At 65.3% G+C, this 112533-nt stretch carries 106 protein-coding genes and 1 riboswitch (1 of these 107 only partly in view); of the genes, 49 read left to right on the forward strand and 57 right to left on the reverse strand.

The genetic code is table 11. The features are described from left to right. The first annotated feature begins 193 nt into the window (after positions 1–193). The 3 genes from prfA to ACT6Q8_RS22580 all read left to right on the forward strand — a co-directional run bounded on the left by prfA (position 194) and on the right by ACT6Q8_RS22580 (position 2377). Positions 194–1276 (forward strand): peptide chain release factor 1, encoded by a 1083-nt coding sequence (prfA, locus tag ACT6Q8_RS22570; RefSeq protein WP_444734889.1) that lies wholly within the window; start codon positions 194–196, stop codon positions 1274–1276. A 189-nt stretch (positions 1277–1465) separates the two neighbouring features. Further along, positions 1466–1912, forward strand: a complete 447-nt coding sequence (locus tag ACT6Q8_RS22575; protein WP_444734888.1) for a hypothetical protein — start codon at positions 1466–1468, stop codon at positions 1910–1912. 105 nt (positions 1913–2017) lie between these two features. Further along, on the forward strand, positions 2018–2377 hold the full coding sequence (locus ACT6Q8_RS22580; RefSeq protein ID WP_444734887.1) for a YciI family protein: 360 nt from the start codon (positions 2018–2020) through the stop codon (positions 2375–2377). Between the two features lie 109 nt (positions 2378–2486). On the opposite strand, the gene ACT6Q8_RS22585 is transcribed toward ACT6Q8_RS22580, so the two are convergent. Then, positions 2487–3044: a hypothetical protein gene (locus tag ACT6Q8_RS22585; RefSeq protein ID WP_444734886.1), complete on the reverse strand. Its 558-nt coding sequence runs from the start codon at positions 3042–3044 to the stop codon at positions 2487–2489. A gap of 154 nt (positions 3045–3198) precedes the next feature. On the opposite strand from ACT6Q8_RS22585, the gene murI reads away from it, so the two are divergent. After that, positions 3199–4035, forward strand: a complete 837-nt coding sequence (gene murI, locus ACT6Q8_RS22590) for a glutamate racemase (protein WP_054168518.1) — start codon at positions 3199–3201, stop codon at positions 4033–4035. Positions 4036–4063: 28 nt separating this feature from the next. Here the strand turns inward: murI and ACT6Q8_RS22595 are convergent, their stop codons facing one another. The 5 genes from ACT6Q8_RS22595 to ACT6Q8_RS22615 all read right to left on the reverse strand — a co-directional run bounded on the left by ACT6Q8_RS22595 (position 4064) and on the right by ACT6Q8_RS22615 (position 10858). Further along, positions 4064–4888: a glycoside hydrolase family 19 protein gene (locus ACT6Q8_RS22595; RefSeq protein ID WP_444734885.1), complete on the reverse strand. Its 825-nt coding sequence runs from the start codon at positions 4886–4888 to the stop codon at positions 4064–4066. Between the two features lie 101 nt (positions 4889–4989). Beyond that, positions 4990–6150, reverse strand: coding sequence for a serine hydrolase domain-containing protein (locus ACT6Q8_RS22600; protein ID WP_444734884.1), 1161 nt, complete (start codon positions 6148–6150; stop codon positions 4990–4992). Positions 6151–6181: 31 nt separating this feature from the next. Further along, a complete protein-coding gene (locus ACT6Q8_RS22605; protein ID WP_444734883.1) occupies positions 6182–8857 on the reverse strand; it encodes a DNA translocase FtsK in 2676 nt (891 codons plus the stop codon). 32 nt (positions 8858–8889) lie between these two features. Next, positions 8890–10140: an aminotransferase class I/II-fold pyridoxal phosphate-dependent enzyme gene (locus ACT6Q8_RS22610; protein WP_156344642.1), complete on the reverse strand. Its 1251-nt coding sequence runs from the start codon at positions 10138–10140 to the stop codon at positions 8890–8892. 379 nt (positions 10141–10519) lie between these two features. Continuing rightward, a complete protein-coding gene (locus tag ACT6Q8_RS22615) occupies positions 10520–10858 on the reverse strand; it encodes a P-II family nitrogen regulator (RefSeq protein ID WP_054168515.1) in 339 nt (112 codons plus the stop codon). Positions 10859–11155: 297 nt separating this feature from the next. On the opposite strand from ACT6Q8_RS22615, the gene ACT6Q8_RS22620 reads away from it, so the two are divergent. Continuing rightward, complete coding sequence (locus ACT6Q8_RS22620) at positions 11156–12394, forward strand: UbiH/UbiF/VisC/COQ6 family ubiquinone biosynthesis hydroxylase (RefSeq protein WP_444734882.1); 1239 nt, start codon at positions 11156–11158, stop codon at positions 12392–12394. Between the two features lie 11 nt (positions 12395–12405). Here ACT6Q8_RS22620 and ACT6Q8_RS22625 read toward each other — a convergent pair whose 3' ends face one another. After that, entirely contained in the window at positions 12406–12567 is a 162-nt protein-coding gene (locus ACT6Q8_RS22625; protein ID WP_156344641.1) for a hypothetical protein, read from the reverse strand. Positions 12568–12846: 279 nt separating this feature from the next. Between ACT6Q8_RS22625 and ahcY the strand changes: the two genes are divergently transcribed. After that, complete coding sequence (ahcY, locus tag ACT6Q8_RS22630; protein ID WP_054168514.1) at positions 12847–14142, forward strand: adenosylhomocysteinase; 1296 nt, start codon at positions 12847–12849, stop codon at positions 14140–14142. 65 nt (positions 14143–14207) lie between these two features. Here ahcY and ACT6Q8_RS22635 read toward each other — a convergent pair whose 3' ends face one another. Together ACT6Q8_RS22635 and ACT6Q8_RS22640 are read right to left on the reverse strand one after the other, a co-directional pair. Next, complete coding sequence (locus tag ACT6Q8_RS22635; protein WP_082372383.1) at positions 14208–15179, reverse strand: ABC transporter substrate-binding protein; 972 nt, start codon at positions 15177–15179, stop codon at positions 14208–14210. A gap of 97 nt (positions 15180–15276) precedes the next feature. Further along, the gene (locus tag ACT6Q8_RS22640; protein WP_156344640.1) at positions 15277–15633 is read right to left on the reverse strand and encodes a hypothetical protein; all 357 of its coding nucleotides are present in this window, start codon (positions 15631–15633) and stop codon (positions 15277–15279) included. Positions 15634–15788: 155 nt separating this feature from the next. Between ACT6Q8_RS22640 and ACT6Q8_RS22645 the strand changes: the two genes are divergently transcribed. Continuing rightward, entirely contained in the window at positions 15789–16673 is an 885-nt protein-coding gene (locus tag ACT6Q8_RS22645) for a sugar phosphate isomerase/epimerase family protein (RefSeq protein WP_444734881.1), read from the forward strand. A 4-nt stretch (positions 16674–16677) separates the two neighbouring features. Here the strand turns inward: ACT6Q8_RS22645 and ACT6Q8_RS22650 are convergent, their stop codons facing one another. The 7 genes from ACT6Q8_RS22650 to ACT6Q8_RS22680 form a co-directional block, all read right to left on the reverse strand. Beyond that, a complete protein-coding gene (locus ACT6Q8_RS22650) occupies positions 16678–17076 on the reverse strand; it encodes a helix-turn-helix domain-containing protein (protein WP_444734880.1) in 399 nt (132 codons plus the stop codon). A gap of 174 nt (positions 17077–17250) precedes the next feature. Next, a complete protein-coding gene (locus ACT6Q8_RS22655) occupies positions 17251–18579 on the reverse strand; it encodes an amidohydrolase (protein WP_444734879.1) in 1329 nt (442 codons plus the stop codon). A 12-nt stretch (positions 18580–18591) separates the two neighbouring features. Beyond that, positions 18592–19905: an amidohydrolase gene (locus ACT6Q8_RS22660; protein ID WP_444734878.1), complete on the reverse strand. Its 1314-nt coding sequence runs from the start codon at positions 19903–19905 to the stop codon at positions 18592–18594. A gap of 17 nt (positions 19906–19922) precedes the next feature. Further along, complete coding sequence (locus tag ACT6Q8_RS22665) at positions 19923–21269, reverse strand: amidohydrolase (protein WP_444734877.1); 1347 nt, start codon at positions 21267–21269, stop codon at positions 19923–19925. A 121-nt stretch (positions 21270–21390) separates the two neighbouring features. Beyond that, positions 21391–23361 carry a methyl-accepting chemotaxis protein gene (locus ACT6Q8_RS22670; RefSeq protein WP_444734876.1) on the reverse strand — a complete coding sequence of 657 codons (1971 nt, stop codon included), beginning with the start codon at positions 23359–23361 and terminating at the stop codon, positions 21391–21393. A 121-nt stretch (positions 23362–23482) separates the two neighbouring features. Beyond that, positions 23483–23989: a GNAT family N-acetyltransferase gene (locus tag ACT6Q8_RS22675; RefSeq protein ID WP_444734875.1), complete on the reverse strand. Its 507-nt coding sequence runs from the start codon at positions 23987–23989 to the stop codon at positions 23483–23485. A gap of 2 nt (positions 23990–23991) precedes the next feature. Then, a complete protein-coding gene (locus ACT6Q8_RS22680) occupies positions 23992–24282 on the reverse strand; it encodes a type II toxin-antitoxin system TacA family antitoxin (RefSeq protein ID WP_444734874.1) in 291 nt (96 codons plus the stop codon). 294 nt (positions 24283–24576) lie between these two features. Here ACT6Q8_RS22680 and ACT6Q8_RS22685 point away from each other — a divergent pair, with 294 nt between their 5' ends. Next, the gene (locus tag ACT6Q8_RS22685; RefSeq protein WP_444734873.1) at positions 24577–25353 is read left to right on the forward strand and encodes a hypothetical protein; all 777 of its coding nucleotides are present in this window, start codon (positions 24577–24579) and stop codon (positions 25351–25353) included. 67 nt (positions 25354–25420) lie between these two features. On the opposite strand, the gene ACT6Q8_RS22690 is transcribed toward ACT6Q8_RS22685, so the two are convergent. Both ACT6Q8_RS22690 and ACT6Q8_RS22695 read right to left on the reverse strand, forming a co-directional pair. After that, positions 25421–26848 (reverse strand): homospermidine synthase, encoded by a 1428-nt coding sequence (locus ACT6Q8_RS22690; RefSeq protein ID WP_444734872.1) that lies wholly within the window; start codon positions 26846–26848, stop codon positions 25421–25423. A 420-nt stretch (positions 26849–27268) separates the two neighbouring features. After that, positions 27269–28522 (reverse strand): type III PLP-dependent enzyme, encoded by a 1254-nt coding sequence (locus ACT6Q8_RS22695; protein WP_444734871.1) that lies wholly within the window; start codon positions 28520–28522, stop codon positions 27269–27271. A gap of 462 nt (positions 28523–28984) precedes the next feature. Here ACT6Q8_RS22695 and ACT6Q8_RS22700 point away from each other — a divergent pair, with 462 nt between their 5' ends. From ACT6Q8_RS22700 to ACT6Q8_RS22720, 5 genes are all read left to right on the forward strand, one after another. Beyond that, positions 28985–29434: a hypothetical protein gene (locus ACT6Q8_RS22700; protein ID WP_444734870.1), complete on the forward strand. Its 450-nt coding sequence runs from the start codon at positions 28985–28987 to the stop codon at positions 29432–29434. 161 nt (positions 29435–29595) lie between these two features. After that, positions 29596–30249, forward strand: a complete 654-nt coding sequence (locus tag ACT6Q8_RS22705; RefSeq protein ID WP_444734869.1) for a hypothetical protein — start codon at positions 29596–29598, stop codon at positions 30247–30249. Positions 30250–30301: 52 nt separating this feature from the next. Further along, positions 30302–30721 carry an alternative ribosome rescue aminoacyl-tRNA hydrolase ArfB gene (arfB, locus tag ACT6Q8_RS22710; RefSeq protein ID WP_054168535.1) on the forward strand — a complete coding sequence of 140 codons (420 nt, stop codon included), beginning with the start codon at positions 30302–30304 and terminating at the stop codon, positions 30719–30721. Between the two features lie 130 nt (positions 30722–30851). Continuing rightward, entirely contained in the window at positions 30852–32270 is a 1419-nt protein-coding gene (locus ACT6Q8_RS22715) for a pentapeptide repeat-containing protein (protein ID WP_054168502.1), read from the forward strand. A gap of 31 nt (positions 32271–32301) precedes the next feature. After that, positions 32302–33504 carry an NAD(P)/FAD-dependent oxidoreductase gene (locus ACT6Q8_RS22720; protein WP_054168501.1) on the forward strand — a complete coding sequence of 401 codons (1203 nt, stop codon included), beginning with the start codon at positions 32302–32304 and terminating at the stop codon, positions 33502–33504. Positions 33505–33507: 3 nt separating this feature from the next. Here ACT6Q8_RS22720 and ACT6Q8_RS22725 read toward each other — a convergent pair whose 3' ends face one another. The 3 genes from ACT6Q8_RS22725 to thiO all read right to left on the reverse strand — a co-directional run bounded on the left by ACT6Q8_RS22725 (position 33508) and on the right by thiO (position 35641). After that, a complete protein-coding gene (locus tag ACT6Q8_RS22725) occupies positions 33508–34278 on the reverse strand; it encodes a thiazole synthase (protein ID WP_054168500.1) in 771 nt (256 codons plus the stop codon). Position 34279: 1 nt separating this feature from the next. Continuing rightward, a complete protein-coding gene (thiS, locus tag ACT6Q8_RS22730) occupies positions 34280–34480 on the reverse strand; it encodes a sulfur carrier protein ThiS (protein WP_054168499.1) in 201 nt (66 codons plus the stop codon). Positions 34481–34492: 12 nt separating this feature from the next. Next, positions 34493–35641 carry a glycine oxidase ThiO gene (thiO, locus tag ACT6Q8_RS22735; RefSeq protein ID WP_444734868.1) on the reverse strand — a complete coding sequence of 383 codons (1149 nt, stop codon included), beginning with the start codon at positions 35639–35641 and terminating at the stop codon, positions 34493–34495. Further along, a riboswitch (TPP riboswitch) is annotated at positions 35634–35739 on the reverse strand. (Overlaps the previous gene by 8 nt.) Before the next feature lie 154 nt (positions 35740–35893). On the opposite strand from thiO, the gene def reads away from it, so the two are divergent. The 4 genes from def (at position 35894) to ACT6Q8_RS22755 (ending at position 39174) form a co-directional block, all read left to right on the forward strand. Then, positions 35894–36391, forward strand: a complete 498-nt coding sequence (def, locus tag ACT6Q8_RS22740) for a peptide deformylase (RefSeq protein ID WP_054168497.1) — start codon at positions 35894–35896, stop codon at positions 36389–36391. A 146-nt stretch (positions 36392–36537) separates the two neighbouring features. Further along, entirely contained in the window at positions 36538–37464 is a 927-nt protein-coding gene (gene fmt, locus ACT6Q8_RS22745) for a methionyl-tRNA formyltransferase (RefSeq protein WP_054168496.1), read from the forward strand. Further along, positions 37461–38081 carry a thiamine phosphate synthase gene (locus ACT6Q8_RS22750; RefSeq protein WP_444734867.1) on the forward strand — a complete coding sequence of 207 codons (621 nt, stop codon included), beginning with the start codon at positions 37461–37463 and terminating at the stop codon, positions 38079–38081. Before fmt ends, ACT6Q8_RS22750 begins: the two co-directional genes overlap by 4 nt. A 58-nt stretch (positions 38082–38139) precedes the next feature. After that, positions 38140–39174, forward strand: coding sequence for a COX15/CtaA family protein (locus ACT6Q8_RS22755; RefSeq protein ID WP_444734866.1), 1035 nt, complete (start codon positions 38140–38142; stop codon positions 39172–39174). Here the strand turns inward: ACT6Q8_RS22755 and ACT6Q8_RS22760 are convergent, their stop codons facing one another. The 3 genes from ACT6Q8_RS22760 to ACT6Q8_RS22770 all read right to left on the reverse strand — a co-directional run bounded on the left by ACT6Q8_RS22760 (position 39175) and on the right by ACT6Q8_RS22770 (position 42027). Continuing rightward, the gene (locus ACT6Q8_RS22760) at positions 39175–39624 is read right to left on the reverse strand and encodes a (deoxy)nucleoside triphosphate pyrophosphohydrolase (protein WP_444734865.1); all 450 of its coding nucleotides are present in this window, start codon (positions 39622–39624) and stop codon (positions 39175–39177) included. Beyond that, complete coding sequence (gene argJ / locus ACT6Q8_RS22765) at positions 39621–40859, reverse strand: bifunctional glutamate N-acetyltransferase/amino-acid acetyltransferase ArgJ (protein WP_054168493.1); 1239 nt, start codon at positions 40857–40859, stop codon at positions 39621–39623. Before argJ ends, ACT6Q8_RS22760 begins: the two co-directional genes overlap by 4 nt. A gap of 97 nt (positions 40860–40956) precedes the next feature. Beyond that, positions 40957–42027: a patatin-like phospholipase family protein gene (locus ACT6Q8_RS22770; RefSeq protein ID WP_444734864.1), complete on the reverse strand. Its 1071-nt coding sequence runs from the start codon at positions 42025–42027 to the stop codon at positions 40957–40959. Between the two features lie 163 nt (positions 42028–42190). On the opposite strand from ACT6Q8_RS22770, the gene ACT6Q8_RS22775 reads away from it, so the two are divergent. Continuing rightward, entirely contained in the window at positions 42191–43030 is an 840-nt protein-coding gene (locus ACT6Q8_RS22775) for an isopenicillin N synthase family dioxygenase (RefSeq protein WP_444734863.1), read from the forward strand. Between the two features lie 89 nt (positions 43031–43119). Here ACT6Q8_RS22775 and ACT6Q8_RS22780 read toward each other — a convergent pair whose 3' ends face one another. The 3 genes from ACT6Q8_RS22780 to rho all read right to left on the reverse strand — a co-directional run bounded on the left by ACT6Q8_RS22780 (position 43120) and on the right by rho (position 46937). Further along, on the reverse strand, positions 43120–44919 hold the full coding sequence (locus ACT6Q8_RS22780; RefSeq protein WP_444734862.1) for a M3 family oligoendopeptidase: 1800 nt from the start codon (positions 44917–44919) through the stop codon (positions 43120–43122). A gap of 105 nt (positions 44920–45024) precedes the next feature. Continuing rightward, the gene (locus ACT6Q8_RS22785; protein ID WP_054168489.1) at positions 45025–45228 is read right to left on the reverse strand and encodes a hypothetical protein; all 204 of its coding nucleotides are present in this window, start codon (positions 45226–45228) and stop codon (positions 45025–45027) included. A gap of 440 nt (positions 45229–45668) precedes the next feature. Further along, a complete protein-coding gene (rho, locus tag ACT6Q8_RS22790; RefSeq protein ID WP_054168533.1) occupies positions 45669–46937 on the reverse strand; it encodes a transcription termination factor Rho in 1269 nt (422 codons plus the stop codon). Positions 46938–47468: 531 nt separating this feature from the next. Here rho and ACT6Q8_RS22795 point away from each other — a divergent pair. The 3 genes from ACT6Q8_RS22795 to ACT6Q8_RS22805 all read left to right on the forward strand — a co-directional run bounded on the left by ACT6Q8_RS22795 (position 47469) and on the right by ACT6Q8_RS22805 (position 49071). Next, positions 47469–48089, forward strand: a complete 621-nt coding sequence (locus ACT6Q8_RS22795; protein WP_054168488.1) for a response regulator — start codon at positions 47469–47471, stop codon at positions 48087–48089. Continuing rightward, positions 48079–48591 (forward strand): hypothetical protein, encoded by a 513-nt coding sequence (locus tag ACT6Q8_RS22800; protein ID WP_054168487.1) that lies wholly within the window; start codon positions 48079–48081, stop codon positions 48589–48591. Before ACT6Q8_RS22795 ends, ACT6Q8_RS22800 begins: the two co-directional genes overlap by 11 nt. Before the next feature lie 156 nt (positions 48592–48747). Beyond that, entirely contained in the window at positions 48748–49071 is a 324-nt protein-coding gene (locus ACT6Q8_RS22805; protein ID WP_444734860.1) for a hypothetical protein, read from the forward strand. 69 nt (positions 49072–49140) lie between these two features. Here the strand turns inward: ACT6Q8_RS22805 and ACT6Q8_RS22810 are convergent, their stop codons facing one another. Continuing rightward, on the reverse strand, positions 49141–49893 hold the full coding sequence (locus tag ACT6Q8_RS22810) for a polyphosphate kinase 2 family protein (RefSeq protein ID WP_444739428.1): 753 nt from the start codon (positions 49891–49893) through the stop codon (positions 49141–49143). A gap of 261 nt (positions 49894–50154) precedes the next feature. Between ACT6Q8_RS22810 and ACT6Q8_RS22815 the strand changes: the two genes are divergently transcribed. Beyond that, entirely contained in the window at positions 50155–52326 is a 2172-nt protein-coding gene (locus tag ACT6Q8_RS22815) for a M3 family metallopeptidase (RefSeq protein WP_444739429.1), read from the forward strand. A 50-nt stretch (positions 52327–52376) separates the two neighbouring features. On the opposite strand, the gene ACT6Q8_RS22820 is transcribed toward ACT6Q8_RS22815, so the two are convergent. From ACT6Q8_RS22820 to ACT6Q8_RS22835, 4 genes are all read right to left on the reverse strand, one after another. After that, positions 52377–53780, reverse strand: a complete 1404-nt coding sequence (locus ACT6Q8_RS22820; RefSeq protein ID WP_444734857.1) for a DegQ family serine endoprotease — start codon at positions 53778–53780, stop codon at positions 52377–52379. Positions 53781–53812: 32 nt separating this feature from the next. After that, positions 53813–54073, reverse strand: a complete 261-nt coding sequence (locus tag ACT6Q8_RS22825) for a hypothetical protein (RefSeq protein ID WP_102112934.1) — start codon at positions 54071–54073, stop codon at positions 53813–53815. Positions 54074–54305: 232 nt separating this feature from the next. Continuing rightward, positions 54306–55310, reverse strand: coding sequence for a 2-dehydropantoate 2-reductase (locus tag ACT6Q8_RS22830; RefSeq protein ID WP_444734856.1), 1005 nt, complete (start codon positions 55308–55310; stop codon positions 54306–54308). A gap of 6 nt (positions 55311–55316) precedes the next feature. Continuing rightward, positions 55317–55874 carry an Mpo1 family 2-hydroxy fatty acid dioxygenase gene (locus tag ACT6Q8_RS22835; protein ID WP_444734855.1) on the reverse strand — a complete coding sequence of 186 codons (558 nt, stop codon included), beginning with the start codon at positions 55872–55874 and terminating at the stop codon, positions 55317–55319. A gap of 111 nt (positions 55875–55985) precedes the next feature. Here ACT6Q8_RS22835 and ACT6Q8_RS22840 point away from each other — a divergent pair, with 111 nt between their 5' ends. Beyond that, positions 55986–56630: a TetR/AcrR family transcriptional regulator gene (locus ACT6Q8_RS22840; protein WP_054168480.1), complete on the forward strand. Its 645-nt coding sequence runs from the start codon at positions 55986–55988 to the stop codon at positions 56628–56630. 39 nt (positions 56631–56669) lie between these two features. Then, a complete protein-coding gene (locus ACT6Q8_RS22845; RefSeq protein ID WP_054168479.1) occupies positions 56670–56939 on the forward strand; it encodes a DUF6968 family protein in 270 nt (89 codons plus the stop codon). 25 nt (positions 56940–56964) lie between these two features. On the opposite strand, the gene ACT6Q8_RS22850 is transcribed toward ACT6Q8_RS22845, so the two are convergent. From ACT6Q8_RS22850 to ACT6Q8_RS22860, 3 genes are all read right to left on the reverse strand, one after another. Beyond that, positions 56965–58557 (reverse strand): peptide ABC transporter substrate-binding protein, encoded by a 1593-nt coding sequence (locus ACT6Q8_RS22850; RefSeq protein ID WP_444734854.1) that lies wholly within the window; start codon positions 58555–58557, stop codon positions 56965–56967. A gap of 222 nt (positions 58558–58779) precedes the next feature. Then, the gene (locus ACT6Q8_RS22855) at positions 58780–60393 is read right to left on the reverse strand and encodes a peptide ABC transporter substrate-binding protein (protein ID WP_444734853.1); all 1614 of its coding nucleotides are present in this window, start codon (positions 60391–60393) and stop codon (positions 58780–58782) included. A 129-nt stretch (positions 60394–60522) separates the two neighbouring features. Further along, the gene (locus ACT6Q8_RS22860; protein ID WP_054168477.1) at positions 60523–62133 is read right to left on the reverse strand and encodes a peptide ABC transporter substrate-binding protein; all 1611 of its coding nucleotides are present in this window, start codon (positions 62131–62133) and stop codon (positions 60523–60525) included. A 385-nt stretch (positions 62134–62518) separates the two neighbouring features. On the opposite strand from ACT6Q8_RS22860, the gene ACT6Q8_RS22865 reads away from it, so the two are divergent. Continuing rightward, the gene (locus ACT6Q8_RS22865) at positions 62519–63073 is read left to right on the forward strand and encodes a helix-turn-helix domain-containing protein (protein WP_444739430.1); all 555 of its coding nucleotides are present in this window, start codon (positions 62519–62521) and stop codon (positions 63071–63073) included. A gap of 6 nt (positions 63074–63079) precedes the next feature. Here ACT6Q8_RS22865 and ACT6Q8_RS22870 read toward each other — a convergent pair whose 3' ends face one another. After that, complete coding sequence (locus tag ACT6Q8_RS22870; protein WP_444734852.1) at positions 63080–63448, reverse strand: VOC family protein; 369 nt, start codon at positions 63446–63448, stop codon at positions 63080–63082. 230 nt (positions 63449–63678) lie between these two features. On the opposite strand from ACT6Q8_RS22870, the gene leuD reads away from it, so the two are divergent. From leuD to ACT6Q8_RS22895, 5 genes are all read left to right on the forward strand, one after another. Then, the gene (gene leuD / locus ACT6Q8_RS22875; protein WP_444734851.1) at positions 63679–64290 is read left to right on the forward strand and encodes a 3-isopropylmalate dehydratase small subunit; all 612 of its coding nucleotides are present in this window, start codon (positions 63679–63681) and stop codon (positions 64288–64290) included. Between the two features lie 125 nt (positions 64291–64415). Then, positions 64416–65528 (forward strand): 3-isopropylmalate dehydrogenase, encoded by a 1113-nt coding sequence (leuB, locus tag ACT6Q8_RS22880; RefSeq protein WP_054168473.1) that lies wholly within the window; start codon positions 64416–64418, stop codon positions 65526–65528. 10 nt (positions 65529–65538) lie between these two features. After that, complete coding sequence (locus ACT6Q8_RS22885; RefSeq protein WP_054168472.1) at positions 65539–66036, forward strand: GNAT family N-acetyltransferase; 498 nt, start codon at positions 65539–65541, stop codon at positions 66034–66036. 56 nt (positions 66037–66092) lie between these two features. Then, the gene (locus ACT6Q8_RS22890) at positions 66093–66356 is read left to right on the forward strand and encodes a hypothetical protein (protein ID WP_156344638.1); all 264 of its coding nucleotides are present in this window, start codon (positions 66093–66095) and stop codon (positions 66354–66356) included. A gap of 4 nt (positions 66357–66360) precedes the next feature. Further along, on the forward strand, positions 66361–66615 hold the full coding sequence (locus ACT6Q8_RS22895; protein WP_054168470.1) for a hypothetical protein: 255 nt from the start codon (positions 66361–66363) through the stop codon (positions 66613–66615). 10 nt (positions 66616–66625) lie between these two features. Here ACT6Q8_RS22895 and ACT6Q8_RS22900 read toward each other — a convergent pair whose 3' ends face one another. Continuing rightward, positions 66626–67495 (reverse strand): AraC family transcriptional regulator, encoded by an 870-nt coding sequence (locus ACT6Q8_RS22900; protein WP_444739431.1) that lies wholly within the window; start codon positions 67493–67495, stop codon positions 66626–66628. Positions 67496–67604: 109 nt separating this feature from the next. On the opposite strand from ACT6Q8_RS22900, the gene ACT6Q8_RS22905 reads away from it, so the two are divergent. Next, positions 67605–68048: a nuclear transport factor 2 family protein gene (locus ACT6Q8_RS22905; protein ID WP_054168468.1), complete on the forward strand. Its 444-nt coding sequence runs from the start codon at positions 67605–67607 to the stop codon at positions 68046–68048. Between the two features lie 4 nt (positions 68049–68052). Here the strand turns inward: ACT6Q8_RS22905 and ACT6Q8_RS22910 are convergent, their stop codons facing one another. Beyond that, positions 68053–68508, reverse strand: a complete 456-nt coding sequence (locus ACT6Q8_RS22910; protein ID WP_444734849.1) for a GNAT family N-acetyltransferase — start codon at positions 68506–68508, stop codon at positions 68053–68055. Positions 68509–68705: 197 nt separating this feature from the next. On the opposite strand from ACT6Q8_RS22910, the gene ACT6Q8_RS22915 reads away from it, so the two are divergent. From ACT6Q8_RS22915 to ACT6Q8_RS22930, 4 genes are all read left to right on the forward strand, one after another. Then, positions 68706–69632, forward strand: a complete 927-nt coding sequence (locus ACT6Q8_RS22915; protein ID WP_054168467.1) for a DMT family transporter — start codon at positions 68706–68708, stop codon at positions 69630–69632. Positions 69633–69637: 5 nt separating this feature from the next. Continuing rightward, positions 69638–70540 carry a DMT family transporter gene (locus tag ACT6Q8_RS22920; RefSeq protein ID WP_444734848.1) on the forward strand — a complete coding sequence of 301 codons (903 nt, stop codon included), beginning with the start codon at positions 69638–69640 and terminating at the stop codon, positions 70538–70540. Between the two features lie 101 nt (positions 70541–70641). Further along, positions 70642–72843, forward strand: coding sequence for a glycogen debranching protein GlgX (gene glgX / locus ACT6Q8_RS22925; protein ID WP_444734847.1), 2202 nt, complete (start codon positions 70642–70644; stop codon positions 72841–72843). Continuing rightward, complete coding sequence (locus ACT6Q8_RS22930) at positions 72836–73834, forward strand: response regulator (RefSeq protein WP_156344637.1); 999 nt, start codon at positions 72836–72838, stop codon at positions 73832–73834. Before glgX ends, ACT6Q8_RS22930 begins: the two co-directional genes overlap by 8 nt. Before the next feature lie 14 nt (positions 73835–73848). Here ACT6Q8_RS22930 and ACT6Q8_RS22935 read toward each other — a convergent pair whose 3' ends face one another. Continuing rightward, complete coding sequence (locus tag ACT6Q8_RS22935; protein WP_054168529.1) at positions 73849–74394, reverse strand: SH3 domain-containing protein; 546 nt, start codon at positions 74392–74394, stop codon at positions 73849–73851. 208 nt (positions 74395–74602) lie between these two features. Here ACT6Q8_RS22935 and ACT6Q8_RS22940 point away from each other — a divergent pair, with 208 nt between their 5' ends. Continuing rightward, complete coding sequence (locus ACT6Q8_RS22940; protein WP_054168528.1) at positions 74603–75592, forward strand: 2-hydroxyacid dehydrogenase; 990 nt, start codon at positions 74603–74605, stop codon at positions 75590–75592. A gap of 177 nt (positions 75593–75769) precedes the next feature. On the opposite strand, the gene trhO is transcribed toward ACT6Q8_RS22940, so the two are convergent. From trhO to ACT6Q8_RS22955, 3 genes are all read right to left on the reverse strand, one after another. Beyond that, on the reverse strand, positions 75770–76525 hold the full coding sequence (gene trhO, locus ACT6Q8_RS22945) for an oxygen-dependent tRNA uridine(34) hydroxylase TrhO (RefSeq protein ID WP_444734846.1): 756 nt from the start codon (positions 76523–76525) through the stop codon (positions 75770–75772). 62 nt (positions 76526–76587) lie between these two features. Further along, complete coding sequence (locus ACT6Q8_RS22950) at positions 76588–78540, reverse strand: oxidoreductase (RefSeq protein WP_444734845.1); 1953 nt, start codon at positions 78538–78540, stop codon at positions 76588–76590. A gap of 14 nt (positions 78541–78554) precedes the next feature. Beyond that, the gene (locus ACT6Q8_RS22955) at positions 78555–80180 is read right to left on the reverse strand and encodes an FAD-dependent oxidoreductase (protein ID WP_444734844.1); all 1626 of its coding nucleotides are present in this window, start codon (positions 80178–80180) and stop codon (positions 78555–78557) included. Positions 80181–80260: 80 nt separating this feature from the next. Here ACT6Q8_RS22955 and ACT6Q8_RS22960 point away from each other — a divergent pair, with 80 nt between their 5' ends. Next, on the forward strand, positions 80261–80833 hold the full coding sequence (locus tag ACT6Q8_RS22960; protein WP_054168460.1) for a TetR family transcriptional regulator C-terminal domain-containing protein: 573 nt from the start codon (positions 80261–80263) through the stop codon (positions 80831–80833). 6 nt (positions 80834–80839) lie between these two features. On the opposite strand, the gene ACT6Q8_RS22965 is transcribed toward ACT6Q8_RS22960, so the two are convergent. The 8 genes from ACT6Q8_RS22965 to ACT6Q8_RS23000 all read right to left on the reverse strand — a co-directional run bounded on the left by ACT6Q8_RS22965 (position 80840) and on the right by ACT6Q8_RS23000 (position 91632). Next, positions 80840–82834: a heavy metal translocating P-type ATPase gene (locus tag ACT6Q8_RS22965; protein WP_444734843.1), complete on the reverse strand. Its 1995-nt coding sequence runs from the start codon at positions 82832–82834 to the stop codon at positions 80840–80842. A 68-nt stretch (positions 82835–82902) separates the two neighbouring features. Next, entirely contained in the window at positions 82903–83313 is a 411-nt protein-coding gene (locus ACT6Q8_RS22970) for a hypothetical protein (protein ID WP_444734842.1), read from the reverse strand. Positions 83314–83331: 18 nt separating this feature from the next. Then, the gene (locus ACT6Q8_RS22975) at positions 83332–83526 is read right to left on the reverse strand and encodes a hypothetical protein (protein WP_054168458.1); all 195 of its coding nucleotides are present in this window, start codon (positions 83524–83526) and stop codon (positions 83332–83334) included. Continuing rightward, positions 83526–86750 (reverse strand): efflux RND transporter permease subunit, encoded by a 3225-nt coding sequence (locus tag ACT6Q8_RS22980; protein ID WP_444734841.1) that lies wholly within the window; start codon positions 86748–86750, stop codon positions 83526–83528. The genes ACT6Q8_RS22975 and ACT6Q8_RS22980 overlap by 1 nt, the downstream gene beginning before the upstream one ends. 9 nt (positions 86751–86759) lie before the next feature. Next, positions 86760–87980 (reverse strand): efflux RND transporter periplasmic adaptor subunit, encoded by a 1221-nt coding sequence (locus tag ACT6Q8_RS22985; RefSeq protein ID WP_444734840.1) that lies wholly within the window; start codon positions 87978–87980, stop codon positions 86760–86762. Continuing rightward, on the reverse strand, positions 87977–89257 hold the full coding sequence (locus ACT6Q8_RS22990) for a TolC family protein (protein ID WP_444734839.1): 1281 nt from the start codon (positions 89255–89257) through the stop codon (positions 87977–87979). The genes ACT6Q8_RS22985 and ACT6Q8_RS22990 overlap by 4 nt, the downstream gene beginning before the upstream one ends. 68 nt (positions 89258–89325) lie before the next feature. Beyond that, complete coding sequence (locus ACT6Q8_RS22995; RefSeq protein WP_054168455.1) at positions 89326–89655, reverse strand: hypothetical protein; 330 nt, start codon at positions 89653–89655, stop codon at positions 89326–89328. A gap of 138 nt (positions 89656–89793) precedes the next feature. Beyond that, a complete protein-coding gene (locus ACT6Q8_RS23000; protein WP_054168454.1) occupies positions 89794–91632 on the reverse strand; it encodes a DUF885 domain-containing protein in 1839 nt (612 codons plus the stop codon). Between the two features lie 416 nt (positions 91633–92048). Here ACT6Q8_RS23000 and ACT6Q8_RS23005 point away from each other — a divergent pair, with 416 nt between their 5' ends. The 10 genes from ACT6Q8_RS23005 to ACT6Q8_RS23050 all read left to right on the forward strand — a co-directional run bounded on the left by ACT6Q8_RS23005 (position 92049) and on the right by ACT6Q8_RS23050 (position 102905). Continuing rightward, entirely contained in the window at positions 92049–92570 is a 522-nt protein-coding gene (locus tag ACT6Q8_RS23005; RefSeq protein ID WP_444734838.1) for a hypothetical protein, read from the forward strand. Continuing rightward, entirely contained in the window at positions 92539–93309 is a 771-nt protein-coding gene (locus ACT6Q8_RS23010; protein ID WP_054168452.1) for a response regulator transcription factor, read from the forward strand. The genes ACT6Q8_RS23005 and ACT6Q8_RS23010 overlap by 32 nt, the downstream gene beginning before the upstream one ends. Before the next feature lie 73 nt (positions 93310–93382). Then, complete coding sequence (locus ACT6Q8_RS23015) at positions 93383–94810, forward strand: sensor histidine kinase (RefSeq protein WP_054168451.1); 1428 nt, start codon at positions 93383–93385, stop codon at positions 94808–94810. A 120-nt stretch (positions 94811–94930) separates the two neighbouring features. Beyond that, positions 94931–95899 (forward strand): CpsD/CapB family tyrosine-protein kinase, encoded by a 969-nt coding sequence (locus ACT6Q8_RS23020; RefSeq protein WP_444734837.1) that lies wholly within the window; start codon positions 94931–94933, stop codon positions 95897–95899. Between the two features lie 169 nt (positions 95900–96068). Continuing rightward, positions 96069–96833 (forward strand): sugar transferase, encoded by a 765-nt coding sequence (locus ACT6Q8_RS23025; protein WP_444734836.1) that lies wholly within the window; start codon positions 96069–96071, stop codon positions 96831–96833. 14 nt (positions 96834–96847) lie between these two features. Then, positions 96848–97567: a polysaccharide biosynthesis/export family protein gene (locus ACT6Q8_RS23030; RefSeq protein ID WP_054168449.1), complete on the forward strand. Its 720-nt coding sequence runs from the start codon at positions 96848–96850 to the stop codon at positions 97565–97567. A 35-nt stretch (positions 97568–97602) separates the two neighbouring features. After that, positions 97603–99084 carry a GumC family protein gene (locus ACT6Q8_RS23035; protein WP_444734835.1) on the forward strand — a complete coding sequence of 494 codons (1482 nt, stop codon included), beginning with the start codon at positions 97603–97605 and terminating at the stop codon, positions 99082–99084. Then, on the forward strand, positions 99081–99794 hold the full coding sequence (locus ACT6Q8_RS23040; RefSeq protein ID WP_444734834.1) for a hypothetical protein: 714 nt from the start codon (positions 99081–99083) through the stop codon (positions 99792–99794). The genes ACT6Q8_RS23035 and ACT6Q8_RS23040 overlap by 4 nt, the downstream gene beginning before the upstream one ends. Beyond that, on the forward strand, positions 99791–101035 hold the full coding sequence (locus ACT6Q8_RS23045) for a glycosyltransferase family 4 protein (RefSeq protein WP_444734833.1): 1245 nt from the start codon (positions 99791–99793) through the stop codon (positions 101033–101035). Before ACT6Q8_RS23040 ends, ACT6Q8_RS23045 begins: the two co-directional genes overlap by 4 nt. Continuing rightward, positions 100974–102905 carry a glycosyl hydrolase family 28-related protein gene (locus tag ACT6Q8_RS23050; protein WP_444734832.1) on the forward strand — a complete coding sequence of 644 codons (1932 nt, stop codon included), beginning with the start codon at positions 100974–100976 and terminating at the stop codon, positions 102903–102905. The genes ACT6Q8_RS23045 and ACT6Q8_RS23050 overlap by 62 nt, the downstream gene beginning before the upstream one ends. Before the next feature lie 147 nt (positions 102906–103052). Here the strand turns inward: ACT6Q8_RS23050 and ACT6Q8_RS23055 are convergent, their stop codons facing one another. Continuing rightward, on the reverse strand, positions 103053–103427 hold the full coding sequence (locus tag ACT6Q8_RS23055; protein ID WP_054168444.1) for a hypothetical protein: 375 nt from the start codon (positions 103425–103427) through the stop codon (positions 103053–103055). Then, the gene (locus ACT6Q8_RS23060) at positions 103424–104791 is read right to left on the reverse strand and encodes an oligosaccharide flippase family protein (RefSeq protein ID WP_444734831.1); all 1368 of its coding nucleotides are present in this window, start codon (positions 104789–104791) and stop codon (positions 103424–103426) included. Before ACT6Q8_RS23060 ends, ACT6Q8_RS23055 begins: the two co-directional genes overlap by 4 nt. Positions 104792–104997: 206 nt before the next feature. Here ACT6Q8_RS23060 and ACT6Q8_RS23065 point away from each other — a divergent pair, with 206 nt between their 5' ends. Continuing rightward, entirely contained in the window at positions 104998–107268 is a 2271-nt protein-coding gene (locus ACT6Q8_RS23065) for an acyltransferase family protein (RefSeq protein ID WP_444734830.1), read from the forward strand. On the opposite strand, the gene ACT6Q8_RS23070 is transcribed toward ACT6Q8_RS23065, so the two are convergent. From ACT6Q8_RS23070 to ACT6Q8_RS23085, 4 genes are read right to left on the reverse strand one after another with little or no spacing between them, the layout of a single operon-like run. Next, a complete protein-coding gene (locus tag ACT6Q8_RS23070; protein ID WP_054168442.1) occupies positions 107226–108206 on the reverse strand; it encodes a polysaccharide pyruvyl transferase family protein in 981 nt (326 codons plus the stop codon). The genes ACT6Q8_RS23065 and ACT6Q8_RS23070 overlap by 43 nt on opposite strands. Beyond that, entirely contained in the window at positions 108200–108880 is a 681-nt protein-coding gene (locus ACT6Q8_RS23075; RefSeq protein WP_054168441.1) for a haloacid dehalogenase-like hydrolase, read from the reverse strand. The genes ACT6Q8_RS23070 and ACT6Q8_RS23075 overlap by 7 nt, the downstream gene beginning before the upstream one ends. Then, a complete protein-coding gene (locus tag ACT6Q8_RS23080) occupies positions 108873–109493 on the reverse strand; it encodes a phosphoribosyltransferase (protein WP_444734829.1) in 621 nt (206 codons plus the stop codon). The genes ACT6Q8_RS23075 and ACT6Q8_RS23080 overlap by 8 nt, the downstream gene beginning before the upstream one ends. Next, entirely contained in the window at positions 109429–110844 is a 1416-nt protein-coding gene (locus ACT6Q8_RS23085) for a hypothetical protein (protein WP_444734828.1), read from the reverse strand. Before ACT6Q8_RS23085 ends, ACT6Q8_RS23080 begins: the two co-directional genes overlap by 65 nt. A gap of 130 nt (positions 110845–110974) precedes the next feature. Here ACT6Q8_RS23085 and galE point away from each other — a divergent pair, with 130 nt between their 5' ends. After that, positions 110975–111955 carry a UDP-glucose 4-epimerase GalE gene (galE, locus tag ACT6Q8_RS23090; RefSeq protein ID WP_444734827.1) on the forward strand — a complete coding sequence of 327 codons (981 nt, stop codon included), beginning with the start codon at positions 110975–110977 and terminating at the stop codon, positions 111953–111955. A gap of 98 nt (positions 111956–112053) precedes the next feature. Here the strand turns inward: galE and ACT6Q8_RS23095 are convergent, their stop codons facing one another. Beyond that, positions 112054–112533, reverse strand: partial view of a M20/M25/M40 family metallo-hydrolase gene (locus ACT6Q8_RS23095; RefSeq protein ID WP_444734826.1) — the 3' end only. The gene runs 981 nt beyond the window's last position; only the last 480 of its 1461 coding nucleotides appear in the window; its start codon lies beyond the right edge, outside the window; its stop codon occupies positions 112054–112056.

Below are 112533 nucleotides of genomic sequence, written 5' to 3' on the forward strand. Positions count from 1 at the left end.
TATGCCGACACCGTCACCGTGACCATCGCCGCCAAGTAAGCGGTTTTCAGTTCCCCCACAGCTTCATCGGGCAGTTCTAGCCTGCTCCCCCGTCCGGGCAACCGGGCGGGGGCTTTTTAATTGCAGGGGTGACCGCAGGCCGGCAATGGCCTATACCCACGCGCGACGGCGTATTTGGACAGGCATTCCCCCCGTGTCGGATTTTGAAACCAGATTTGGCGAACCGCTGGCCAAGGTGATGCGGCATTTCGATGAGCTGCGCGACGGTTTGGCGTCGGGCGCGCTCAACGGTGATGCCTTTGTGAAGGCCAGCCAGGAATATGCCGAGCTGGAGCCCGTCGCCGCCGCCATCACCGAGATGCGCCGCGCCCATGCCGACATGGCCGAGCTGGAGGCCATGGCCGCCGGCGATGATGAAGAGATGCGCGATCTGGCCGCCGACGAGCTGGCCGAGGCCAAGCGCCGCCTGCCCGAGCTGGAACGCCGCATCCTGCTGGCCCTGCTGCCTAAGGATGAGGCGGACGAACGCAACGCCATCCTGGAAGTCCGCGCCGGCACCGGCGGGGACGAGGCGGCCCTGTTCGCCGCCGAGCTGTTCGAGATGTATAAGCGCTATGCCGCCGCCCAGGGCTGGCGGTTTGAGACCATGGATGTCAGCGAGACGGGCATCGGCGGCTACAAGGAAGCCAGCGCCACCATCACGGGGCGCAGCGTGTTCCGCCGCCTGAAGTTCGAATCAGGTGTCCACCGGGTACAGCGCGTGCCGGCAACGGAAACGCAGGGCCGCATCCACACGTCCGCCGCCACCGTCGCCGTCCTGCCGGAAGCGGAGGAAGTGGATATCCACATTGATGAGCGCGACCTGCGCATCGATGTCTTCCGCTCCTCCGGTCCTGGCGGACAGTCGGTGAACACCACCGACAGTGCCGTGCGTATCACCCACCTGCCCACCGGCATCGTGGTCAGCCAGCAGGACGAGAAAAGCCAGCACAAGAACAAGGCCAAGGCCCTGAAGGTGCTGCGCGCCCGGCTGTATGAGGCCGAACGTCAGCGTCTGGCCTCCGAACGAGCCGCCGACCGCAAGAGCCAGGTGGGTTCCGGCGACCGGTCGGAACGCATCCGCACCTATAATTTCCCGCAAGGCCGCATCACCGACCACCGCATCAACCTGACCCTCTATGGCAAGATCGACCGGTTCATGACCGGCGAGATGGATGAGGTCATCGACGCCCTGATCGCCCAGGAAGAGGCTGAGCGTCTGGCGGAATTGCAGTAGCTACCGCCCTGCGGGGACACCGATCCCCGCTTCCCCCAACGCCGCTGTTCATCTAGAATCCCTCTAAACAAGGGGTGCATCACCGGTCACCGCACGGTGCCGGGCAGGTCACCCCATTGGCGACCCCGCACAGAGGCGGTCGCCCCTGAATTGTTGGCGGGTCCACGATAACAAGGCGGAGGAAACCCGATGTCCAATCCAGGCAATCCGGCCAATCCCGGCACACCACCGGATTTTTTCACGCGTTTCCCGATGCGCGAGGTCAGCAGCGCGGAGTTGGACACGGTGCTGGCCGAGGAAGGGGTGCCGCCGCTGAGCATCCTGTTTCTATGGGGCCGCGACTGTCCCAATTGCGACATTGCCAAACATGCCATCCTGTCCGCGCCGCCGCGCTTCATCTGGCCGGAAGTGCGCTGGCTGCACGACAATGTCTATGACGACATGGAAATGGCCAACCGGTTCAGCCTGCACGGCATTCCCGTCTTCTTCGTGTTCCGGGGCAAGCGGCTGATCGGCAAGATGACCAGCTGGCCCGGCATCGGTGATTTCACCAATGTCATCGCGGGCCAGATCGCCGCCCTGCCGGGTTATCACCCGCCACCGGGCCGCCCGAAACTGACCTTGGTGAAAGGTTGAAATTTTTCGGACCCGCCATGTCGGCATCACGCCCGCTGCCCCGTCCTTGGGATATCGGGGCAGGTTGGCAACCCTGTCCCTGGATCAAACTCCAAGGAGATGACAATGCGCGTGATGGTGATCGTAAAGGCGACCGAGGATAGCGAGCAGGGCCGGATGCCGTCCATGGAGCTGCTGACCGCCATGGGTGCCTTCAACGAGGAGCTGATCAAGGCCGGCATCATGCTGGCCGGCGACGGGGTGAAGCCCACCGCCGCCGGCTATCGCATCGCCTTTGAGGGTGACGGGCGCACGGTTCGTCCCGGCCCATTCGGCCACATTTCTGAACAGCTGGCCGGGTTCTGGATTTGGCAGGTGAAGGATATGGAAGAGGCCCTGGCCTGGGCCAAACGCTGTCCCAACCCGATGCCGGGCCCCAGCGAACTTGAAATCCGCCCGCTCTATGAGGAAGCGGATTTCATGTGAGAGGCATGCCGTAGGTCAGGCCGGGGCGTGAGCCCCGTCCTGACAGACAAGGCTTTCAATCCATTGCTGTCAGGGCTCGCCTGCAGCTCGACCTGACCTACGTGAACGGTTACTGCCCGCTGGGCTGTGCGCCGGTCCGGGCCCTGAAGGCGCGAAGTTGCACGTTGAACCGTTCGGCGAAAATCTGCATGGCCGTGACGGTCAGATCATATTGCTGGATCAGGGCCAGATATTCGCGAGCGGAGATTTTGTTTAGGCTGACCTTCACCAGCTTGTCCAGACAGGCATTGAAGGCTTCCGACTGCGTGACATAAGTCTTAACGGCCACCTGCGCATCGCGCATTTCCGCCTCGGTCGCAGTCTTGCCGTCGGGCAGCTTGCCCGGCATCTGCGGACGGGTGCAGCCGGGTGCAGCCGCAGCAGCAGCAGCAGCCTTGGCCTGCGCATCCTGCTGCTTCACCACCTCGCCCATGGTGGGCAGGTTGCTGGCCGCCGGCAGCTGCACCGCCGGGGCGGCGGGCGCACGGGCCGCCGGCTGTTCGGCCTGCCGGGCAATCTCGCCCATGGTCTGGCCGACGGGGCGGTTCGTATCCTGGTTGGCGGCCAGGGCCGGCAGGGTGGCCAGGGTCAGGGAGGCGGCGAACAGGGAACGGGTCAGCAGGGACATGGCTTTATGAACGCTCCAACGCGGGACCAGCCGGTATTTCCAGCCGCTGGTATTAGGCACAGCTGGCAGCAGCTTGCAAGCGGGCGAAATGCCCTTCCTTCGCCGCAAACCCGTGTTAAACACCCAGTAGGGTGTGAAGGGGACAGGGTTCAGGATGATCGGCGTCTTTGATTCGGGCCATGGTGGGCTGACGGTGCTGCGGACCTTGCACGCGACCCTGCCGACCCATGATTTCCTGTATCTGGGCGACCATGCCGACGCCCCCTATGGCGACCGCCCGCCCGAGGAGATCTATCACCTGACCCTGGCCGGCGTGTCGCGCCTGTTCGACCGGGGGGCCGGGCTGGTCATCCTGGCCTGCAACACCGCGTCCGCCGTCGCCCTGCGCCGGTTGCAGCAGACCTGGCTGGACCAGGCCTGGCCCGGACGGCGCGTGCTGGGCGTGCTGGTCCCCATGGTGGAGGCGGTGACAGGTCAGCCCTGGATGGCCGATATCGCGGCCAGCCGACAGGCGGGGGAACCGCGCACCATCGGCATCTTCGCCACCAGCCGTACCGTCGACAGCGGCGCCTATCCCCGCGAAATCGCCGCCCGCGCGCCGGAGGTACGGGTGGTGCAGCAGGCCTGCCCCGATCTGGTTCCCCTGATCGAGGCCGACGCTGACCCCGCCCGCCTGCGCGATGCCGTCAACCGCTACGCCGACGGCTTGATGACGCAGCTGCAGGGCGTGCCGCCGCAGGCGGTGATGCTGGGCTGCACCCATTATCCGCTGGCCGCCGACCTGTTCACCGCCGCCCTACCGGCAGGCGTGGAGGTGCTGTCACAGCCCGACCTGACCGCCAAAAGCCTGTCCGCCTACCTTACCCGCCACCCGGAATTCGACCGGTCGGGCCGGGGCGAGGTCGGCTTCCTGACTACGGGCGACAGCGCCCGCATCACTGATCTGGCCACCCGCTTCTTCGGCAAACCAGCACGGTTTGCGCGGGTGTGATGCACGTCTGGGCACCCGTGTAATACGCTTACAGCCCCAGCGCCGACAACAGTGTGGCGTCCACCTTGTTGCCCACCCCGTTCAGGCTGTTGTCACGGCGGAACCGGTCGGCGCCCTTCTGGCTATTATTGCCCCAGATGCCATCGGCGGTGCCGACCTCCGTGTAGCCACGGCTGTTCAAGGCCTGCTGTACGGCCTGGATGGTGCTCCTGGCATTCGGGTCGCGCACGCTTTCCCCGGCCAGGACCTTGCGGACCTTGGCCAGCCAGGCGTTGCGGTCGTCCAGACCGTTCAGGCCGCCATTGATCTTCTTCACGACAGCGTTGAAATCGCCCGTGTCGCAGATCGGGTTCAGGCCCATCCAGGCCCAGAAGCCGCAGGCGACCCGCAGTGCATTTTCCGGTGCCGCCGCCAGATCGGGATTATTGACCAGATCCAGACCCGCCGCCTTGCCCACAGCGGCATAGGCATCGCGGCCCGTCAGTTGAATATAGCCGCGCCCCCGGTAGAGATAGCCATCGCCCGGCTGGGTATTGCCCATGCGCCCGGCATAGACATTGTTGGCCAGCGCTTCGGGATTGTTCACATAAGGCTGGGCCGACGCCTCGGTCGGGAACCGGCTGGGCCAGACGGCACAGAGGCGGGCGGCGGTGGAATAGGTCAAATTCTCATGCGTGATGGTGCAGCCGCCCGATTCATGGCCGACATTGGCCAGGAAATAGGGCAGCCGGTTAATCATGCCCGCATCCGAAAAGCCGAAGGACCCGAACAGCCCATCCGCCTGCGCCGCCATCTGGGTCAGATGGTCCTGCGGCGCCTGGGGGAAAAGCTGTGTGAATATGGCGATATCCATGGGATGCCCCTGATCCGATGCGGAAAACAGGCATCAGGATGCATCCGGGCGTAGAGCATGTTCAATAGTTATTCATAAAATAACGGGATACAGGCCTATGCTCATTTACCCGCAAACAACCGGGCCAGGCGCCGGGCGGCGGCCAGTCGATCGAAAGCTGCGTCGCCGGCACTGTCATTGGTGCAAAGCGCGACGGTCAGGCCCAGGTCGGGATAGATCAATAGCATGGCGGCGCCACCATTGGCCGTGCCGCCATGATGGACGAAGCGGCCCAGATCATCCTCGCCCACACGGAAACCCAATGCATAGCGTTCAGGATTCATCGCCCCATCGGCCAGCGCGAGGGGAGTCCAGAGCAGGTCCCGCGTGGCCGGTTGCAGCAGCGCGCCGGTGATCAGGCCATTGCCCAGGGCCACCAAATCGATGGCGGTGGAGCGGAAACCGCCACCCGCGTAACGGTTGCTGAGATCGTCGGCAAACACCGGGAACAGCAGGCCGCCCGCCCGCATATAGCCGGTGGCATCATCGGCATCCCTCACGCCTTTGCGGTCCAGCCCCGTGCGCCCCATGCCGGCGGGCCCCAGAACCTCGGCCTGCACCAGCGTTTCAAACCCCTGCCCCGCCGCCTTTTCCAGTGCCAACGCCACCAGCGTGTAGCCATGGCTGCTATAGGCGAAGCCCTTGCCGGGCGGGAACAGCAGCGGGTCGGCGACGAAGACGGCGGCGGCATCCCTTGTCGTGGGGTATGGCGTGTCGCTCCACGCCTCGGCCATGCCCGCATAATGCCGGATGCCGGCCTGATGCGACAGAAGCTGTTTCAGGCTGTATCCGGCGGGGGCGGAAGGGAAATCCGGGACATAGGTGGCGAACGGCGCATCAATGTCGATGACGCCCTTCTCCTGCAGGCGCATTGCCGTGATGGCGGTGATGGGCTTGGAAATGCTGCCGATGCGGTATCGCGTTTCCGGGGTAGCCGGCACCGCCGCCGACAGGTCGGCATGGCCGATGGCGCCGGCCCACAGCAGTTCTCCCTTGAGGCCCACCGCCGCCGTGACGGATGGCACCCCGCTATCGCGGTAAAGCTCGGCCATCCAGGCAACGGCCCCGCCATCCATGCCGACCGGGGCACCGGGCATGGGCGCGGAAATCAGCGGCGCATCAAGGGGACGGCGTTCCACCTTCATGAACAGCCAACCCGTGCCCAGCAGCAATGCCAGCAGAAGCAGCAGGCCGGACAGTTTCAGCACTTTCACAAGCGTCATCGTCCGGTGTCCCGCCCCTGGCTTGCTGCGCTTAGTTCACCCGCTCCCTGTCGTCAGGATCGCGGGCCAGAACCTCGCGCTTGCCGGCATGGTTGGCGCGGCTGACCACGCCTTCCTTTTCCATCCGCTCGATCAGGCGGGCGGCGGAGTTGTAGCCGATGCGCAGATGGCGCTGGATGAAGCTGGTCGACGCCTTGCCCTCGCGCGTCACCACGGCCACTGCCTGATCATACAGGTCGTCGCCGGACGGCTCCCCACCCTTGCCGCCCTCGCCACCGCCGCCGGCCTCGGAAGGATCGAACTCCTCCTCTTCCTCGGTCACGGCATCGACATAGGCGGGTTCGCCCTGGGCCTTGAGGAAGCGGACAGCCTGTTCCACCTCCTCGTCGCGCACGAACGGCCCATGGACGCGGGTAATACGGCCACCGCCGGCCATGTACAGCATGTCGCCCTGGCCCAGCAGCTGTTCGGCGCCCTGTTCGCCCAGGATGGTGCGGCTGTCGATCTTGCTGGTCACCTGGAAGCTGATGCGGGTGGGGAAATTGGCCTTGATGGTGCCGGTGATGACGTCCACCGACGGGCGCTGCGTCGCCATGATCAGGTGGATGCCGGCGGCGCGCGCCATCTGGGCCAGACGCTGGATCGCCGCCTCGATATCCTTGCCGGCCACCAGCATCAGGTCGGCCATTTCGTCGACAATGACGACGATATAGGGCAACTCCGTCAGGTCGATGGGCTGTTCCTCATAGATCGGCTTGCCCGTGTCAGGGTCAAAGCCGGTCTGCACGCGGCGGGTCAGCACCTCCGCGTTCTGGCGCGCCTCTTTCAGGCGGGCGTTGTAGCCGTCGATATTGCGCACGCCCAGCTTGGACATGTTGCGATACCGGTCCTCCATCTCCCGCACCGCCCATTTCAGGGCGACGACGGCCTTTTTGGGATCGGTCACGACGGGGGCCAGAAGGTGGGGAATGCCCTCATAGATGGACAGTTCCAGCATCTTGGGATCGACCATGATGAAGCGGCACTTGTCCGGCGGCATCCGGTACAGGATCGACAGGATCATGGTGTTGATGGCCACCGACTTGCCCGAACCGGTGGTGCCGGCCACCAGAAGGTGGGGCATGCGGGCCAGATCGGCGATGACGGGGCCGCCACCGATATCCTTGCCCAGGACCAGGGCCAGCTTCTGCTGGCTCTTCTCATAGGCGTCCGACATCAGTAATTCGCGCAGATACACCGTCTCCCGCCGCTGGTTCGGCATTTCGATACCGATGACATTGCGGCCGGGCACCACGGCCACGCGCACCGACACCGCCGACATGGAGCGGGCAATATCGTCGGCCAGACCGATGACGCGGGAGGATTTGACGCCGGGGGCAGGCTCCAGTTCATAGAGCGTGACCACGGGTCCGGGGCTGACCTTCACGATCTGGCCGCGCACGCCGAAATCTTCCAGCACGCTTTCCAGCATCTCGGCATTGCGCTGCAATGCCTCCTCGCTCATCAGCGGGCCGACGCCATGCGGGGGCAGTTGCAGGATATCGACGGGCGGCAGCTCGTAATCGCCGCGCGCCTCGGGTTCCAGCAGCAGATTGGCCTGCCGGGCCTTCTCCACCTTGCGCGCCACTTCCGGCAACGGCTTGGGCGCCGGGGCCACGACGGGCGGGGCATGGCGGCGGCGTTCCTCTGACGGGGTAACAGGCGGATCATACGGCTGGTCAGCCGAGGGGGTGGTGGCGGGGGCCGGACCCGCCTCCTGACCCGCGCTGCCCAGGGAGGGTGCGACACGGGGCCCACCGGCAGCGGTGGGGGCAGTGGGGTCCTTCTTCGCGGTACCGGGACGCAGCCTGGACAGCAGGCCCGCAGCCTTGGCCCGCATACCATCCACCAGCGCGCCACGCGGTGCTTCATTCTCCGGCTTGGCAGCAGCAGGTGTTCCGCCCCAGCGCGGGGCGGGGGCCGGTGGCGGCACCGCCGCCTCCGCCACATCGTCATCTTCCCCGACCAGCCGGGCATCCTTGAAACGCCCCGCCTGACGACGCAGCCCCCGGAAGAACTCCGCCACCTCCCACAACCGGATATCCAGTGCCCACAGACACAGGAACAGGGCCGGGACCAGCAGGACCAGACCGATCAGCGGCCCCGACACGCTGCCGGCCAGGGCCACCACCAGATTGAGGATCGGCTTCACCAGCAGGGCACCCGCCGGCCCGCCCCAGGCGGCATTGCCGCCAGCCAGACAGACCATGGCCATGGCCATGAGCAGCACCGCCGCCAGCGCCAGCGGCACCCGCAGTGCCAGATTATGCACGGGCCGGTGCCGGAAAACGCGCCAGCCCCAACCCAGCAGGAACAAGGGCAGCAGATAAGCGGCATAGCCTAGCGATTGCAGGAACAGGTCCGACGTATAGGCGCCAGGCGTGCCCAGCAGGTTGCGCGCCATGGCCTTGTCGGCGGGCACCGCCGTACTCCATGACGGATCGCGGCTGTCATAGGACAGGAAAGAGACCAGCAGCGCCAGACCCATCAGGATGATGATCAGCCCCACCCCTTCCACCATGCGACGCAGGGCGAAGGCCAGCATGCCCTCGGGCAGCAGGCTCGACTTGCGCGGAACCAGACCCCCGCCTGGACCGGGTCCGGGCGCGGGACCGCGCGGGGGCACGCGGCCTTGAGGCGGTGTCTGGGGTGCGGGGCGGCTCGGCATGGGCGCTCGTCCGGTCAGCGGGTCGAAAAGGATCAGGACAGGATGCGGGCCAGCCGTTCCATCGACCGGGCCACATTGTCAGCATCATGAACAAGGGCGACGCGGATATAGCGGTCGCCCGGATTATAGCCATCTCCATGCGGCTGGGTCAGGTAGGCGCCGGGCAGCACCTTGATGGCGCCTTCGCGCCAAAGGCGCTTCGTCGCCTCCTCCCCATTGGCGGCCACGCCCGTGACGTCCAACCACAGGAAGAAACCGGCATCGGGCCGGTAATAGCCCAGTTTGCCTTCCAGGATCGCCTCTGCCGCGTCAACATTGGCGCGGTAATAGGCGCGGTTGATCGCCACATGCGCATCATCGGACCAGAGCGCGGCGGACGCGGCCAGCACCGGCAGCGGCATGCCCGCCAGCGAATAGGCCCGCAGCCGCGTGAAGCCGGCGATCAGGGCCGGATCACCCGCCATGAATCCGGAACGAAGCCCGGCAGCGCTGGATCGTTTCGAAAGCGAATGGAAGCACATCAAATTCGCCAGCGGGTTCTCCCCGCCCAGCTCGCGGGCCGCATCCATGCCGCCCGCCGGCGCCACATTGTGCCAAAGCTCGCCATAGCATTCATCCATGACCAGGGTGAAACCGTGGCGGCGGGCCAGCGTCAGAGCACGCTTCAGATATTCCAGGCTGGCCACGGCTCCCTGCGGGTTGGCCGGTGTGCAAAGATAGAACAGGGATGTCCGTTCCCAGATATCCTCCGGCACACTGTCCAGGTCGGGCAGGAAGCCAGTCTCCTTGGTGCCGTCCAGCATCACCGGTTCGGCACCCGCCATCAGGGCCGCCCCCAGATAGACAGCGTAGAAGGGATTGGGGATCAGGACGACAGGCCGCCCGCCGGCCTTGGTCTTGGGCACCACCAGTTGCGGCAGCTGATACAGCGCCTCACGCGTGCCGCAGACGGGCAACACCGCCTTGTCGGCGGGCACGAAACCGTGGGGCAGGTTGAACCGGCGCGTCAACCAAGCAGCGGCGGCAGCCCGGAATTCCGGTGTGCCGGCAGTCGGTGGATATTTGGCCCAGGCGGCGGGGGCGGATGCCGCCAGCATATCGGTCAACAGAGAGGGCGGATTATTCTGCGGTTCCCCGATGGTCAGGATGCTGGGCGCGACATTGGCCAGCGGCGTGACATCGGACAGCAAGGCAGCCAACCGGGGAAACGGATATTCCGGCAGGGCTGACATCATCTCGTTACGGCTGGGCGCCTGAAGGGAACTGGCGGCGTCGAACATCATGGCCCTTGCTGCTGGCAAAGCATCAGTGTGGCCGCACGGCGGGCGGCGGATGGTGCGCCTGAGTGTAGCCGCCGCCCACCCCCGGCACAAGCAGCCCATTCGGGGCGGCCAGGGGTGAAGAATCATCTTGTTACAAGGGCTTGTGGATAAACATTGAGAAAAACGTTGAAAACCTTCGTAAGCCCTTGATGCGAATCGCAAATTTCCTGCGAACGAATCAGGAAAACCCGTTCGCGGAAGGTTCCGCGAACGGGCCTGAACGTCACTGCACGACTGGACTTAATGACCAAACACCCCAGGCCGGCGACCACCGGCCCGCCGCTTGGTAGCGGCGTGAGCCAAGCCGCCGGATGGCGGCGCCCGGCGCCTGAGGGAAAACTTACAGAGCATCTCCATTCTGTTCGCCGGTGCGGATGCGCACGGTCTGCACGACGTCCAGGACGAAGATCTTGCCGTCACCGATGCGACCGGTATTGGCGGCCTTCTGGATGGCATCGACCACGCTGTCCGCCAGTTCATCCGTGACGGCCACTTCTACCTTCACCTTGGGCAGGAAGCTGACGGAATATTCAGCGCCGCGATAGATCTCGGTCTGGCCCTTCTGACGGCCGAACCCCTTCACCTCCGAGACGGTCAGGCCCTGGATGCCAAGTCCCGTCAGGGCCTCGCGCACCTCGTCCAGCTTGAACGGCTTGATGATGGCCACGACGAGCTTCATTGCGCTCTCCCTTTCCTCTGCATGGAACAGATCAAGACTAAGGATGCCGGCACCGGCGCAACACCGGTGTCCCGGCAGTTTAACTTACAAGAACCGTGCCGCGTGCCATTTCCATGGTGTTCGGCGCGAAAAACCTGGGTTCCCCACAAGGCCGCAGGAGGATTCGGCGCGCACATGGGCAGATGCTGATTAAATTTTGTGCAACAGCTGCGACGCCGCGCCATCTGGACAGGCGAATGGGCTTGCGCCAAGTTAATTGCCGCCCAAAAGAGCAGCCAAACCCCGGAAAAACGCATCATGTCCGTGCAGAATGCCGATCATCAGGCCGATGTCATCATCGTCGGCGGGGGCCTTTCCGGCCTGACGCTGGCCTGTGCGCTGGGAACCGCCGGTGTTTCCACCCTGGTCATCGACCGGGAGCCGGCGGAAGACACGTTGCAGCCCGATTTCGATGGCCGCACCACGGCCATCGCCTATGGGGCCGGGACCGTTCTGATGGGCGCAGGCGTCTGGGACCATCTGGATGGCAATGTCGGGCCGATGCTGGATATCCGCGTCACCGACCAGTCATCGCCGCTGTTTCTGCATTATGACCATCGGGAGGTGGGCGACCGTCCCTTTGGCTGGATCATCGAGAACCGGGTGCTGCGCCATGCGCTGTACCGCCGCCTGAAACAATTGCCCGCCGTCACGCATCTGGCACCCGCCACCGTCACGGCGATGGCGCGCGACAATGCCGGCGTCCGCGTCACCCTGGCCGATGGCCGGGTTGCCGCCGGGCGGCTGGTAGCGGGGGCCGACGGCAAGAAGAGCTTCTGCCGTGAACAGGCAGGCATCAAACAGATCGGCTGGTCCTACAAGCAGCACGCCATCGTCTGCACCATCCGCCATACCGGCCCACATGGCGGCGTGGCGGTGGAACAGTTCCTGCCCGCCGGTCCCTTTGCCATGCTGCCGCTGGCCGGCGGCCACCATACCAGTATCGTCTGGACCGAACCGTCGGACCGCGTCGATTTCTACATGAACCTGTCGGAAGAACGGTTCACGGAAGAACTGCAGTTGCGGGTGGGTGACTGGCTGGGCGATGTCACGCCGGTGGCCGGGCGCTGGTCCTGGCCGCTGGGCCTGGCCCATGCCGAACGCTATATCGACACGCGCCTGGCGCTGGTCAGCGAAAGTGCCCATGGCATGCACCCGATTGCGGGCCAGGGCTTGAATGTCGGCATCCGCGATCTGGCCGCCTTGGCCGAGGTGGTGGTGGATGCCATCCGGGTGGGACTGGACCCCGGCGCGCCCGACGTTCTGGAGCGGTACCAGCGCTGGCGGCGCACCGATACGGTGACCCTGCTGGCCACCACCGATGCGCTGGTCCGGCTGTTCAGCAATGATATCAGGCCGCTGGGTCATGCCCGCCGCCTGGGCATGGCGGCCATCAACAATCTTGCCCCGCTGAAGCCTGCCAAGCAGTTCTTCATGCGCCATGCCATGGGCATCGTGGGCGAGTTGCCGCGTCTGGTGCGGGGCGAGGCGCTGTAAGGCGCCCAGCCTTAATCCTGTTTACGTGTGAAGGCGACAACGCCCCGCATCATGCGTTCCATATCGCGGATCTGGTCCGCCTGCCGGGCCTGACGTCGCTGTGCGTCCGTCTGGTTCTCCGTCGCCAACGCGGGCCGGCGCCCGCCGGCCTGTTCATGATCATCCGTTTCCATCGCCACCCACCTCAGCAAACGGCCCCCGCCACATACGATAGTCCGCCAGTGTCGCAGGGGTGGCAATCCGCCTCCTGCACATGGCTGGCGTCAAAACGTCGCGGAGCCGACACGAAACCGCAACAGACAGATGCACACATAAAGATATCTTTATGCTTGCCCGTAACCACTCCGCCTGATACATCCTGCACCAGACGCGGCGGTCGTTCTGGCATGCCGCTGCTTTGCATTCTGTAAACGCCAAGATCAGCACCCGCAGGGGTGCGACCGGAGCCATCCATGACCGCCTTCACCGATTACAAGGTCGCCGACATCTCGCTCGCCGGCTGGGGCCGCAAGGAAATCACCATTGCCGAGACCGAGATGCCGGGCCTGATGGCCCTGCGTGCGGAATATGGCGCGTCCAAGCCGCTGGCCGGTGCCCGCATCGTCGGCTGCCTGCACATGACCATTCAGACGGCTGTTCTGATCGAGACGCTGACGGCGCTGGGCGCCACGGTGCGCTGGTCCTCGTGCAATATCTTCTCCACCCAGGATCAGGCCGCCGCCGCCATCGCCGCTGCTGGCATCCCCGTCTTTGCCTGGAAGGGTGAGACGGAAGAGGAATTCTGGTGGTGCATTGAGCAGACGCTGCGCGGTCCGGATGGCTGGACCCCGAACATGATTCTGGACGATGGCGGTGACGTCACCCAGATCATGCACGACAAGTATCCGGAAATGCTGGCCGACATTAAGGGCCTGTCGGAAGAGACCACGACGGGCGTGCATCGCCTGTACGAGATGGTGAAGGCTGGCACCCTGAAGGTTCCCGCCATCAACGTGAATGACAGCGTCACCAAGTCGAAGTTCGACAATCTCTATGGCTGCCGCGAGTCGCTGGTGGACGGCATCAAGCGCGCTACCGACGTGATGATCGCCGGCAAGGTTGCCGTCGTCGCCGGCTATGGCGATGTGGGCAAGGGTTCCGCCGCGTCGCTGCGCACCCAGGGTGCCCGCGTTCTGGTGACGGAGATCGACCCGATCAACGCCCTGCAGGCCGCCATGGAAGGCTATCAGGTCGTCACCATGGAAGACGCCGCCCCCGTCGGCGACATCTTCGTGACCGCCACCGGCAATGTGGATGTGATCACCCAAGATCACATGCGCGTCATGAAGGACCGCGCCATCGTCTGCAATATCGGCCATTTCGACAGCGAAATTCAGATCGCTTCCCTACAGAACTACAAGTGGGAAGAGGTCAAGCCGCAGGTCGATGAGGTCGTGTTCCCCGACGGCAAGCGTCTGATCGTGCTGGCCAAGGGCCGTCTGGTGAACCTGGGCTGCGCCACCGGTCACCCCAGCTTCGTGATGTCCGCCAGCTTCACCAACCAGGTGCTGGCTCAGATCGAGCTGTGGCAGAACCATGCCAAGTACGAGAACAAGGTCTATGTGCTGCCCAAGCACCTGGACGAGAAGGTGGCCCGCCTGCACCTGGACAAGATCGGCGCTAAGCTGACCGTGTTGTCCGACAAACAGGCCGAATACATCGCCGTGCCGGTGCAGGGTCCGTTCAAGCCGGATCACTACCGCTACTGATATCGGCGCCCTTTCCAGGGTGTTGATAAGCGAACCCCCGCCGGGCAACCGGCGGGGGTTTTGCTTTATGGCTTGGGCAGGAAGCGGAAATCCACGCCCTGGCGCCAGTCGAGACCGGGCTTATAGATGCCGAGTTCCACCATCTGCTTCGTGAACCCGTCCCAACGTTCCGGCGTCATGGTGCCGATCCCCTGTTTCAGGGCGTCACCGCTTTCCACCAGCCCATAGTCGATCATCTTGGACCGGGCATAGGCCAGCGTCTCGTCGTCCATTTCCGGATTGTCGCGCTTGATCAGGGCGTTGGCGGCGCTGGGATCGCCGTTGAGATATTGTTTCCAGCCCTCAATCGACGCCTCCACGAAGGCGCGCACCACTTCCGGCTTCTGATCGGCCAGCTGTTTGCGCACCATGATGGTGGCAGCGTAGGAGAGATAGCCGTAATCAGCCAGCAGGAACACTTTCGGCTTCGCCCCGGCCTTGATCGCCGTCAGCGGTTCGGAGGTGGCATAGCCCTGCTGGATCGCCTGCTTGTTCACCAGGAACGGGGCGATGTTGAAGGTATATTTGCGGATCTGCGTGTCCTCATACCCGTAGCGGGATTTCAGATAACGCCAGATGGTGTGGACGCTGGGATCGCCGATGGAGATAGGCTTGCCCTTCATGTCGGCCAGGGAGTTCACGTCCGGCCGGTCATGGGACATCAGGATGAAGGGATCCTTTTGGAACAGGGCTGCCACCGTCACGACAGGGGCCCCCGCCTCCACCAGATTCAAGGTGAAATAGCCGTTGGAGCCCATGGCGGCATCGATGGCGCCGGCGGCCAGCAATTGCTGCGGGTCCATGCCCACCCCGCCCTGGCGCAGCGTCACGTCAAGTCCGCGCGCCTTGTAAAGCCCGGCGGCCAGCGCCTGATAGAAGCCACCATGTTCGGCCTGTGCCCGCCAATCGGTGGCGAAGACCAGTTTCTGCTGCGCCGCCGCCGGCAGGGCCAGCAGCAGAAGGGAAAGGCCGAACAGGATCAGTCGCCGCATCATCATCCCCATTTTCAGGTGGGGCCATGGTCGAAGGCCGCCCCGTTCCGTTGTAACGGAGTTGTACAGAACGGAACAAGGCGGCCGGAAGGCAAGCGGCGGTTTATGCCGCCGCACCTTCCCCCTGCTCACGCATCCGCCAATGCGCAGGCTGGGATGGGGTCGGATCGATGCCATAGGTCGGGCGGGGTGCCATGCGGCGGAAGCGCGTATGCTGCTGATCCGTCGGGCGGTCAACGATGCGCAGGACGGAGGTTCCAACCTCACCGCAGCCCTGGCAGGTGAAGCCCCGGCTGAATTCCGCAACGGGCCAATGATGGCCATAGCGGCGGGTCAGCATGTCGGTCCGCCAGCGGCTTTCCTCCCCGCAGCAGACGCAATGCATCTGGAAATCATGGCCGCGGAAATTCGCCAGACCCACATTCCCCGTCAGGACGCTGTGTCGGATCGCCGGTCGCATCACACCCTCCATCACCTCACGTTCGCTTTCTGTTCCTATTTACAATGTTCTTATTTTGTTCTCAAGCGGATTCATTCCTGCTTGCACCTGGAAACCACAGGGGTGATAAGCGAAGCGGCACCTGATAACGCTGTCAGAACAAAAAGGGGGAAACGATGGGCAGGACATGGATACGCCGCGCGGCCATCGGGCTGTCGCTGGCGATGGGAACGGCAATGGCAGCCCTGGGCGGTGCCACACCGCCGGTCCCGGATGCGAACATTGCGGTGCAGCTTTTCAGCCTGCACAAGGATTTGAGCCGCGATGCACCGGCCACCCTCAAGGCGTTGCGCGACAGCGGCGTGACGCAGGTGGAGGCCTATGGCCTGCTGGGCCGCGACGCCGCCGGGTTCAAGGCCCTGCTGGATCAAGCAGGCCTGGTCGCCGTCGGCAGCCATGTCAGCCTGTCCGACCTGCGCGATAATGTGCAGGGCATCATCGCCACGGCGAAGACCGTGGGGTACCGCTATGTCGGTGTGGCCTGGCTGAAGCCGCAGGGGGCACCGTCCGACAAGGGCATCGGGCCGGCGGAGGTGGATGCCGCCATCGCCGCCTACAAGGCCGCCTGCCCCGCGCTGAAGGCCGCCGGTCTGCGCGTGATGTACCATGTACATGGGTATGAATTTGCCGCCGATCCGGGTGGCAAGGGCACCCTGATGGACCGGCTGCTGGCGGGGCTGGACCCGTCCTGCGTTGAATTGCAGATGGACGTGTTCTGGGTGCTGAAGGCCGGGGTCGATCCCGTCGCCCTGCTGAAACAGCTGGGTGGGCGGGTCAAGCTGCTGCATGTGAAAGATATGCGGCCCGGCGGCAGCACGGGGGAATTCACCGGATCGGCCCCGGCCAGCGATTTCGCGCCCATCGGGGCCGGCAGCGTGGATTGGGCGGCCCTGGTCGCGGCGGCACGGGCCGTCGGCGTCGACTGGTACGTCCTTGAAGACGAATCGCCGACCCCGGCGGCACATCTGGCCCGCTCACTGGCCTGGTTGCGGGGGCAGTAAGGGATTACACCCCCTCCGTCCGCCAGACATATCCCGTGCCGGGATCATTGCCGATGGCGTCGAAGCTCTTGTCGATATCCCGGAACTTCTTGCGGATGCGCTTGATGAAGGCGCGAACATTAGCGCGGTAGCCGGCGCTACCCTTGCCAGCCATGAAGCCGGGCCCATGCACCAGATCATAGAGTTCGCGGTAGGTGACGGGGGTGCCGGGTTTCTGAGCCATCAGGCGCAGCATCTTCATCTCCGTTCCCGTCAGCGGCACGGGCCGGTCCTGCCACAGCGTATGGCCGGTATCGAAGCGCAGATGCAGGTCCCCCTGGGTCAACGGCGTCGAACCGCCGGACGGCGTGGTCCCGGCGGCGGCCAGGAAACTGTAGGTGGGCAATGGGCTGCTGAGTGACATGTGCTTTCTCCAGGTCTGTTCCGCCGGCTTCCTCCCCCGCCGGCTTGTCCTGGATGCACTCCACCCCCCACGCATGGCGCGGAGGGGGCCGAAAAATGGCGGGCCTGGGACAGTTGGCCCGCCTAGCCTTTTGCGTTGTGGGCGGTTAACCCGAACGGATTGCCGCCACCCCTCTTAATGGCTGGAAAGCCATGCCACTGTCAGGCTGGCCATGGCTTCGGCACCCAGGGCAAGGCTGCTTTCATCCACCTTGAACAGGGGTGAATGGTTGCTGGGTGCCTTGTCCAGCGGCGTGTCGGGCGGGGTGGCACCGACCCAGAAGAAGAAGCCGGGGATTTTCTGCTGGAAGAAGCTGAAATCCTCCGCCCCCGTCGTCTTGGTGCCTTCCACCAGCTTACCCGGCCCCGCCACCTGTGCCAGCACCGGGGCGGCCCAGGCGGTCAGATCGCGGTCATTGTCGGTAACGGGATAGCCGGTTTGGATAGTGACGGTGGCCTTGGCCCCGGCGCTTTCCGCGATGTTCTCCGCCACCCGGCGGATGCGGTCATGCACCTCTGCCCGCATGCCCTGATCAAAGGTGCGGATGGTGCCCACCATTTCCGCCTTGTCGGGGATGATGTTGGACCGCACGCCGCCATTCAGTGCACCCACCGTTACCACCGCCGGTTCCTTGATCACCTCCATATTGCGGCTGACGATGGTTTGCAGGCCGACCAGAATCTGGGCCGAGGTGACCAGCGGATCCACACCCGTCCAGGGCCGGCCACCATGCGCCTGCCGTCCCTGCACCACGATCTTGAACGTGTCCGCTGCCGCCATGGCCGGGCCGGGGCGATAGGCGATGGTGCCGGCATGATAGGAGGAACCCAGATGCAGGCCGAAAATCGCCTGCGGCCTGGGTTCGGTGTCCAGCACGCCCTGCTTCACCATCAACTGGGCCCCGCCTTCCTCCCCCTCCGGCGCGCCTTCTTCCGCCGGTTGGAAGATGAACTTGACCGTTCCCGGCAGGTCGGCGCGGCGCTTGGCCAGCAGTTCGGCCACCCCCATCAGGATAGCGACATGGCCATCATGGCCACAGGCATGCATGACGCCCACATCCTGGCCGTTATAATTGGTGCGGACCTTGGACGCGAAGGGCACATCCACCTGTTCGGTGACGGGCAGCGCGTCCATGTCGGCGCGCAGGGCCACAACGGGGCCGGGCTTGCCCCCGTTCAGCACGGCCACCACGCCGGTATGGGCCACACCGGTCTGCACCTCCAGCCCCAGCTTTTTCAGGTGATCGGCCACCAGCTTGGCCGTGCGTACCTCCCGGTTGCCCAGTTCCGGGTTCTGGTGAATATCGCGGCGCCAGGCGATGATCTTGGCCTCCAGCGCCTTGGCGTCAGCCTTCACATAGGCGGGCACAGACGGGGCATCAGCCGCCTGCACCACCGGGGACAGCAGGGTCATGAATGTCAGGGCCGCACCGCCCGCGCGCAGGATTGTCTTCAGCTTGATCATCGCAACCCGCCATCAGTGGGAGGAAAGATAGGCGACGGTCAGGGCCGCCATGGACTGCGCCCCGACCAGCAGGCCGCGTTCATCCACCTTGAACAGGGGTGAATGGTTGCTGGGTGCCTGGTCCAGCGGCACATCGGGGTCGGTGACGCCGATGAAGAAATAGAAGCCGGGGATTTTCTGCTGATAGAAGCTGAAATCCTCTGCCGCCAAGCCCTTGGAGGCCAGGCTGACATTTTCCTTGCCGGCCACCTGCTCCAGCACAGGCACGGCCCAGGCGGTCAGGTCCTTGTCATTGACGGTAACGGGATAGCCCAGGTCGATCTCCACCTCTGCCGTCGCGCCATGGGCGGCGGCGATACCGGTCGCCACCTCCTTCAGCCGGCGATGGACCTGCTCGCGCATGCCGGGGTCCAGGGTGCGAATGGTGCCGATCAGGTCGGTTTCGTCGGGGATGATATTGCTGCGCACCCCGCCATTGATGGCCCCCACCGACACGACCGCCGGTTCCTTGATCAGTTCGACATTGCGGCTGACGATGGTTTGCAGGCCCGTGACGATGGCCGATGCCGCCACAATCGGGTCGGTGCCGGCCCAGGGATAGGCACCGTGCGTCTGCTTGCCCTTCACCTTGATGCGGAACGTGTCGGACGCGGCCATCACAGGGCCGGGGCGGTAGCCGACCTTGCCGATATGATCATCCGACCCGACATGCAGGCCGAAAATCGCCTGCGGCTTGGGATCGGTGGACAGCACGCCCTGCTTGATCATCAGTTCGGCCCCGCCCTCCTCTCCCGCCGGTGCACCTTCCTCGGCGGGCTGGAAGATGAATTTCACCGTACCCGGCAGGTCGGCGCGGCGCTTGGCCAGAAGCTCGGCCACGCCCATCAGGATGGCGACATGGGTGTCGTGCCCACAGGCATGCATCACCCCCACATCCTTGCCGTTATAAGTGGTGCGCACCTTCGATGCGAAGGGCAGGTCCACCCGTTCGGCAACGGGCAGCGCATCCATGTCGGCGCGCAGCGCCACCACGGGTCCGGGTTTGCCCCCCTTCAGCACGGCGACGACGCCGGTATGCGCCACCCCTGTCTGCACCTCCAGCCCCAGCTTTTTCAGATGATCGGCCACCAGCTTGGCCGTCCGCGTCTCGCGGTTGCCCAGTTCGGGATGCTGGTGGATATCACGCCGCCAGGCGATGATCTTGGCCTCCAGCGCGCGTGCATCCTCCATCACATAGGCGGGCACGGGCGGCGCATCGGCGGCAAGGGCCACGGGCGGCAGGATCAGGGCGGCCAAGGCCGCCCCTGTCAGCAGAATGGCGCGCATCGTTATCCCCACCCGCCTCAATGGCTTTGCAGATAGGCGACGGTGACGGCGGCCATCGCCTCCGCCCCGGTCAGCAGCGATGCCTCATCCACCTTGAACAGGGGCGAATGGTTGGACGGGGCCTTGTCCAGCGGAACCTCCGGCCCGGTGGACCCAACCCAGAAGAAGAAGCCGGGGATCTGCTGCTGGAAATAGCTGAAATCCTCCGCCCCGCCGGCCTTTGGCCCGACCGAGACATTGCCCGCGCCTGCCACCTTTTCCAGGATGGGGGCGGCCCAGGCGGTGAGTGCGGGATTATTGTCGGTGACGGGATAGCCCTGGTCGATATGCACCGTCGCCGTGGCCCCCTGGCTTTCGGCGATGTTCTCCGCGATCTCCTTGATGCGGCGGTGAATCTGTTCGCGCATCTTGGGGTCGAAGGTGCGGATGGTGCCGATCATCTCCGCCTTGTCGGGGATGATATTGTCGCGCACCCCGCTGTTCAGCGCGCCGACCGACACGATGGCCGGCTCCTTGATCAGTTCCACATTGCGGCTGACGATGGTTTGCAGGCCCGTCACGATCTGTGATGCCGTCACGATGGGATCGACCCCGGCCCAGGGATAGGCGCCGTGCGTCTGCCGCCCCTGTACGGTTATGTGGAAACTGTCCGCCGCCGCCATGGCGGGACCGGAACGGTAACTGATGGTCCCAGCGCGGCCGGCAGAGAACAGGTGCAAGCCGAAAATCGCCTCCGGCTTGGGATCCGTGGACAGCACGCCCTGCTTGACCATCATCTCAGCCCCGCCTTCCTCCCCCGCCGGCGGGCCTTCCTCCGCCGGCTGGAAGATGAACTTGACGGTGCCGCGCAACTCGCCCTTACGCTTGGCCAGCAGCTCCGCCACGCCCATAAGGATGGCGACATGGCCGTCATGGCCACAGGCATGCATGACGCCCACATCCTGACCGTTATAGGTGGTCCGGACCTTGGACGCGAAGGGCACGTCGGCCTGTTCGGTAACAGGCAGCGCGTCCATGTCGGCGCGCAGGGCCACGACGGGACCGGGCTTAGCCCCCTTCAGCACCGCCACCACGCCGGTATGGGCCACCCCCGTCTGCACCTCCATGCCCAGCTTTTTCAGGTGATCTGCCACCAGCTTGGCCGTTCGCGTCTCGCGGTTGCCCAGTTCGGGATGCTGATGGATATCGCGGCGCCAGGCCACGATCTTGCCCTCCAGCGCCTTCACGTCGGATTTGATATAGGCGGGAATGTCGGGCGTGGCCGCGTTCTGCGCCTGTACCGGTGCCGCCAGGAAGGGCAGCACCAGCGCCGCCAGCAATCCCGTCCCCACCCGCTTGAACCCCGTCCGACCCGTCACCCGCATTTATTTTCTCCGCATGGATGCATATTTGCCGGAGAGGGTGACAGGGGACGGGGGCGGGCGCAATGGGGTGATGGGGAAAGGGTTGGTGTCATTCGGCTTTTTGCCTGACCCCGCGGCAGGATCACGCCGCCATGGCCCCCGCCGTCAGGCCCGCGAAACGGGCGCGCAGGGCCCCCGCCTCTGCCTCCGTCAGGGTGAATTTCACATGGCCCGCGCCCTGTGCCTGCTCCGGCGTGCGGAAGGGCAGGCGCAGGCCCGCCATCACCAGCACCCCCGGCGATGCCGCGATGCCCGCGACCGTTAGCATGGCCCCACCCTCCGACAGGTTCACCACACGGCCAGCCAGGGTGCGTCCGCCCTGTTCCACCTGACATTCGATTGAAACAGCAAAGCGCGGGCGGCGGCGTCGGTCGACATCGGCCGACGCGGTGCGGACCACACGGACCAGCGTTTCGCGCAGATGTTCCACACTGTCCGCCATCTGATGCGCCGCCACCTGCACATCATTGGCGCAGCGGTCGGTCTGTGCCGCCTCCGCCGATACTTCGGCGATGCGTGACGCCACCTCGCGCGCGGCATCGGCGGTCTGTTCGACATTGCGGGCAATCTCGGTCGTGGCGGCGGACTGTTCCTCCATGGCCGCTGCGATACCGGCGGCCACCTGATCTACCTGCTGTATCTGGTGGGTGATGTCGCTGACGGCAGCCACGGCCCTGTCACGCACAGCGCCGATACCCTGGATACGCTGGGCGATATCCTCCGTGGCCCGCGCCGTCTGGCTGGCCAGGTTCTTCACCTCTGACGCGACCACGGCAAAGCCTTTACCTGCCTCTCCGGCGCGTGCCGCCTCGATGGTGGCATTCAGCGCCAGAAGGTTGGTCTGCGACGCAATGTCGGCGATCAGGCCGGCGATGCCGCCGATCTGCGTCACGCTGTCCGACAGCGCGTCGATGGCGGTCGCCGCTTCCGCACTGGCTGCCACGCTGTCGCGGGTCACGGCGCTGGCATGGGCCACCTGGGCCGTGATTTCGCCGATGGAGGCGGTTAGTTGGTTGGTGGCCGATGCCACCGTCTGGGCATTGGCCAGGGCCTGTTCGGCGGCGGCGGCCACATTCTGGGCATTGTTGCCCATGCGGTCGGCGGCAGCGGCCATCACCTTGGCCTCGGCATCCATCGACTGGGTCTGTGCGGCGACGGCATCAACGGCGTGGCGCGTCTCATCCTCCACCGTGTCGGCCATGGTGCGCAGCGAGGCGACGCGGGCCTGTTCCGCCTTCTGCCGCTGCTGTTCCTGCTCCCGCCGCAGACCTTCGGTCTCCATCAGGGTCAGGCGGAAGCTTTCCACGGCGCGGGCCATCTCGCCCACATCATCCTGCTTCTCGCGGTCGGGCACGGGCTGGTCCAGCCGGCCCTGGCGCATGCCGTCCATCCGGGCGCTGAGCCGGCCCAGCGGTGCCAGCAGCCAGCGGGCCAGCCCCAGGGCCGATACGGACATCACGATGGTCAGGACCAGCGCCCCCAGGGCGACCCAGGTGATGCCCCGGTTGAACTCTGCCAGCAGATCATCCTTTTTCAGCCCGACATAGAGGATGCCGACGACCCTGCCCTCCTTGTCCTTCAACGGGTCATAGCCGGCATAATAGGTGCTGCCCAGGATATCGACGGTGCCGCGATAGGCCTGTCCTGCCCCCAGCACGGCATCACGCGCCGGCCCCGCCGCCAGGGCCGTACCCACAGCCCGGCTGCCATCCTCCTTCAACACCGTGGTCGCCACGCGCACATCCCCGCGGAAGATGGTGGCGCTGCCCCCCGTGGCACTGGCCACCGCATCGACCAGCGCCATGTCGCCATCCAGCACCCGCCCACCCTGGCTCAGCTTGCCATCGACCAGGGCATAGGCATCGTCACCATTCTCGACAATCGAATGGGCGACCCGCATGGACAGGGCCTGGGTGGCAACGGCCTGCCGCTCCATCACCCCGGTCATGACCATGTAACCCAACGTCAGGGTGATGGTGCCTAGCACCACCAGCCCCAGCGCATTGAACAAAGTGACTTTGCCCGCGACGGGCAGACGGCGGATATCCAGCATGGAAGGACGCCCCGGAATGGTTTGACGATCAGGTTTCCGGGACCTTCTACCCTGCGTGGCAGGGGCCCGACATGATATGGGTCAGTTATGGAATGGATGGCGGGGGGAAGTTTGAGGGGCATCAGTCAAAGAGACTGGCAACCGTTTCCATCTGCATGAACAGCTTCAGCGGACGGTCGGGAAAGGGTAGGAATCCCTCCCGCGCATAGAAGCGGGCAGCCGCCTCGTCCTTGGCATCGACAATCACGGCGAAGGACGCAATCTCACTGCGCCAGACGCGGTACAAGGCATCGGCCAGCATCAGGCGACCCAGGCCACGTCCCTGCACATGGCGGTCAATCGCCAATCGCCCAAGCAAGGTGGCCGGCAGAGTGGGATAACGCGGCACCCGTTTGGTGACGGCGGCGGGCAGATCGGCCAAGGCTACAGAGGTGGAAGACAGCGTGTAGAAACCCACCACCTTGTCCTCATCATCCAGCAGGACAAAGGGTGCCGCGATGTGCCGACGGGCATCCTGTCCCGCCTGCATTCGGAAATACCGGTCCAGCGCTTCCACACCGCATTCAAACGATGTGCGGTCATGGTGCGCGGCCAGAGCCTCGAAACGAAAGGGTAAGCCGTCCTCCAAGGTCAGACGCCCATGGTCCGGCGATAACGCGCCACTGTTTCGCGCAGCCGGTCATTGGGCGGCGGCGGGTTCATCAGCGCCTCGACGAAGACCTGACTGTCACGGAGCGACAGTTCCAGACGCTGATGCTCCTCAATGGCCCGCTTGGCCGCATCCTGCACGCTGCTCAGCACAAAATCCGTAACACTGCGCCCTTGCAACGCCGCCGCCTGCTCGATCAGCCGCTTCTGCTCGGCGGTAACGCGGGCTTCAAGCCGTTCGGCGCGTGTGCGTGTTGGGGAGGCGGTGGGCATGGGGGCTCCTGCTTAGTAGAGGAAGTGTACGGCCACTGGCCGGATATATCAACGAGACTCGCTGCAAATACATGGGTTGTAAGTTTATACATTCATTGATTCAAAAAAAGTTACCCGCGTGGATGGCGACGGATAGAAATTAATGCGGTATAGTTTTTACCACAATGAGTGGTAGCATAAGTAGGGAGGTGTTTTATGACATTCTGCTTTGCTTTCATAGCTCCTGGTGACGGAATATGCGTTATTTCAGATACTAGAGTAAGTCATTTCACCACTTATGGAGACCTAGAAATCGTGTCTGATAATGTGCAGAAGGTTTGGAGTCCAAATCGGCAATGTTTTTTTGCAGTTGCTGGATGCGTTGAATTGATATCATCTCTCCTCGAGAAAATACCGGGCATGCTAGCAAAAACAAAAGACCGTGGATGGTATTCGATGATTCATTCAGAACTTCCAAAAATATACATTAAATTAATAAGCGACGGAAATTTCAAGAATGAAGATCAGAATGCTCAAATTATCTACGGAAGCGCTAGAAAGAATCGTGGGTCAACCATATTTAATTTGGCTGAATTTGATTTTGCGTTTTCACAAGAAACTGCGAGGATTGGAAGAAATTTCAAAAAAAATGACTTCTGTGCAATCGGAGCCACCAAGGAAATACGGAAGAAATTGTCGGACGCCGCGATAGAAAATATGAATGACCTATATCATCGGACTGCATCAATCTCAATCATGGGCGAACAAGACAGGAATAATCTCTCTAAAACGCTCAACCTTGAAAAAGATGATTTAGTATTCACTATGCACTCAGGGCAAGGTGCTGGCCAACCCTTCTTGCGGAAAATACGCTCCTTTCGGAGTAACGAACTTCAACAGCCTGAGGGGGCTTTAAAATTAAGTGGAACTCTGCTACTCGGCGCTGCCGCAATGAAGGCCATTGAGGAAGAAATGAATGAAATTCGCCTCAAGAAATTTCCGTACTGTGAGTCCATAGGAAAAACTTGGCATTTGTCAGTGCTAAATGCAGTGGATGGCTTCTTTACAACGAACCCTTCAACCCAGCCATAGAAGCACACCGCTATATTCTCTGTAAAATGTTGAGCAGGGGCCTTTCAGCCCCCGCCCCCGCCGTCCCTCACACCACCCGAATGTTCTTGAACTGCCACGGATCGGACACGTCTACGTCCTCCACGAACAGCTTGTTGCGCCCGTCGAGCGGCGTCCAGTCCGTATAAGCCCCGACCACCGGCCCCAGATAGGGCATGCAGATATCCAGGCAGCGCTGGAAATCCATGTCGTCGGCTTCCACGATGCCACGATCCGGGTTCTCGATGGCCCAGATCATGCCGGACAGGGCGGCGACCGTGACCTGCAGGCTGGTGGCGCTGTTGAACTCCACCAACTGGCGGGCCTCTGAACAGGTCAGCTGCGAGCCGAACCAGTAGGCGCCCTTTTCATGGCCGGCCAGCAGCACGCCCAGCTCGTCCACGCCGTCGATGATTTCCTTCATCATCAGGCGCTGGGTTTCCTGCTGCACGAAGTTCTTGCCGGCGAATTCGTGGATGGATTTCACGGCGTCGTCGCAGGGGTGATAGGCATAGTGGCAGGTGGGGCGATAGATCGCCTTGCCGTCGGCGTCGCGCACCGTCAGATAGTCGGGGATCGACAGCGCCTCGCTATGCGTGATCAGGAAGCCGTGGAAGGGGCCTTCCATCGGGGTCCAGGTGCGCACGCGCTGCGTCACGCCGGGGCGGTTCAGGATGATGCCGGACTGGCCGCCAAATTCATGGCGAATACCGTCCGGCGGGAACGTCGCCTCATGCGTGCCCCAGCCCAGCTCCGCCGGCTGACAGCCCTCCGAGATGAAGCCGTCAATGGACCAGGTATTAACGAACTCCCCCCGCTTTTTGGGTATGGAGGAGACCTGGGTGTCGCGTTCGGCGATATGGATGACCTTCACGCCCAACTCGTGCGCCAGCTTGGCCCAGGCGGCACGGTCGGCCGGCACGTCGGTGACGTCGCGGCCTGTATCCTCCGCAATGTTCAGCAGCGCCTGCTTCACAAAGTGGGAGACAAGGCCCGGATTGGCGCCATGGGTCAGCACGGCGGTGGGCGCGTTCGTCCCCAGCTTGGACCGGAGATCCAGCGCCGTTTCGCGCAGCGCGTAGTTGGAGCGCATGGAGGGCGACAGGTTGGGGTCGGTGTAACCGCCGGGCCAGGGCTCGATACAGGTGTCGAGATAGAGCGCGCCGCGTTCGGCGCATAGCTCAACCAATGCCGTGGACGAGACATCCACCGACAGGTTCAGCAGGAAATCGCCCTTGGAGAGCAGGGGTTCCAGCATGGCCCGGTAATTCTGCCGGGTCAGTGGTTCCTTGACGAACTTGATGCCGAAATAGTCAGCCTCACCGTGGCCGCGCTCGTCCGCCGTGATGATGGTGATGTTCTGCCGGTCAATGTCGATATGCCGCAGAATCAGAGGCAGCACACCTTGACCGATGCTGCCGAATCCTACCATCACAAGACGCCCGGGAAGGGCACAATGCTTCTGATATTGGGTCATTTTCGTGGGTTCTCCGGGGCTATTACCCGCCTATGGGAGCCTCATGGCTGTGGGGTTGACGTGCTTCAGACGTGATGCAGGACAACAGAAAGGCACGGCCCCGCCCAGATGGATGGGACCGCGCCCGGTTGGAATTGTCACAATGCTATATCAAGCGTTGCGATTAGTGAAGATGATGCGTGTCAAACTATCATCGGCCTGATGCCGGGTGCAACGACGCGCATGTGAAATAATCGTGTAACACCCCGGCGATCATAGGCGAAAGGAACGGCGAACAGCTTTTTCAGCTGTTTCCCGATCTGGAATTTAACCCTGATAAACTTGGGGATAGGCCTGTGGGAGGCACGATCGTTGCGTAGGCGATGGCATTATTCTCAGTACCTTGCCAATTATACTCCCTGTGACGCGAACCGCGCCGCATCAGGCCGCGCAGACCGATAGGGAGACGGCATGGCCAGCCGTGTCCAGCAGCGGGCCATCGCACACTTCGACCAGATGCGCCTGATCGAACCCGTTGAACTCCGTCCGCAGGGTGGCGCCATAGGCACCCAGCTGCCCGATCTCGATCCAGTCGCCTTCCTGCACGTCGACCGGCAGCAGGAACGGCCCCTTCATGCGGTCGGCACTGTCACAGGTGGGACCCCAGAAGCTGAACGGAGCGAGCGGCGCGTCGGTGCGGCGGATCAGGCGGTAGGGGAACAGGAAGCCGGGCACGCCCGCATCCGACAGGCTGCCATAGACGCCGTCATTGATGAACAGCTCGTCACTGCCCCGGCGGCGCTCCACCTGCACCACGACGGAGCCGCCGGCGGCCACCAGGGCGCGGCCCGGTTCACACCAGATGCGGGTGCTGGCCGGCAGGTTCAGGGCCGCGATGCCCTTGGCAATCGCGTCCATGTAAAGGGTCAGGTCGGGCGGGTCCATGTCCGGATAGGCCACGGGGAAGCCGCCGCCCACATCCAGCACATCGATAGCAACACCGGCGGCCTCAATCACCCGACCCGCCAGCTCCAGGGCGCGGCCATAGGATGCCGGTTCCAGCATCTGGCTGCCGACATGGAAGCACAGGCCGACCCGCGCACCGACCGTCCGGGCGCGGCGCAGCAGGGTGACGGCATCATCGAACTGCGCCCCGAACTTGCCCGACAGATCATAGGCGGCCTTACCCTTGGGCATGGCGAGGCGAATGAACAGGCCGAGGTCGGTTGCAGTGCCGGTAACGGCGGCGATCTTTTCCAGTTCCTCCATGCTGTCCAGCGAGAAGTCGCGGACCCCATAGTCGTTATAGGCCTTGGCGATGGCGGCGCGGTTCTTCACCGGGTGCATGTAATGGATCTGCGCATCGGCAAACATCTGCCGCACCACGCGGATTTCCGCCGGCGAGGCACAGTCGAAATGCCGGATGCCGCCCTGGTAAAGCGCGCGCAGGAAGGCCGGGTCGGGATTGCACTTCACGGCATACAGCACGTCACCCCGGCCCTCCGTGGCCTGACCGAACAGGTCCAGGAACCGATCCGCCGTGGCGCGCAGGGTGGCGGGGCGGATGCAGTGCATCGGCTCCGACGGTTCCAGGCGGGCCACCATTTGATCGACGCTGGGCAGGCGGGGCGTGCTGCTGCGCGCGGCGGCGCGGCGCAGGGGGGCGACGGCGGTGCGGAAACGGACCTGGGCCATGGACAAACCCTCCGGGGAACAATACCCCATGCCACCCAGCCTCGCCGATCAATGGGCGCAGAACAGGGCGGGAATATGAAATGATCGCGGCGGGCGGTACGGACCGGCCAGCCGGATAGCGCGGGGAAGATCGGGATCTGGTGCCGCGTCGTGATTGCCGGGTCGAACAAGACCGCAAAGCGTCAACGGACGAAGCGAACCAGCGGGGTCCTTACCGGACCATGCCTTCGCGGCGGAAAACGGCGTTCATGTGACTATCCCTCTCGGGGTACCGGCCCACGGATGACCGGTGCTGCCAAAAAGGACGCCTGACGTCGTTGCATGGCGCAAAAGGCCAGGGGCACGTGCGGGTGCGTCGTAGGGTCAGCTTATCCATGCGAATGGGCGGGGGTGCAAGGGGTTGTTGCGGCCCTGTCCGCATGGCTGGTTTCACCCCTGTGCAGGCCGGGGGATGGTGCCTATATGCTGTGCATGCGCAAGGCGATTTCCCTCTCCGCACTGGCTGGCCTGATGATGCTGTGCCCCCTGGCCGGGGCGCAGGAAAACCCGCTTCTGTCCCCGCCGCCCGGCCTGCCCGGACTGCCGGCCAGCCCCAGCCCGCTGGACGCCGAACGCGGGCGGGCGCAGGTGGATGGCCTGCGGGGCGGGGCCGACCTGTCGCTGCGACCCACGCCTGACCCGATGCAGCGGCGGGACGCCGATAGTTTGCGCCTGGATGCTGACCGGGCCGCGCGGGCCTTGCAGGACCCGCCGCCGCCCCCACCGCCGGCCCCCGGCATCGAGGGACCACCGGCCCCGCGCATCGACCCGCCCGAACCGCGCATCAGCCATGGGCGCAAGAAGGGCGCGCCGACACCAGCCCAATCCTCCCCCGTGCCCGACCGCAAGCCGCCGTCACCATCGGAGCCTTGACGATAGGGTGGCCTCAGCGACACTCTGAAAGACCTTCCAATATCGGGCCCAGCATGCCGCTCTATCGCCCGATTTCCATTGCCGCTTCGTCACAGGCCGTACCTGCCTGGACGTGCTGTTGGGTGCGGTGCTGGCAGGTACATCCTCGTGGAAACTGACTGATGCATGTCGAGTATCCCGCCTATGAACTCCAGGCCGAAATCGAGGCCTTGCGCGCAATAGCAAACGGCCTGACGGGAATGAAGGTCGAACTGGCCAACCATGTCTGGCTTGGCGACAATGCCGGCCGCTCTTGGCTCGTCACCGTCCAGCCGCGCGATCTATGCTTCAAGTTCGAGGTATTCTCCCTTGCCATTTCGAGCATCGAGCAGCTTCAAGCCCGCTGGCGGGAGTGGAAACCGCCCGTCCTACCGACCGGAATACCAGAGCCCCTCCGATCCCAAATGTCGGTGCGCCCGCCAGAACCGACCGCCCCTTTGGGGTTCGACAATTGGCCATTCGTAACCCGACAAGTCGAGGTGCTGCGCCGTGTGGAGTGGATCGCGGACCTTGCCGATGCGTATCCGGCTTCCGGCGACAATCCCAATGTCCAATCGGCGACGAGAGCGGGACAGATTCCAGCTTCGGCTACAGCCACATGCGAGGTCGCGGTCGGCTTGCTATTTAACGGCACGCAAGATGAACGCCTTCTGATTGCCGCCGACTGGATGCCGATGAACCTGATTTTCACGCGGGAGGCCGACAAGATCGATGCGTTCCTGGTTGATTGTAACCGTATCGAACTCCGCACCTATATGAGATCGCCCAGCCCTTGACGATCGGCCCCGATTGCTGTTGTTGACGGGCAGCAGCAGCGGAAGCGGACCCATGATCCCCATCACCCCCCATATCGCCATTGACGAGGAGGAGCTTCAGGAAAGCTTCCTGCGCGCCGGCGGTCCGGGCGGGCAGAATGTCAACAAGGTGGAAACGGCGGTGCAACTGCGTTTCGACGTCGCCAACTCCCCCACCCTGCCCGACTGGCTGAAACAGCGGGTACGCGGCGTGGCGGGGCGCAAGCTGACGGCGGACGGGGTTCTGGTGCTGGTGGCCCAGGCCCATCGCAGCCAGGAACGCAACCGCGAGGATGCCAAGGCGCGGCTGGTGGAAATCCTGGCCAAGGCGGCAGAACGTCAGGCGCCGCGCCGTCCCACGCGCCCAACGTTGGCGTCGAAGACCCGCCGCCTGGACGCGAAAACCACCCGGTCGGGCGTCAAGAAGATGCGCGGCAAGGTGGATATGGATTAACCCCTGTGATCTTCGCGTGACGCTCGCCTGACCTTTCGCATTACCCCTTTGCGTTATAGGCAGCCCGTGTCTTAATGCGTTTACAAGGGCCGGGGTGTTTCCGGCATGGTTTCCAGGCCACAAGACCGCGATGTCCAAATTCACCCGCACCGGCGGTTCCTCAAACGCCAATCTCAGCCGCGTGGCGATCCAGAAATCGCCGTCGCTGCTGGATGAACGGTTGGGCGTGTACCGGAACAAGATCGCGCAGAACGATCTGGACGTGATGCTGAAGCAGCACCAGGCCTTTGTGGAACAGCGCGTCACCGGCGTGCGCGCGCATTTCAAGCTGTGCGAACTGTCCAACCTGGACCTGTCGGGCTCCGTGCTGGCCTCTGCCGATTTCACAGGTGCGAAGCTGCACAACACCCTGATGCGCGGGGCCGACCTGCGCATGACCAATTTCTATGCCGCCGATCTGGCCGAAGCTGATCTGATGCATGCCGACCTCACGGCAGCCGACATGCGCGGGGCCATCCTGCGCGGCGCGGTCATGATCAGCTGCAACCTGACCTCCGCCGATTTCCGCAACGGCACCCTGGCGCTGGCCCGCAATGGCGAACTGGTGTCGGTGCAGGCCACGTCAGAGGCGGACCTGTCCAAGGCCGTGATCATGCGCGCCACCCTGTCCAAGGCGCGGCTGTCGGACAGTTTTGTCATGCAGACCGACCTGCGCGATGCCGATCTGCGCGGGTCGATCCTGGTCAAGGCCAACCTGTCGGACAGCAACCTGACGGGATGCGACCTGACCAGCTGTGACCTGACGGAAGCGAATCTGGAAGGCGCCAATCTGGAGGGCGCCATCATGACGGGCGCCATCCTGCGCCACGCCAACCTGAAAGGTGCCAACCTGATCGGCGCCATCCTGGACGGGGTCGACCTGACCCTGGCCAATGTTGAGGATGTGAAAACCGTCGAGCAATTGGCCGGGATGGAGGAAGACCTGGCCACCATGCTGACGGCGCACGCCAAATGGATCGAAACCAATGGCGGGGCCGGCAAGCAGCTGGACCTGTCGGGCAAGGATCTGACCGGCATGGACCTGTCGCGCATGACCCTGTCGGCGGGGATCTTCCGGGGTGCCGTGCTGCGCAATGCCAACCTGTCCCGCTCCGCCCTGCTGATGGCCGACCTGTCATCGGCGGATTTGCGTGGGGCCAACCTGCGCAACGCCAACATGCGCGGGACGCGCATGATCCGCACCATGCTGGTGGGGGCGGACATGACGGGGGTGCTGGCATCCCCCATCAATATCCAGGGCCATGACTGGCAGACCAACATGGAACGGGCGCGCCTGGGCAAGGCCGTGCTGGTCGGGGCAGACCTTACGGGCGCCAACCTGACGGGGGCCGACCTGCGTCAGGCCCAAATCCGGAATGTCAGCATCAAGGGCGCCGACCTGACCGACGCCAACCTGACCAATGCCGACCTGCGCGGCGTGGATTTCAGCAAATGCAAGCTGGCCAACACCAAGGGCCTGCCTGACGTTGATCTGGAAGGGGATGATTGATCCCACGCCTGTTCCCTGGTAACGCACCAGCATGGATACGCATCACGACATCATCATCGCAGGCGGCGGGGCCGCAGGGCTTTACGCCGCCATCTTTGCCGGGCGGCGCGGGCGGCGCGTTCTGGTGCTGGACCATGCGGAGAAGGTGGGCAAGAAGATCCTGATCTCCGGCGGCGGGCGCTGCAATTTCACCAACCTGGAGGTGAAGCCCGACCGCTACCTGTCAGCCAATCCGCATTTCGCCATCTCCGCCCTGAAACGCCATACGCAGCATGATTTCATCGCCTTGGTCGACCGGCATGGTATCGGCTGGCACGAAAAGAAGCTGGGGCAGCTTTTCTGTGACGATGGGGCACCGCGCATCCTGGGCATGCTGCTGGATGAATGCGCCGATGCTGGCGTGGCCATCCGCACGGCATGCCGGATCGATGAGGTCACGCCGGTCGATGGCGGCGGGTTCAGCGTGGTGACCAGCCATGGCACCTTCACCGCCGACAGCTTCATCCTGGCCACGGGCGGCCCGTCCATCCCCAAGATGGGGGCCACCGATTTCGCCTTCCGTCTGGCGCGCAAATGGGGGCTGAATATTGTGGAGCCGCGCCCGGCCCTGGTGCCCCTGACCTTCGCGCCTGTCGATCTGGACAAGCTGAAGGACCTGTCGGGTGTGCCGCTGGAAGCATCGGTTTCCTGCGGCAAGGGCCGGTTCCGCGAAGCGCTGCTGATCACCCATCGCGGCCTGTCGGGGCCGTCGATCCTGCAAATCTCCTCCTACTGGCGGGAGACGGAAGCGGTGCGCATCGACCTGTCACCCGATCTGGCCCTGGCCGAGCATCTGAAGGGTCTGAAGAAGACGCGCCACAAGGCGGAGCTGAAGACCATCCTGGGCGAAATCCTGCCCCGCCGCTTTGCCGAGCGGTTGTTCGAGGTGGCGCTGATCGGCCCTGCCCCCGTGGTCAACCGGCCCATGGCCGACATCAAGGATGCCGACCTGATGGCGGTGGCCAGCGCCCTGCACGCCTGGACGGTGCTGCCGGACGGGACGGAGGGCTACCGCACGGCGGAAGTGACGCTGGGCGGCATCGACACCGCCGAGCTGTCATCCAAGACCATGGAAGCCAAGAAAGTCCCCGGCCTGTTCGTGGTGGGAGAGGCCGTGGACGTCACCGGCTGGCTGGGCGGCTATAATTTCCAATGGGCTTGGTCCAGCGGTCATGCGGCGGGCATGGCCGCCTGACCCTCACGTCCCGATTAGCCCCAGTTCCGGGCTGGATGCCTCCGCGCGCAGACGCTTGGGGATGCGGCCCGCCAGACGGGCCATGCGGCCCCCTTCCACCCCGGCCCGCATGGCCGCCGCCATCATCACGGGATCGGTGCTTTTGGAGACGGCGGTGTTCAGCAGGACGGCGTCGCAGCCCAGTTCCATGGCGAGTGCGGCATCACTGGCCGTGCCGATGCCGGCATCCAGAACCACAGGAACCGTGCTGTTCCGGCAGATCGTCTCGATATTGTACGGGTTCAGGATGCCCAGGCCGGTGCCGATGGGGGCGCCCAGCGGCATGACGGCGGCACAGCCGACATCGGCCAGACGGCGGCAGATGATGGGGTCGTCCGTGCAATAGGGCAGGACCACGAACCCGTCACGCACCAGTTCATCCGCTGCGCGCAGAAGCTGTTCGACGTCGGGATACAGCGTCTCCCGATCGCCGATCAGTTCCAGCTTGATCCAGTTGGTGTCCATGGCCTCACGCGCCAACTGCGCGGTCAGGACGGCATCCTTGACCGTGGAACAGCCGGCGGTATTGGGCAGCAGCCAGACCTTGCCCGCCACCAGATCCAGCAAGCCTTCACCATATCCGGTCAGGTCGGCGCGGCGCACGGAAACGGTGAGGATTTCGGAGCCGGATGCCGCCAAGCTGTCCAGAAACACCTGCTGGTTGGGATAACCGGCAGAGCCCAGGAACAAGCGGGACCGGAAGCTCTTGCCGGCGATCTTCAGCGGATCATTCATCTCAACCACCTTGCAGAACCTTGACGATTTCCACCCGGTCGCCGGGGGAAAGAATGGTATCGGCCCAGCGCCCACGCGGGACCACGGTGTCGTTGAGCGCCACGGCAATGCCGCGCGCGCCCGGATCAATCCCTCCCACCGCCATCACGGCGGTCAGGGCGTAATTGTCCGGCTCCAGGTTCTTGCCATTGACGCTGATCATTAGCTCCACCCCTTACGCGGCGCGTGCCGCATCGAAACGGCCAGCCCCGAACGGGGCGATATGCGGATCGACCCGCCCGGTCAAGACCAGATCGGCGATGGCGTCCGCCGTGAGGGGGGCCAGCAGGATGCCGTTGCGGTGATGGCCCGTGGCCAGTACCAGCCCCTCCAACCCCGCCGCCGGCCCCAGGATGGGCGCATCATCGCGGCAGCCGGGCCGGTGGCCCACCCACATCTCCTTGACGGGCAGTTCTTCCACCCCCGGCAGGGCGCGCCAGGCGGCATCCAGCAGGGCCAGAACCCCGCCCGCCGTCATCTGCGCATCGAACCCCTTTTCCTCTGTCGTCGCCCCGATGATCAGGGTGCCGTCGGCGCGCGGCACCAGATAGCATTTGGGCGCCCAGACGACATGCGACAACAGCGGGTTGGCGGGGTCCATGACCAGCGACATCATCTGCCCCTTCACGGGGCGCACCGGCGGCGGGCTGGCCTGTCCGGGGACAAGCCGCGACCAGGCACCCGCCGCCAGCACGACACTATCGGCAGGCACAACACGGTCGCCCAAGACCACGCCCGTCGCCCGACCGCCCTGCACATCCAGACCCGTGACATCCACCCCCTCATGCAGACGGGCACCCGTGCGTTCCAGGGCCACGCGCAGGGCCGCCGCGGCCAGCCGGTTATCGACCTGCCCATCCTTGGCGCTGAACACGCCCGCCGCGGTGCGCGGGTTCAGGAAGGGCTCCTTCTCCTTGGCCGCCGCTCCTGACAGCCAGACGAGGTCCAGGCCCAGCCCGCGCTGAAACTCATAGTTCGACCGCAGCAGTTCCACCTCGTCCCGCGTGCTGGCCACCACCAGCGTGCCTTCGGTACGTAGGCCGACTTGCATACCGGTCAGCGCCTCCAGCTCCGCCGCGAAGCCCGGCCAGCGAGCCTGGCTTTCCAGGCACAGCGGCAACAGGCGCTGTTCGCCCGGTTCCGCTTCCACCCCCGCCGCCAGCATGCCGGCGGCTGCGCGCGTCGCCCCCTGGCCGGCACTGGCACGGTCGAAGATGTCGACCGACGCTCCACCCTGGGCCAGGCGCCAGCCGATGGCCATGCCGATGATGCCGCCGCCGATGATGGCGACGCGTGGTCTGTCAGGTCTGTGCAGCAAACTCATTTCCGCCTTCTCCCTTCGCCGGCATGACCCGGATCAGGTTCGATGGGTGTGATCTCAGCCGCATGGCGATAATGCATGCGGCACCCCAGGGTCCATGCGCTATGTCATGGGCCTGTCACGTCCGGAATGCAAGGGAACGCGCAGCATCATTTCCGCCCCGCCGGGATCGCGCTTGACCATTGGCGGCACTGGGCATATTTGCCCCATGAGGACAGTCCCGTCCCGCCCTTTTTTTGCCCGGACCCCGCACCCATGTCGCTGCTGCCCATCCTCACCATCCCCGACACCCGTCTGAAGGCGAAGTGCAAGCCCTTGACCAATGTCGATGGCCGCGTGGCGAGGCTGATGGATGATATGCTGGAGACCATGTACAAGGCGCCGGGCATCGGTCTGGCGGCCCCGCAGATCGGGTTGCTTGAGCGGGTCATCGTCGTGGACGTGTCGGAAAACCGCAGCGACGCGCTGGCCATGGTCAACCCGGAACTGATCTGGACCTCTGACGAACAGGCCATCACCCAGGAAGGCTGCCTGTCCATCCCGGAGATCTATGCCGAGGTGACACGGCCCAAGATGGTGCGCGTGCGCTATGTCGACCGGGGTGGCGAAGAACGGGAAATGGATGCTGACGGCCTGCTGGCCACCTGCATCCAGCACGAGATCGACCATCTGAACGGTGTGCTGTTTATCGACCATCTCTCGTCGCTGAAGCGCAACATGCTGCTGCGCAAGTACAACAAGGCGAAGAAGTAACGGGAGCGTTCGCGTTCCTCAATCGCCGGCGCCGCATCCGCGGCTTGGCTTCACGCCGCACGTGCGGCGCGGCGGCGGTCGCCGCCGAAGCGTTTTACGGAAGCCCGTAAAACGCTCCCTTCCACTCTCCGCCGGGGAGGTGCCCCATGCCGCTGCGTCTCGCCTTCATGGGCACGCCGGATTTTTCCGTCTCCATCCTGGATGCGCTGGTGGCCGCCGGGCATGAGGTGGTGTGCGTCTATAGTCAGCCGCCGCGTCCCGCAGGCCGAGGGCAGCAATTGCAGGCCAGCCCCGTGCATCGCCGCGCCGAGGCCCTGGGCATTCCCGTGCGCACCCCCAAAAGCCTGCGCAAGGCGGAGGAGCAGGCGGAGTTCGCAGCGCTCAACCTGGATTGCGCCATCGTTGCGGCCTATGGCCTGATCCTGCCGCAGGCCATTCTCGATGCGCCACGCCTGGGCTGTGTCAATGTCCATGCCAGCCTGCTGCCGCGCTGGCGCGGGGCGGCCCCCATCCAGCGGTCGATCCTGGCCGGCGATGCGGAGACGGGCGTCACCATCATGCAGATGGATGCCGGCCTGGATACCGGCGCCATGCTGTTGAAGGACACGCTGCCCATCACGGCCCGGATGAATGCCGCCGACCTGCATGACGCGCTGGCCGTCATGGGGGCGCGGCTGATGGTTGAGGCCCTGCCCGGCATTGCCGATGGCAGCCTGCCCCCGGTGCCGCAGCCGGCAGAGGGCGTGACCTATGCCGCCAAGCTGTCTAAGGATGAGGGACGGCTGGACCTGACCCGGCCCGCCTCCGAACTGGACCGGCAGGTGCGTGGCCTCACCCCCTGGCCCGGCACCTGGATCGATCTGGCCAATGGCGAGAAGCTGAAGGTGCTGGAGGCACAGGCGGTCGATGGCGGGGGCGAACCCGGCACCCTGCTGGATGCCGGACCCACCCTGGCCTGTGGCGAGGGGGCGCTGCGCCTGATCCGGGTGCAGCGGCCGGGCAAGGGGCCGGTGGATGGTGCCGCCTTCCTGCGCGGCTATACTCACCAGATCGGCGGAAAGCTGACGGCGTGAGGCCGCTGCCCGACCCGCCCCTGCTGCTGATCACCGACCGGCATCAGGCGGGCGGCGATCTGGCGTCGGTGGTGGCCGCCTGTGTGTCCGCTGGGTGCCGCTGGGTCAGTCTCCGGGAAAAGGACCTGCCGCGCGACCATCAATCCGCCCTGCTGATGCGGCTGCGGCCTGTCCTGGCGCAGGTCGGTGGCGTGCTGACCATCCATGGCGATATGGCGCTGGGCAGCCTGTGCGACGGGGTGCATCTGCCGGATGGCGGGGATATCGTCACGGCACGGGCCCTGCTGGGGCCGGATGCCCTGATCGGCACCTCCTGCCATGACCGGGATGGTGTGGCGGCGGCGGCGCGCGATGGGGCGGATTACGCCACGCTCAGCCCCATTTTCCTGACCCCATCCAAGCCCGGCTACGGCCCCGCCCTGGAGCTGGGGGTCCTGTCGGGGCTGCCCCTGCCCACCCTGGCGCTGGGCGGGGTTGATGGCGGGAATGCCGGGGCCTGTATCGGTGCCGGGGCGGCAGGCGTCGCGGTGATGGGAACCATCATGCGCGATCCGGCATCGGCGGGGCCGATCCTGTCCGCCCTGGCTGCGACGCGGGGCCGCAAGCCCGGCATTTGACCAAAGGGCCGTATCGACCCCATATCACGGCATCTTTTCATTCACCGAACGGCCTGTCATGACCGCCGCCCAAACCGTACCCGGCCACCGCGCCGTCGCCAACTGGCTGCTGGCCTGTGCCGGCATGGTCTTTGTCATGGCCATCATCGGCGCCATCACCCGCCTGACGGAAAGCGGCCTGTCGATCACCGAATGGAAGCCCATTACGGGCACCCTGCCGCCCCTGAACGAGGCGCAGTGGCTGGTGGAGTTCGAGAAATACAAGCAGATCCCCGAATATCAGGTCCTGAACCGGGGCATGAGCCTGGATGAGTTCAAGCAGATCTTCTTCTGGGAATGGTTCCACCGCCTGTGGGGCCGTCTGATTGGCGTGGTCTTCGCGGTGCCGCTGGTCTGGTTCGCGGTGAAGGGCATGGTGACAAGGTCCATGCTGCCCAAACTGGTGGGCCTGTTCCTGCTGGGCGGGCTGCAGGGCTTCATCGGCTGGTTCATGGTGCAATCGGGCCTGTCGGTGCGCACCGATGTCAGCCATTACCGGCTGGCCATGCATCTGTCGATGGCGCTGATCCTCTACGCCTTGCTGATCCAGGCGGGCCTGGGCCTGCGCCATCCCGGTGCCGCCCACCGGCCTGACCGTGCCGGCCTGCGCCGCCATGGCTGGGCGGCCATGGTGCTGGTGTCCATCACGGTCGTCTGGGGGGCCTTTGTGGCGGGGCTGGATGCCGGCTTTGCCTACAACACCTGGCCGCTGATGAATGGGGAGTTTGCCCCGCCGGAGGTCTGGAACCTGTCGCCGGCGTGGCTGAACTTCCTGGAAAACACCGCCATGGTGCAGTTCACGCACCGCTGGCTGGCCATCGCCACCGCCGTCGCTGTCCTGTCCTATGCCTGGCGGGTGGGACAGCGGGCCGATTTGCCGGAGGTGGCGAAGCAGTCGGCCCTGTGGCTGTCACTGGGCATTGGCGGGCAGGTGGTGCTGGGTATTACCACCCTGCTGCATGCCGTACCGGTGGCCCTGGGTTCGGCCCACCAGGGGGGCGCCCTGGTGGTCATCGCCCTGCTGATCCGCTCGATCCACACCTTGCGGCGGTGATTAGAGCAGGTCCCGCAGGATCGGGATCAGGGGAATATCCGCCGGCGGCATCGGGTAATCCACCATGCGCACCGGCTTGACCCAGGCCAGCTGCTGCCCCTCCAGGGGCGTAGGCGTCCCCTTCCAGACGCGTGCCACATAGAGCGGCATCAGCAGGTGGAAGGTCTCATAGGTGTGGCTGGCAAAAGCGATGGGGGCGAGGCAGCTTTCCGCCGTGTCGATCCCCAGCTCCTCCTTCAACTCCCGCACCAGGGCCGCTTCCGGTGTCTCGCCCTCATCGACCTTGCCGCCGGGAAATTCCCACAGGCCCGCCATGGACTTGCCCGGTGGACGCTGCGCCAGCAGCACGCGCCCATCGGCATCAACCAGGGCGACAGCGGCCACCAGGACCGTGCGGATCGGCCCCTTACGGACCGGTTCCTGCCAGCAGGGTGTGTCGCCGCCGCTCACGACCGGTAGCTGCCATTGATGTCGATATAGCCGTGGGTCAGGTCGCAGGTCCAGACCGTGGCGCTGCCCTGCCCCAGGCCAATATCCACTTCCATCAGGATTTCCTGGCCCTTCATATGGGCCGCCACCGGTGCCTCGTCGTAACCCGGCACCTCCATCCCATTGGCGCAGATCTGCACGCCGCCGACGGAGATGACCAGAAGGTCGCGGTCGGCGCGTTCGCCCGACCGGCCCACGGCGGCCACGATGCGGCCCCAGTTGGCATCCTCGCCGGCCACAGCGGTCTTCACCAGGGGCGAATTGGCGACCGTCAGGGCAATGCGCTTGGCGGCGGTATCGCTGTCGGCCCCTTTGACGCGGATTTCCACGAACTTGGTCGCCCCCTCGCCATCGCGCACGATCTGCTGCGCCAGGTCCAGGCAGACCTCGTCCACGGCCTTGGCAAAGGCCGCCAGACGCGGATCGTCGGTCGCCTCGATGGCCGCATGCCCGGCCTTGCGCGTGGCGCACAGGACCAACGTGTCGGAGGTGGAGGTGTCGCCATCCACCGTGATGGAATTGAAGCTGCGGTCGGTGGCCGATGACAGCACGGCCTGCAACGGGGCATGGGCGATATTGGCGTCGGTGAAGACATAGGCCAGCATCGTCGCCATGTCGGGCGCGATCATGCCGCTGCCCTTGGCGAAGCCGGCGACCGTCACCGTCACGCCGTCGATGGTGACGGTGGCCGACGCGCCCTTGGGGAAGGTGTCGGTGGTCATGATGGCGCGCGCCGCCACCTCCCACGCCGCCCCCTCTGCGGGGACCAGCTTGGTGAAGGCTTCCGGCAAGGACTTGGCGATCAGGTCGGCCGGCATCGGCTGCCCGATGACGCCGGTGGAGGCGGGGAACACTTCGGATGCCTTGCAGCCCAGCAGGGCCACGGTGGCGTCGATGGTGGCGTCCACAAACGCTTCGCCGGCCTTGCCGGTGAAGGCGTTGGAATTGCCGGCATTGACGACCAGGGCGCGCACGGCCCCACCGGCCAGATGGGCGCGGCAGCGATGGATGGGGGCGGAAGCCGTCAGCGACCGGGTCAGGACGGCGGCCACGCTGGAGCCTTCATCCAGCACCGCGACCATCACGTCGTTGCGCGGCGTCTTGTACCGGATGCCGGCGCGGTGCCCGGCCAGACGCACGCCGGCGATGGGCGGCAGCGACGGGAAGGAAGCGGGGGCGAGCGGCGAGACGGCCATGGGTGCGGGCTCCAACTGGAGGGGAGTAAGGTTCGCGCATGAAGCCGATGCAGGGGCCGGCGGTCAAGTGCCGGTTCGATGACACTGGTCCGGCGCGTCAGGGGAGGAGCGGTTCCAGAAGGTCCGGCACCCGGTCCTTTTCCACTGCTTCACGCCAGCAATCGGCCAGCCGGTCCGTCTCCGCCACCGCCGTGCGCCAGTATTTCTGCCGCGTGGCGGTATCCATGCGGCGGAAATCGCCACGATCGGGGATCTTGCCGAAGGGCAGCGCCCGGGCGAATTCCACCGACGGGCACAGAACCAGCATGCGCGACAAATTGGCGGCGCGCGGACGGCGCCAGGGCAGCGTCTTGTCGAACCAACCCGGCACGATGCGGTGGGAGAAATGCGGGTACAGCACCAACCCCGGCGGCGTGAAGCCCATATCCAGATGGTAATCCATGATGCCGCCATCCAGATAGAGGCCGGGCCGCGCCCCCGCCATATCCACCACCCCGTCAAAGACGAAGGGCACGGCAGACGATGCAAGCAAGGCCGGCACCAGATTGGCGGGCGACAGGGCAACGGCCTGGGTCGGGAATTCCGCCCCCAGGTCGAAGGGCGGGGCGTCACGGCCATCATGCAGGACGGTGCGTTCGAAAAAAACCGGCAGGGTGCGGCGGCTGACCAGGTTGGCAAGGCCGGCGGCGCCTAAGCCCAGACCCAGACCCACCTTGCCCATCCCCGGTCGCATCGGTCCCCGGCCCCGCACCGCCAGGATTGATTGCCGCATGAAGGGATGCGACAGGACATGGCCGATCCCATCCGCCCCGAAGATGACGTCCAGGAAATCCCGGCAATGGGCGGTCAGCTCCGTCGCACTGACCGGCCCGTCGACCGCGTAATCCAGATAGCAGGCCTCAAACCGCTTGCAGGCGGCCACGGGGTCAGGTTGGGCCAGACAGGCGAAACGCCAGGTGCCGATGGAACTGCCCACCATGTACAGGGGGCGGTCGCGCTTTTGGAACCAGCTTCCGAACAGGGCCTGATCCAGCCGGGTCAGGGCCAGCCATTTCGCCCCACCGCTGGCGCCCGCCACCACATCGAACAAATCCTCATGCAGCCCGTCCCGGCGGATGCGGGCCATGGCCTCTGAACCGGCCAGGAAACGCAGGGGCGTGGAAGGCATCGGGGGCCGCCGCATGGTTAAGGGGTCTATCGCGCCGCAACATAGGCAGTGCGCGACATTCCGGCAAGGGCAGGCACGGCCCCGCCTATTGACGCGGGGCGTGGCAACGTGATGATAGGAACCAAGCCATACACGAAAACATCAGGCCTAAGGCAACAGACCCATGTTCAATATCGCCACCGTGGATTACCGGGCGCCCGATGCCGCGCAGCAGTTCGTCACCTCGCTGCGGGAAACCGGCTTCGCCGTCCTGCGCAATCACAGCATCGACACTGCCCTGATCCAGGACCTGTACAAGGTCTGGTCCGGCTTCTTCGCCTGGGACGGCAAGCACGAGTACAAGTTCGACCCGGAAATCCAGGACGGCTATTTCCCGTTCAAGTCGGAAAACGCCAAGGACAGTGCCGTCAAGGACCTGAAGGAATTCTACCATGTCTATCCGGGCCGCCGCCTGCCGCCGCAGGTGAAGGACGCGACCGACCGGATGTATGCCGACCTGTCTGCCATGGGCCTGACCTTGCTGAACTGGATCCAGGACAATGTGCCTGAGGATCTGCGCAACAGCTTCAAGCAGCCGCTGCCCAACATGATGGATGGGTCGACCAGCACGCTGTTCCGCGTCCTGCATTATCCGCCCATCGGCGAAGGGTATGAGCCGGGGGCCGTGCGCGCAGCGGCGCATGAGGATATCAACCTGATCACCCTGCTGGTGACGGGCAGCGAGCCGGGATTGCAGGCTCAGGACACCGCCGGCAACTGGCACGACGTGCCATGCGATGCCGGGATGATCGCCGTCAATGCCGGCGACATGCTGAAGCTGGCGTCGGGCGGCTATTTTCCGGCGACGACCCACCGCGTGGTGAACCCGCCGCCGGAGCATAATGTCTCCCGCTATTCCATGCCGCTGTTCCTGCACCCCCGCCCCGACGCGCCCCTGTCGGACGCGCTGACAGCGGGTCAGTATCTGGATCAGCGCCTGCGCGAGATCGGGTTGAAGAAGTAAGGTTGACGCCTGTCGCATGCGCTTTGCTTATGCGACCTACGAACCGGCGTAGGTCGCATAAGGGCGAAGCCTGCATGCAACAAGTCCGCTTACAGCCCTTCCAGCTCGGTAATGAAACTGTCGAGCAGGCCCAGGCCCTTGTTCCAGAAGGACGGGTCCTTCAGGTTCAGGCCGAACGGGGCCAGCAGGTCGGTATGGTGCAAGGTCCCCGCCGCCGACAGCATTTCCATATACTTGTCCGCGAATTCCGCCCCCTGGCCCTTGGCCGCCGCCTCCTGATAGGCCGCATACAGGCTGTTCACCAAGCAGTCGCCGAAGGCATAGGCGTAGACATAGAAGGGCGAGTGAACGAAATGGCCGATATAGGTCCAGTAGGGCCGGTAGCTGTCTTCCCAGCGGAAGGCGGGGCCCAGGCTTTCGGTCTGCACCTCCATCCAGATATCGGCAATCCGCTCGGCTGACAGCTCGCCCTCACGCCGTTCCGTGTGCAGCTTGCGTTCGAACTGATAAAAGGCGATCTGGCGGACGACGGTGTTGATCATGTCCTCCACCTTGCCCGCCAGCAGCGCCTTGCGCTTCTTCGGGTCGGTGGTGGCGTCCAGCAGGCCGCGGAAGGTCAGCATCTCCCCGAATACCGAGGCGGTTTCAGCCAATGTCAGCGGTGTGGATGCCTGCAAATGACCCTGTTCGCGGCACAGATACTGATGCACGCCATGGCCCAGCTCATGGGCCAGGGTCATCACATCGCGCGTGCGGCCCATATAGTTCAGCAGCAGGTAAGGATGTGCGGACGGCACCACCGGGTGCGCGAAGGCACCTGGATTTTTGCCGGGACGCGGCGGCACGTCGATCCAGGGATTGTCGAAGAAGTGCTGCCCGATCTCCGCCATCCTGGGGCTGAAGCGGGCATAGGCATCGCGCACGATGCGCTTGGCGTCGGCCCACGGGATCTTGCGGTCATCATCGCCGGGCAGGGGCGCGTTACGGTCCCAATAGTCCAGCTTATCCTGACCAAACCACTTGGCCTTCAGTGCATAGTAACGATGGGACAGGCGGGGGTAGGCGGCGCGCACCGAGGACAGCAGCGCGTCCACCACCTCATCCTCCACCTGATTGGCCAGGTTGCGGGATGACCAGGGGTTGGCGTAGCTGCGCCAGCGATCCTCGATCTCCTTGTCCTTGATCAGGGTATTCATGATGTGGGCGAAGGTGCGCTGGTTCTTCCCCAGCACCTCGCCCAGCACTTGGGCCGCTTCCCGGCGGACGGCGGCATCCGTGGAGGAAAGCAGGTTGAGGGCCTGGGCAGACGTCAGCTCATCCCCCCGGATGGGGAAGCGCAGGTCGGCCAGATGTTCATCGAACAGCCGGGTCCAGGCGGCACGCCCCGCCACATATTTCTCATGCAGCAGCTTTTCCAGCTCGTCCGCCAGCTGATGCGGGCGGAAGATCCGGGTATCGCGCAGGAAGGGGCGATAGGCGGCAAGCGCCGGGCTGGCCAGCTTGGCCTCCAGGGCCGCATCCTCAAGCCGGTTGATCTCCAGCGTGAAGAACAGCAGATGGACGGAAATGCCCGTCACCCGCTCGCTCATCCCCTGATAGAAGCGGCCAATATTGGGATCGGCCATGTTGGAGGCATAGAGCAGGCCCGCGAAGGACATGACCTTCGACAGAACCTCATCCAGCTTCTCATAATCGGCAACGGCCTGGGCCAGTTCGGCCCCGCTCAACCCCGCCAGCTTGCCCTGGTACCGTTCGGCAAAGGCGGCGGCATCGGCGTCGGCCTGGGTCAGGTCGGCGGCCAGCGCCGGGCAGTCGGGGCCGGCATACAGGTCGGACAGGTCCCAGGCGGGCAATTCGCCCAGGTCGGCATGGTTCAGGCTGTCGGGCACGATACCCCCTCCGGCATTGTAATCTCACGATTGCATATGGCACGGGGGCAGCGGCAGTTCAATCGGACGGGCGATCCCCCCGTCCGTCATATCGGGTGCAAAAGGTCAGGCCGCCGATATGGCAGCAGCGACCGGACCGCAATCATTGCTGGCGATCCGGCCCGCCGTGACGCGGACAATGCGCAGCACATCCTCCGGCATCACCCCGTCACGATCCATCAGCAACAGGGCGATGGGATCGGACAGAAGCTCACCAAGGCTGGCCTCGCCAAGCAGGGTGTCATCAAGCATCAAATCATTGTTTTCCATAGGCGTCCTCCTGTCCGGGCCCCTTGAGGGCCTGCATACGCGGTTCCACGAGGCAACGATGTGATCATGCGCCGGTTCCATGACATTTCAATGGCGGGATGATCAATTTCACCCATCCTATCCATTTGCGCGGCGGGGCGCCGTGATGGCGGTCACGCAACCTATGAAAAGGTCTATGGCTTCGGGTGAAGGGTGCTGCCCCTCCCCCGCTGATCCGGCCCATGCAACGCCGTGCAACACAAAATAAGGGGGTGTTTCGCGGATACAGGAACTGAACTCCGAAAGCCGGTGGCTTCGAATTGCGGGCGTGGATTGGATGTTGATGGCGGGAGAATAGCAGAAAGGGCATGCGGTGTCAGCAGATAGCCCCCCCAAGCCCATGAAAAAAGGCCGCCCCGGTTGCCCGGCGGCGGCCTTTTCCAAAGCGAGGGCTTGCCCCCTTACTGGTTCATGCTGTCGAAGAAATCGTTGTTGGTCTTCGACTGCTTCAGCTTGTCGACCAGGAACTCGACCGCGTCCTGCGGACCCATCGGATTCAGGATGCGGCGCAGGATCCACATCTTGGCCATCGCACCCTTGTCGACCAGCAGATCTTCCTTGCGGGTACCCGACTTCTGGATGTCGAGTGCCGGGAAGATGCGCTTGTCGGACAGCTTGCGGTCCAGGACAATCTCGCTGTTACCGGTGCCCTTGAACTCTTCGAAGATCACTTCGTCCATGCGGCTGCCGGTGTCGATCAGGGCGGTGGCGATGATGGTCAGCGATCCGCCTTCCTCGATGTTACGGGCAGCACCGAAGAAGCGCTTGGGCCGCTGCAGCGCGTTGGCGTCCACACCACCGGTCAGCACCTTGCCCGACGAGGGAACGACGGTGTTATAGGCGCGGCCCAGGCGGGTGATGCTGTCCAGCAGGATGACGACGTCGCGCTTGTGCTCCACCAGACGCTTGGCCTTTTCCAGGACCATTTCCGTCACCTGCACATGGCGGGTGGCGGGTTCGTCGAAGGTTGAGGACACGACCTCGCCCCGCACGGAGCGGGCCATGTCGGTCACTTCTTCCGGACGCTCATCGATCAGCAGGACGATCAGATAGACTTCCGGGTGATTGGTGGCGATGGAATGGGCGATGTTCTGCAGCATCACCGTCTTACCGGTGCGCGGCGGCGCCACGATCAGGGCGCGCTGGCCCTTGCCCAGGGGAGCGACAAGGTCGATGACGCGGGTGGTCATGTCCTTGCGGCCCTTGCCGGTATTATCGACCTCCACCTCCAACTTCAGCCGTTCATCCGGGTAAAGCGGGGTCAGGTTGTCGAAATTGATGCGGTGGCGCACCTTGTCCGGATGGTCGAAATTGATCGTGTTGACCTTCAGCAGCGCGAAATAGCGCTCCCCATCCTTGGGCGCCCGGATCTGGCCTTCCACCGTGTCGCCGGTGCGCAGGCCGAAGCGCTTCACCTGGGACGGGGAGATATAGATATCGTCGGGGCCGGGCAGATAGTTGGCTTCGGGTGAGCGCAGGAAGCCGAACCCGTCGGGCAGCACCTCCAGCACGCCTTCGCCATAGATCGGCACGTCATTGTCGGCCAGCTGCTTCAGGATGGCGAACATCATGTCCTGCTTGCGCAGGGTGCCGGCATTCTCGATCTGCAGCTCTTCGGCAAAGGCGAGCAGCTCGGCGGGGGTTTTGGCCTTGAGTTCCTGGAGATTCATCGGATCTGGCTGTCGGTCGGCCGTGGGGCCGGTTGCGGGAACGGGGGCGGCACCCCCATGGATGCGCCCCGATTGGGGCGGGATCACGGCCAAGGTTCGGCGACGGAATCGGAACCAGGGGCCGGAAGCACGGGACTTCGCTTTGGACGAATGACCTGAAAAGGGAGGGGGGCGGCGGGTGAAGCGGCAGGGATGGTCGGGAAACCAACCCCGGTAATGGCCATTGTCGAAGGCGGTCCGGGTAGAACCTGCTTTCGGCGATTCGCGCCGGCCTACCCTGCGGCAGTCCGGAAAAACGGGGATATGCCAAGACACCCCGGCGAACGGCATTACCTTTCACCTGCTCAAACCGTTATCCCAGCCGAGCGACCAAGTCAAAACAAAACAGCAAGGGCCGTTTGCCATACCTCTGCGGCTCAAGGTCATAGGCAAAGGGCACCTATTGCGGTGGTGGCCCAAACAGGGGGCTATGCGCAATCGTCCGTTGCTGTAATATTGAGCCGTTAACGTGAACTCCTTGGGCAGAAAAACATGCGCCTGCTGATTGCCGACGATCATGACCTTCTGCGTGATGCCCTGCGCTCGCATTTCGAGCGTGAGGCGCCTGGCACTTTCGTCCAGGGCGTGGGTACGGTTAGCGAGGCGTTGAAGGTCCTGGATGACGGGGCGCCGTTCGACATCCTGCTGCTGGACCTGCGCATGCCCGGCATGAACGGGCTGAACGGTCTTGTCCGCCTGCGCGAACGCTACCCGTCACTGAAGATCGCCCTGATGTCGGGCGAGGCCAAGAACGAGGATATCCGTCTGGCCATGGCCCATGGCGCCGTGGGCTTCCTGCCCAAGACGCTGCCGGGTTCCATCCTGTTGCAGGCTGTGCAGCGGATGGCGGCGGGCGAAACCTTCATGCCCGACAATCTGGCCGAAAGCGCCATGGCGTCGGACGGCAACGCGCTCAACAGCACCTTCACACGGCGCGAGCGTGAGGTGCTGGACTTCCTGCTGAAGGGCCAGTCCAACAAGGAGATTGCCCGCGCGCTGGACCTGGAGGAAGTGACGGTGAAGCTGCATATCCGGGGCCTGTGCCGCAAGCTGGGCGCCAAGAACCGTACGCAGGCCGCCATGCGCGCCGTGGAGCTGGGCCTTGCCCGCTGATGACGCGCAAACCCCTGCGCTGGAGGCCAATGGCCTGCCGCGCGGGCTGCGCCATGACCTTGTCAACGCGCTGAACGCCCTGCTGGGCTTTGCCTCCTTCCTGGAGGCCGACCTGCCCGACGGGCCGCAGCGTGATTTTGCCCGCCAGATCCAGAAGGCAGGCCGTCAGGCCATGGAATTGGCCGAACGCATCCCGTCCAGCCGGCGTGAGGCGGCGGTGCGGGTGCTGATGGTGTCGGCATCAGAAGACGCAGATGCTTTGATCCTGGAACTGGACGGGTACGGGTGCGAGGTGACGCTGGTCCCAACCCCGTCACGCGCCGTGCAAGTGCTGCGCAAGGCCGCCAGTTCCTGGGATGTGATCCTGGCCGACCAGCCGGGCCCCGCCGATCATGCCGGCCTGGCCGCCGCCGCCGACGGCATGGTGATCGTGCCGCGCGATGCCGAAAGCACGGCAACTACCCTGGCCGTTGCCCTGCGTGGTGCGGGCCGGCGCGGTTAAAGCTGTTTTCCGCATGCGTGCCGAAGTTGGCGCTATAACCTTCCGGTGTGAAATAGGCACTGTCCCGGCCTGTGCATTCATGCGACTCTCAACCCGATGCACAGGGGTGATGGCCGCTGTCATCATTCCTGTCGCGACCCTCCATCGGGTATCCGCATGTCCGTCAAACCCTGTACCCTCGCCCTGTCCGCTCTGCTGGTGGCCGGCCCTGCCTTTGCGGGTCCCTGCACCCTTCCCCGGATTGATGGCGGTATCCAGAGCGGCCATGCCGACCGCATCGACAGCGACCGCAATGCTCTGTTGAGCTATGAGGCCTGTCTGGCGGAGCAGGAGGAGCTGGAGACGGCCTTCAACAATCCCGCTGCCGGTCGCACCGCCCTACAGAGGGAAGCCGCCGCCAATCTGCGCCGGACCCTGGACGCCTGGCAACGCACCCGCCGCGCCGCCGATGCCACGCCGGTGGATAAGAAGGGGTCGTAGGCTTTCTCAATTGTTCCCTCAGGCGCCGGGCGCCGCCGTATGGACGGTCAGAAAGCTTAACCGGCCATATCAGGCCAGCAGCTTCTCCATCGCCTTCTTCACCGCCGGGTCCAGGGGCGGCGGCGCCACGTCCACAGCGGCCGCCAGGGCATCCACGACATGGCGCAGTACCGCCACGCGGGCATGCCATTTGGCATCGGCGGGCACAGCGACCCAGGGGGCCTGATCCGTGCTGGTGCGCGCGAACATCTCGTCGATCGCCTCCTCATACGCAGGCCGCCGGTCGCGGTTGCGCAGATCCTCCGCCGTCAGTTTCCAGCGCTTATAGGGATTGTTCAGCCGCTCCTTGAACCGGTCCAGCTGTTCGTCTGGCGACAGGTGCATGAACAGCTTGACGATGCGCACGCCATCATCGGTCAAAAGCCGTTCGAACTCGTTGATCTCATCATAGGCGCGTTGCCATTCGTGGGGCTTGGCGAAACCTTCGACCCGTTCCACCAGCACGCGCCCATACCAAGACCGGTCGAAAATGGCGAAGGTGCCGGGTTCGGGCAGGCGTTGCCAGAAGCGCCACAAATAGTGCCGCCCCTGTTCGGCCGGTGTCGGGGCCGCAATGGGCCAGACATGGGCGCCACGCGGATCCAGGTTTTCCGTCAGGCGGCGAATGGCCCCGCCCTTGCCGGCAGCGTCCCAGCCCTCGAACACGATCACGGCCCGGCGCTTGCCATGCCAGTAGGCCTGCTGCACATGCAGGATCTTCTCCTGCAGTTTTTCCAATTCCTTTTGATAGGCCCCCTTGTCGGCATAGCGGTGTGCCTTCATGTCAAGCTCAGCCAGACGGGGAACGGGTTTGTGTGCGGCGTGCATGGCGTGTCCGGTGATGGGTGCGGAAGGGCAGTGTAAACGAGCCTTTCATACCGCCGCCAGCCCTGGGCTGACATGATCCGCGACAATTTCGGCGAAGATGACGGTTCATTGTAACGGAAATGTTTCGCCTCTTGTCAGGTACGGCGCGATGCCCGACCCATGACGGTTCGGACAATCCCTCAATAAGAATTAAGGGGACAGGCAGTGAAAGCGGTGTTGAAGAACGGGGCTTCGGCCCTGATCCTGGCCATGGCAGGCACATGCATGCCGATGATGGCGCAGGCAGCGGACGCGCCCATGCAGGTGGCGCAGGCGGAGACCAAGGTGACCAGCGACAATCCCTTCTTTCATCCCTGGAACACGCGGTTCGGCGTTCCGCCCTATGACGCCATCAAGCCGGAGCATTTCAAGCCGGCCTATGAGAAGGCGATGGCCGACCATCTGGCGGAGATCAAGGCGATCACCGACAATAAGGACGCCCCCACCTTCGCCAACACCATCGACGCCCTGGAAAAGAGCGGCAACATGCTGGGCAATGTGTCCCGCGTGTTCAGCAGCCTGACCGCGTCCAACACCAATGATCAGCTCCAGAAGATCCAGCGCGAAATGGCGCCGGTCATGGCGGCGCATGGCAATGCCATCAACCTGAATGCCGCCCTGTTCGCGCGCATCGATACGCTGTACGCCAAGCGCGACAGCCTGAAACTGTCCAAGGAACAGGCCCGCGTCCTTGAGCGCTATTACATCGATTTCGTGCGCGCTGGCGCCAAGCTGGAGGGCAAGGACCGCGACCGGATGGCCGCCATCCTGCAGCGCCTGGCCGTTCTGTCCACACAGTTCAGTCAGAATGTCCTGGCCGACGAGAAGGAATACAAACTGGTCCTGACCAGCGAGGAAGAGCTGGTCGGCCTGCCGGAATTCGTGCGCGCCGCCGCCGCCCAGGCCGCCAAGGAGCGCGGGGACGAGGGCAAGTATGTCATCACCCTGTCGCGTTCCTCGATCGAACCGTTCCTGACCTTCTCCGCCAACCGGGCTTTGCGGGAAAAGGCCTGGAAGGCCTGGACCGCGCGCGGTGACAATGGCGATGCCCAGGACAACAACGCCGCCATCAAGGAGATCGTGCAGCTGCGGATCGAGCGCGCGAACCTGCTGGGCTACAAGACCTTTGCCGAATACAAGCTGGCCGACACGATGGCCAAGAATCCGCAGGCCGTCAGCGATCTGCTGCTCCAGGTCTGGGAACCGGCCAAGGTGCGCGCGGCGGAGGAAAAGGACGATCTGGCCAAGATGGCGGCCAGCGAGGGCCAGAATATCCAGATCGAACCCTGGGACTGGTATTACTACGCCGAGAAGGTGCGCAAGGCGAAGTACGACCTGAACGAGGAAGAGATCAAGCCGTACTTCCAGCTGACCAAGATGATGGAAGCGGTGTTCTTCACGGCCAATCAGCTGTTCGGCGTGACCTTCACCGAGTTGAAGGACGTGCCCCGCTATCACCCCGACGTGAAGGTGTATGAGGTCAAGGACAAGAAGGGCCAGCACGTCGCCGTCTTCTACAGCGACAATTTCGCCCGGCCGTCCAAGCGTTCCGGTGCCTGGATGTCGTCGCTGCGTGAGCAGGAAAAGCTGTCGGGCAAGGTGACGCCCATCGTCATGAACAACAACAATTTCGCGAAGGGGGCCGAAGGCCAGCCGACGCTGCTGTCGTTCGACGATGCCAGCACCCTGTTCCATGAATTTGGCCATGGCCTGCATGGCATGCTGTCGGATGTCACCTATCCGCAGCTGTCGGGCACGTCGGTGCTGCGCGACTTTGTGGAATTCCCCAGCCAGATCCTGGAACATTGGATCGAGCAGCCGGAGATTCTGCAGCGCTTCGCCGTCCATTACAAGACGGGTGAGCCGATACCCAAGGCCCTGCTGGACAAGATCCTGGCGGCCCAGACCTTCAACCAGGGCTTTGCCACCGTCTCCTACACCTCGTCCGCCCTGGTCGATCTGGCCTATCACAGCCTGACCGACGCCAAGGACCTGGACCCGGACAAGTTCGAGCGCGATGAGCTGGCCAAGCTGGGCATGCCGAAGGAAATCGTCATGCGCCACCGCAGCCCGCACTTCACGCACGTCTTCTCCGGCGACGGCTATTCCGCCGGCTATTACAGCTATATGTGGGCCGAAGTGCTGGATGCCGACGGGTTCGACGCCTTCAAGGAAGCCGGCAACATCTTCGATCCGAAGCTGGCCCAGAAGCTGTATCAGGAAGTGTACAGCGCCGGTGGGTCCAAGGACCCGATGGAGGCCTATGTCGCCTTCCGCGGCCGCGCCCCCAAGGTTGACGCGCTGCTGCGCAACCGGGGCCTGCTGGGCACCGGTTCCCGCGTGAACTGAGGACCGTAAGGTGAAAGCCCCCGCCGGATCGCTCCGGCGGGGGTTTTTACTTACCCGCCGACTGTGGTGGTCAGCGTCTGGTCCCCGCGCCGGACGGCGATGGTCCAGCGGCGGACCTGTCCGGCCAGGGCGGCATCCAGGTCGCCCACCCGTTTCACCTCGGTATTGTTGACCGACAGGACCACATCGCCGGGGCGCAGGCCCAGCGACGCCGCGGGCGATCCGCGCCCGACCTCCAGCACGACCACACCGCTGTCGGCCCCGTCAAAGCGCAGTTCCTCCACTAGGGCCGGGTTCAGGTTGGCAACCTTGGCCCCCGTTAGGGGCGTGCGACCGGCCAGCGTGGTTTCCTGGCGCGGCGGATCCTCCGGCGGGCCGATCAGGCGCAAGGACAGGTTCTGTTCCCGGCCATTGCGCAGAACGGTGACATTGGTGGTGCCGCCCACACCCAACGTCGCCACGCGGTAGCGCATGCTGTCCGGATCATCCACGGCCTTGCCATTGACGGCGGTGACCACGTCGCCGACCTTCAGCCCCGCCTGATCCGCCGGCCCGCCCTTACGCACCTGATTGATCAGGACACCGGCAGGCCGCGTCAGGCCCAGGGAGGCGGCGATGTCGCTGGTCACCGGCTGCCCGCCGGCACCGATCCAGGGGCGGACCAGCTTGCCGCCATTGCGCACGGCATCGACGACCGTGCGCACCATGTTGGCCGGAATGGCAAAGCCGATGCCGATAGACCCGCCCGACCGGCTGTAGATCGCGGTATTGATCCCCACCAGCCGCCCATCCATGCTGACCAGCGCGCCGCCGGAATTGCCGGGATTGATGGCGGCATCGGTCTGGATGAAGAAATTATAGTCGGAAATGCCGACGGCGGTGCGGGCCACGGCAGAGACGATGCCGCTGGTGACCGTCTGGCCCACCCCGAACGGGTTGCCGATAGCCAGGACCAGATCGCCCACTTCCAGATTGTCGCTGTCATGCATCTCCAGCACGGGCAGCTTTTCCTTGCCCGGATCGATGCGCAGGACGGCCAGATCGACCTGTTCGTCCGTGGTCACCAGCCGGGCCGCAAATTCGCGCCGGTCGGACAGGACGACCGTGATCTCGTCACTGTCCTTGATGACATGGGCATTGGTGACGATCAGACCATCGGCCCCCAGGATCACGCCCGAACCCAGGCTGCTTTCCACCCGTTCGCGCGGAATGCCCGACAGGGCGTCACCGAAGAAGCGCTGGAACAGCGGGTCCTGCAACAGGGGGGAGATGCGCTGCTGCACCCGCCGCTTGGTGTAGATATTCACCACGGCGGGGCCGGCCTGTTTCACCAGGGGCGCGAAGGACAGGGTGATATCGGCCCGGCTGACCGGCACGGCACGGTCCTGCGCCAGCACGGGCAAGGGGGCCGCCAGCAGCACGCCCGCCAAGCAGGAGATGACAAGCTTCTTCATCGGATACCGACTCCAGGAGGCGGAAGCGGGGGTCAGCAGCGGGCCTGGCAGCTTTGCAATTCGGCCTTGCAGGTCGCCCCCATACCATAGTCGGTGCGACCGACCTGCGAGGTGTTGCCGGGGCTGGCCGACTGCTGGTCCATGCAGATATTGTTGTCGCGGTTGCATTGCGCAAGGCAGGCCCGGCGCGGGTCCAGACCTTCTCGCGACTCACGCTGGGCAGGCGCGGCCATGCAGCCGGCAAGGCTGGAAAGCGCCAGCAGGGCGGCGGCGATACGGCGGGCGTTTTTCATGGCATGCAACATCCAAGGGGGAAACCTGCCGCGCATCCTAGGCCGATCACCGGGAATGGCAATGGGATGCTTGTCGCGGGATGGGTTAAGAGCAGCTTGCGGTTACCGGAAGCTGCTCCGGCGGCGACTGCCGCCGCGCCGCTCGTGCGGCGTAAGCCAAGCTGCGGATGCAGCGCCGGCGATTGAGGAAAACAAAAGCGTAGAGCGTGTTTCCGCTCGGCGGAAATGTGCTCTACGTCACCGCCTCCGGCCTCAACCCCGGCGAACCGCCGCCCACCGCCTCCGCCGCCTGGATCAGGTCGCGCACACGGGTGCTGACGGGGGCGGACAGGCCGTGGCGGGCCGCCAGCGCGATCACGGCGCCTTGCAACTGGTCGATCTCCGTCGGGCGGCGGCGTTCCAGATCCTCCCACATGGAGGACCGGGCCAGCGGATCAATGGACAGCATCCGCCTTGCCAGCACCCGGAATAGTGGGTCGGGCAGGCGCAGGATGTGGGGCAGCAGGCGGGGCGACACGGCGCCCAGCGTGGCCGGGCGGATGCCCGCACGCCGCAACGCCGCCAGCCCCTCCAATTGCTGTGCCGCCAGCAGCCGGCGCCAGGGACGCGCGGAGAGTTGTTCGGCCAGCGGCAGGCCCGACAGGGCGTTCAGCGCATTGTTCAGGTTGATCAGCAGCTTGCCCCACAGCACCCCATCCATGTCGGCGCTTTCAGCCACGGGCAGGCCCGGCACGTCCAGTTCCTGACGAAGACCGTAGAAGCCGGCGGCGATCAGGATGGTGCCGCCGGTGCCGCGATGGATGCGGCCATCGGGCAGTTGCACGATGTTGAAGGGCACCATGCCGGCCACCACCCGTCCGGGTCCCAGCCTATCAGCCAGGATGCCGGCATTGCCGACCCCGTTCTGCAAGCTGATGACCCAGGCATCGGGTGGGGCATGGGTGGCGATCAGGTCGGCCATGGCGGCCGTATCGGCGCATTTGACGGTAACCAGGATCAGGCCGGCATCTTCCATGGCCGCCGCCGGATCGGTATCCAGCCGCAAGCAGGGGCCGGGCAGCGCCTTCCGGTCCAGCCCGTCCAGATCACTGACCCGCAGGCCGCGTGCCCGCACCCGTTCCATCAGGGCCGGACGCCCAAGCAGGGTGACGGAACGCCCCTCCAGGGCCAGACAGCCACCGGCATAGGCACCGACACTGCCGGCGCCCGCGATTAGAATACGCCGCCCCTGCCCCATCCCGGATCAGCCCTGATGCGCCGGCAGGCCCAGGGCGCCGGGGCCGCCGATACCGTCAGCCACCAGCCGTTCCACCTGTGCCTCCACGTCCTTGCGCAGGCCCAGGGCGAAATAGGCCTCGGCCACCAGAAACAGCGGGGCCACGAAGATTTGCAGCAGATTGGCCGTCAGGGCCGGCTTGTTGCCCTCAAACTTGTGGCCAAGCAACTGCACCGCCCAGCCGCCGACGAAGGTGACGGCCCCGATGATGGCCGCCGTCTGTGCCGGCAGGGTGGCGACATGGTCGGCCAGCATCAGGAACGGCACCGACAAGGCCGCCAATGTGCCGCCGATCATGGGGTCAAGATAGACATAATAAGCCGCCAACACCGCCATCAGGATCAGCGCCACGCTAACCTGCATTCCGCCCAGCGGCACCGGGATATAGGACAGGCCAAGCATCACCGCGAACACGATGGTCGGCACGCCGAAATAATGCGTCAGCCGGTTATGAGGGTGCCGGTGATAGGCCGAATAGAAAGCCATGCTGCGTGCCAGCCGCCCGACATTGTCCGTCTGTGCCATCCGATCCTCCCGCTGTGTGTTTATAAAAACAGACCGATTGGTTTGTTTTTACATCGGCCCGGCTTTTGTGGCAATGATGAAAACGGAAAAAGTTGAAGCGGGTGAAGGAACGTGGCGGAGCAGGCAAAGCCGGAACGGCGCAGCCAGGCGGCACGGCGCGAGGAGATGCGGGAGCGGCTGGCGGCGGCCACGCTGGACGCGCTGGCCGACCATGGCAATGCCGGGGCCTCGCTGTCGGTGATCCTGGAACGGGCCGGCGTCTCACGCGGGGCCTGGGCCCATCATTTCGAGACCAAGGCGGAGATGCTGGCGCTCGCGGCAGAGGGGTTGCTGCTGGGCGCCGTCGCGTCGGCCCGCGCCCTGGGACCGGCGGAGACGCCGGACCCTTCCCTGCCGCTGGAGGACAGGCTGTCCGCCATGATCGAGGCGGCCTGGACCCGGTTCTATACGGGCCGCCACCGCGACCTGCTGTTCGAGGTGGCGATGGCGGCGCGCACCGATACCGAACTGCGTGCCCGCCTAGCCCCGATCTTTTCCGGCTTCCTGGCCGCCATCGGCAGCAACTGGGGCCTGTCGCTGCGCCCCGACGCGGACGATGTAACGGAAATGGCCGACCTGATGGTGCTGACCATCTATATGCTGCGCGGCATGGCCATGCAGGAACTGGCCGCCGGCCCCGCTCCGGGGCATGAGGCCCTGCGCCGGCTCTGGGTGCGGATGCTGGCGGGGTGGGTGGGGCGGTACGGTGGACCTTGACAAATTCGTACCAAAAGCCGCGTTGCATGGAGTGCAGAGATGACAGAGATCGTCGCCGCCGCCATATGGCCCGACAAGGACGAAAATGAGACCTGCTTCACGCTGTTCAAACCAGAGAAGAGCAACGCACATCCGAATGCTTGGATGTGTCGATACACTGTCACCTCGTCAGTCACACATGTCGATCACCGGATGTATGGTGTCGACACGCTTCAAGCGCTGGCCCACGCGATGATGATCATAGACGTGCATGCCAAGCGCCTTGGAATTGACCTTCATCTGTTCGACAAAGAGCGCGAAGCTGAATAGAGGTCGAACTGAGCCTCTGGCAGGTTTACCGCACCACCGACAGGTACCGCGACAGGTGGAGGTTGCGGATATTGTCCTGCCAGCCGCTGACGCGGGCCGATACCATGTGGGTGGTGACATAGGTATAGATGGGGATCACGGGATGGTCAGCCAGCATCAGGGCCTCGGCCCGTTGCAGCAACTGCCGCCGCGCCGCCGGGTCCACCTCTGACGCGGCGGCGCGGACAAGGCGGTCATAGTCGGGATTGGCATAGCCGCTGTGGTTCTGACCCTTCACATCCGACAGGAACAGGGACAGGAAGGAATAGGCGTCGTTATAATCACCGATCCAGCCGGCGCGCACCAGATCCTGGAATTTGCCCTCGGCCCGCGACTGCAACACCACCTTCCATTCCTGGTTGGTCATCTTGACCCGGATGCCCAGTTTCTGCCGCCACATGCTGTCCAGCGCGATGGCGATCTTGCGGTGGTTCTCCGAGGTGTTGAACAGGATCTCCACCTCCAGCGGCTTGCCCCCCGGACCATATCCCGCTTTGGCCAGCAACTCCTTGGCCTTGGCGTCGCGCTGTGCCTGGGTCCAGCGGGCCCATTCCGGCAGGGGGGCCACGTAATTCTCCGTCCCCGGCGGGGTAACGGTGTAGGCCGGGATTTCACCGGCCTGGGTGATCTTGTCCACGATCAACTGCCGGTCGATGGCCAGCGACAGGGCGGCCCGCAGGTCGGGGTTCGACTTCCACGGTTCATTGCGCAGGTTGAAACAGAACCAGTAGGTGGAGAAGAAGGGTGCCAGCCGTAGGTCGGCGGGCATGTTCTGCCGCACCCAGGCGATCTGCCCATCCGGCAGATCATAGGTGACGTCCAACTCCCCCGCCCGGAAGCGCTTCAATTCGGATTCGCGGTTTTCCGTGGGATAGAAGTAGACGGCATCCAGCACGACCGTGGAAGCGGCATGGAAATGCGGGTTGCGCACCAGCTTCACATGCCCCTGCGGCACCGCCTCGTCCAGCATGAAGGCGCCGTTGGAGACAAGGTTGCCGGGCTTGATGAAATCATCCCCGAACCGTTTCACATTGGCCTGTGACACGGCATAGGTGGAATGGTGCTGCAGGGAAGATATGAAATAGGAGGTCGGTGCCTCCAACGTGACGCGCAGGGTCAGGTCATCAACCGCCTCCACGCCCATGGCAGTCGGCGGCATCTCCCCCTTCGACACGGCCTCTGCGTTCTTCACGGGCCACAGGAAGAAGGCATAGCGGGAACGGGTGGCGGGCGAGACCAGCCGCCGCCAGGAGAAGACGAAGTCCGACGCTGTCACCTTCGTCCCGTCCGACCATTTACCATTGGGCCGCAGCTTGAAAATATAGGTCAGTCGGTCATCGCTGATGGTCCAGGAAAGGGCGGCACCGGGAATGATGCGCCCCTGCGCATCTGCCGTGACCAGCCCTTCGAACAGGTCCATCTCGATCCAGCTTTCGCCCTCGCCGGTCGATTTATGCGGGTCCAGCGTTTCCGGCTCCGACCCGTTGCCACGGTGCAGCACCATCTCTGCCCGCGCCGGCACCACCAGAAGGGTGACCAGCAACAGCAGGCAGGACACGCACGTCGCCAGGAACCGCACCGGACATTCTCCATTCCACCAAAGGGCCGAAACCCAGGATAGACGGCCCCGGAATGCGGGCAAGAAAAAACCCCGACCGTTGGTGCGGTCGGGGTTTCGCGGGGTGACGTGAAGCTGTTTCCGGTTAACCGGAAGCAGCTTCGGCGGCGACTGCCGCCGCGCCGCTCGTGCGGCGTAGCCAAGCTGCGGATGCAGCGCCGGCGATTGAGGGACACGAAAGCCTTACGGCTTCAAATCCAGGAAGCGGGAGGGGTGCAAATCCTGGAGATTGTCGGTCCAGCCGATCAGCTTGGGGCTGACCATATGCTTGGAGCTGTAGAAATGGATCGGGAAGACAGCCACTTCCTCGATCATCAGGCGCTCGGCCTGCTGCAACAGGGCGGCGCGCTTGGCCGTATCCGCCGTTGTGTTGGCCTCTGCCATCAGCAGGTCGAACTGCGGGTCTGCAAAGGCGGACGGGTTCTGCTTGCCAATGTCGCCGCGCACCAGTTCCAGGAAGTTGTTGGCATCGTTGTAATCGCCGATCCAGCCGTGGCGGGTGATGTCCTTGAACTTCTTCTCGTCACGCGTACTCAGGAACACCTTCCATTCCTGATTGTTCAAGGTCACCTTCGCCCCCAGCTTCTGCTGCCACATGGCAGCGATGGCGATGGCCACCTTGCGGTGGTTTTCCTGCGTATTGTACAGGACCTCGATCTCCAGCGGCTTGCCCCCCGGCCCGTAACCGGCCTTGGCGATCAGTTCCTTGGCCCTGGCATCGCGCTGAGCTTGCGTCCATTTGGCATAGTCGGGAAGCTGCTGGGTATAGTTGGTGGTGTCGGGCGGCACGAAGCTGTAGGCCGGGATTTCACCGCGCTGGTTCACCTTTTCCACGATGATGTCGCGGTCGATGGCCAGGTTCAGGGCCAGACGCAGGTCCTTGTTGGACTTCCACGGCTCCTTGGTCATGTTCGGCGCGTAGAAATAGGTGCCGAAATAGGGGGCAAGGTGCAGCTCGCTCTTCAGGTTCTCGCGCAGCCACTGCATCTGTGCCACCGGCACTTCATAAGCGATGTGCAGTTCGCCGGCGCGGTAGCGCTTAAGCTCGGCTTCCTGGTTTTCGGTCGGGTAGAAGAAGACCGTGTCGATCTTCGTGTTGGCCACATCATAATAGTGGGGGTTCTTCACCATCTTGATGTGGCTCTGCGGTACCGATTCCACCAGCATATAGGCGCCGTTAGTGACCAGATTGCCGGGCTTCACAAACTCCGTCCCGAACTTCTCTACATTGGCCTTGGACACGGCGTAGGTGGCGTGGTGGTGCAGCATGGACAGGAAGTATGGGGTGGGGGCGCCCAGCGTCACCTCGAACGTGTAATCATCGACGGCGCGCACGCCCATCGTTTCCGGCGCCTTGCGGCCCAGCGTGATGTCCTGCGCGTTCTTCACCTGCCACAGGAAATAGGCGTAGTCGGCCATGGTCTTGGGATCGACCAGACGGCGCCAGGAATAAACCCAGTCATGGGCCGTCACCGGCGTGCCGTCCGACCATTTGCCATTGCGGCGCAGGTGGAAGGTGTAGACGCGGCCATCGGCGCTGACATCCCACTTTTCCGCTGCACCGGGGATGAAATTGCCCTTGCCATCGGGCACCAGCAGCCCGTCGAACAAGTCATATTGCAACCAGCTTTCGGGCACACCGCTGGACTTGGCAGGGTCGAGGGTTTCCGGCTCCGCGCCATTGCCCCGGTGCAGCACCTTTTCCGCCTGCGCCGGCAGGGCCGCCAGTCCCATGCCCGACACGAGCAGGGCCGTGGCGGCCACCAGACCGCGCATCTTCTTCCACAATGATGACATGCCCGACTATCTCCTGTTCCTTACATGTAGGTTTGCGAACCGCCTGTTTGCTCCGGGCCTGATTATTGTTGATGGCCCGGTTGGTGGCGCCCGCCATTGGTGGCGGGCGCTTCATGTTAAAACCGCCTGTTAACGGTTGACCTCGATATAGCGCGTGGGCTGCACGCCCATCGGGCTTTCGAACCAGCCCTTGACGCGCGGATGCACCAGATTGCGGTAGGAGGTATGGTAGATGGGGATCATCGGCGCATCGGCCAGCATCATCGCTTCCGCCTCCGTCACCAGGGCCAGACGCTTGGCCGGGTCGGTGGTCAGGTTGGCCTCTTTCAGCTTGGCGTCATAGGCCGCGTTGGTATAGCCGGATCGGTTCATCTTGCCGACATCGGCCAGGAACAGCTTCAGGAACGTGTAGGGATCGGGGAAGTCGGCGATCCAGCCCAGCACGACCATGTTGGCATAGGACTTCTCCCCGGCGTTTTGCAGCACGACCTTCCATTCCTGATTATTCAGGCTGACCTTGGCACCCAGCTTTGACTGCCACATGGAGGCGATGCCCACCGCGATCTTCCGGGTGCTTTCGTTGGTATTGTGCAGGATCTCAACCGTGAAGGGCTTGCCCCCGGGACCATAGCCGGCTTCCGCCACCAGCTTCTTGGCCATGGCGTCGCGTTCGGCCTGGGTCGCCTTGGCCATATTGGCGTCGGGCAGGGTGTAGCCGGGCACGCCCGGCGCCGTCAGCGTATAGGCCGGGACCTCACCGGACTTGGTGATCTTGTCCACGATGATCTGCCGGTCCACGGCCAGCGACAGGGCCTGACGCAGCTTGGGGTTGGAGGCCAGCGGTTCCTTGGTCATGTTGATGGCCAGATACTGCGTGCCCAGCACCGGATAGAATTTCATCACCTCCGGCATATTCTGCTTCAGCCAGTCGATCTGGGTGACAGGCGCCATCTGCACGATATCCAGTTCACCGGCGCGCAAGCGGCGCAGCTCGGTTTCCGGGCTGTCGGTGTGATGGAAGATGACTGTGTCGACCTTCACGCTCTTGGCTTCGCGGAAGAACGGGTTCTTCACCGCCTTCACGAAGGATTGCGGCATATAGTCGGTCAGCTTGTAGGCGCCGTTGGAGACCAGATTGCCCGGCTTCACGAAATCGGCGCCGAACTTCTCCACATTGGCCTTGGACACCGGATAGGTCATGCGGTGGACCAGCGATGCCAGGAAATAGCCGGTGGGACGTTCCAGCGTCACCTTCAAGGTGCGCGGATTGACGGCCACGGCGCCCAGGCTGTCGGGCGCCATCTTGCCATTGCTGATCGCCTCGCCATTCTTCACGGGCCACAGGAAATAGGCATAGTCGGATGCCGTCGCGGGATTGACCAGCCGGCGCCAGGAGAAGACGAAATCCTCTGCCGTCACCGCGGTGCCGTCCGACCATTTGGCGTCAGCGCGCAGGGTGAAGGTGTAGGTCAGGCCATCGGGGCTGATCTCCCACTTCTCCGCCACGCCGGGGATGGTCTTGCCATCGGGTCCGAAGGTCATCAGCCCTTCGAACAGGTCGTAGCCGATGCGGGCCGACTGCACGTCGGTGCCCTTATGCGGGTCCAGCGAGGTCGGTTCCGCCTGGTTGCCGCGATTGAGGACCATTTCGGCAAAGGCCGGCATGGCACCGGCGGCGAAAAGGGAAAAGGTGGCGATGGCCGCGATGGCGGCCGGCGCGATGCGACGCGCAAAACCCATGATGTAACTCCAACTGCACCGGTACATTTGCCCCGCGTCTATGTGCGGTCTGTGGGCCGCCATGTCCAGGCCTGTTACGGAGAAAATCCAGGCAAACATGGCCTTTGCCGGACCAATTCCGAGAACACGTGGCCACCACGCGCCACCCCCCCAAAGGACATCGATATCACCCGCAGCCCGCCTGTTTTTCAGCAGCAGTGACGACGCGCACAGACCGGCCATGGGTCGGACGGTTAATCATATGGTCAGGAGCCGGTTTCGGGGTTACCCTTTCATTCGCCGGTCTCTTTCAGTCCATTCCCGCCACGCCCGCCCCATTCCTGGCCATCCCTGTCGATGATGACAGCATGGCTGGCTGGACCGCGGCCCGTGGCGATCCATGTTGATGAGCCAGCCCCGCGCCCATGCCGGTGCCGGTTCAGACAGGGGAGATGCCATGCCCGTTCCGCCGCCCGATTGTCTGCCCCCGCAATTCACTGCCTGCATCGCCGCCGAGACGGAGGGGGTTGAGGCCGTGTTGGCCCGCCGCCCAGGTCAAGGTGCCGACACCGGCAACGCCCTCTCCGCGATGCAGCTTCGCCGTGTGCTGCTGTTCGTGGAACAGAACCTCGATGACGACCTGTCGCTGGCCACCCTGGCCGCCGTGGCGGGGTTGAGCGCCAGCCATTTCGCGCGCCGTTTCAAGGCGGCCCTGGGCGAGGCACCGCACCGCTATGTCCTGGCCCGCCGCGTGAACGGGGCCAAGCGCCTGCTGCTGGAAAGCGATCTGCCGCTGGCCGAAATCGCGGCGGAGACGGGGTTTTCATCTCAGGCGCATCTGACGGGCATTTTCGGCCGCACGGTCGGCATGACGCCCGGCGCCTATCGCACGCGGCGCAATCAATGCCTGGCCTTCCTGATGGCCGGCGGTGTCAAGGAGCATCTGGGCAAGGCGGCGTGACAGGCATCACCCCGTAAACTCCGTGCCTGCCTCCACAAAGCAGAGCGGGTTGCCGAACGGGTCGCGGCAATAGAAGCTACGTTCGCCCCAGGGGCGGGTGTCGATCCCGCCCTCCATAACGGCACCCGCCGCGACCGCGCGGGCGTGGAAATCCTCCAGATCATGCACAGCGAAATAGACCGGCTGCGGCTGCGGCGGTACCGGCCCCCGATCGCCCTCGGCCTCTGCGTCGTAACAGGCCAGCACCATCTGGCCCAGATCGAAATAATGCCGGCCCGTCGACACGCGCCGCCCGGCCTGCGCCAGCAGCGTACCGTAAAAGCCGGCCGCATCATCGATGGCGGTGACGGGAAGGATGATACGGAACACACGCATGGCGCGACCCTCCGCTGAACCAGATGTTTGGTCTTCCCTTCAAGATAGGGTGCGCCCTGCGCTTCTGCCATCCCGACCATGGGTGAGGATCGGGAGAAAAAGGGTGGTGGTTTAAGTACTACGCAAGCATCTGTCGCAGGGCTGCCTTCCAGCGATCATGTATTGCGCGATGCGGCGGGCACATGGCAGAAAAGGGGCCGTTTCGTCCCCTTTGTCGTCGGGTAAGCCTCATGGAAAAGTTTGTTCAGCTCACCGGTGTTGCCGCCCCGCTGCGTCTGATGAATGTCGATACCGACATGATCATTCCCGCCGACTATCTGAAGACGATCAAGCGTACCGGCCTGGGCGCCGGCCTGTTCGCCTCCATGCGTTTCAAGGATGGCCAGGAGGTCGCGGATTTCGTGCTGAACAAGCCGGCCTACCGCCAAGCCAAGATCCTTGTCGCCGGCGATAATTTCGGCTGCGGCTCTAGCCGCGAACATGCGCCTTGGGCGCTGGCCGATTTCGGCATCCGCTGCATCATCGCGCCCAGCTTCGCCGACATCTTCTTCAATAACTGCTTCAAGAACGGTATCCTGCCGATCCGCATGCCGACCGAGGTGGTGGACCGTCTGATGGCCGCCGCCGACAATGGCGCCAACGCCACCTTCACCGTCGATCTGGAAGCACAGACCATCGCCCTGCCCGACGGGGAGAAGATCGGCTTCGACGTGGAGCCGTTCCGTCGCCAGTGCCTGCTGAACGGCTGGGACGATATCGGCCTGACCCTGCGCGAGGCCGGGTCCATCGATGCGTTCGAAGCCAAGGCCAAAGATGGTCAGCCCTGGCTCTGGGCCTCCTGATCCACCTGTACCTTTGCGCCTTTGCCTAGTCGCGCCGCCCCTTGGCGGCGTGACCAGGAAGGTCTATGAATTCAGCCGCGGCGAAGACCCGCCGCCAATGCCAAGCAAACACACAGAGGTATTCCATGTCGAAGCGTTCGCTCCTTCTGCTGCCGGGCGACGGGATCGGTCCCGAGGTCATGCGTCAGGTCCGCCGCGTCATCGACTGGTATGCCCGCAAGCGCGGTATTGAGTTCGCGCTTGAGGAAGGTCTGGTCGGCGGCTGCTCCTACGACGCGCATGGCACGCCGCTGACGGACGAGACCATGGCCCGCGCCCTGGCCGTGGACGCGGTCCTGCTGGCCGCCGTGGGTGGTCCGAAGTGGGACAATCTGGGCTTCGACAAGCGCCCGGAGGCCGGCTTGCTGCGCCTGCGCAAGGAAATGCAGCTGTTCGCCAACCTCCGCCCCGCCAAGGTGTTCGACGCCCTGGTCGATGCTTCCTCGCTGAAGCCGGATATCGTGCGCGGCCTGGACATCATGATCGTGCGCGAGCTGACGGGTGGCGTCTATTTCGGTGAGCCGCGCGGCATCACCGATCTGCCGAACGGTGAGCGCCGTGGCGTGAACACCCAGGTCTATGACACCCACGAAATCCACCGTGTCGCCCGCGTGGCCTTTGAGCTGGCGCGCAAGCGCAGCAACAAGGTCTGCTCGTCCGACAAGGGTAATGTCATGGAGTCGGGCCTGCTGTGGCGTCAGGAAGTGACCGCCCTGCACAAGGCCGAGTACCAGGACGTGGAACTGTCGCACATGCTGGCCGATGCCGCCGCCATGCAGCTGGTCCGCAATCCCAAGCAGTTCGACGTGATCGTCACCGACAATCTGTTCGGCGATATCCTGTCGGACGAAGCCTCCATGCTGACCGGTTCCATCGGCATGCTGCCCAGCGCCTCGCTGGGTGCCACCGACGCCAATGGCAAGCGCAAGGCCCTGTATGAGCCGGTGCATGGTTCGGCCCCGGACATTGCCGGTCGCGACCTGGCCAACCCCATCGCCATGTTCCTGTCCTTCGCCATGGCGCTGCGCTGGTCCTTCGACCTGCAGGCCGAGGCGGACATCCTGGAAAATGCCGTGGAGAACGTGCTGAACACCGGCCTGCGCACCGGCGACATCATGCAGCCGGGCATGGCCAAGGTCTCGACCTCCGTCATGGCCGACAGCATCCTGCGCGAGATGGACAAGGTCGCCGCCGCCTGATCGCGGTCCCGTGATCAGTCAGCCCAAGAAACAGATCGGCGTCCGTCGGGCCATCCCCACGGACGCCGATCTTGTTTGTGCCTTTGTCGCCGCCTTGTCGGCGGAAGAAGGCATGGAACCGCCCGCCCTGACACCGACCCTGTTCCGGCGCCAGGGGTTCGGGGAGGATGCGATGTTCCGCTGTCTGGTGGCGGAATGCGGGGACCGGATGGCCGGCATGGTCCTGTTGACCCCCGGTTATGACAGCCAGACGGCCACGGGCGGCCTGATGCTGGAAAATATCTATGTGGAGCCGGGGTCCCGTCGCCTTGGCGTGGGCCGTGCCCTGATGGCGGCGGCGGGGCGCATGGCGCAGGACCAGGGCCTGTCCTGGATCTGCTGGCACGCCCGGCCCGCCAATATCCGCGCCGGCCTGTTCTACCGCGCGTTGGGGGCGCGGACGGAGAATGTCACCCTGCTGGGCATTGATGTGCGACTGCTGGTGGGGGCCGGCAGCAGTCGGTTGTGATTGTCCACGACACTACACTCAGCTATAATATGCTCACTCTGGATGTGGAGGTCGGCATGACATCGCGTGCATGGTTCGGACCCAAATTGTACGGCATCGGCTTTAGCCCGCGCAGTTGGGAAGGCTGGCTGCTCACGGCGGCCTATGCCCTGATCGTGCCGGGCGGTCTGATGGCGGTCAGCGCCCTGTTTGCTGCGCCGCCCGCCCCCTGGAAGCAGGTGATCGTCATGGGCTGGGTCATCGGCATGACCACCCTGTTTTTCTGGATCGCCAATCGGCATACAGAGGGCGAAATGCGCTGGCGGTGGGGACGCGACTAAGCCAATGGCGAACCGTTACTGGTTTCGCCAAAAGACGCAAGGTTATGGCGTGGTACCCGCCACATGGGAAGGCTGGGCGGTTTTCGCTTTGTACAGTGCCCTGATCCTGTTCCTTATCTGGGGTTTGCCGTTCATCGCACCGGTCCGGGGCAGCCTTCTTCATGTCGGCATTGTCTTTGCCGTCGTGATTCCGGCAACCGCATTGTTGATATGGATATGTTCGCGGCGGGCGGAAGGGGAATGGCGCTGGCGCCCCTGATCGCCCTCCCTCACCCCGCCCGCCGGAATTCCCCCGGCCAGACGCCGTGAAACTCCTTGAACCGCCGAGCGAACGCCGCTTCTGACTGATAGCCCAGACGGCTGGCCAACACCGACAGCTTGTCATCTCCGGATTTCAGCCATTCCGCCGCCCGCTCCATGCGCAGGCGCATTAGATGCGCCATCGGCGCCTCCCCCACCAGCGCCTGGAAACGGCGGATCAGGGTAGCCTGCGACAGGCCGCTTGCATCGGCAAGGCTGGCCAAGGTCCAGTCATCGGCCAGCCGGTCCTGCATCAGAACCAGGGCGCGGCCTACCGAGGTGGCGGTGCGGCTGGCACCCAGGGCATAGGTCTCGTTGGTTTCCAGAAAACGGCGGACGGCGATGATGAACAGGCTTTCCAGCAGCCGCTGCGCCACCAGCCGCCCGGCCAGATCGCCTTGGGCCAGGGCCGCCTCCACCATGGCGAAGGTGCCATCCTGCCAATCCATGCCCAGCGTGCGCGACGGGCACATGAACAGCAGCGGCGGCAGCCGGTCCAGCAGCGGCGCTACCGCGCGGCGGTCCAGCGTGGCCGTCCCGATCAGAAGGGCGGCGGCGGGATGATCCTTGTCAGGGGCCAGACGGAAACCATGACCATGGGGCAGGGCCGCGAAGCTGCCCCGCCGGATCAGCACGGGCTGCGCCCCCGGCTGCATCAGGGTGATACGGGCCGCCCCGTCGCGGGCGAACAGAAACAGCGGCCCCTCCACCGTCTTTTCCCGCAAATAAGGGGTCAGCGGGGTCACGCGCACGCCCGACAGGTCCATATTGTCGATCCGCAGCCCCGTCAGCAGCGGTGCCAGCCCGTCCAGCGCGGCTGTACCCGTCGGCATGCCCATCCCGATCAATCTCCTGCCCGCCCCACGCACGCCGCAGTTTCCAACTTGGCACAGGTTCGCGTCAATCCCAGGAAGGGGGTCGGATGACCGATCCCGTTGGAGACATTTCATGCGTCTGGCCGTTCTGCTGACCCTGCTGACCCTTTCTGTGGCCGCCCTGCCCGCCCGCGCGCAGGCCGATGCCGCCACCATCCAGGCCATTGAGGCCGTGGCCTATGATTATGTCGACGGACAGTTGGAGGGGGACCCGGTACGCGTGGCCCGCGCCCTGCACCCCGACCTGGCCAAACGCGCCGTCCGCCCAGCCCCCGACAAGGACGAGGTGCTGGGCCTGCGCCGCATGTCGAAGGATGAGTTGGTGGAACTGACGCGCCAGGGCGTGCTGAAGACACCCAGGGAGAAATGGGACCGCAGCGTGCGCGTGCTGGACGTCACCGGCACCGTCGCGGTGGCACGGGTAGAAACGCCCTGGTTCGTGGATTACTTCCATATGGGCCGGTTCGGTGACCGTTGGGTCATCGTGAATGCCATGTGGCAGCCCAAGGCGCGCTGAACGTTCAGCTTTTCAGTTCGTAATCGTAGCGCAGGAAGCCCTTGCAGGCGGCGACCTTGTCGTACAGCGCGCGGGCGGTGGCGTTATCCTGGTGGGTCAGCCAGTAGAGCCGTACCGCGCCGGCCTGTTCCGCCGCCCGTGCCACCGCCTCGATCAGCAGGCGACCGGCACCACTGCCACGCACGCTTTCATCCACATACAGGTCCTGGAGATAGCAGACGGGCGCGTCGGCCCAGGCGGTGGCGTGGAACATGTAATGGGTCAGGCCAATGGGCCGGCCCGATGCATCCCGCGCCACAAACCCCCGGATCACCCCATCCGGCTTCAGCAATTCGGTCCAGTTGCGCTGGAACAGTGCGTCTGCCCGGCTGGTGCCATAGAAGGTCAGGTAAGCGGTCCATAGCCGGTGCCAGTCGGCATAATCATCGGGTTGCGGCAGGGTGATGGTGGCAGCGGGCATCGCATGGCGCCTTTGCGGAAGGATCAGGACCATGCTGTTGTCGCGCAAAGCATGGCGGTTTCCAATGATCAACCGCTGATGCGCCCCTGATCATGGGATGATGACAGGGGCGGCATGCGTGGCCGGGGGCTATCCCCCGGATCAAACGCCCCGTACCCTTTCATCCACATTCCCGCCCGCCGCCGGATCCAGGCATCATGACCGCCGTCACCCCCCGCCCCGCATCACCGCAGGCGGAAGAGAATTTCCCCCTTGGCATCGCCCTGGCCTTTGTCGCCTTCGCGCTGTACAGCGGCATGGATGTCACCATCAAGCTGCTGACCAAATCCTATGCCGTGCCGCAGATCATCGCGCTGAACAGCCTGTTCGCGCTGGGGCCTATCCTGATCTATGCGGCTTTCTCCGGCGGGCTTTACAATAATCTGCGCACGCGGCGGCCCCTCTATCACGTCATCCGCGCCACCTGCGGCCTGTTCAGCAGCTTCTTCGCCTTCTGGGCCTATTCGCGCATGCCGATCGCCGATGCCTATGCGCTGGCCTTCACGGCACCTTTATTCATCACGGCGCTGGCGGTGCCGATCCTGAAGGAACCTGTGGGCTGGCGCCGCTGGTCGGCCATCGGGGTCGGGTTCGTGGGCGTGCTGATCATGCTGCGGCCCGGTAGCGGGCTGATCAATCTGGGATCGCTGGCCGTGCTGGCGGGTGCCCTGTTCTATTCGGTCGGGATGCTGGTCACGCGGCTGGCCCGCAATACTGAAACCAGCGTCTCCTTCGCCTTCTACGCCACGCTGGCCAGCGGGACGATATTCGGCGCCATGACGCCCTGGCTGGGCCGCATGCCGACATTGCACGATCTGGGCCTGTCGGCCATGGGCGGCACCCTGTGCGGCGTGGCCTTTGTCTGCCTGCTGACGGCGTTCCGCAAGGTGCCGGCGGCGGTGGCGGCGCCGTTCCAGTATACGCAGATCATCTGGGGCGTGATGTTCGGCTATCTCGTCTTTGGCGATGTGCCAGATCGCACCCTGTTCATTGGCCTCGCCATTGTGGTGTCCAGCGGCCTCTACATCCTGTATCGCGAGACGGTGTTGGGCCGGCAGGTCACGTCGCGCGCAGCGGCGGAGTAAGGGCGATGGGCGGGCGCACCCTGGCGGGCATCGGGTTCTTCGTCCTGGCGACCCTGCTGTTTGGGATCATGGACAGCCTGATCAAGCATGTGGGCCGGGATTACGGCACCTGGCAGATCATGTTCTTCCGCGCCGCCTTCTCGCTGCTGCCCATCGGCATCCTGATCGAGCGCACAGGCGGGCTGTCCAGCCTGCGCACCAAAAGCGTGACCAGCCATGCCGCACGGTCCCTGATGGGCGTAGCCGCCGCGTACGGGTTCTTCTACGCCTTTTCCGTGATGCCGCTGGCCGATGTCTATGCCATCGGCTTTGCCGCACCCTTGTTCATGACGGCCCTGTCGGTGCCGGTGCTGAAGGAAAAGGTGGGCTGGCGGCGCTGGCTGGCGGTGCTGGTCGGGTTCGGCGGGGTCATGGTCATGCTGCGGCCCGGCCAGGGCATGTTCAGCCTGATCGCCCTGATCCCCTTAGGTGCTGCTTTCTTCTATGCCTTGTCCATGCTGTTCGTGCGGGCGTTGAGCCGGACGGAGACGAACGGCGCCATCACCTTCTATTTCGTCACCACCATGGGTCTGGTAAGCGGGGTCTGCATGATCCCCGGCTGGCGCACGCCCGATGCCACGGGCCTGATGCTGCTGGCGCTGATCGGTGTGGTCGGCGGTGTGGCGCAGATCATCTTCACCCAGGCCTTCCGGCTGGCCGCCCCGTCGCTGCTGGCGCCGTTTGAATATATCGCCATGATCTGGGCCGCCGGATTCGGGTACTTCTTCTTCGATGAGGTGCCGGATGCCGCCATCTGGACCGGATGCGCCATCGTGGCGGCGTCGGGCCTGTATATCATCCACCGCGAAACCATCCTGCACCGGCAGGCAGCCATGGCCAGTTCTGCCGATGGCGAGACAATTCGTTAACGAAGCGGTTCGGACCCGCCCGCAACCTCTTGGCGCGGGTCCCACAAGTTTGGCATGCTGTTTTCCGATTGACCCGTCCCGAGGAAGGTAGCCCCCGCCCCATGCGATCCACCGGCGCTGCGCGTACCATTGTCCGGCCGGGCCGTCCCGACCCTCTTGGGGCAACCTGGGACGGGTTGGGCGTGAATTTCGCCCTGTTCTCCGCCCATGCCGAAAAGGTGGAACTCTGCCTGTTCGACAGCGACGGCAGCCGGGAGATTGAGCGCATCACCCTGCCGGAATGCACCGACGATGTCTGGCACGCCTATCTGCCGGAGGCACGGCCCGGCCTGCTCTATGGCTACCGCGTCCATGGCCCCTATGATCCGTCCAGAGGCCACCGGTTCAATGCCAACAAGCTGCTGCTGGACCCCTATGCCAAGGCGCTGGAGGGGCCGCTGCGCTGGTCCGATGCGCATTTCGGCTATCGCATGGGGGCGGCGCGCGAGGATCTGTCCATCGACCGGCGCGACAATGCGCGCGGCATGCCCAAATGCCGGGTGATCGACCCGGCCTTCACCTGGGGCCTGGAGCGCCGTCCGCGCGTGCCCTGGACCGATACCATCATCTATGAGGCGCATGTGCGCGGCCAGACGCTGCGCCATCCCGACATCGCACCCGGCCTGCGCGGTACCTTCACGGGTCTGGCCGCCCAGCCGATGATCGATCATCTGAAGGCGCTGGGCGTTACCGCCATCGAATTGCTGCCCGTCCATGGCTTCACCGATGACCGGCATCTGGTGGAACGGTCGCTGCATAATTACTGGGGCTATGCCAGCATCTGCTTCTTTGCGCCCGAACCCGCCTATATGACGGGCCGGTCGACGCGGGAATTCAAGAATATGGTGGCCCGCCTGCATGATGCCGGGATCGAGGTGATCCTGGACGTGGTCTATAACCACACGGGCGAGGGCAACCATCTGGGCCCCACCCTGTCCTTCCGCGGCATCGACAATGCCAGCTATTACCTTTTGCAGCAGGATAAACGCTTCTATCAGGATCATACCGGCACCGGAAATACCCTTAATCTAGCTCACCCGCGCGTGCTGCAGATGGTCATGGACAGCCTGCGCCACTGGGTCGTGGACATGCATGTCGACGGGTTCCGTTTCGATCTCGCAACGACACTGGCGCGCGAGGCACATGGCTTTGACCAGGGGGCGGGCTTCCTGGATGCCGTGCGCCAGGACCCGGTGCTGGCCGGCGTGAAGATGATTGCGGAGCCATGGGATATCGGCCCCGGCGGATACCGCGTGGGGCAGTTCCCGTCCGGTTGGGCCGAATGGAACGACCGCTACCGCGACACGGTGCGCCGTTCCTGGCGCGGGGATGAGGGGATGCTGCCGGAACTGGCGGCCCGCCTGACGGGATCGGCAGATATTTTCGACCATGCCCGCCGCCGCCCCTGGTCCAGCGTCAATTTCGTCACGTCCCATGACGGTTTCACCCTGGCCGACCTCGTCGCCTATAACACCAAGCATAATGAGGCGAACCAGGAGGGGAACCGCGACGGGCACGACGCGAATTTCAGCCATAATCACGGGGTGGAGGGGCCGACCGACGATCCCGCCATCAAGGCCGTGCGCCGGCGGCAATCGCGCAACATGCTGGCCACGCTGCTGCTGTCGCAGGGCACGCCCATGCTGACGGCCGGGGATGAGCTGCTGCGCAGCCAGCAGGGCAACAACAACGCCTATTGCCAGGACAGCGAGGTCAGTTGGATCAACTGGCCGGACCTGGGCGCCGATGAACAGGCCATGACCCGGTTCGTATCGCGCCTGACGGCGCTGCGCCGCGCCCATCCCGTGCTGCGCCGGGGCCGGTTCCTGCATGGGCGGGAAACCTCCGCCAATGGTCTGAAGGACATTACCTGGATCAACCCGCAGGGTGTGGAAAAAGCGCCGGAACAATGGCGCGACGGGCAGGCCCGCTGTCTGGGTCTGCTGCTGAACGGCAAGGCAGGGCCGCATTTGTCGGCGGACGGCACGCCGGAAATCGACAATGTGCTGCTGCTGATCGTCAATGCCGGGGAGGCCACGGCAGATTTCATCCTGCCCGATGTAGCGGGAGGGTCGGGATGGCGTTGCCTGCTGGATACGGGTGATGAGGAAGGGCGGCCCGGCACCCAGCCCGGCGCCCATCTGGCCATGACCGGCAAACCCGTCCCTTTGCCGGGGCGCACATGCTGGCTATATGAACTGATCGAAACGGGTGGCGGTAACCGCGCCCCGCTTTCCGGCCTGGGAGGGCCGGCGCATGCCTGATTATGATTTCCGCTCCACCGCCGTCGTCATCGTGGACCGCGAAAGTAATACGCGGCGGCTGTTACGCGGCATCCTGGCGCGCATGGGCGTGGACAAGATCCTGGATTTCGCCAGCGCCGCCGATGCGCCAGCGGCCCTGATCGCCGTCCAGCCCGACCTGCTGTTCATCGATGCCGACGCGCCGGACCCGGAGGGGCTGAAATTCGTGCAGGGTCTGCGCCATGCCCAGGCCCCGCACAATCCCTTCATCGGTGTCATCGCCACCACCTGGCAGCCGACACAGCCCTTGCTGCTGCGGTTCAACGCCACCGGGGCCGACGACATGATGGTGAAGCCGTTCAGCGCCAAGCAGGTGCAGGACCGGCTGATCAACCTGATCGAGGCACGCAAGAGCTTCGTGGTCACCGCCGACTATATCGGCCCCGACCGCCGCAGGCAGCCGCGCGAGGGCATCCAGATTCCGCTGTTCGAGGTGCCGAACACCCTGCGCCAGAAGGCGCTGGGGATGTTTGACCGCAACCGCGCCGCCGATGCGCTTGCCACCGCCCATGACGCCATCAATGTGCAGAAGATCGTGCGCAGCGGGTTCCAGGTGGCGTTCCTGATCGATTTCGCCTGTCCCGGCCTGGCGGCAGGTGCAGACCGGATGGCGGCGGATCACCTGATCCGGTCGGGTGCGGCCCTTGATGATCTGATGCGCCGGCTGAAACCCGATGCTGACCTGCGCGGGCAGGCCGAAACCTATGCCGCGACCATCCGCGCCACCATCGAACAGTTCAAGGCCGCCCCCGACCTGCCGCTCGGCGGCGTGCAACCGCTGCGCGCCGCCGCCATCGGCATTGCGGCATTGACATCGCGCCGTGCCGACCTGTCGCTGGTGGAAAACGAGGTACGGGGTGCGGTTACCGCCTACCGCAACCGCCTGGCACAACTGGCCCAGGCCAAGCAGCAGGCGGCGGCGGAGAAGGAAGAGGATAAGCCGGCGGGTTGAGGGGGAGCTTTACCCTAATCCTCAACCTCTTCATTGGCATAGATGCCCCAGAAGTCGGCGCGTTCCAGCCAGCCGTGATAGCCCTGGATTTCCACCTCGCACCAGGGTCCCTTGCAGGAAACCAGCCGGCCCATGACGCCAGGTTCGGCCTGGGCCACGGCGGCGGCGGATGCGCTGGGCCGTTCGCGGATGGTGCGCAGTTCGCCCGTGATGACCAGGGTGCGGCGGCCCGACAGCATGGATTGATGCACCCAGCCCTGGGTCCCCTCCACATCGCGGATGCGGCGCCAGGTGTCGAATTCCGCCGTGATTTCCACGGGCATGCCGGGGCGCACGAACACCCAGTCAATCGGATAGGACCGGCCAGGGCCGGTGCGGACATTCACCTCACCGGACCTGAGCGACACGAAGCGCGGGACCGGTAGGCCGGAGCGCACGATCATGTCCGAGCGTGGGTCGGTTTCCTGGCCCATGCCGGTGGCGGGGCAGAAAAGGGCCGCGACCGACAGAAGACCGGCCAGCAGCACGCGGGTCAGGCCCGCCGCCACAGGTGTGCGCATCTTTCCCGTCCGCGTTTCCAGCAACACAACGCCCCATGCAAGGCAGGCCGGCAAACCCCGGCAACATTCGTTAACAACCCTTTGTGCCGTACCCCGGATATCCGGGTCAAGCACCAGCGACCATCCGTCCCGCCATGCCGGCATCATGGACAAGGGCGGCTGGCGCTTGTACTGCTATGGCAAACAGGTCTCGGGAGGATCACCGCACATGGCCGAACGCCGGAAGCCCCTGGTCATCGTCACGCGCAAGCTGCCGGACGTCATCGAAACACGGATGATGGAACTGTTCCACACGCGCCTGAATCTGGATGACCATCCGATGACGCGGGCCGAGTTGGAAGAGGCGGTGAAGACCGCCGACATCCTGGTGCCCACCGTCACCGACACGATCGACGAGGCCCTGCTGAACCAGGCCGGGCCGCAATTGAAGATGATCGCCAATTTCGGCAATGGCGTGGACCATATCGACCTGCGCGTCGCCCGCAACAAGGGCATCCTGGTCACCAACACGCCGGGCGTGCTGACCGAGGATACGGCGGACATGACCATGGCCCTGATCCTGGCCACGGCCCGGCGCCTGTCGGAGGGGGAGCGGCTGGTGCGGTCCGGGCAATGGACGGGCTGGGCCCCCACCGTCATGCTGGGGTCGCGGCTGGCCGGCAAGCGGCTTGGCATCATCGGCATGGGCCGCATCGGTCAGGCGCTGGCGCGGCGCGCCAAGGCCTTCGGCCTGTCCATCCATTACCATAACCGCAAACCCGTCCACCCGGAGGTGGAGGCGGAACTGGATGCGGCCTATTGGGAAAGCCTGGATCAGATGCTGGCGCGCATGGATATCGTCGCCATCACCTGCCCGCGCACGCCGGCCACATACCACCTGCTGAACGCGCGGCGTCTGGCCCTGCTGAAATCCACGGCCATCCTGGTCAATATCAGCCGTGGTCAGGTGGTGGATGAGGCGACGCTGGCCCGCATGCTGCAACGGCGCGAGATCGGGGGCGCCGGCCTGGACGTCTATGAGGACGAACCCAATATCGATCCCAAGCTGCTGAAGCTCGACAATGTCGTGCTGCTGCCGCACATGGCGTCCGCCACGCTGGAGGGGCGTATCGACATGGGCGAGAAGGTGATCGTCAATATCAAGACCTTCGCCGACGGTCACCAGCCGCGTGACCGCGTGCTGGAAATGATGTTTTAGAGCATGTTTCCCGTGCCCGGAAACATGCTCTAAACTTTCAGTTGCCTCAAGCGCCGGCGCTGCATCCGCAGCTTGGCTTCACGCGGCACGTGCCGCGCGGCGGCGGTCGCCGCCGGAGCTGTTTCCGGTAAGCCGAAAACAGCTCTAACAGGGTGCCAGCCGGCGGTTCCCCCAGCGTCAGCCTCCCCCCACCTTGTCATCCCGCACGATGCCGGGAACCGGCTCCAACCCATGGCCCAGGGCCACACGTTCGTCGAAGACGAAGCAGCCGCCTTCCCACAGGCTGTCATCGGGGACGATGCGTTCCAGATAGTTCAGGATGCCGCCCTTCAGGTGGTAAACCTCCCCAAACCCCTGTTCCAGCATATAGGCCGTCGCCTTTTCACAGCGGATACCGCCGGTGCAGAACATGGCGACCTTGCGGTGCTTGGCCGGGTCAAGGGTGCGGCGGACATAATCGGGGAACTGGCCGAAGGTGGTGGTGCCGGGATCGACGGCGCCTTTGAAGGTGCCGTATCCCACCTCGAAACTGTTGCGGGTATCGATGACCAGGGTTTCAGGATCGCTGATCAGCGCGTTCCAATCCTCCGGCTCCACATAGGTGCCGACGGCCCGCAGCGGGTCGATGCCGGGCACGCCCATGGTCACGATCTCCTTCTTTAGCCGCACCTTCAGGCGGCCAAAGGGGGGCGTGTCGGTAGTGGACCAGCGGGGCGTGATACCGTCCAACCCCGTGATCTGCCCGATCTTCGCCACTACGCCCGGCATGGCGTCCGCCGGCCCGGCGATGGTGCCATTGATCCCCTCCGCCGCCAGCAGCAGCGTCCCGCACACGCCCTCTGCCGCCATCATGTCGAACAGCGGCTGGCGCAGGTCCTGAAACCCCGGCAGCGGGTGGAAACGGTAAAGGGCGGCAACGGCGATGGCGGTCATGTCTGTAAACCCAGGCTGAACGGCCCGCTTATACGCCTAGCCTTGTTCCCCGCCAACCCGCTCTACAGCGTGGCTGCCAGTGCGTAGGCCTGCTGGGTGGCGAACACGATGCGGCGGGGGGCGAAGGCATCGCCCAGCAGATGCAGGTTGGCCTGCCGGCCCTTCAGCGCATCATAAAGCCCGGCATCGGCCACCGACCCGCAGGCCAGGACCACACTGTCCACCCCGTCGGCCATTTCCTCCTTGAAGGAGAAGACATTGCGCAGGCGGATGCGGCCCGGTTCGATGGCCATGGCCTGCACCTGATGGCGGAAGGTCACCCCGCCGCGCGACAGCCGGGCCAGGAACGCGCCCAAGGTATAGCGCCCGACCAGGGGTGCCGGCCCCGGCGTCTGATACAGCATTGTCACCACATGCCCGCGCTGCGCCAGCAGGTCGGCCAGGGCCAGGGGGGCGGAATGGTCATCCTGCACGACAATATGTACCCGCCGGCCCAGCGCGGCGCGGTCGGTCAGGACATCGCGCATCTCATGCACGAAAGGCAGGTCCAGTCCCTTGATATCGGGTTTACGGGCCATGGCACCGGTGGCCACCGCCACCATGTCCATGCCTTCCGCCAGCACCGCATCGGCGGTGGCCCGGCGTCCGCGATGGACATGCACGTCCAATTGATCCAGGCGGCGGGACAGATGGTCAATCCAGGCCGTAAACCCTTCCTGCGTGGGCAGCAAGGCCGCCAGCCGCACCTGTCCGCCCAGCCGGTCGGCAGCATCCCACAAGGTCACCTTGTGCCCGCGTTCAGCGGTGCGCACGGCCAGTTCCAGGCCCGCCGGACCGCCGCCCACCACCAGCAGGCGTTTTTTCGCCGCCACGCGGGGCAACGGCCCCTCCACCTCCCGTCCCGCATCGGGATTGACGGCGCAGGCGAAGGGCAGGTTTTCCACATAGCGCCTGCTGATACATTCATTGCAGCCGATGCAGGGACGAATGTCCGCCGCACGCCCGTCGCGCGCCTTGGCCAGCAAGTCGCCATCGGCGAAATGCGCCCGCGCCATGCCCACCACATCGGCATGCCCCTCGGCCAGCGCGTTTTCTGCCACATCCGGCCCCGTGATGCGGCCCGTATAGACGATGGGGATGGACAGTGACCGGCGATAAAGGGCTGCCTGTTCGGCCCAGCCGCCGGCGGGATAATGGTGCGGCTGGATATAGGATGGATCGCCCCAGGGGCTGCCCATCACCAGATGCACATAATCCACCAGTTTGGCGTCGGCCAGCCGCCCGGCAATGGCCGCCCCGCCCAGCAGATCGTACCCGCCCGGCTCGCCCTCCGCCATGTTCATGCGGATGCCGACGGTGAAGCCGGGTCCCGTGGCATCCCTGATTTCGGTCAGGATTTCCGTGATGAAGCGCAGGCGGTTGGCAAACGAGCCGCCATATTCATCCTCGCGCCGGTTGGTCAGCGGCGACAGGAACCATTCCATCAAGTCATCATGGTTGGCATGGATTTCCACCCCGTCCAGACCCGCCTTCTGCGCCTGGGCGGCGGAGAACCGGTATTCCTCTACGAACCAGCGGATTTCATCGCGGTCCAGAGCGTGGGGCACCTGATGGATCAGGGGGCCGGACAGGCGCGCACTGGGCGCGTGCGGCATGCCGCCCTGGATCACCAGCTGTGTGGTCGCCACCGCCCCTTCCGCCTTCACCGCCGCCGCATAGGCACCCGCCCGGTCCAGATAATGCGGCAGGCGGAAGACGCCGTTCTTCATGGCACCCACGCCCGTGGGTTCAAACCCCGGCGGCATGCGGTTTTCGACAAAGCCCGTGATCCCGTCGATCCAGCCGGCCCCGGCCCGCGCGCGCGACGACCAGTAGGCGATGTTGCGCGCCGCCTCTGCCGGGGTGCCCCAGAGGTTGCCAACCGCACTGGCATGGGGCGGCAGCATCACGCGGTTGCGCACCTTCATGGCGCCGATGGTCAGGGGGCGGAACAGGTGCGGGTAATGGTTGGTCATGGTCTTCTCCCCCCTTATCGCTCATTCGACCGGGCCGCCGCACGGCCCGCGCGCCATCCGAAGATCATGGCGGGACCCAGCGTGCCGCCCGCCCCGCCATAGACCTTGCCCGTCACCCCGCCCATGGCATTGCCCGCCGCGTAAACGCCGGGGATCGGTTGTCCCGACAGGTCCAGAACGGCCCCGTCCCGGTCCGTCTTCGACCCGCCTTTGGTGCCCAGCGTGCTGGCATGCACCGGCACGGCATAGAAGGGACCACGATCCAGCGGTCCCAGGGTGCGCGCGGGGCCGGCAGGCCGGTCGACATCGCCGTTCCAGCCGTCATAGGCGCTGGTCCCCCGACCGAAATCCGTGTCCTGCCCACCCTCCATCATCTGGTTCCAGCGGGCGACCGTGTCGGTCAGGGCGTCGGCGGGAAGGCCCAGGTGGAGGGCCAGTTCGCCGATGCTGTCGCCGCGCGTGATCCAGTCGGGTGCCACGGCCCCCGGCGCCAGCCCGAAGAAGCCGTAACGGTCCAGATAGGTCTGGCAGAAGATCAGCCAGCAGGGCTGATTGGCGTAGGTGAAGCCGACGGGATCAAAGGCGTGCAGGACAGCGCCAAACGCATTGTAGTTCGTGGCCTCATTTGCAAAGCGCCGACCCTTGGCGTTGACCATGATCGACCCCGGCAGGGTGCGTTCGCGCAGCAGCAGGAAATGCCGGGTCGGATCGTCGCCCGCCGCCGCCACCCCACCCCAGGCGATGGTGGGCACCCACCAGGCCTCCGCCATGTTGGTCAGGGCGGCCCCGGCCCGCATGGCCATGCGCAGCCCATCGCCGGTGCAGGTGCGGGCCGTGGGAAGGTGACCGATGGGGCCGCGCAGGAAATCCCGCGCCAGGTCCCGGTCCCATTCAAACCCGCCGGTGGCGATGATCACGCCACGCCTTGCCTGGATCGTCGCGTCACCGCTGCGCACCCCTGTCACCCGGCCCGCATCGTCACGCACAAGGTCGGTGATATGCTGGTTCAGGCGCGGTTCGATGCCCCGGTCCAGACAGGCCTTCAGCAGCCAGCCGACCAGGGCGCGGCCACAGCATTCGATACCGGCGCCACGCCGCGCCTGGATTGTGGATGCATCCACCCCACCGCTGCCATCGCCGCGCGGGCGTTCGCCGATCATGGTCCAGGGATTGGCCCGCCCGCGCAGCACCCTTTCCGCCCAGGCCCCCAGGGACGGCATGGCAAAGGGACCGGGTTCCAGCGACCGGCCCCCACCGGGCATGCCGCCCGGATGTTCAGGGTGGTAGTCGGGAAACCCCTCCACCAGCCTGATATCCATCCCCACCGGCCCCGACAGCCAGTCGACCAGACCGGGCACCGAGTCCACATAGGTTTCCGCCATCACGGGATCGATCAGGCCCAGCGACAGCGCATTCAGATAGGAGAGCGCCTGTTCCCGGCTGTCGCCATCACCCGCAAAACGGTTGGCGGGCAGCCAGAACACCCCGCCCGACAGGGCCGTGGTCCCGCCGATGGCGCCCGCTTTCTCAAGCAGCAGGACGCGTGCGCCGGCATCGGAGGCGGCCAGGGCCGCCACCAGACCGGCGGCCCCGCTGCCCAGCACGATCACATCCGCCATTTCCATCCCCGGCCCTTCCATCTTTTCCTCCCGCGCGGCATGATGGCCTGACGCCCGTTATATAACGGATGTTATTTATAACGCACGTTATAGGAAAAGCAATGCCGGCCGTGGTGGATCACGAGGCGCGCCGACGCGCCGTGGCGGAAGTGACGGCGGACCTTGTCGCCAAGGCCGGGATCGAGGCGGTGACGGTGCGCGAGGTGGCGCAGGCCGCCGGATACAGCACGGCCATCGTCAGCCATTATTTCGCGTCCAAGGTGGAACTGCTGTTCTACACCTACCGCGCCACCGTCCTGCGGGCGCACCAGCGGATGGAAGCCGCACTGGAGGCGGGCGGTGGGGCCGTGCGGCCCTATCTGGCGGCCCTGTTGCCGCTGAATGCCGAACAGCGGCGCGACTGGCTGGTCTGGTTCGCCTTCTGGACCATGGCCATCGCCGACCAGACCCTTTCGGCCGAACAGCAGGTGCGGTCGCGCCAGATCACGGCACGGGTGACCAGCCTGCTGATGGAACGCGGGCTACCAGAGGATGCGGCCAGGGCCGGGGCGCGGCGGCTTCTGGTCACCATCTATGGCATGGCCAGCCAGGCCTTTTTCGATCCCGAACGCTGGCCGGCGGAAACGCAGCTATCGGTGCTGGATGCCGATCTGACGATGATCGGGGTGGCCTGACGCGGCCTATACCCGCTCTTTCCAGGCCAGCAGGCGCAGGGCGTTGAAGACGACCACCAGGGTCGATCCTTCATGCAGCACTACGGCGGGACCAATGCCCAGCCCCAGGATGGTGGCAGGCACCAGCAGCGCCACCATGCCCAGGCTGATCACGACATTCTGACGGATGATGGCACGGGTCTGGCGCGACAGACCCACGGCAAAGGGCAGGTGGGACAGCTTGTCGGCCATCAGCGCCACATCCGCCGTTTCCAGCGCCACCTCTGACCCGGCGGCCCCCATGGCGATGCCGATATGGGCGCGGGCCAGGGCCGGGGCGTCATTGACCCCGTCGCCCACCATGGCCACGATGCCATCTGCCGCCATCCTGCCGATGGCCTCCACCTTATCGGCGGGCATCAGGTCGCCCAAAGCCTCATCCACCCCGACCTCCCGACCGATGGAGGCGGCGACGGGGCCGGCATCGCCAGACAGCATCACCAGACGTTTGACACCCAGGGCCCGCAGACGGGCCAGACTGGACGCCGCCTCCGCCCTTGGCCGGTCCATGAGGCCCAGCACGCCCAGATCGCGGTCGCCGTGACGCACCAGCATGGTGGTGCGACCCGCGGCGCGCAGGCCGGCGGCGGCGGTCATCACCGGTTCGGACAGGGGCGCCACACCGTCCCGGCCAAACAGGTCGGCCTTGCCGATCAGCACCCTCTCCCCCGCCACCAGGGCCGACAGACCCCGGCCCGTCAGGCTGGACAGGTCGCTGGCGGTGGGGATGTCCGCATCGGACAAGCGCTCCCGCCCGTCGCGGGTCACCGCACGGGCCAGGGGATGGTCGCTCAACCCCTCCACAGCGACGGCCACGGACAGCAGTTCCGCCTCCGTCACGCCGGGGGCGGGGATGATGTCGGTCAGGCGTGGGCGGCCTTCGGTCAGGGTGCCGGTCTTGTCAAAGGCGATGGCGGTGACGGCACCCAGCAGTTCCAGCGGTGCCCCACCCTTCACCAGCACCCCGCCCCGCGCCGCCCGCGCCACACCCGACAGCACGGCACTGGGCGTGGCGATGGCCAGCGCGCAGGGGCTGGCCGCGACCAGCACCGCCATGGCGCGATAGAAGCTGTCGCGGAATGGCTCATCCACCACGGTCCAGGCAAACAGCAGCAGGAAAACCAGAACCATCACCAGCGGAACGAAGATGCGCTGGAACCGGTCGGTGAAAAGCTGGGTGGGGGATTTGGCGCTTTCCGCCTCCGCCACCATACGGACCACACGGGCCAGCGTGCTGTCGCCGGACAGGTGCGTCACCTCCACCTCCAGCAACCCATCGCCATTGATGGTGCCGGCAAAGACGCGGTGGCTGGCATCCACCCGGTCCGGGGCCGCGCGGGCCTGTGCCGGATCGGGCACGGGGGATTTGTCGATGGGGATGCTTTCGCCCGTCACCGGAGCCTGATCCACGCCGCTTTGTCCCGTCACGACGAAACCGTCAGCGGGCAGGCGGGCACCGGGCCTCACAATGACCACATCACCAACGGCCAGATCCTCCACCGCCACTTCCGCCGTCCCGTCGGGGGTGCGGCGCAGGGCGGTGCGGGGTGCCAGCACGGCCAGCGCCTCGATGGCGCGACGTGCCTTACCCATGGCGTGATGTTCCAGCGCATGGCCCAGCGCAAACAGGAACAGCAGCAACGCCCCTTCGGCCCAGGCCCCCAGGCTGGCGGCACCGACGGCAGCCACCAGCATCAGGGTGTCGATCTCCAGCCGCCCCCGGCGCAGATTCTCCACCGCTTCCCGCACCGTGAACAGCCCACCCAGCACAAAGGCGGCGACATAGAAGGCGATGGGAATCCAGCCGGGAACCGCCGTCAGCTTTTCCAGGCCCAACCCGACAACAAAGGCCACACCACAGGCCAGGGCGGCAAACAGTTCCGTACGGGGCCCCAGCAATCCGCCAGTGCCATGTTCATGACCATGGTCATGACTGTCCGCGTGGTGATGTCCGCCGCCCATATGGCCCCCTTCGCCCCAGTCACCTGCTCCTCTCCGACCGGGTGGGAGAGGAGCAGGACAAGCTTAACTCAATGCGCGTGGCCGCCCAGTTCGTATTTGGCCTGGCCGGTCTTGCCATCGCTGGTGCGCAGGCTCAGGACGATATCGGCACCCGCCGGCACCTCGCCCTTGCCCTCCAGACGGTCACCCGCAGGTTTCAGGGCGATGGTGCCGACGCGGGTCGCCCCCTGGGTCAGCAGGACACTGCCCATGGCGCCATCGGGCGACAGGGCGGTGGTGCCATGGTTGGACAGATAGACCGCGACGGTGCCGGGCGTGACGACCAGTTCGGCCTCCACCCCCGCCACATCCTGCACGATGCCGCCATGCTTGCCCTTTTCGGCCTCGCCATGGCTGTGACCATGGCCCTTCTCGGCAGCCACGGCCCCGGACAGGGGCAGCAGCGTGATCAGGGCGGCGGTCAGGAACGGCTTCAACATGATGTTACTCCTCTATTTTCACTTGGATGGGGCGCAGTCATGGCCATCGGCATGGGCGCGCACGCCGTCATTGCCGTGCAGGACGGTATGGGGACGGACGAACCGTTCCCCACTGGGACAGGCCGCGTCGGCGATGCGCGGCAGGTCGCGCGGTCCCTGAGCACAGGCGGTCAACGCCATGGCCAGGAACAGGACAGGCAGCAGGCGTTTCATCACAGCCTCCCTTCGGCAAGATTGTCTTCGCTGGGCTGAACCGGGGCGGCGAACCGGCGGTAGAGCGCCGGCAGCACGATCAGGGTCAGCAAGGTGGCGGTGATCAGGCCGCCGATGACGACGGTGGCGATGGGCCGCTGCACCTCCGCCCCCACCCCGGTAGACAGCGCCATGGGCACGAAGCCCAGGCTGGCCACCAGGGCGGTCATCAGCACAGGCCGCAGGCGCGTCATCGCCCCTTCCCGCACCGCCTGATCCAATTCCATGCCCCTCAGCCGCAATTGCCGGATGAAGGACAGCATGACCAGCCCGTTCAGCACCGCGATACCCGACAGGGCGATCATGCCGACCGCAGCGGAGATGGAGAAAGGCATGCCCCGCAGATACAGCGCCAGGATGCCGCCCGTCAGCGCCAGCGGCACGCCGCTGAACACCAGGACGGCATCACGGGCGGAGCCCAGCGCGCTGTAGAGCAGCAGGAAGATCAGGGCAAAACAGGCCGGCACCACGATCATCAAGCGGTCGCGCGCCGCGATCAGGTTTTCGAACTGCCCGCCCCAGGTGACCCAGTACCCCGCCGGCACCGCAACCTGCGCCGCCAGCTTTTCCTGGGCCTCGGCCACGAAGGACCCGATATCGCGGCCCCGGACATTGGCCTGCACCACGATGCGGCGCTTGCCGTTTTCGCGGCTGATCTGGTTGGGACCTTCGGCAAAGCGGATGCTTGCCACCTCACCCAGCGGCACCGTCCGAGCCGCCTCTCCCTCCACCGCTGCCAGTGGGATCGGCAGGGTCGCCAGCGCGTCGGGATCATTGCGCAGGCTGTCAGGCAGGCGGACCAGGATGTCAAAGCGACGGTCACCCTGATAGACCAGCCCCGCCTCACGCCCGCCAACCGCGATGGCCAGGACCTCCTGCACATCGGCCACCGACAGGCCGAAGCGGGATGCCCGGTCGCGGTCGACCTCCACATTCAGGAACGATGCGCCCGACACCTGTTCGGCCCGCACATCCGCCGCGCCCGGCACCGTCTGGATCACTGCGGCAATTTGGTTGGCGGTGGCCAGCAGCGTATCGAAATCATCGCCGAACACCTTGATGGCAACGTCGCCGCGCACGCCGGCCAGCAATTCGTTGAAACGAAGCTGGATGGGCTGGCTGACCTCATAGACCTGCCCCGGCAGGCTGCCCACGGCCTTTTCCAGCCGCTGCACCAGTTCGGCCTTGGACAGGCCGGGATCAGGCCATTGGTCACGCGGCTTCAGCATCACGAACATGTGGGAGATGCCGGGCGGCATGACATCCGTCCCGATCTCCGCCGTGCCCGTCTTGGAAAAGGCGAAGGCCACTTCCGGGAAGGCGGCGATAACCTTTTCGATCTCCAGCTGCTGTTCGGTGGCCTGGGGCAGGCTGGTGCTGGGGATGCGGAACGCGTTCAGCGCCACATCGCCTTCATCCAACTGCGGGATAAACTCCTGCCCCAGCTGCGTGAACAGCAGCAGCGACAGGCCGAACAGGGCCGCAGCAAAGCCCGCGGCCTTGACCGGTGCGTCCAGCGCCCGGTTCAGCCAGGGACGGTACCAGTCGCCGGCCCGGCGGATGATCACATTCTCCTTCTCCTCCACCTTGCCCGACACGAAAATGGCGATCAGGGCGGGGACCAGGGTCAGGGACAGGATGAAGGCCGCGACCAGGGCGATGATGACGGTCAGCGCCATCGGCTCGAACATCTTGCCCTCCACCCCGGTGAAGGTCAGCAGCGGCAGATAGACGACGATGATGATGGCCTGGCCATAGACCGACGGCTGGATCATCTCCTTCGCGGCTTCCATCACTTCGGCCAGCCGTTCATTCAGGGTCAGGACGCGGCCCAGATGATGCTGCCTTTCGCCCAGTCGGCGCAGGCAGTTTTCCGCGATGATCACAGCCCCGTCGACGATCAGGCCGAAATCAAGCGCGCCCAGGCTCATCAGATTGGCGCTGACGCCTGCCTCCAGCATACCCGTCGCTGTCATCAGCATGGTGACGGGAATGACCAGGGCCGTGATCAGGGCCGCGCGGATGTTGCCCAGCAGCAAGAACAGGACCGCGATGACCAGAAGCGCGCCCTCGGTCAGGTTCTTGGCCACCGTCTTGATGGTGGCATTCACCAGATCGGTGCGGTCCAGTACCGTCTTGGCCATGATGTCGGCGGGCAGAGAGCGGCGGATATCCTGAAGCTTGGTATCGACCGCATCGGCAACGGTACGGCTGTTCTGCCCAATCAGCATCAGGGCAGTACCCACCACCACCTCACGCCCATTCTCGCTGGCCGACCCGGTGCGCAGTTCCTGGCCCGTCTGCACCGTTGCCACATCCGACAGACGTACGGGCACGCCGCCGCGCGTGGCGATGACGGTGCCGGCAATCTGTTCAGCGGTAGAGATGCGACCGTCGGAGCGGACGATGAGCAGTTCCCCGTTCCTCTCCATCTGGCCGGCACCTAAGCTCTGATTGGCGCGTTCCAGCGCCGCCCCCAGATCGGCGAAGGTCAGGCCGAAACTGACCAGACGGGCCGGGTCGGGCAGGACGTGATATTGCCTTACATGGCCGCCGATCGTGTCGATCCCGGCCACGCCGCGTACGCCCTTCATCTGCGGCGCCACGATCCAGTCCTGGACTGTGCGCAGATAGGTTGCCCGTTCCACCTCCGTCGTCAGGCGTTCACCCTCGGGCGTCTGAAAGGACCCGTCAGGCTGCCAACCGGCGGCACCGGCCTTGGCCTTATTGGCATCAAAGGGCGCATATTCGACGGTCCACATATAGACCTCGCCCAGGCCCGTGGAGATCGGACCCATGGTGGGCGTCAGGCCAGGCGGCAGACGGTCGCGCGCCTCACCCAACCGTTCGGCCACCTGCTGTCGAGCGAAATAGATATCGACCTTTTCCTCAAAAATGGCCGTGACCTGGGACAGGCCATTGACGGAGATGGAGCGGGTATCTTCCAGCCCCGCGATACCGGCGAGCGCCGTTTCGACGGGGTAGGTCACCTGCTGTTCCACCTCAAAAGGCGACAGGGCGGGGGCCAGCGTGGTGATCTGGATCTGGTTGTTGGTGATGTCGGGAACGGCGTCGATGGGCAGGTTCAGCAGTGAACGTGCCCCGAACGCCGCCAGTACCGCCACCATAAGCACCACCAGCACGCGGCGCCGGATGGCGAAGGACAGGATGGGTTCGATCATCATCCCCTCCCGTCAATGCGCGTGGCTGTGGGAGGCTTCCCCACGCGACGCCTCGGCCTTCAATAGGAAGGTGTTGCCCGTCGCCACCTGTTCACCGGGGAACAGGCCGAAGGTGATCTCGGCAAAGCGGCTGTTGCGCCGCCCCACCTCCACCACGCGCGGTTCAAACCCCTCCTCATTGCGCACGAAGACGACATTGTCACCGTTCAGGACCTGCAAAGCGCTGGCCGGCACGGCGATATCCGCCATCTCTCCACCCGCCTGGATGCTGCCGGACCCGAAATCGCCCGGACGCCACTCGCCATCGGCGTTGTCCAGGGCGGCCACGACGCGCGCGGCGCCCGTCTGCGGGTCCAGGGTGGCACCGGCGGCAACCACCTTGCCCTCCGCACTGCGCCCACCCTGGCCGGTCAGGCTGACGGGCTGGCCCTCCTTCACGGCGGGCAGGTCGGCGGCATAGACGGGCAGTTCGACCCAGACGCTGGATAGGTCGGCGACGGAGAAGACCTCCTTTTCCGCCGACAGCAGCTCGCCGCGCACCGCCTCCTTCCCGATGACGCGGCCCGCGATGGGGGACCGCACCTCCAGACGGCCCAGGCTGAAGGGCTGCTTATCCAGGCCGGTGATTTCCGCCGGGGACAGGCCCAGCACCGTCAGACGCTGCTTGGCGGCGGCCAGGGCGATGGCGGCGGTTTCAGCGGCGGCGCGGGCGGTCAGGTAATCCTGCTCCGCCGATACCTGCTTGCGCCACAGCCCCTCTTCCCGCAACAGGGTGGTGGCGGCCAATGTGTTCTGGCGCAGGGCCGACAGATACTCGGCCTTGGCATCGGCCAGATCACGGCTGTCCAACACCAGCAGCACATCGCCCGGCTGCACCGGCTCGCCCAGGCGCTTATGCACCTCCGTCACGATGCCGGACACGCGCAGGGTGACATGCACCATCTTGTCGGCATCGGCCACGACCGTGCCCGTGACGCGGATATCACGGGACACAGGTCCGGGTGCCGCCTCCACCAGCGTGATCTTGGAGCGGGTGATGGTGGCGGCGTCCATATGGATGGTACCCCCTTCGTCCTCATGCTCCTCCTCACCCGCGCCATGATCATGGCCATCGCCGGCCTTGGTCGCGACAGGCTTGGGGGCACCGGTGAAGCTTTTGACGGCAAAGCCGCCGGCCAGCAGCAGGGTGATGGCGGAGACGCCGATCAGGACATGTTTCTTCGTGATGTTCATGGGGACACCTCAATGTCCGGGGCGGTCAGCCGGTCAAGCTCGGCCCGCGCGTCGTGGAAGCCCTGCAGGGCGTTGATCAGATCGGTGCGTGCGTCGACCAGCGTGCGCTGTGCCTCCAGCACCTCCAGATAGGCGAACTTGCCCTGGGCATAGCCTTCATTGGCCAGACCGAAGGCCTGTTCAGCGGTCGGGATGATGCTGTCCTGCAGCGTGCGGGCCGTGTCGCGGGCAGCCGCCAGATTGGCTCGGGCGGCATGGGTGCGGCGGTCCAGGTCGATGCGTTCGGCGGCCAGATCGGCCTCCGCCGCAACCAGATCGGCCCGCGCCTTGGCGATGCCGCCCCGGTTGCTGTCAAAGATCGGGATGGGCACCGACACGCCCACCAGAAAGGCATTCTCCCCATCCTCCCGGAACTGCCGGAAGCCGGCGGACAGGGTGACATCGGGGATCGCCTTGGCCCGTTCCACCGACAGTTCCGCCCGCCCCCGCGCCACATCGGCCTGACGACGGCGCAGATCGGCGGCGTCACCGCCGGCTGCCGCATCATCGGCGTCCATGCGGGTGAACCAGCCTTCGTCCAGGGCCAGCGCGGCGGGGGACAGGCCGGTCAGGCCGGCCAGCGTCTGGCGCGCGATGGTCAGGCGACGATTGGCCTGATCCAGGGCCAGTTGCGCCTGACGCCGGGCGATGTCGGCGCGCGAGGCCTGGATCGGCGCCTCCCGCCCCGCCTCCACCCGCGCCTTGATGGTGTCCTGCACAGCCACGGCCAGGCGCAACCCGTCCTGGGTCAGGGCCACCTGCCGCGATGCTGCCACCGCCTCCGACAGGGCCAGGCGCACATCGCGCGCCAGATCCAGGCGAGCCAGCGCCAAATCTGCCGCCGCGCCGTCGCGGACCGCACGGGCGGCATCGGTGCGCCGTCCGCGTTTACCGCCCAGTTCAATGGTCTGCGACAGGCTGTAAGTGCGTTCCGACGACCGGAAATCACGGTAGGGACCGGAGCCGGAGAAATTTTCCAGCTCAAACCCAATCTCCGGATTGGGGCTGGTATCGGCTTGGTCGACGGCCCCGCCGGCGGCATCCAGCCGGGCGCGCGCCGCCGCACCACGCGGCGCATGTTCAAGGGCCAGCGCGATGGCGGTGTCAGGGGTCAGAAGGGCCTGTTTGGGGGACAGTGTTGAAAACGGGGTGGGGTTGGCGGCGGGCGTGGATTGCGCCCATGCCGCCGGAGCCCCGGCGATGAAAATCGCCAGGGCGACCGCATGATGCAGCCGCATGAATACTCCGCAATGACGAACGGATACCGGGCCGCCCGGTCAGGGCGGCGGCGAGGGAGATCGGTTCGTCAGGCGCGCGGGGGTTCGTCGGGAAGCGTCGGGTCGGCGCTATCCGGCAGCAGCAGGGCGTCCGCCGGATAGGCGGTCACGCCCCAGACCACGGGTTCCACCAATCGGGCCGCGCGGGCCCGGTCGGCCACGTGGATGTGGCTGCATTCGTGGTGGCAATCCATGGAGATTTTGCCGGCGGGTGCATGGTCCGCCCCGGCCAGCATCTGCGTATGTCCCGTCTGGTCATGCCCCGTCTGCCCATGGCTATGCGACAGGTCCCGGGCGTGAAGCCCAGGGACATTCATCAGGAATGCCGCCAGCAGCAGAAGGGTCGCAAGGAAACGCATGGATACGAAGGTAGGGATTTCGCGGGGCCGGCGCAAGATGTCCTGCCCCGCTTTGATCGAATCATATGCTGTCCTTATGGTCGCAGGCGGGGGACTGTGCCAGTGCGCTTGTCATCGCAGTTACCCTCCCCCTGAATGTCAGACCCGCAACCGCCCCTCCACCAGTGCCTCCAGCCGTGACAGCGGCACATTACCCGTCATGACCAGCGCATCGTTGAAGCGGCGGAAATCATATTTCCCACCCAGCCGGTCCTTCAGGGTATCACGCACCCGGTTAATCGCCGTATGCCCGATCTTGTAGGCGCAGGCTTGGCCCGGCCAGGAGCAGTAGCGGTCCACCTCCCGCGACACCTGTGCCGCTGTGGAGCCATTGTTGGTGACAAACCAGTCGATGGCCTGCGCCCTTGTCCAGCGCTTGGCATGAATGCCGGTATCCACGACCAGACGGCAAGCGCGGAACGCCATGGATTGCAGGTAGCCCAACTGTCCGATGGGATCGTCCTTATAGACGCCCAGCTCATCGGCCAGTTGCTCGGCATAGAGCGCCCAGCCCTCGGTATAGGCGCTGTAGGCCAGCAGGGTACGGATCAAGGGCAGCTTGTAGCTATATTCCCCCTGCCAGATATGGCCGGGAATGCCCTCATGATAGGAGAGCGTGGGCAGGGCGTGGCGCGGCCAGATGCTGGTGTCGCGCAAGTTGATGTAATAGGAGCCGGGCTGGCTGCCATCCATCGACCCGGCGCTGGCATAGCCGCCGGGGGCGCCAGCCTCAATAGCGACGGGCACCCGCTTGACCACCAGCTTGCCGGGCACCAGAACCGTGAAGGCCTGCGGCATCCGGGTGCGGATATCATCGACCCGGCCATTGATATAGGCCAGCAGGTCGGCGCGGCCCTTGTCGTCGTTGGGCCACAGATATTTGGGGTCCTTGCCCAATGCTGCCATACGGTCGCCCACCGTCCCCTGGGTCAGACCCTGGGCGCGCAGCAGCGGTTCCATGCGGGATTGCAGCATTTTCAGCTGCTCCAGCCCCATGGCATGCACCTCGTCCGGGGACAGGCTGGTGGTGGTGGCCGCACTCAACGCCCAGGCATAGTAATCCGCCCCCTGCGGCAGGGCCCAGACGCCGGCATCGCTGCGCGCGCGCCGGCGTTGCTGCTCCATCACCGCCTGCTGTCGCTTCAGGGCGGGCAGGACCTTTTCAGTGATGATGGATGCCGCCTCGCCGGGTTTGGCATGGCCCACCTGCTTTGCACCGGCCTCGAAATGTTTCACCAGCTCCCAATCGGCCACCGGCGTGCCGGCCACGCCCGTGAACTGCCCGATGGCCTTGTCCAGCAGGAAATCGGGCAAGGTGTAGCCCTGGCCACCCTCCACCCGCAGCCGTTCGGTTTCCGCATCCAGCGCCGTGGCATATTGGGTCAGGCGCGAGAGGTAGCTGTCGGCGTCTTCCCTGGTTTCGATCTTGTGCTGGCTGGTCAGGAAGTCCGGTACCTCGACAAAGGCGCCGACATTCTGGGCCACGGCATAGGGGCTGTTGCGGTAGGAATAGCTCTGGTTCAGCAGCGCCATGTCGCCGAAGCGGAAACCATGCCCCTTGGCCGACAGTTCCAGCGTGGCCTGCGCCACCTCCAGATTGGCCTGCATCTCTGCCGACAGGCCGGCGCGGTCCAGCGCCTTCACGGTCGCCAGCTGTTCCTTGACCACGCCACGCTGCGCCTCGATCCCGGCCAGCGACCGGTCACCCAGTCTGGCGCGCAGGCCCGCATGCCTGTCCTTGTCGATGCCCAGCTGTGTGGCGTTTTCCGGATACCAGGCCAGGATACGGTCGGTCAGCTGATCCAGGAACGCCTGGGCCTTGGCGGTGGCGCCATCACCGGCGGCGGCCAGGGCACGGGGGGCCAGCCCCATCATCGCCAGCGAAGCGGTACCGGCCAGAAGCTGGCGGCGGGTGGGGGAAGCGGCAGTACGGGTCATGCGGTTTTGCCTTCACCAGGGTCCGAACGGAAGGGCCGGCATTATGCGACGCATCCTACCCCTTCCGTCCAGCGGGAACCGGACCCGATAGAGCGGGACGATGGAACCGGTTGCGGCCTGCTGCAGGGAACCACCGGTCCACAGGCCGGGACATTATCGGAAGTCACAGGAACCGGGCGCCGTGACCCTTGTTACCTGCGGGTGCCGATCGACCGGCAGGGTGCGGCGTGTCCGGGCCCTGGCCAGGGGTAATCCCAAAAGGGTTCAAATCCTTTTCGGAACTACCCCCGATCCACCCGTGCAAGTGGCGGAATTCAGTGCCCATCATCCGGCGGGTGCCATCCGGCAGGACCATCAGACTTAAGGGAAGGGAGCCGGATATGTCCCGCAGGGGGATAGAGCGGTTACGGGTAGGGATGGCCACGGGGATCGCGACGGCGCTGATCATGTCCGGCTGCGCCAATGTCCGCCCGGACCCCACCCAGCGTCCGGCGGCCAGCGCACCGGCCACCACGACCCCCAAGCCTACCGCGCAGGCCAAGGTAACCGCCACCCAAGCCGCCAAGACAAAACCGGCAAAGCCACGCCGACAGCCAGGACAGGCACCGGACCAACCCGCCGCCCCACCGGTACCGGTACCGGAAACGGTGGCAACGGTGTCCCCCCTGCTGCCCGTGGGCATGGATGAAGGCAGCCTGACCCGCGCCCTGGGTCCGCCGGCCAGCAGCCGGGAGGAGACGCCGGCGCGCGTCCTGTCCTTCCGCCGCCGCGAATGCGCCCTGAACCTTACCCTTTATCCGGACGTCGAGACGCGGGTGTTCCGCGCCCTGTCCTATGAGGTGACCAGCGATGATCAGGATGAACGAGCAGTCAGAGTTTGTGCGGCCCGGTTCGGTATTGCCAACGATGACGGACTTGGCGTCGCAGCCCGGAAATAGGCGTCTGGAGGAAGGGGGCCTGCGTCTGGCCCTGGTCGATGATGATGATGATTTCCGCGAAGTGGTGGGGGCGGAGTTGGAGGATCATGGCTTTGCCGTCACCAGCTTCCCCGACGGGCCGCCCCTGCTGGACTATCTGGCCGATGGCAACGAGGCCGATGTCATCATCCTGGACTGGAACCTGCCCACCTGGAACGGCATCGACCTGCTGCCGCAATTGCGCCGCCGGGGCGTGAACATCCCCGTCATCATCCTGACCGCCCTGTCGGGCACCAGTTTCGAGATGGCGGCGCTGGAGCGTGGGGCCCTGGATTTCATCGACAAGTCGCGCGGCGTGCCCGTGCTGGCCCGGCGCGCCCGGTTGATCGCCGATGCCGCCAAGCTGCCGCCGGGCACACCGGTGGAGGACAGTGTCGACCATGGCGCCCTGGTTCTGCGCCCGCGCCTCAGCCGGGCCTACTGGCGCGGGGTCGATGTGGAGCTGACGGTGACGGAGTTCAACATCGTTCAGCGGCTGGTGGACAATGCCGGCGACCATGTCACCTACCGGGCGATCTATGACTGCGTGCATCGCAGCGGTTTCATCGCGGGGAGCGGGGAAGATGGCTATCGAACAAATGTCCGATCCTCGGTCAAGCGCATTCGAAACAAGTTCCGCGCCATCGACCCCGGATTCGGGGAGATCGAGAACTTCGCCGCCTTCGGATATTGCTGGCGAAACCCGCCGACCCCGGCTTGACGATCTGTGGCGGCGCGCGGGGCTGGCCCTGTCGTCGCTGACCTTCCGGCTGATCATCCTGGTCGGCATCTTCGTGGCGCTGCCCGTCATCCTGTACGGGCAGTTCGAACGCGCCGACAAGCAGAGCCGCGATCTGGTGGCCGACAGCCTGCGCCGCAATGGCTGGCTGGTGGCGCAAGCGCTGGCCGCCCGCCTGGAACAGCGCGAGGATGTGCCACCGGTGGAACTGAACGCCATGCTGGCCCGGTTTGCCGATAATGGCACCATCCTGAAACTGATGTTCAAGCCCAGCCAGGGCGGGGCGGCAGGCGGCTTCTATTTCGTGGCCTCGGCCCCGCGCGTACCCGCCGATCAGATGGGGGCCGATCTGGATGTGCTGGCCCGCCACGGCATCCTGAAATCGCTGGGCGACAGCTGCACCTGGGACAAGCCTGTCGAAATCCGCTACCGCCAGATGGACGGGGCGGAGGAAATTCTGACCTCGGTCATCCCCATCCAGGGGCGGCGCGGCTGCTGGGCCCTGGTCTCTGCCGATAACTCCTCTGCCCTGCTGAACACCGCCTTTGGCCGCCCCTACTGGCAAACGGACAATATCCGTATGGCGGCTGTCATCTACCTGGCCTTCGCGGGCCTGGCCCTGCTGGTCGTGCTGAAGGCGCGGGTCGCGTTGCGGCATTTCCGGCGGGTTGCGGGGGACATAAGGCGGGGCGGGGCTGGGGCCGCCCGCTTCACCGACCGCAACCCCCTGCCCGAACTGGCCAGCGTGGCCGGTGATTTCGACCGGCTGGTGCAGGACCTGCACCGGGCGGCGGCGAATATCAGGGGCACGGCGGAGGAGAATGCCCATTCGGTGAAGGCGCCGCTGGCCGTGATCCGGTCGGCCCTTCAGCCGTTGAAGGCCGTGACCCCGCGGGAGGATCAGCGGGCCCAGCGCGCCCTGCAGCTGATCGAAACGGCCCTGTCGCGCCTGTCGGCCCTGATCTCCGCAGCACAACGCCTAGGCAACGATACTGCCGATTTCATCGAGGCGCCGAAGCTGCGCATCAATCTGACCCATGTGGTGGCCGACGCCCTGCACAATGCGCGCGATATCTCCATCGACCGCCAACTGCGCTTCATCCGTCATCTGGATGAGAATGTGCGGGTCCTGGCGCCCGACGGTATTCTGGACATCATCGTCGAGAACATCCTGGACAATGCCATCGGCTTCTGCCGGCCCGGCGGCACCATCGAAACGACCCTGACCCGGTCGGCGGGCCGCGTCGATCTGATCATCGATGATGAAGGGCCGGGCATCGACCCCAACAAGATTGAGCATATTTTCGACCGCAACTTCTCCTTCCGGCCTGCCGGTACCGCGGCGGGGGAACCCGCCCATGCCGGGCTGGGCCTGTGGATCGTGCGCCACCATGTGGAGGCGCTGGGCGGCAGCGTCACGGCATCCAACCGACCGGGCGGCGGCCTGCGCATGCATGTCCGCCTGCCGCATCTTCAGGGATGATATGCCGGACCACAGCATGATCACTGGCCGCATCCGACCGGGTCGCCCACGGTAACCGGGCCGGCGGGAAACGGGAGGCCCGCCGGTGCCGACCCCGCCCCCTTCCCCACCCGGAACCGGATGCGCGCCACCACCCCATCCAGGCGGCAGGGCCCCCTGCCCCGCCGCCCGATTCAGCCCCTGCGCCAACGCACGGTGCCAGCACCGGCGGCAGCGGGCGGCGGTCCCTGGCCGCTGCTACTGTCCGGGATGGCCTTGCTGTCGGGCCTGGGCATCGGCCTTTGGCTGGGTCTGGCGGCGGGGCTTCTGGCCGGTGCCGCCGCCTGGGTGGCGGGATCGCTGTTGGGCCGGCGGCGGGGGGACCCGCGTGATTTTCGCGATGCCGACGCGGTGGAGGCGGCAACGGACCTTGCGGTCCTGGCGGCCCTTCCCGAACTGCCCGATGGTGCCCACGCCATGGAACAGGTGCTGCGCGATCCAGCATCAATGCTGGCGGCGGACCTGCGCGCCATCCATGCCGCCCTTCTGTCCACCCATCCCGCCGGCCGCCCCCTGACGGTGGCCATCGGATCGGCGGAGAAGGGGGAAGGACGGTCGCTGCTGGCCGCCACGCTGGGCCGGTTGCTGGCCAGCGAGGGGCAGCGCGTGCTGCTGATCGATGCCGACTGGGGCCGACCCGGACAGCATGCGCTGTTCGCGATGTCCCCCGCACCGGGTCTGGCAGAGCTTCTGTCCCCCCACCCGCCGGGGGTGGATGAGGTGGTCCGAACCGATCCCGTCTCTGGCCTGGACCTGATCCCGGCGGGCCGGGGAAGGTTGGGGGCGCGGGCCCTGCTGTCGGCGCGCATGAAGGCGCTGCTGGCTGATCTGTCGGGCGGCTATGACCTGCTGCTGCTGGACCTGCCGCCCCTGCTGGACGCGTCCGATGCGACGCTGGTGGCGGGGATGATGGACCGGGTTCTGTATGCCATCCGCTGGCGCTACACGCGGCGGGGCCGGACCCTGGGCACCCTGACCCGGTTGCGCAAGGCGCGGGGCCGGGTGGCGGGCATCGTCCTGACCCGCGTGGGGACGGCGGAGGCACCGTGACCCTGGTTGCGGCGCAACATAATCAGGACACAGATTGACCACAGGCCGACGCGCCATTGCGGTTGTTATAGTCGGCACCTGGGAATGACGAAACCAACAAACTATTGCCGCCACCCGCGAAGTATTCGCAGGCGATGGGCACCCTTTACCCACGGAGATGGAGCGTATCATGGCATCGCAAGCCTTTACGGCCCCCCTGTCGCGGCAAGCTGTTCTGGTCGGTTCTTCGGCTGGCGCGCGCGGTTATGACTGGCACCGCCTGCATGCCGCCGCCATTGACCAGCATCTGGACCGTGAACGCCGTCCCGCAGTGCGGCAAAACCCGGCCACAAGGATCAGCAAGCGGCTGTTCGACATCGCCGCATCGGCATCGCTGCTGGCGCTGCTGTCCCCCCTGTTCCTGACGCTGGCCGTGCTGGCCAAGCGTGATGGCGGGCCGGTGCTGTTCGGTCATCGCCGTGTCGGCGCGCGGGGCCAGCCCTTCAAATGCTGGAAGTTCCGTACCATGGTGCCCAACGCGGAGGCCGTGCTGGCCCGCCTGCTGGCCACCGATCCGGCGGCACGGGCGGAGTGGGAGCGCGATTTCAAGCTGCGCGATGATCCGCGCGTCACCAGGGTCGGCCGTTTCCTGCGCACCACCAGCCTGGATGAGCTGCCGCAATTGCTGAACGTGCTGGCCGGCGATATGAGTCTGGTCGGCCCCCGCCCCATCGTGGCGGACGAGGTCCGGCGCTATGGCGCGGCCTTCCATGATTATTCCCGCTGCCGCCCCGGCATCACGGGCGTGTGGCAGATCAGCGGGCGCAACGATACCGGCTATGGCGAGCGGGTGCGGCTGGACCGCGACTATGCCCGCAACTGGAGCTTCCTGTCCGACCTGCGCGTGCTGCTGCGCACGCCATCGGCGGTGCTGCGCCGCGACGGCGCCTATTGAGGCGGGCCGTCCCCATGAAGGCGCCCGCGATCAGCCTGCTTCTCCTGCTGCCCCTGCTGCTGACCGCCTGTGCGCAGCGGCAGGCGGCCCTGCCACGGGCGCCGCAGGTAGCGACGCCTGTGGCCGGCACCGCTGCCACCCTGCCGGGATACAAGGTGCAAGTGGGCGACATGCTCTATATCCGCCTCTACCTCAATCCGGAGCTGAACGAGGAAGTGGTGGTGCGGCCCGACGGCATGATCTCCACCGCCATCGCCGAGGATGTGATGGCCTATAACCGCGCGCCGTCGGAGATTTCGGCCAGCCTGCGGGAGAAGTACCGGACGCTGCTGACCGATCCGCAGATCAGCGTGATCGTCCATTCCTTCGCGCCCAACCGCGTCTATGTGGCCGGTGAGGTGGGCAGCCCCGGTGAATTCATCACCGTCGGCCCCAACCTGACCGTGACCCAGGCCATCGCGCGGGCCGGCGGGGTGAAGCTGTCGGCCTCACGCGAAAATATCTTCATCCTGCGGCGGGGCGACGGCGACAAGCCGCAGGCCATGGCCGTCGACTACATGGCCGCAATCACGGGCCAGGACCCCGCCGCCGATGTGCGGCTGGCCCAGTATGACGTGGTCTATGTGCCGCGCACGGGCGTCTATGAGGCCTACACCTTCTGGAACCAGTTCGTGCAGCAGTTCGTGCCCTTCAATTGGGGCTTCACCTACAACATCAACCCTTCGAACAACTGACGAAGGATTGCTGGTCCACCCTGCGGGAGACGGCAATGTACGCGACAGCCCTGCCCCATGGCGTCCTGATCACGATCTGCAAGAGATGGCGCCTGTTCATGACGGTCCTGCTCGGCACAGTGCTGCTGGGGGCCGGATACCTGACTTTCGCGACCAAGAAATATGAATCCGCGGCGGAACTGGTGGTCACCTTTGGCCGTTGGTCCGCCCCGGAGGTGGAACGGGGGCCGGCCACTGAGCTGACCCCGTCCGACCGGCGGGAGATCGTGCTGGCCCACGCCGCCATCCTGCACAGCCATGATCTGGCGCGCGCAACGGTGGAGGCGTTCGGCATCCCCGCCATCTATCCTGACATCGCCGCGGACCCGCCGGCGCGCGGAACCGCGATGGATGCCGCCGTCACAAGGCTGCTGGATGATCTGGCCGCCGAGGTGGGCAACCAGGACAACATCATCACCCTGTCGCTCCGCCACCCCGACAAGGAGATGGCGCCCAAGCTGGTGCGCAAGCTGATCGACCTGTATGTGGGCCGGCAGACCCAGATCTACCACAACCCGCATGAAGGCTTTCTGGCAGGCGAGGTGCGGCAGGCCAGCGATGAGTTGGCCAAGGCGCAGCAGACGCTGGAAACCTTCAAGGATCAGTGGCGGATCAGCAGCTTCGATAAGGAGGTGGAGGATCTGCTGGCCCAGCGCAGCGAGCTGGATACCAGTCTGCACGCCGCCCGCGCCACCCTGGCCCAGGCGCAGGAACGCAAGCGCGGCCTGGAAAAACTGATGACCAAAGTGCCGGAAAAACTGCCGGAGACGGCCAGCGGCGAGAAATATCGCGCCCTGGACGAGGCGCAGTCGCGGCTTCTGGAACTGCGCATGAAGCGCAGCCAGATGCTGGCCACCTATAACCCCGACGGGCCGGCCATGGCCGCCTTGAAGGCCGGCATCGCCACGGCGGAAAAGGAGGTGGCGACCCGCCGCGTCGATCTGGAGAAACGGTCCACCAATGCGCCCAACAGCGTCTATCAGACCCTGCAAACCGATTATCTGCGCACCAGCGCCGACGTGGAAAGCAATGCCCAGCCCGTCCAGGTGCTGACCGGCCAGATAGCGACCCTGGATGAGCGTCTGACCGAGCTGCGCCGCAATCGGGGCCGGTTCAATGATCTGGTGCGCGAATACCAGATCGCGGAGGAAGCGTACCGTTCCCTGTCGATGCAGCACGCCAATGCCCGCGTGAAAGGCAACCTGAACAGCGAACGCATTTCCCCCGCCGCCGTGTTGAGCGAGCCGACCCAGCCTTATCGCACGGTACGGCCGCGCGGGTTGGCCACGATGATCGCCTGCCTGATCGGCGGCGCCATCCTGGCCACCATCGCGGTGCTGCTGCGCGAAGCGCGGGACGACCGCTTCACGACGGCGGAACAGGTTGTCTTCCTTCTGGACCTGCCGGTCCTGGCCAGCTTCGAGCGGCAGCCGCATCGGCCACCCCTGCAATTGCTGGCCTACGGAGACAGCGCATGACGAAGCTGAACATCGCCCCGGAACCGTTCCGGGACCCCATCACCCCGTGGCAGGAACATGAAGTCCGAGAGGTGGACTGGCCCGTGCCGGAGGATCTGGCCATGGTGGACCTGATCGAGCTTTACCTGGAAATCGACGCCGTCCTGGCCACCGACCGGGGTATGGCCATCCAGTTCCTGGCAGCCGGTCCCGGCCCCGGCGCATCGGAGATCGCATTGGACATGGCCTGGGCCGCCGCCAGCGTCCTGGGCAAGAAGATGCTGGTGCTGAACTGCACGCGCCAGCCCTGGGCCCCGTGGCCGCCGTCCGCCGCCGATGCCGGGGCCGACGGCATTGTCCGCGCACTGGCCCGGCAGGCGGAACTGATGAAGATACCGGAGCAGGAAATGTATATGGCCGACCTGCGCGGCTGGCCCGGACGCGGCATCTCGCCGGCCCGAACGGACGAGATCGCGGGCCATATCGAAAGCTTCCGCCGGCATTTCGACATGGTGATCGTGGTGGCCCCGCCCGCCGACAGCGAGCCGCTGGGCGCCATCCTGTCGGGCCATGTCGATGGCAATGTCATCGTGATCGAGGCGGAGCAGACGCGGCGGTCATCGGCCATCCGCCTGCGCGAACTTCTGGTCCGCTGCAACCGGCCCATCCTGGGGGCCATCCTGCATGACCGGCAGAACCATATGCCCGGCTGGATGGCCAGCCTGCTATGACCCGGCCCCTGCATGTCATGGTTGTGAATAATCTCTATCCGCCGCTGATGGCCGGCGGGGCAGAGCGGATCGTGGCCTTCCTGTGCAAAGGGCTGGTGCAGCGGGGGCACAGGGTCACCGTTGTTTCCACCTGCGGCCCGGACATGGAACCCTATCCGGTGGAACAGCGGGACGGGGTGGAGGTGATCCGCTTCTTCCCGCCCAATCTCTACTGGTCCTTCGAACGCTCGCTGAACCCCGGACCGCGCAAATGGCTGTGGCATGCCAAGGATGCCTGGAACCGGGACGCGGCCCGCCGGCTGGGCACCATCCTGGACGGGGCCAGACCGGATATCCTGCACAGCCATCTGATCGACGGGTTTTCCGCCGCCATCTGGGCGCGCGCGCGGGCCGATGGCGTGCCGGTGGTGCATACGGCGCACGACTATCATCTGCTGTGTCCGCGTGCCTTCCTGCTGACCCATGACTGGCGGCTATGCACCCGGCCGCGCGTCCATTGCCGGCTGTACCGGCATTGGCATATCCGCACCACCCGCCATGTCGGCCTATTCGCCAGCCCGTCACGCTTCCTTCTGGACCTGCATCAGCGCGCAGGCCTGCGCGCGGGGGCCGGAACCGTGGTGCATAATGGCATTCCCCTGCCCCCCGACGCCGATGACATCCGCCAGAACCGGCCCCCGGACAGCCGGGGCCGGTTCCTGATGCTGACGCGGCTGACGGTGGAGAAGGGGGTGGAAACGGCGCTGGAGGCCATGGCCATCCTGCCGCGCGACCTGCCCGTGGAACTGTCCATCGCGGGCAAGGGACCGCTGGCAGACAAGGTGCGGGCAGCCGCAGCCGCCGACCCGCGCATCCGCTATCTGGGCTTCCTGGACGGGCCGGCGAAGGTGGAGGCCCTGACGCGGGCGGGGCATCTGCTGCTGCCGTCCCTGTGGTTTGAGAATGCGCCCGTGACCATCGTGGAGGCTGCCGCCTACGGCCTGGGCCTGCTGGGCAGCGATATCGGCGGCATTCCCGAATTCGTGGAGGCCGGGCGTACCGGCTTTCTGTTCCGGCCCGGTGATGCCGGCGCGCTGGCCACCCTGATGGCGCGGCTGGCCCGCGATCCGGGTGCGCTGCCGGAACTGCCCGACGCGTCGGCGGCCCTGGCCCGACGCTTCAGCATGGAGCGCATGATCGATGATTACGAACGACATTACCGGGCGCTGGCCGGTGCCCGCATGGCGGCAGCCGTGGCGTAAGGGCCTCCTGCCGCTGCTGCTGTGCCTGCTGCTGCCGGCCCTCCCGGCGCGGGCAGAGCTCTATCCCGCCGACAGCAGCGCCCTGAATGTGCGCGATTTCGGGGCGGTGGGCGACGGGCAGACCGACGATACCGCCGCCTTCCTGGCGGCGCTGGCGGCCAGCGGCGGGGATACGGGCGCCAGCTTCTGGCAGGACCGGCTGGTCTTCGTGCCCGACGGCACCTACCGTATCACGGCCACGCTGCTGAAACGCTATGCCGATGGGCGGTTCGCATCGGGCTTCGTCCTGATCGGGCAATCGGAAACCGGAACGGTGCTGAAACTGCCCGACCAGGCCCCGGGCTATGGCGACCCGCAGCGCCCGCAGCCCGTGATCCTGACCAGTTCGAAACTGTACCGCAGCGGGGCGACGGAGGGTGGCAAGGATTATCCGGGCCGGGGAGAGGGCAACGACGCCTACATGAATTTCGTGGAGAACATGACCATCGATGTCGGCAGCGGCAATCAAGGTGCCATCGCCATCGATTATCTGGGCAACAACAGCGGCGCCATCCGCCATGTCACGTTGCGCGCCGGGGCCGGCAGCGGGGCCGTGGGCCTGTCCATGACCCGCAAATGGCCCGGCCCCACCCTGATCCAGCATCTGACGATCCAGGGCTTCGCCACCGGCATCGCGACCGCCCAGACCGAGTATGGCCTGACCTTCGAACATGTGAACCTGTCGAACCAGACGGACACGGCCATCGCCAACAGCCAGAACGCCCTGACCTTCCGTGATCTGCGCATCGACGGGCCTTCGGGCCGGATCATCAATGCGGGCGACAAGGCCTTTCTGGCGATCGAGGGCGGGACAGCCCCCGGTGGCGGCGTGGCGGACCTGATCCGCAATGACGGCTTCGTCACCCTGCGCGACCTGTCCATCGGCGGCACGGTGCAGAGCGGTGTGCTGCAAGGGCGCAGCAACTGGCAGGCCGCACCGCCGCCCGCCGGGCGCACGGCATGGGCGGACCCGCCGCCGGTACCCATGGTGGAAGCCGGGCAATGGGTGAATGTCGCCACCTATGGCGCGACCGGCGATCCCGCACAGGACGCGACACAGGCGCTGCGCCAGGCCTTCGCATCGGGGGCAGCCGTAGTTTATCTGCCCAACGGCACCTATGCCGTGAATGACAGCGTGGATATCCCGGCCAGCCTGCAACGGATCGTGGGCATGAATTCCACCATCCGCGTCATCAACCGCCGTCCGGCCTTTGCCCGCACCAACGGCATGTTCCGCGTCGCCACGGCGGGGCCGCCCTTGTTCATTGAACGGCTGGCCTTTGACAATACCGGTCTGGGCGAGCAGGTCGGGGTGGAACTGTCGGGCGGGCGGGAGATCGTGATGCGGGACATCGTGTCCGCCGGCACCACCATGCTGGACCGCCGCGCCACCGGCGGCCGGGCCTTCCTGGACAATATGTGCTGCGGCCTGCTGCGCATCACGGGGCCGCAGCCGGTATTCGCGCGCCAGTTCGACAGCGAGGGCACGACGACCCGCATCATCAACCGGGGCAGCCCGCTTTCCATCCTGGGCCTGAAGACCGAGGGGGTCTGCACCGTGCTGGACAACCGCGAGGGGGCGCGGACCGACATTCTCGGCGGGCTGGTCTATGTCGTGCGCGACGGGGCACCGGCCACGGTGCCCACCTTCATCAACACCGGCTCCTCCCTGTCCGCCGGTTTTGTCGAGGAATCACTGAGGTCCGGCAGCCGGTATCAGATCTATGTGGGCCGCGCCGCCGGCGATACGACGCCGCCCGTGCCCGTCACGGACTTTCCCGAACGCGGCTTTGGTCGCTTCGTGCCCAACCTGCGCGACGGGCCGCCGTGATCTAGAGCTGTTTTCGGTATACCGGAAACAGCTCCGGCGGCGACTGCCGCCGCGCCGCACGTGCGGCGTGAAGCCAAGCCGCGGATGCGGCGCCGGCGCTTGAGGAACCAAAAGCTGGAGCGTATTTCCAGTCAACGGAAACGCGCTCTAAGGACGGGTGATGGCGAAGGGATCGGTGCCCGGTTCCTTTACCGGACCGGGCCGGGGCGGCAGCCTGGCGGCGACGCAGGTCCCGCCCAGGCGCCGGGCATCCGTCTCGCAATCGGCATAGGCGGGGTAGACGCAGGACATGACATTGCCGGCCCGCGCCAGACAGTAAGGCAGGGCGGCGATGGGCCTTTCAAACTCCCGCTCATTGGTGACGCAGCGCCCGCCGGCCCTGTCCGCCTCCCGCTGACAGGCGGCGGGATCGACATAGAGGCATTGGGCCGGCACGCCCGTGACCTTGACACAGAAGGGGGCTGCGGCGGCCATGGGCGTCGCGCCCAGCAGCAGCGCAATGATGGCGGCGGTGTGTTTCATCCCTTCACCCCTTCGTCCCGTTGTTGATCGATGGCCCGCACCATGAGGGCCAGCAGCAGCAGGCAGCAGACGGCCTGTGCCGCGCTGTATCCCGCGATCACCCAAGGGGCGGCCCATCCCTGGGCCATACCGGCCAGGAACACGCAGACCGTAAGGCACAGCCGCCCCACCTGCCAGCCGGCGGCCAGCCCCTGCCGGCCCAGGATCTGAAGCGTGTGGAACACGGGCTGGACAACCGCCTGCGCCAGATAGCCGAGGCTGAGCGCGTGCAGATAGGTCACCGCCTGCTGCCATTCCGGCCCGAAAATGCGGGCAAAGGCGACGGACGCGGCCAGGTTGGCGGCCAGAATCCAAAGGAGCGCCAGCAGGAATTGCCGCGACACGACCTGTGCGAAGCGGCGTTTCAGGCGGGTGGGGTCGCTGGCCGCAATCTTTCCCGCCTCCCCCATATAGACCTGCAATATGGAGGTCCCGACGATGGCCAGCGGGCGCGAGACCACCCGTTCCACCAGGAAGATAAAGCCGGCCACGGCGGGGGAAAAGGCGATGCCGGCCAAGAGATACAGCAACTGGCTGCTGCCCGCCGCGTCGATCAGGGCGGCCCAGCTGCTGATCAGCGGGAAACGGATATGGCGGCGGGCCATTACCCGCATGCGCCGCCAGGACAGCAGCCGCCAGACACGCCGCATCCGGGCCAGGACACAGCCGAACAGGCCGAAGCTTCCCGCCGATTGCCCCAGGACGAAGCCGGCCAGCAGACCCGGCGCCCCCAGCCCCGCCAGGGCCAGCCCGATCTGGCTGACCGGTCCCACCAGCCCCTGCGCCAGCCTTGTCTTGGCGATGGCGGGGAAGTCGCCGGCCCGCGTGGCCAGTTGCAAGGCGATGTAGTAGAAGCCGAGGCAGAAATAGCCCAGGACCAGCAGCCCCTGGTAAGCCGCCAGCGGCCCCTCGTCCAACGGCACCAACCAAAGCGCCCGCAGCGTAGCATCCGGCACCGCGAAGACCGCAACGCCCAGCGCCGCCGTGGTCAGCAGCAGCGCACACAGGCAGACCGCTGTCAGATTGACGGCATCCGCCCGCCGCCGCACCAGCAGCAGGGCGAATTCATAGCGCAGGGACGCCACGACCACGATCATGGTCAGGGCAGCGGAATAGACGCTCAAGGTCCCGAACTGCTGCGGCGTGTACAGCCGCGTTAGCAGCGGCGACAGCAGCAGGGCAATCATCTGCCCCCCAGCCGCCCCCGTCAGCAGGATGGAGACATTGCGCAGGAAGGGCCGGGCCGACAGCGAGGCGCGCAGTTGGCGCGGATGCCAGCGGCCCGGCCCCCTGATCGCCTTCTGGTTGGTACAGTCCTGGGTCATGATGATCCCGTTCAGTTCCCCCCTGCCATAACATCCAGAATTCGGATGCGCACCGGGCAAAGGAGCGGGTCACAGGGTGATCACAACCCAGCCTGTGAAGGTGACACTAAATAGTTCTGGCAAGGCCGGACTTCACGCCGATTTCGGGTTCGCATCTGCACCCAAGTATCGGCCCGGTGTTCAACGGATAGCGGGAGCCTGAAGTGATGCGATCTGATGATGGTTTCACGGATAACAACTTCACGCCCCTGCGGCTGCTGCTGGCGCTGCTGGTGGTGCTGGGCCATCATCAGCTGTTCATCGCCATCCCGTCGCCGCCCTGGCCCTTCAATTATGCGGCCCTGGCCGTGGAATGCTTCTTCGTGGTCAGCGGCTATCTGGTGGCCAACAGCTTTGACCGCGACCCGGACCCGAAGCGCTTTTTCATCAAGCGCTTCTTCCGCATCTACCCGCTCTATATCACGGTCGTCATTGCCCAGACCCTGATCCTGGGGGCCCTGGCGCAAGGCGGGGTCTCCGGCAATCTGGGGTCCATGGCCACCTATTTCCTGGCCAATGCCGCCTTCGCCAACTTCCTGCAATATGATGTCGGCAATGGGCCTTTAAGCGGTTTGTACGAACAGAGCCTGAATGCCAGCCTCTGGACCCTGAAGATCGAGGTCGGCTTCTACCTGCTGCTGCCCTTCATCTGGCGGCTATTCCAGCGGCGGGGGATCGGGGTGCTGGTGGTCCTCTTCCTGGCCTCGGCCCTTTATCACCATCTGCTGGACCGGGCGGGCCATGCCACCCTGGCCAAGCAATTGCCGGGACAGCTGCAATTCTTCGTGCTGGGCGTCGCCGCCTACCGGTACCGCCACCGGCTGCGGCTGGAAAACCGCTGGGCCGGGCTGGCCTTGGGTCTGGCGCTGGCCGCCGCCGTCACGGGCCTGCTGCATGCCCGCCCGCCGCTCCTCTATCCCGTGCTGGTCGCAGCATTGGTGGTGGTGCTGGCCCTGATGACGCCCCGGCTGCGGATGACATCCGACATGTCCTATGGCGTCTATCTGCTGCACGCCCCCATCATCCAGTTGTCGCTGCTTTTCGGCCTGTATGAACCCGGCATCGCGGGGGTGGCCGTTACGGTGGCGCTGGTCCTGCTGCTGGCCTTTGCCGCCGAACGGGTAGTGGAACTGCCCGGTATCGCGCTGGGCTGCCGCCTGATCCGCCGAAAGGCATCAACACCAAGGCCGCCCGCATCCGACCGCGACCTGACCATCCTCATGCTGAATGATTACTGTCACGTGCAGGGCGGGGCCAGCAAGGTGGCCATCGACGAGGCGGTACGGCTGTCGCGGTCGGGCGCGCGGGTGATCTTTGTCGGCGCTGTCGGCCCCGTCTGCGCCCCGTTGCGCGACGCCCCCCTGACGGTGCATTGCCTGGACCAGCGTGAATTGCTGGAGGCGGGCCGCCATCCCGGTGCGGCGTTGCAGGCCCTGTGGAACGGCAGGGCCGCGCGTCTGGTGGCCGATATCCTGCGCCCCCTGCCGCCCGACCGGACCATCGTGCATCTGCACGGCTATACCAAGGCGCTGACGACCGCACCGGTGCGGGTGGCCGACCGGATGGGCGTCCCCGTCATCTGCACCCTGCATGATTTCTTCCCCGCCTGCCCCAACGGCGCCTTTTTCAACTATCAGACGGCGCAGCCCTGCACGCGAGCCGCCTTATCGCGTGACTGCATTACCACCCGCTGTGACAAGCGGCGGCACGCACACAAGCTGTTTCGGGTGGCGCGGGGGTTGATCCAGAGGGCGGCAGGGCGGTTCCCGGCCTCTGTCGCGCATTATATCGCCCTGTCGGAACGGTCCGCCCGCATCCTGTCCCCGTATCTGCCGCGCCAAGCCCAGATCCACCGCCTGCCCAACCCGGTGGAGGCGGTGCGCGCAGTGCCGGCGCCTGTAGCCCTGAATGACATGATCCTCTATCTGGGCCGCCTGGACGAGGAGAAGGGCGTGCGGATGCTGGCGCGGGTGGCCGCCGGCATGGGCCTTCCCATCACCTTTGCCGGCGACGGGCCGCTGCGGGCGGAGATCGAAGCCATTCCCGGCATGCGGGTGACGGGCTGGCTGGACAGTGCCGATATCCAGAAATTGCTGTCCTGCACGCGCTGTCTGGTCTTTCCCAGCCTGTGGTACGAGACATTCGGCCTGACGGTGGCCGAGGCGGCGGCACGCGGCGTGCCTGCCATCGTCAGCGATATCTCCGCCGCCGCCGAACGGGTGCGCGACGGCGTGTCCGGCTGGCTTTTCCGCAGCGGGGATGAGGCGGATCTGGCCCGCTGCCTGTCGCTGATCGCCGATGATGCGGCGGTGCAAGCGGCGGGACTGGCCGCCTACACCGATTTCTGGGCCGACAGCCGGTCCGGGGACCGGCATGTGGCCGACCTTCTGTCGATCTATCGCGCGGCGGTGGCGCGAGACGCGGTGGCCGCGGCCTGACGGAACTGCCCCAGCCAGGCGACGATGCCTTCCAGCGGCAGGGTCAGGGATGTGGGCGCCGGGTTGGTGATCCAATGTTCGATGGCTTCCGGTTCCATCCGCGACGCCACGGGCAGGCCGGTAGAAAGGCTGATTTCCGTGGCCCGGTTATCGACCGGGATGATCAGCGCCCGGCGGCGGTGCTGCAGGGCGCGGATGCCGCCATGCAGACGCGCGCCCACAAAATCCACATCCTGTTCCGCCAGCAGCCGGTCATAGGCGGCAATGTCGGGCGTGATGGGCACATAGCCGGTGGCCCCGATCTCCCGCATATAGTCCACATCCTCCGCCTGCTGCGGCCAGAAATAGACGGTGCGGTAATTCAGGCGCAGCATTTCAAAGATGCGGCGGTCCTGTTCGGGGGCGGGGCGATAATAGGTGACGGCGAAGACCGCATCCTGTGCCGTACGGACGGGGATGCTCTCGCAATGGCTGCGGTCCAGCATCCACATGGTCGGACAGGCCGTATAGACCAGATTGGGCACATGCGGGCGCAGCAGGTTGTAGGTGTGCATGTCGCGCACCGAATGCAGGCCATCCTGCGACAGGACCTTGCGGAAGAACAGGCGCGTCGCCGCATCCGGGCCGCCGCGCCCATATTGCTGCCAGCCCACGCCCATCAGGATCACATTGCGCCAGTTCAGGTAATCCAGGGGCGTGATGCGCCAGTTGCCGCGCACCAACATGTGCGATTTGAGGATATTGGTGCCGCCGACAATGGACAGGTCGGCCTTCCGCCCCTCCCGCAGTTCCGACAAGGTCGCGCGGCGGTGGGTGGGGGTACGGATGAAGCCGGCATCCGGGAACAGCGACCGAACCTCCTGCCAGACGGCATCCATGATGAACTGGTCGCCCAGATTGTCGCTGTCCATGGCGGTGTCGAACATGTTGATCAGCATCGCTCTCTCCTGTCTTCCTGATCCGTGAAGCCCTGGTGCAGGGCGGCATGCGGGAAACGTGCGGCCAGGGCCGGAAGGGCCGTGGCAGGGCCGAACCAATGGATCGTTCCACAGATTTCAATCAGCGGCAGGTCATCCTCATGGTCGGTGAACAGGATGCGCGGCCTTTCCATCCAGCCCTGCCGGGCCAGGAAATCCAGCACGGCATCCCGTTTGTGCGGCCCGATATTGCTGGGCATGGTCCGGGGGCGGATGGCCGGGGTGGCCAAGACATGGGGAATGCCCAAAAGGCCGCCGAATTCCTGCGCATAATCCGCCGCCGCCGCGGTGGCCAGCACCCCGTCGAGGCGCCCCGCCGCCACCGCCGACAGCAGCGGTTGCAGTTCCGGGCGGACATGCCGGCGCAGCCCATTGTTAAAATGGGCCAGCGTGGCGCCGCCATCCCCCGCGACGGACCGCTGCCACAGGGACTGAAGATGGTGTTTCAGCGCCTCATGCCCCAACAGCCCGGCCTTGCGCGCCACAAGCGCCCCGCCGGCGCGCAAGGCCAGGCCCAGCCGCCGCCCCGGCGCCATGTGCGGGCTTGCCGCCCGCAGCATGTAGGACGCCCAGAGGCGGAAGCTGTTGACCGAAAGGACGGTGCCGTCCAGGTCCAGGATCAGGACGCTACGCATCGAGGGACCAGGGGAAGCGGCACAATTGCCCCTGATGCAGGGCGTAATGGGGCCGGGCCAGCGGTCGGGGCGTCGTCACGGTGATCACGGCGGACCGTATCTCTGCCGTCGATGGGGCCAGACCCCGCACCGCCTCCAGCACATGATGCAGCGTCACGCCGCTGTCCACCGCGTCATCAACGATCAGCAGCGACACACGCCCCCCGGCCCCGGACAGCCAGGCGCGCAGGCGCGACAGTTCCTGCGGATCGAAGATATAGGGCGCGGCGGGGGCGGACCGGGCGCGCTGGGTCAGCAGCGCATGTTCGAAGACGCGCAAGCGGTCGGCCACGGGGCGCGGCAGCCGGGCCGCAAGGGCTTTCAGCCCGGCCAGCCGGTTCTTGGCGGCGGTGCTGGCCCGGCGGCAGGTCATGGACAGCACTGGCAGGCGGTCCCCCGCCGACCGCGCCATGGCTTCGGCCACATGCAGCCCACCCGTGGGCACGGCGATCAGGGCGTCGGGCCGGAAATCCCCGTTCACCTGCCGCATCAGATGGGCGCAGGCATCCTCAAAACCGGCGGGATCGAAACTGACCACGTCCGGTTGACGCAGCGAATGCAGGCTGGTCTTCATCTTCTGCCTCCATGATGTCAGGAGCGTGAAGCGGCCCGGCGGGCCGCAGTGCGGGGCCGGCTTGTGCCGTCTCCCGCCAGAGGGTGCCCAGGGCAGCACCCAGGAACAGGCAGGCCGCCTGATCCTCCACCACCGACAGGACGACGCCGTAACCGGCGGCGAAGGCCAGGATGGCCACCGCCGCCTCCACCCGCCGCACATCGCCCGTCACGGGCCGCAGGGCGAGGCGCACGGCCAGCGCCGCATAGATCACGGCGAACAGGCCAAACCAGGCGAACAGCAGGACCGCGATATTGTCGGCGGGATTGAAGGCGTCCGGGGCATAGAGCCGCTGTGGTCCGCCCAGGCCGCCAAGGCCGACCCCGAACACCAGCATCTGGTGCCGCGCGATCCAGTCCCAGGCATCGGGCCAGGTATAGGCGATGCGCAGATAAAGGGATTCCATGCTGAACACCCCATCCCCATGGTCCAGGTGCAGACCATGGGTGAAGAGCGGCAGCCCGGCGGCCAGCAGCAGAAACCCCAGGAAGGCGGCACGCAGGCCCGTCAGCCGCAAACCCGCCGGCAGGCACAGCAAGGCCGCCACCGGCAGGAAGGCGATGAGGGAGCCTTTCTGCGTCGTCAGGAACACGCCCACCAGGGCCGGCAGCGCCAGACAGGCCCGCGCCAGCGGGCTGCGCAGCCGGCCCATCAGTACGATGGTCAGGCAGGGCAGGATGGCGGCGACAGCGATGGAGCTGCGTGTGAAGCCCGCGACACGGCGGGCGAACGGGTCACTGATCTGCCAGTCCTTGGAGACATCGACATTCAGGTCGCCGACCATGGTCCGCATCCCGGTCCAGGGAAAGGCCATGCCCGCCTTGTCCAGGCAGATGCCGATCACGATAACGACCCAGAGCAGGGCGAAGAACCGCAGGACACGGCCCCCCGGCGCCACGAACATCGCGGCCAGGAAGAAGCCGAACAGCAGATTGACCAGCACCTTCACGCCATAGGCCACGCCCAGCGGGCTGCCCATAGTTCCCATCAGCACCAGCCCGTGAAAGCCCATGGCGATGCCGAAGGCGGCGAACGCGGGATGCACGCGCAGTTGCGCCGCATGCGCCATGCATAGCGCCAGCAGCGGCCCCAGGATCAACCCGTCGCGCAGCAGGATCAGGCTGTCCCGCCCCGCCAGATAAAGGCCGTAGCGGGCCGGTGCCTCCAGCGCATAGATGCCCAGGTAAAGCGCGCCGCAGAACGCGCACAGGCGGACCAGACCGGGCACGTCCACATTGCCCCCGTCCGCCGCCAGGATGGGCAGGGTGCGTGGGGGGCGTCGGGGGCCGGCAAGAATGATCGCGTCGGTCATGCTGCAACACAACACGGTTCCAGAGGGTCCCGGTTGTGATCAGTCTGTGGCCGCGCGAAAGGCGGCTTGTCGGCATGCTGCACTGCGGTGTCTTGATGGATGGACCGCAATGGATGAAGGAGCCGGGCCCATGACCGCCCCCACCGTGATCGTCACCGGCGGCGCCGGTTTCATCGGCAGCCACAGCTGCAAGGCGCTGGCCAGGGCCGGGTTCCGGCCCGTGGCTGTCGACAATCTGTCGAACGGGTCAGCGGATGCCGTGCGCTGGGGCCCGCTGGAGCGTGGATCACTGGAGGATGCGGGCTTCCTGGACGCCATATTCCGCCATTACCGGCCCGTCGGCGTCCTGCATTTCGCAGCCCTGATCGAGGCGGGGCTGTCGGTGACGGAACCGGGCCGCTTCTATCGCAACAATGTGGCCGGGACGCTGGCCCTGACGGAGGCGATGGACCGGGCCGGGGTGACGGCGCTGATCTTTTCCTCCACCGCCGCTGTCTATGGCAATGCCGGGGGCGCACCGATCGTGGAGACGCAGCCCCTGATCCCCGTCAACCCCTATGGCCGCAGCAAGCTGATGGTGGAGGAAATCCTGGCCGATCTGGCCGCCGCCGGCGGTGGGCTGCGCTTCACTTCCCTGCGCTATTTCAACGCCTCGGGCGCCGATCCGGATGGGGAATTGGGGGAACGACATGATCCGGAAACCCATCTGATCCCGCTGGTTCTGCAAACCGCCCTTGGACAGCGGCCCGAGATAAGGGTGTTCGGAAGCGATTACCCGACGTTGGACGGCACCTGCGTGCGCGACTATGTCCATGTCAGCGATCTGGCTGCGGCCCATGTCCTGGCCCTACGCCGCCTTCTGGATGGCGGCGGCAATCAGTGCCTGAACCTGGGCAATGGCCGGGGCTTCTCAGTGCGGGAGGTGATCAGTACCGTGGAACGGGTGACGGGCCTGCCCGTGCGCTGCCGCGATGGGAACCGCCGCCCCGGCGACCCCGCCATCCTGATCGCCGACGCCACCCAGGCCCGCAATCATCTGGGCTGGACACCTGCCTATCCGGATATCGAGGACCATGTGCGCCACGCGGCGGCATGGTTCGGGCGGGCCTGACACTTATTCCAATCTCCCCTAATCGCCGGTCGGCGGCCTCCAAACTGCCAAGGGTCCGACCCTCGGCAGTTTGGTATTATCCGGCACTTTACTGCCGGCTATCGCGCCGCTACCTGCTTCAGCACGCCATAGACATAGTCCACGCCCTCATGGATGGACTTCACGGCAACGCGTTCATCATGGCCATGCACGCGTGACGATGTGTCGGGATCGGTCGGAAACGGCCTGATCCCATAGACCGGGACGCCGCGCGCCCGCCAGGCACCGGCATCGGTGGAGGCCTGCAGCATCATCGGCAGCACCTGCGCACCCGGCCATACCCGTTTGGCTTGCTTTTCCAGCGCGCCGAACAGGTCGGTCTCGATGCTGGAGGGCTGGATGGCGCTGCGCTGACGGAAGAACTCAGCCTGTTCCTCCTTGGGCCGGGAATTCACGATCTCCACCTCGATGGCGGGATTGCCGATCAGCGCCTTCACCTGTTCCACGAACTGGTACACATCCACACCCGGCATCAGGCGGGCATTCATGATGGCCTCAGCCTCACCGGGGATGATGTTCGGCTTGACCCCGGCATTGAT

It is taken from the genome of Niveispirillum sp. (genome assembly GCF_052437035.1).
Taxonomy (GTDB): domain Bacteria; phylum Pseudomonadota; class Alphaproteobacteria; order Azospirillales; family Azospirillaceae; genus Niveispirillum.

Bases quoted from the DNA above. Each gene is read 5' to 3' on its own strand.
- ACT6Q8_RS22795 (WP_054168488.1), top strand. From the start codon at position 47,469: ATGCGCCTGCTGATTGCCGACGATCATGACCTTCTGCGTGATGCCCTG.
- ACT6Q8_RS22895 (WP_054168470.1), top strand. From the start codon at position 66,361: ATGGCGAACCGTTACTGGTTTCGCCAAAAGACGCAAGGTTATGGCGTG.
- ACT6Q8_RS22620 (WP_444734882.1), top strand. From the start codon at position 11,156: ATGTCCGTGCAGAATGCCGATCATCAGGCCGATGTCATCATCGTCGGC.
- ACT6Q8_RS23050 (WP_444734832.1), top strand. From the start codon at position 100,974: ATGATTACGAACGACATTACCGGGCGCTGGCCGGTGCCCGCATGGCGG.
- ACT6Q8_RS22605 (WP_444734883.1), bottom strand. From the start codon at position 8,857: ATGCCGAGCCGCCCCGCACCCCAGACACCGCCTCAAGGCCGCGTGCCC.
- fmt (WP_054168496.1), top strand. From the start codon at position 36,538: ATGCCGCTGCGTCTCGCCTTCATGGGCACGCCGGATTTTTCCGTCTCC.
- ACT6Q8_RS22810 (WP_444739428.1), bottom strand. From the start codon at position 49,893: ATGAAGGCACACCGCTATGCCGACAAGGGGGCCTATCAAAAGGAATTG.
- ACT6Q8_RS23040 (WP_444734834.1), top strand. From the start codon at position 99,081: ATGACGAAGCTGAACATCGCCCCGGAACCGTTCCGGGACCCCATCACC.
- ACT6Q8_RS22580 (WP_444734887.1), top strand. From the start codon at position 2,018: ATGCGCGTGATGGTGATCGTAAAGGCGACCGAGGATAGCGAGCAGGGC.
- ACT6Q8_RS22805 (WP_444734860.1), top strand. From the start codon at position 48,748: ATGTCCGTCAAACCCTGTACCCTCGCCCTGTCCGCTCTGCTGGTGGCC.
- leuB (WP_054168473.1), top strand. From the start codon at position 64,416: ATGTCGAAGCGTTCGCTCCTTCTGCTGCCGGGCGACGGGATCGGTCCC.
- ACT6Q8_RS22775 (WP_444734863.1), top strand. From the start codon at position 42,191: ATGTTCAATATCGCCACCGTGGATTACCGGGCGCCCGATGCCGCGCAG.
- def (WP_054168497.1), top strand. From the start codon at position 35,894: ATGTCGCTGCTGCCCATCCTCACCATCCCCGACACCCGTCTGAAGGCG.
- ACT6Q8_RS22695 (WP_444734871.1), bottom strand. From the start codon at position 28,522: ATGGCCCAGGTCCGTTTCCGCACCGCCGTCGCCCCCCTGCGCCGCGCC.
- ACT6Q8_RS22595 (WP_444734885.1), bottom strand. From the start codon at position 4,888: ATGGATATCGCCATATTCACACAGCTTTTCCCCCAGGCGCCGCAGGAC.
- ACT6Q8_RS22650 (WP_444734880.1), bottom strand. From the start codon at position 17,076: ATGTCACTCAGCAGCCCATTGCCCACCTACAGTTTCCTGGCCGCCGCC.
- ACT6Q8_RS23035 (WP_444734835.1), top strand. From the start codon at position 97,603: ATGTACGCGACAGCCCTGCCCCATGGCGTCCTGATCACGATCTGCAAG.
- ACT6Q8_RS22835 (WP_444734855.1), bottom strand. From the start codon at position 55,874: ATGGCACAGACGGACAATGTCGGGCGGCTGGCACGCAGCATGGCTTTC.
- ACT6Q8_RS22655 (WP_444734879.1), bottom strand. From the start codon at position 18,579: ATGATCAAGCTGAAGACAATCCTGCGCGCGGGCGGTGCGGCCCTGACA.
- ACT6Q8_RS22660 (WP_444734878.1), bottom strand. From the start codon at position 19,905: ATGCGCGCCATTCTGCTGACAGGGGCGGCCTTGGCCGCCCTGATCCTG.
- ahcY (WP_054168514.1), top strand. From the start codon at position 12,847: ATGACCGCCTTCACCGATTACAAGGTCGCCGACATCTCGCTCGCCGGC.
- argJ (WP_054168493.1), bottom strand. From the start codon at position 40,859: ATGGCCGTCTCGCCGCTCGCCCCCGCTTCCTTCCCGTCGCTGCCGCCC.
- ACT6Q8_RS22905 (WP_054168468.1), top strand. From the start codon at position 67,605: ATGCGTCTGGCCGTTCTGCTGACCCTGCTGACCCTTTCTGTGGCCGCC.
- ACT6Q8_RS22980 (WP_444734841.1), bottom strand. From the start codon at position 86,750: ATGATGATCGAACCCATCCTGTCCTTCGCCATCCGGCGCCGCGTGCTG.
- thiO (WP_444734868.1), bottom strand. From the start codon at position 35,641: ATGAGTTTGCTGCACAGACCTGACAGACCACGCGTCGCCATCATCGGC.
- ACT6Q8_RS22930 (WP_156344637.1), top strand. From the start codon at position 72,836: ATGCCTGATTATGATTTCCGCTCCACCGCCGTCGTCATCGTGGACCGC.
- ACT6Q8_RS22600 (WP_444734884.1), bottom strand. From the start codon at position 6,150: ATGACGCTTGTGAAAGTGCTGAAACTGTCCGGCCTGCTGCTTCTGCTG.
- ACT6Q8_RS22900 (WP_444739431.1), bottom strand. From the start codon at position 67,495: ATGGGCATGCCGACGGGTACAGCCGCGCTGGACGGGCTGGCACCGCTG.
- ACT6Q8_RS23045 (WP_444734833.1), top strand. From the start codon at position 99,791: ATGACCCGGCCCCTGCATGTCATGGTTGTGAATAATCTCTATCCGCCG.
- ACT6Q8_RS22720 (WP_054168501.1), top strand. From the start codon at position 32,302: ATGGATACGCATCACGACATCATCATCGCAGGCGGCGGGGCCGCAGGG.
- ACT6Q8_RS23080 (WP_444734829.1), bottom strand. From the start codon at position 109,493: ATGAAGACCAGCCTGCATTCGCTGCGTCAACCGGACGTGGTCAGTTTC.
- ACT6Q8_RS22830 (WP_444734856.1), bottom strand. From the start codon at position 55,310: ATGGGGCAGGGGCGGCGTATTCTAATCGCGGGCGCCGGCAGTGTCGGT.
- trhO (WP_444734846.1), bottom strand. From the start codon at position 76,525: ATGACCGCCATCGCCGTTGCCGCCCTTTACCGTTTCCACCCGCTGCCG.
- ACT6Q8_RS22975 (WP_054168458.1), bottom strand. From the start codon at position 83,526: ATGAAACGCCTGCTGCCTGTCCTGTTCCTGGCCATGGCGTTGACCGCC.
- ACT6Q8_RS22955 (WP_444734844.1), bottom strand. From the start codon at position 80,180: ATGGAAGGGCCGGGGATGGAAATGGCGGATGTGATCGTGCTGGGCAGC.
- ACT6Q8_RS22585 (WP_444734886.1), bottom strand. From the start codon at position 3,044: ATGTCCCTGCTGACCCGTTCCCTGTTCGCCGCCTCCCTGACCCTGGCC.
- leuD (WP_444734851.1), top strand. From the start codon at position 63,679: ATGGAAAAGTTTGTTCAGCTCACCGGTGTTGCCGCCCCGCTGCGTCTG.
- ACT6Q8_RS23060 (WP_444734831.1), bottom strand. From the start codon at position 104,791: ATGACCCAGGACTGTACCAACCAGAAGGCGATCAGGGGGCCGGGCCGC.
- ACT6Q8_RS23075 (WP_054168441.1), bottom strand. From the start codon at position 108,880: ATGCGTAGCGTCCTGATCCTGGACCTGGACGGCACCGTCCTTTCGGTC.
- ACT6Q8_RS22680 (WP_444734874.1), bottom strand. From the start codon at position 24,282: ATGCCCACCGCCTCCCCAACACGCACACGCGCCGAACGGCTTGAAGCC.
- ACT6Q8_RS22755 (WP_444734866.1), top strand. From the start codon at position 38,140: ATGACCGCCGCCCAAACCGTACCCGGCCACCGCGCCGTCGCCAACTGG.
- ACT6Q8_RS22920 (WP_444734848.1), top strand. From the start codon at position 69,638: ATGGGCGGGCGCACCCTGGCGGGCATCGGGTTCTTCGTCCTGGCGACC.
- ACT6Q8_RS22640 (WP_156344640.1), bottom strand. From the start codon at position 15,633: ATGCGACCGGCGATCCGACACAGCGTCCTGACGGGGAATGTGGGTCTG.
- ACT6Q8_RS22935 (WP_054168529.1), bottom strand. From the start codon at position 74,394: ATGCGCACACCTGTGGCGGCGGGCCTGACCCGCGTGCTGCTGGCCGGT.
- thiS (WP_054168499.1), bottom strand. From the start codon at position 34,480: ATGATCAGCGTCAATGGCAAGAACCTGGAGCCGGACAATTACGCCCTG.
- ACT6Q8_RS22865 (WP_444739430.1), top strand. From the start codon at position 62,519: ATGAGCCAGCCCCGCGCCCATGCCGGTGCCGGTTCAGACAGGGGAGAT.
- ACT6Q8_RS22575 (WP_444734888.1), top strand. From the start codon at position 1,466: ATGTCCAATCCAGGCAATCCGGCCAATCCCGGCACACCACCGGATTTT.
- ACT6Q8_RS22635 (WP_082372383.1), bottom strand. From the start codon at position 15,179: ATGATGATGCGGCGACTGATCCTGTTCGGCCTTTCCCTTCTGCTGCTG.
- ACT6Q8_RS22855 (WP_444734853.1), bottom strand. From the start codon at position 60,393: ATGTCATCATTGTGGAAGAAGATGCGCGGTCTGGTGGCCGCCACGGCC.
- ACT6Q8_RS23070 (WP_054168442.1), bottom strand. From the start codon at position 108,206: ATGCTGATCAACATGTTCGACACCGCCATGGACAGCGACAATCTGGGC.
- ACT6Q8_RS22845 (WP_054168479.1), top strand. From the start codon at position 56,670: ATGACAGAGATCGTCGCCGCCGCCATATGGCCCGACAAGGACGAAAAT.
- ACT6Q8_RS22870 (WP_444734852.1), bottom strand. From the start codon at position 63,448: ATGCGTGTGTTCCGTATCATCCTTCCCGTCACCGCCATCGATGATGCG.
- ACT6Q8_RS22910 (WP_444734849.1), bottom strand. From the start codon at position 68,508: ATGCCCGCTGCCACCATCACCCTGCCGCAACCCGATGATTATGCCGAC.
- ACT6Q8_RS22825 (WP_102112934.1), bottom strand. From the start codon at position 54,073: ATGAAAAACGCCCGCCGTATCGCCGCCGCCCTGCTGGCGCTTTCCAGC.
- ACT6Q8_RS22890 (WP_156344638.1), top strand. From the start codon at position 66,093: ATGACATCGCGTGCATGGTTCGGACCCAAATTGTACGGCATCGGCTTT.
- ACT6Q8_RS22645 (WP_444734881.1), top strand. From the start codon at position 15,789: ATGGGCAGGACATGGATACGCCGCGCGGCCATCGGGCTGTCGCTGGCG.
- glgX (WP_444734847.1), top strand. From the start codon at position 70,642: ATGCGATCCACCGGCGCTGCGCGTACCATTGTCCGGCCGGGCCGTCCC.
- ACT6Q8_RS22615 (WP_054168515.1), bottom strand. From the start codon at position 10,858: ATGAAGCTCGTCGTGGCCATCATCAAGCCGTTCAAGCTGGACGAGGTG.
- ACT6Q8_RS22950 (WP_444734845.1), bottom strand. From the start codon at position 78,540: ATGACCAACCATTACCCGCACCTGTTCCGCCCCCTGACCATCGGCGCC.
- ACT6Q8_RS22995 (WP_054168455.1), bottom strand. From the start codon at position 89,655: ATGCGTTTCCTTGCGACCCTTCTGCTGCTGGCGGCATTCCTGATGAAT.
- ACT6Q8_RS23000 (WP_054168454.1), bottom strand. From the start codon at position 91,632: ATGACCCGTACTGCCGCTTCCCCCACCCGCCGCCAGCTTCTGGCCGGT.
- ACT6Q8_RS22665 (WP_444734877.1), bottom strand. From the start codon at position 21,269: ATGCGGGTGACGGGTCGGACGGGGTTCAAGCGGGTGGGGACGGGATTG.
- ACT6Q8_RS22960 (WP_054168460.1), top strand. From the start codon at position 80,261: ATGCCGGCCGTGGTGGATCACGAGGCGCGCCGACGCGCCGTGGCGGAA.
- ACT6Q8_RS23005 (WP_444734838.1), top strand. From the start codon at position 92,049: ATGGCCACGGGGATCGCGACGGCGCTGATCATGTCCGGCTGCGCCAAT.
- ACT6Q8_RS22725 (WP_054168500.1), bottom strand. From the start codon at position 34,278: ATGAATGATCCGCTGAAGATCGCCGGCAAGAGCTTCCGGTCCCGCTTG.
- ACT6Q8_RS22965 (WP_444734843.1), bottom strand. From the start codon at position 82,834: ATGGGCGGCGGACATCACCACGCGGACAGTCATGACCATGGTCATGAA.
- ACT6Q8_RS22705 (WP_444734869.1), top strand. From the start codon at position 29,596: ATGCATGTCGAGTATCCCGCCTATGAACTCCAGGCCGAAATCGAGGCC.
- ACT6Q8_RS22670 (WP_444734876.1), bottom strand. From the start codon at position 23,361: ATGCTGGATATCCGCCGTCTGCCCGTCGCGGGCAAAGTCACTTTGTTC.
- ACT6Q8_RS22715 (WP_054168502.1), top strand. From the start codon at position 30,852: ATGTCCAAATTCACCCGCACCGGCGGTTCCTCAAACGCCAATCTCAGC.
- ACT6Q8_RS22770 (WP_444734864.1), bottom strand. From the start codon at position 42,027: ATGCCTTCCACGCCCCTGCGTTTCCTGGCCGGTTCAGAGGCCATGGCC.
- ACT6Q8_RS22985 (WP_444734840.1), bottom strand. From the start codon at position 87,980: ATGAACATCACGAAGAAACATGTCCTGATCGGCGTCTCCGCCATCACC.
- ACT6Q8_RS22940 (WP_054168528.1), top strand. From the start codon at position 74,603: ATGGCCGAACGCCGGAAGCCCCTGGTCATCGTCACGCGCAAGCTGCCG.
- arfB (WP_054168535.1), top strand. From the start codon at position 30,302: ATGATCCCCATCACCCCCCATATCGCCATTGACGAGGAGGAGCTTCAG.
- ACT6Q8_RS23055 (WP_054168444.1), bottom strand. From the start codon at position 103,427: ATGAAACACACCGCCGCCATCATTGCGCTGCTGCTGGGCGCGACGCCC.
- ACT6Q8_RS23025 (WP_444734836.1), top strand. From the start codon at position 96,069: ATGGCATCGCAAGCCTTTACGGCCCCCCTGTCGCGGCAAGCTGTTCTG.
- murI (WP_054168518.1), top strand. From the start codon at position 3,199: ATGATCGGCGTCTTTGATTCGGGCCATGGTGGGCTGACGGTGCTGCGG.
- ACT6Q8_RS22915 (WP_054168467.1), top strand. From the start codon at position 68,706: ATGACCGCCGTCACCCCCCGCCCCGCATCACCGCAGGCGGAAGAGAAT.
- ACT6Q8_RS22625 (WP_156344641.1), bottom strand. From the start codon at position 12,567: ATGGAAACGGATGATCATGAACAGGCCGGCGGGCGCCGGCCCGCGTTG.
- ACT6Q8_RS23030 (WP_054168449.1), top strand. From the start codon at position 96,848: ATGAAGGCGCCCGCGATCAGCCTGCTTCTCCTGCTGCCCCTGCTGCTG.
- rho (WP_054168533.1), bottom strand. From the start codon at position 46,937: ATGAATCTCCAGGAACTCAAGGCCAAAACCCCCGCCGAGCTGCTCGCC.
- ACT6Q8_RS23085 (WP_444734828.1), bottom strand. From the start codon at position 110,844: ATGACCGACGCGATCATTCTTGCCGGCCCCCGACGCCCCCCACGCACC.
- ACT6Q8_RS23020 (WP_444734837.1), top strand. From the start codon at position 94,931: ATGCGCGCCACCACCCCATCCAGGCGGCAGGGCCCCCTGCCCCGCCGC.
- ACT6Q8_RS22970 (WP_444734842.1), bottom strand. From the start codon at position 83,313: ATGTTGAAGCCGTTCCTGACCGCCGCCCTGATCACGCTGCTGCCCCTG.
- ACT6Q8_RS23010 (WP_054168452.1), top strand. From the start codon at position 92,539: ATGACGGACTTGGCGTCGCAGCCCGGAAATAGGCGTCTGGAGGAAGGG.
- ACT6Q8_RS23065 (WP_444734830.1), top strand. From the start codon at position 104,998: ATGCGATCTGATGATGGTTTCACGGATAACAACTTCACGCCCCTGCGG.
- galE (WP_444734827.1), top strand. From the start codon at position 110,975: ATGACCGCCCCCACCGTGATCGTCACCGGCGGCGCCGGTTTCATCGGC.
- ACT6Q8_RS22860 (WP_054168477.1), bottom strand. From the start codon at position 62,133: ATGGGTTTTGCGCGTCGCATCGCGCCGGCCGCCATCGCGGCCATCGCC.
- ACT6Q8_RS22610 (WP_156344642.1), bottom strand. From the start codon at position 10,140: ATGATGTTCGACGCCGCCAGTTCCCTTCAGGCGCCCAGCCGTAACGAG.
- ACT6Q8_RS22820 (WP_444734857.1), bottom strand. From the start codon at position 53,780: ATGAAGAAGCTTGTCATCTCCTGCTTGGCGGGCGTGCTGCTGGCGGCC.
- ACT6Q8_RS22785 (WP_054168489.1), bottom strand. From the start codon at position 45,228: ATGGAAAACAATGATTTGATGCTTGATGACACCCTGCTTGGCGAGGCC.
- ACT6Q8_RS22990 (WP_444734839.1), bottom strand. From the start codon at position 89,257: ATGCGGCTGCATCATGCGGTCGCCCTGGCGATTTTCATCGCCGGGGCT.
- ACT6Q8_RS22700 (WP_444734870.1), top strand. From the start codon at position 28,985: ATGCTGTGCATGCGCAAGGCGATTTCCCTCTCCGCACTGGCTGGCCTG.
- ACT6Q8_RS22690 (WP_444734872.1), bottom strand. From the start codon at position 26,848: ATGACCCAATATCAGAAGCATTGTGCCCTTCCCGGGCGTCTTGTGATG.